The organism is Pontibaca salina, assembly GCF_016307205.1.
GTDB classification, from domain to species: Bacteria; Pseudomonadota; Alphaproteobacteria; order Rhodobacterales; family Rhodobacteraceae; genus Pontibaca; species Pontibaca salina.
The window spans coordinates 346,030-460,081 of record NZ_JAEIJD010000002.1 but is presented as its reverse complement, the minus strand read 5'-3'; the positions used below and the strand labels follow the sequence as shown (position 1 = coordinate 460,081).

Below are 114,052 nucleotides of genomic sequence, written 5' to 3'. Positions count from 1 at the left end.
CCCACACAGCGGCCTGAAATGGAAATCGCCTCGCGAGTTCATAAGGGCCGAAACTGAAACCGCTTAGGTGTCCGGTGAAACGGGGGCTGGACCACAAGTGAACCAAGACCCAGTATCCGCGGGGTTGGTTGTTTTGCTGTCTAGGAATTTCGATCCCACTCTGTCATAGGCCGACCGATCTATATCTGTGGATAGATTGTGCGCCCCGCCCCGACAGAAGTGCCTGATGTGCGGAAGCGCCATTTGAATGTGGCCGCAAAACTGTTTTATATCATGATGTGAGCGCGGCACGTGTAAGCGCAAAACCGCTTGGAGAGACTATGAGTTCCACCCCCGTCATCGCAGCGCCGGGGCGAACATTCGGTGTTGCCGCCTGCCTGCTCGCGGCAACCCTATGGGGTACGACCGGCACGGCGGCGACCTTTGCTCCAGACGTCCCGGCGCTGGCCATCGGTGCTGCGGCGATGGGGGTCGGCGGCCTACTCCAAGCCATAATCGCCGTCGGGCGTATACGGGAAAGCTTTCCCACCTTGGCGCGATCTTGGCCGCTGCTGATGATGGGGGCGGTCTGCGTCGCGATCTATCCACTTGCCTTTTACGCCTCGATGCGTCTGGCCGGGGTGACCATCGGAACCGTCATCTCGATCGGGTCGGCCCCGGCAATTTCGGCGCTGATCGAGAACCGCATTGACGGCAGCCGCCTAACGCAGCGATGGGTGATCGGGGCCGCCATCGGTATTGCGGGAATGGTGTTGCTTGGGGTCGCGGAAGACGAACATGTGGGCGTAGCGCCAGATCTGCCGCTCGGGATTGGCCTTGGCCTTTTGGCCGGTGCCACTTATGCGCTCTATTCGTGGTCGGCGCGAAGGATAATGCAGCGCGGCGTGCAATCCGTTGCGGCGATGGGGGCGACCTTCGGGCTTGGCGGCATCTTTTTGATGCCGGTGCTGCTGCTCACAGGCGGGCCGTTCCTAGACAGCTCTGCCAACCTTGCGGTGGGGGCTTACATGGCGATCGTCCCAATGTTTTTGGGCTATGTGGCATTCGGCATAGCGCTGGCGCGCATCCCGAGCAGTCAAGCCACGACAATTTCGTTGTTCGAACCCGTCGTCGCCACGATTTTGGCCGTGATTATCGTTGGTGAACGTCTGCCCCCGCTCGGTTGGCTTGGCGTTGGCCTTGTCATTGCCTGTCTGCTTTGCACAGAATTTCCGGTGCCGCGTCGGTGGCGTCGGGCCGGCTGATACCGGCAATATCAAGCAGTCCGAGATCAGACCCTGCTGGTCCCAAAATGGAAAGCCCCACTGGACACCCGTCTTGCTCGATCGCAGGAAACGCGATCTGCGGAAAGCCGGACAGCCCGGAGATGCTCAGGATTTGCAGTGCATGATTGCGAAAGACTTCCAAATCATCCACCAAGGCGTCGCGGCGCGGTGCCGGGCCGGGCACAGTCGGCAGTAGAAGAACCGTATCATCTCCGCAAATATCTGCCATTCGGCGCTGGCATTCGGCTTTTGCCTGCCTTGCAGAGTCTGCCGCCTCGTCCGAGATGGTTGCCGTCCAAGCAAATCTTTCGGCAATGCCGGGGCCGAATTTTGGCTGATGTTGTTTTATCCACTCGCCGTGGTTTTGCCAGATTTCATAGCCCTGCAGAATGCGGAAGGTTTCGGCCCAAGCTTCCAAGCCGCCCTCAACCAATGAAACAGAGTCGACAGGCAGATGCTCGCAAATTGTTGCTGACATCAGCGCCTCGGACAAGGCGCTCGGCAGCAGATCGAACGCATCGGTCACCACGAGAACACGGCGCGGCGTGAAACTATCTTTCGGAAGCAGACACTCCCCCACCGCTCGAAGCGTGGCGGCATCACGGGCGAACCAGCCCAAGGTATCGAAACTGGGCGCGAACGGCATCACCCCATCCATTGGGATCACGCCATGCGTCGGACGAATGCCCCAAATACCACAATAGCTGGCGGGTACGCGGACAGACCCGCCGGTGTCGCTGCCGATCGAGAAATCGGCCAGATGCCCCGCAACCGAAACGGCAGAGCCGCTGGACGATCCGCCGGGTATACGGTCGGGCGCGGCGGGGTTGATCGGGGTGCCGTAATGATGGTTCGCGCCATTCAGGCTATAGGCCAGTTCATCCGTATGCACCTTGCCGGTAAAGACCGCGCCCGCATCAAGGACCGCCTGAACGCAACTTGCGTTTCGCGCGGCAATCTCGGATTGTTGGCGTTTCAACGGATGCCCACACCCGGTTGGATAACCGACCACTTCAATCAGGTCCTTGACGCTGAACGTCTGCCCCATAAGCGCGCCTGAGCGGTTGCCATTCACGGGCACCGGTTCGTAATCAACAAAGGCATTGAACGGGTCGTCACGCATATACTCGGTCCTCAAACTTGCTTATTTATCGGAATTCCAACTATTTCAGGCGTCCATCCAAGACACATGGGCGCTGACAATGCGCCACCCTTCCGCGAGCCGCACCCAGCACTGGGATTGCCGCCCGATACGGGGCTCGTCATCGCGCCGGAATTCGAGATTGGTCGTCGCGAAGGACTTGCCGAATGTGGTGATCTCGCGCCGCGTCACCCGGCGCATCAGGTTGCTCGCGTCGCGCCCTTTGCGAAACGCGAGGATCTCCGCATGCCCATAAAGATTTTCACGCGCACCATATCGAATGGTATGCGGATTGGTCCAGAACATCTCATCAAGGGCCTGCACGTCGTTTCCGACAAGCGCCGCCTCATAGCGGTCCGCCATCGCAACCATTTCGGCAAGCACGTCGGGAATGTTGATCTGCATCGCGTCACTCATTGTTGCTGTTGCGCTATTATCTTGCATCATCCGATTCCGTCATAAACTTGGCTTGGCAGCCAGAGGCTGACGCTAGGGACGTAAGTGATCAGCAAAAGCGCCAGCAAAGCGATGATGATGAATGGCAGCGCGCCGACCACCGCATCGCGGTAACTGACACCGATCGCCCCGGCCACAAACAGGTTAAGGCCGAAAGGCGGGGTGAACATTCCGACCGCAGCGTTGACGCAGAGCACCACACCCAAATGGACCGGATCGATCCCGGCGGCCATTGCCACGGTAAACAGAAATGGCACGAGAATGATGATGATCGAGTTTGGATCCAAAAACATCCCGGCGATCAGGATGACCACATTGATCACCATCAGCACCTTGATGGGATCATCGCCGATCCCTGCCATCATCTGAAAGACCGCAGTCGAGAAGCCAGAAGTGGTCAAATACCATGCGAAAGCAGATGCAGCCGCGACGATGATCATCACCTGAGCCGTCGTCACCGCAGAGCTGACCAAAACATCGATCAGATCGCGGACCGACAATTCCCTGTAGATGACCATCGTGACGAAAGCCGCATAGCCAACGGTTACCGCAGCGGCTTCGGTTGGCGTAAAGATACCACCATAGATACCACCCAGAACGATGAACGGAATGGCGATCCCCCAGGCGGAGCCGCAGGTGGATTCCCAGATCTCACGCCCCGACCAGCGGCCGCTGGTGGGCAGACCCGCCCAGCGGGAATAGACCCAGCAGGTAATCAACAGCGTGACGCCGTAAACCAGCCCTGCCCCGATTCCGGCCAGAAACAATGCCCCGATCGAAACACCGGTGACCGCACCATAAACGATCATGAAAATCGAGGGCGGGATGACGATACCAAGCGAACCGGCACTCATCAGCAGCCCCACCGAAAATGACCGCTTATAGCCCGCTTCATCCATTGCCGGCATGATCAGCTTGCCGATTGACACCACTGTCGCGGGGCTGGAGCCAGAGATCGCGCTAAAGAACATTGACCCGGTCGTGGCCGTCATCGCCAGACCGCCATGCAGCGGCCCCACCAGAGAGATCGCCAAGCGGATCATGCGCTTTGACAACCCGCCCGTAGACATCAGGTTGCCGGCCAGAATGAAGAACGGGATCGCCATCAGTGGAAACTGGTCGATGCCCGAAAACATCCGCTGGATAACCAGCACCGAGGGCGCCGGGGTCGTGAATGCGATGAAGATAAGAACCGGTATGGACAGCGCCAGAAAGATTGGAATCCGCGCGATCAGCAGGCCGATAATGGAAGTGGCGAAAGTGGCGTACATTTGTTCTCGCTCTCAGGCAGCGGTGTCGTGGATAACGACTAAGGATTCGTCTCGCGTGGCGACGTCGGCCGCAGCTTGCACGAAGCGGATCGACATCAGGCCGAAGCCGACAGGAAGCGCCAGATAGACCCACCACATCGGAACTTCGAGCGCGGGAGATGTCTGGCCGAAGGTCATCATCGTTCTTACAAGTTGAACCGATACAACCATGAGGACCGCGCAGCCGGCCCCGGAAACTGCCATCGCGGCTGCCCCAAGCGCTTTTGCTGAACCCGGCGGCAGCATTTCCCCCAGCATATCAATGCTTATGTGGCTGCCCTCGCGGGCCGCAACACTGCCGCCGATGAAGACCATCCAGACAATCGCGTAGCGGGTCAGCTCTGCCGACCAGGACAGTGCGATTCCGACCGTGCTTCTAAGTACGATGTCAGCAATCAGGACTCCAGTCGACACCAGCAGGGCGAGGATCAGAATTGCCTTCTCGACAATGCTGATCGACCGGTCAAAGGTCCGATAAAATTGCGCCATGTCCCCCACTCCCTGCTTGGCTATGGCAACGCCATCCTTGGACCGGATGGCGTCAAACTTACTTGTGGCTCTCGATTTCCTCGTAAACGCTCTGAATCAGTTCAGGACCGATACGATCAGCAAACTTGTCGTGAACCGGTTTCATCTCGGCTGCAAAAACAGCCAGTTGATCAGGCGTCAGTTCGACCGTTTCGCTGGTACCTGACGCAACGATATCGGCCAGATAGTCACCCTCCATTTCGCGGGAACGCTCTCGCTGAAAGGCGCCTGCCTCTCGCGCAGAGGTCATCAATATGTCCTGTGTTTCCGCATCAAGAGCATCGAACCACATCTTTGAGAAGATAAAAGCGGTCGCCAAATACCCATGGTTTGAAATGATCAGGTGATCCTGAACCTCATAAAACTTCATCTTATGGATTGAAACGAGCGGGTTCTCCTGGCATTCGACCACACCCTGTTGCAGCGCGGTATACACCTCGCTGAATGCCACCGGGATGGCGATCGCTCCCAGCGCCTCATATTGCGCGATTAGCAAAGGGCTTTCCATGACCCGCACTTTGCGCCCGGCAAGGTCGCCCGGCTCTGTCACCGCGTGATTGCAGGTCAGTTGCTTGAAACCGGACTCCCAGAACATGGCACCGACAAAACCAGCTTGCTCCAATCCGCTCAAGATCGACATGCCGACCTCGGAATCTAGCACATCATAGGCCACTTCCGGGCTGGGAAACAGAAAAGGCAGATCCACCACTTGCAAGGCGGGATTGAAATTAGAAAGCTTGGCGGTCGGGATCGGGGCGGCATGTACCGCGCCGAACTGCATCTGCTGCGCCACCTCGACATCATTGCCAAGCGCGTTATTGGCAAAGATCTGTACGTCAAACCTGCCGTTGGTGCGCTCTTCAACCAAGCGCTCGAATTCCAGAGCGCCAAGATGCTGCGCCGAATCCTCTGGCAAATCATGGTGGAACTTCAACACGTCTTGAGCATCGGCTGCCGTCGCCATGAACAGCGCCGATACAATCGGGAACACGCCTTTATAATAAGACATCTTTTTGAGCCTCTCTGTTGATCACCACACCGCCCCTCATGCTGGAAAGTTATGGCTTTATGTAAGTAACCACATACTTTATAAGTCGGTCAAGAATATTATTTCACCTGAGTGAATCTTTACGCAACTTCGTGCAAGTTCCGCCCCTTGGAGGAGCGCTATGGCCAAATCTTCGACAGACACCCAGACGACGCCCCAGCGCCAGAGATCCCTGGCGACCCATCAGCGGCTGCTCATGGCTGCGATGCGCGAATTCGCCCAATATGGCTATGACGGCGCCCGAGTTGATCGGATTTGCAAATCTGCCAAGACCAATATCCGCATGCTCTACCATTACTTTGGCGGCAAGGAGCCGCTCTATCTGGAGGTGCTTGAAGAAACCTATCGCGGCATCCGCAATCTCGAACAGCGATTGGAAGTGGCGAAACTGCCTCCTGAAGATGGAATCCGAGAACTGATCAGCATGACCTTCGATCATCTGACCAAAGACCCTTATTTCGTCCGGCTCATGATGAACGAAAATCTGATGATGGCGCGAATCGCGCGGAAATCTAAGATCATTCAGGAACTGACGGGCCCGCTCATGACAGCGCTGGCACAGATGTTGAAAGAGGGCCAGCGCACAGGAATATTCCGCCGCGAAATATCGCCGCCGGACCTATATATCACCATCCTTGGACAATGTTTTGTGCATGTATCGAATCGATATACGCTGTCACACATGCTGGGAATTGACCTGACCGAAGCGGAGTGGCTTAGGCAAAGAAAGATCACGGTCACCGACCTTATCATGACCTATTTGATGTCGGACAAGCCGTCACAATTACCGATCAGCACGGTCTGAAAATTTTATGTTGGCATGTCTTTTTCTGATCGTCTTACCGCGCACGACCATGGGATCTGCCCGCCCGTAAATGATGTTGTATGAGGGTCTGCCTGCAGACCCCGTTAAACGCGCCGGTTTTTCCATCTTGGCGCAAGCTAGTGGATTGGTTCGCCGCGATCTCACCCGGGATCGAAATTCCGGGTTGTTTTCCAATGAGCAAACATATGAGGTTGTATGACCCAATAGGAGCTCAGGCGATGATCCGAAGTCGTTTAAAGTTCACCGTCCAGCGTCTGCGTGAAAAGCTCTGGATCAAACCTCTTGGCAATGCGGTGCTCGCGGTATTGGCGGTGTTGGTCGCGCATTTCGCTGACGGTCTACCGCTCCAAGAGATTGTCCCCGATATCAGCGCCGAGACAGTCGAAAAGCTGCTGACTGTTATATCTGCCAGCATGCTTGGCGTGGCGACTTTTGCCGTCGCTTCAATGGTTTCGGCCTATGCCTCTGCCGGCAGCAGTGCAACGCCAAGGGCTTTCGCCCTGATCATTTCTGACGGCCTGTCCCAGACGGCGCTGTCCAGCTTCATCGGCGCTTTCATCTTCAGTATCGTTGGCATTATTGCGATCAAGGTCGGTTACTTTGCGGTCGCCGGGCGTTTCGCGCTCTTTCTATTGACCATCGCGATCTTCGCCTGGGTGGTGGTCACCTTTGTCCGTTGGGTCGATCATATCGCCCGGCTTGGCCGGTTGGAAAACACCATCGAAAAGGTTGATGCGGCCACGCGGGAAGCCTTTGCGCACTGGCACTCCTCTGCCCCTCTGGGTGCGCGTCCCGCCAACATTATCTCGGATGACGGTGTCGATCTCTGCTCGGATAAGCTCGGTTTCATCCAGCATATCGATACCGGCGCGCTGGACAGCTGGGCGAAGGAAAATGAAACAGTCGTCCATGTAAGAAGCCTACCGGGTGCCTTTGTTCACCCGCAGCGGGCTTTGGCAACGGTCAAACCGCTGGTCGGCGCCCCGGTGCTCGATCTGAGCATGCTGCTGGACGCATTTGTGATTGCAGAGCGCCGCACCTATGCAAGCGATCCCCGCTTTGGGCTGATCGTCATGTCCGAAATTGGCTCACGCGCCCTGTCACCCGGAATCAATGACCCCGGAACAGCCATTGAAATCGCCACCAGATTGGCCCGGATCATCCGTGACTGGAGCAAGGCGCAGGATGGCGAGGAAAGGGCCCAACCCCAGCTTGAGAGAGTTTTCGTGCCCCCATTGGACCCGCAAGACTTGATCGAGGATGCCTATGCTGCGATCAGCAAGGATGGGGTCGGAACGGTCGAGGTCGGGATCTGGATCCAGAAGTCACTGGCTTTGCTCTCACAACTGCCCGCAACCGACATCGTCGATGCCGCACGACATCAGGCCCGCCTTGCTTTTGCACGCGCCGAAACCGGCCTGACATTTCCCCATGATCTTCAGCGAATTCGGCAGGCCCACGCGTCGGTTCTGGATCGGCAGGACGACCCCGTGGAACCGATAGCAAATGAGCGCCAATAAAACTGCGAGGATTGCAAAGGGTTCTGGACTGCGATCTGGCGTCGGCTTGGGCATGGCGCGGCGGTGAAGCGCCGAGAAACAGGCGCAGCGCTCATGACCTTGATATGGTGCGGCCGAGAAGAATCGAACTTCCACGGGTGTTACCCCACAGCGACCTCAACGCTGCGCGTCTACCAGTTCCGCCACGGCCGCACTGCCGAAGGCTTGGTGAAGCAGGGCTATAAACGAGGGGGTCGAACTTGTGAAGAGGCAAAACCGTCGATTTACTCAAAGCTTCGCATAATCGTCCACGCGCCGTGGGCTATGTAGCCGGACCAAGTGGTACTCTCCTCTTCCCGCCGTATGTGGATGGCGGTATGACCGCCACATGGTTGAATGGATCATCACCGACGGCTTGACCGAATACGATAAGGCGTTGGCCTTCATGGAGGCCCGCGTGGCGGCAATTGCCGCCGGCAAAGCGCCCGAATGTATCTGGCTGCTGGAACATCCCCCCCTTTACACCGCCGGCACCAGCGCCGCCCCCGAAGATCTCACCGACCCGGATCGATTTCCGGTTTTTCAGGCGCGGCGGGGCGGACAGTATACCTATCACGGGCCGGGCCAGCGGGTGATCTATGTGATGCTCGATCTGAACCGGCGCGGGCGCGATGTGCGGGCCTTCGTGCAGGCGCTCGAGGCTTGGGTCATCGCCGCGCTGGCAGAGTTCAACGTCACCGGCCATATTCGCGAAGGACGTGTCGGGGTCTGGGTCGAGCGCCCAGACCGGCCGCTGACCGCCAACGGAGAACTGGCCGAAGACAAGATCGCCGCCGTCGGGATCCGCCTGCGCAAATGGATCAGCTTTCACGGCATTTCGATCAATGTCGAACCGGATCTTGAGCATTTCAGCGGCATTGTGCCCTGCGGCATCAGCGATCACGGGGTGACATCTCTGGTCGATCTGGGCCTGCCGGTCACCATGGCTGATCTGGACCTTGCCCTGCAACGCAGCTTCGGATCTGTCTTTACCGATTGACGGCGGCGGCTCAGGCCGCCTCTTGATCCATCTGCTGGCGGTTCCACAGCATCGCATAACGCCCATCATGCGATAGCAGCGTCTCGTGATTGCCACGTTCGACGATACGCCCCTGATCCAGCACCACGATTTCGTCCGAATCGGCGATGGTAGAGAGGCGATGGGCGATGGTAATCACCGTGCGCCCCTGCCCGGCCCGCGCCAATGCAGTTTGAATCTCGGATTCGGTATCACTGTCCAGCGCGCTTGTCGCCTCGTCCAGAAGCAGGATCGGCGGGTTCTTGAGCAATGTGCGCGCAATCCCGACCCGCTGCTTTTCCCCGCCGGAAAGTTTCAGCCCCCGTTCTCCCACTGCCGTGTCATAACCGCTGGGCAGAGTGGTGATGAAATCGTGGATCTGCGCGGCGCGGGCAGCCTCTTCGATCTCGGCCTGGGTGGCCCCGTCGCGACCATAGGCGATGTTATAGCGGATCGTGTCGTTAAACAGCACCGTGTCTTGGGGGACCACGCCGATGGCGTCGTGCAGGCTGTTTTGCGTCACGTCGCGTAGGTCTTGCCCGTCGATCGTCAATGCGCCGCCGGTCACATCGTAAAAGCGAAACAGCAACCGTCCCACTGTCGACTTGCCCGAACCGGTCGCGCCGACAATGGCAACGGTTTGCCCGGCGGGAACGGTCAGGGAGATACCCTTGAGGATTTCGCGCTCGGGGTCATAGCCGAAATGCACATCCTTGAGTTCGATCCGTCCGCCGCTCACTTGCAGGGGGCGCGCGTCGGCCTTGTCGGTGACCTCGGCGGGCTGTTCCAGCAGATCGAACATCTCGCCCATGTCGACCAGGCTCTGACGGATTTCACGATAGACCGTGCCCAGAAAGTTCAGCGGCACGGTGATCTGGATCATATAGGCGTTGACCATCACGAAGTCACCGACCGTCAGCGCGCCCGACTGCACCCCAAGGGCCGCCAAAACCATCACCCCGACCAGCCCGCAGGTGATCAGAAAGGACTGCCCGGTGTTCAGGAAGGCCAGCGAATAGGCGGTCCTTGTTGCGGCTCTTTCATAAGCCTGCATAGCGCGGTCATAGCGCGCAGCCTCGCGCGCTTCGGCACCGAAATATTTGACGGTTTCATAGTTCAGCAAACTGTCGATCGCCTTCTGGTTGGCGTCCGTGTCCTGATCGTTCATCTCGCGGCGCAGTTTCACCCGCCATTCGGTAACGCGGAATGTAAACCAGACATAAAGCGCGATGGTGACGGCGACGATGATCAGGTACCAGAAATCAAACAGCACCGTCAGGATGATCGCCACCAGCACCAGTTCCAGAACCAGCGGGCCAATGCTGAACAGCAGGAACCGCAACAGGAAATCGACGCCCTTGACCCCGCGTTCGATAATCCGGCTGAGGCCGCCGGTCTTGCGGGTGATGTGATAACGCATCGACAGGCGGTGGATATGAGCAAAGGTTTGCAGCGCCAGACGCCGCAGCGCCCGCTGACCCACCGGCGCGAACAGCGCGTCGCGCAATTGCTGGAAAGCGACATTGAGCAGCCGCGCCATGCCATAGGCGACGGTCAGCCCGACCGCCCCCAGCGCCAGCATCGGCACACCCTCCTCGGCCAGCGTATCGACCGCGCCCTTGTAAAGCACCGGCGTTCCCACCGCGACCAATTTGGCAACCACCAGCATGGTCAGCGCCAATACCACCCGGCGCTTGATCCAGGTCTCGCCTTCGGGCCAAAGATAGGGGGCCACCTTGCGGATGGTGCGCAGGCCCGAGCGGCGCTCGGCCCGGTCGGTTTGGGCGTCGGACATTCACGGCTCCTTAGAAGTCAGTATTCCCATCTAGGCACTGCACCGCGCAAAGGCCAGATGTGACCGCGTCAATGGGGGATGGCAAAGACCTGACCGGGGTAGATCAGATCGGGGTCGCGGATCGCGTCGCGATTGGCCTCGAACACGCGCAGATACAGCACGCCTTCGCCAAGACGGTCGCGCGAGATCGCCCAAAGCGTGTCGCCCCGCTGCACCGTCACCGCCCGTACCGGGTCGGCAAGTGTCTCGGGATCTGCTGGCATTAGCGCCTCTGGCGATTCCCGCTGGAACGGCGTCTCTATTCGACTGATGACCTCTCCGGTTCTTGAAATCTCATCCAAGCGCAACGTGTAAAGGCCGGGATCAATGCCCTCGATCGCGGTCTGCCAGCGCCCTTCAGCATCGGTCGACAGATCCATAGAAAAGGCATTGTCCAGATAGACGCGGACGCGCGAGCCCGCCTTCGCGCGGCCACCAAGCCTGACGCGGCCATCGTCGTCATAGGTGATCGCGTCCAGCGCGATAGTGTCCGGGATGCCTGCAATCTCTGGCGTCGATGGCTGAATCACCTCAATGCCGTCGGCATCCGCGCGCAACACCGTGACGTTCCCGGCATCTGCCTTGCCGGTACCCAATTGCACATCCTCATCGGTGACTACCTTGGCCGCCGGTGATGGCGCCAAGATGATTTGCTCCTGTGACAGGACAGATTGCCCGTCCTGAATCGTGTCCAGCGTTAGCACCCGCGCCGCGTCGCTATGTGGGAGGCTCAGCAAAGCGGCAAACTGACCAGCAGAGTCGGCCTTGACCGATTGCTTTTCAGTCTCATCCACCATGATCGTGACCTGCGCGCCCGGCGGTGCGGTTCCGGCAATGACGGTCGTGCCATCGGGATCAACGCGCACCACATCGAATTGTGCCGCGTCTTGACCGGTATTGTCGGGTGCGCGGGCTGCTTCCATAGGGGGATTGCTGGCGTCGCGCTGCCGCTCAACCGCAAGTGGTTGCGGCACGCGCTCAGCCTGGTCCGAAAATATCGTAAGATAGACAATAACGGCCACGCCAAACGCCGCAAGCGCGCCTATGACGATAGCGACTCTTCGCCCGCCAGCGGTTTTTTGTCCCATGAATTCGGTCCCTTTGCCGCGTTACCGCGCGTCAAGCTGCCGTCAGTGTGACAAGCGCATCCCCGGCGGTCAAGGTAACGGTGCGACACGTGCCGCATTACGTGCCCCCCTCTCCCGCTGCACCGCGGCTGTAGAATAAAGCGCCACAGCAAGCCAAATCAAGGGAAAGGCAATGGCATGAACCAGTTTGAACGGCTCTCCCAACACCACCATCGCCGCCAAAAATTGGAGCGTGGGATTGATGTAAAACAGCACCCCCGTGGTAGACATCGCAATGCGGCGCGCTGCGTAACTGAACAACACCAGCGGCAAGGCGGTAAATGGCCCTGACCCGATCAGCAACAAAACATCAATGGTCGAGGTGCCCCAAACCGGAGCATCCACCAACATCAGAATCGCCAGCGCGATTGGTAGAAAAACCAGCATTTCAGCCGTGACCGATACGACCGGACCTAAGGGAAGATTTTTCTTGATGACACCATAGAGCGCAAAGGTTCCGGCAATGACTACGGCAACCCAGGGCATCGCGCCAAGCCCCACGGCAAGAGTTAAAACCGCCGACACGGCCAAGATTACTGCCAGCATCTGCAGACCGTCCAACTTTTCCCCGAAAGCAAAGCGTCCGATCAACACAGCAATAAGCGGATATATATAATATCCAAGGCTCGCCTCGGTCGCGTGACCGATCTGTATAGAGAGGATGAACATGAACCAGTTCGCGGTGATCATCAGTGCGGCCAGCACGATAAGGCCCGCATTGGGGCCAAGACTCCGGATCGCGCGCACATCACGGATCCGCCCCTGCACTGCCAGAAATCCCAGAAAGAACGGCAGCGACCAAAGGCTGCGATGTGCAAGCACCTGCAACGGCGGCAGGTGCGACAACAGGTCAAGATAGATGCTGGACAGCCCCCACAGCGTACAGGCCGCGACCATGGCCGCGCCCCCTTTCAAGGTTTCTGTCATGGTCACTCCCGCGCTGGCAGTGCTGCACCCAAGTCAGTGCATACGTCTGGTGTCGAGTATCGATGCCAGATTGGTTACATCGCGGCAAGGTCGTTGCGCACCATGGTTTCGATCTCATCCAACGGGTGCGACGTCAGCAGTTTGGGAATCTCCGCGATCACCTTGTCAGTGACCACCTGGTGCAGTGCTTTGCGCAGCTCGCCCAGCGTTGCAGGCGGGGCGATCAAGACAATCTCATGGAATTCGTTTTTATAGGCTTTTTCGTAGAGAATATCTGCCAGTTCGTTGGCAAATAACTCTTTGTTCAACCGGTGCCAATCCGTATCCTGCACGGCCGAGCGATGCACGCTGGGCCCATCGTTGAACCGGCCCCGCCGATGCCGTGCCTGTTCACGATTGGGCGGATTATCCTGTTCTTCCATCCGGATCACATCAAGCGTCGGGTTCAGTTCATCATCCACATTGTGCGTGAACAACGCCTTTTCGCTATCAGCGATCAGCACCCAGGTTCCATGTTTGAGTTGCGTCATCATTACCCCTTTCATCTCGCCTGCTAGCTCTCGATTAAGGCAACATAGTTGCTCCCCGAAGCGAGATCTTCCGGGGAAATTGTCGTTAAACCTGTCATTAATCCTGTCATTGCCGCAGCCCTACACCATGGCTTTGCGATCATGGTTATGGGAATAAACGCTAACGGGCAGAAACTTGTTCCCCAAATGAAAAACGCTCCGCCCTTGGGGCGGAGCGTTACGAGAAACAGACCGGGTACGATCAGGCTTTTGAAAGCCGCTCGGCCACGTTTTCCCAGTTGACAAGATTATCAAGGAAGTTGGTCAGGTAATCCGGACGCGCATTGCGGAAATCAATGTAGTAAGAGTGCTCCCACACATCACAGCCCAGCAGCGCAGTCTGGCCAAAACAGAGCGGGTTTACACCATTTTCGGTTTTGGTCACCTTCAGCGAACCATCGGTGTCCACCACCAACCAGGCCCAGCCCGAGCCGAACTGTCCGCCGCCTGCTGCCTTGAACTGCTCCTTGAATTCGTCAACCGAACCAAAGGCATCCTTGATGCGGCTTTCCAGCTCGCCGGGCATTTTGCTGTCGTCGGGCGACATCATTTCCCAGAACTGGTTATGGTTCCACAACTGGCTGATATTGTTGAAGATACCATTCTGTGCTACGGCGTTCTTGTCGTAGGTCCCTTTGATGATCTCTTCCATCGACTTGTTTTCCCACTCGGTCCCGGCAATCGCCTTGTTGCCGTTCACCACATAGGCGTTGTGGTGCTTGTCGTGGTGGTACTCGAGCGTCTCTTTCGACATGCCTTTGGATGCCAGCGCATCGTGCGCATAAGGAAGATCAGGTAGTTCAAAAGCCATTTCGGGCCCCCCGTTTAAGTTGATTGATATCTCCCTAGGTAGATGTCCCCCTGATAGCGGATGGTCAAGGGCAGCGGCGGGAAATCCTTGGCTGCAAGTGCACTGCACTCAGGTCGGCCTGATCGGCGCCGCAGAAAAATACCCCACATCCGACCCGGCCCCTGCGGCTGTGCACAGCAGATCGAACGCATATTGGGCGACCGAGCGGAAGCAGATGATGCGAAAGCTCTGATCATCTTCAAGCCAAAACGCCGCCGGAATCTGTGCCAGCCGCGAGCGCCGAATCTGACCCGGCCCGAACGTAGCAGGAGAAAGATCAGCCGGGGTCAGCTTTGCCATCACATCCCGCGCCGAACTACCCGTGACGCAAAACATCGTCCGCGCATCCGACATATCGACCGCCAGCGCATGAGCCGCCCCCAGAGATTTATGCATTTTATCAAGTACCTGCCGAACGTCCTTATAGTCGCATATGACCAGCAGCTCATCCGGCGACATCCAGCAAAGGGCATTGTCCCCCTTGCTCTGCACTTCATTTGGCCCAGGCATCTTGACCCCGCTTGCCCCCGTCGCGGCCGCCTTAACCGCACGCGCAGCGAGATCGCCGCGCAAAGTGATCATGCCATGTAAGCCACATTCCGTAACCTTGGCCAGGCCGTCAAATCCGGCATGGTTCAGGGCGCTGACAGGTTCAGACATTCTGCTTCGTCCCTTCCTTATCATAGAAAACCGGATCAACGATCTTGGCGTGGTAAACCTGCCCGTCCGTTCCGGGAAATTCCAGCACTTCGCCCATGCGCTCAGGGCCGTGCAGCACCAAGCCCATAGCAATACCACGCTCCAGCGTCGGCGAGTAATAGGTCGAGGTGACCCGCCCTTGGGTCACCCGTTGGCCGTTCGCATTCAGCCCCTCGCCAACCGCATAAGCTCCTTCCGGCAAGACTGTGCCGTCTGTGGTTTCCAGCCCAACAAGCTTCCAGCGATCCGGGCTGGCCATATGCGTGCGCTGCTGCGCCCGTTTGCCTAGATAATCCTCTTTCTTCTTCGAAATCGCCCAGTCCAGTCCCAGATCCTGCGGGATCACCGTGCCATCGGTTTCATCCCCGATCATGATAAAGCCTTTTTCGGCGCGCATCACGTGCAGCGCCTCGGTACCATAAGGCATGACCCCGAATTCACGCCCGGCCTCGATCAAAGCCGTCCAAAGCGCCAGTCCCTGCGACGCAGGCACCGCAATCTCGAAACTGAGTTCGCCGGAAAACGAAATGCGAAAGACCCGTGCACGGATGCCGGCAATCTCGCCCTCGGCCCAGGCCATCAATGGCAGGGTCTCAGCGGACAGATCCATACCGCCAAGCTTTTCCAGCAGTTTTCGCGCCTTGGGGCCGACAACTGCGATCTGGGCGAACTGCTCGGTCGCGTTGGCGACATAGACCTGCCAATCCCACCACTCGGTTTGCAGCCATTCTTCCATATGGGCATGAATCTGATCTGCCCCGCCGCTGGTGGTGTGGCACAGGAAACTCTGCTCATCGAGCCGCGCCACCACACCATCATCGATGAGAAACCCGTTTTCGTTGCACATCAGCCCGTACCGACAACGGCCCGGCTGAAGCGTCGACATCATGTTGGTATAAAGCATGTCGAGGAACTTTCCGGCATCTGGCCCCTTGACGATCAGCTTTCCTAAAGTGGATGCATCAAGCAAACCGACAGCTTGCCGGACGTTCTTAATCTCGCGCGCAACTGCATCCGCGTGGGCCTCATCCGCCCGTGGATAGGTATAGGGGCGGCGCCAGTGGCCGACAGGCTCCCACGCGGCGTCATGGGCTTCATGCCAGTGATGTATCGGCGTGCAGCGCAACGGCTGAAAAATTGCGTCCCGTGCCTCGCCGGCAATCGCACCCATCGAGATCGGCGTATAAGGCGGGCGAAACGTTGTCGTCCCTACCGATGGAATCGGCGTTCCAAGTGAGTTAGCAAGCGTTGCAAGACCATTGATATTGCTCAACTTACCTTGATCCGTCGCCATTCCCAGCGTGGTATAGCGTTTGGTGTGTTCGACGCTTTCATAGCCCTCGCGGGCGGCCAGCTCGACATCTGACACCTTCACGTCATTCTGATAGTCTAGCCACGCCTTTGAGCGCAGGCCTATATTCGCGCCGGCGGGCATCAGCCAGACCGGCAAAAGGCGCGCCTCGCGGGTTTCGGCCGCTATCGGTGCGTCATGTTTTTTGGGCTTCATGCCAATAGCTTGCGCCGCCTTCCTGCCGGCCTCATGGGCTTGGGCGACGATGTCGCCCAGAGCAAAGTCACCATGCGCTGCGCCGGCGGTGCTGACAAAGCCATTGCCATCAGCGCCGGTGGGCGGGCGGGCTGGGTCCGGCCGGAAATGTGCGGCGCCGTCGTCCCAAAGCAGCTTACCGCCGCAATGCGACCAAAGATGCACAACCGGCGACCAACCGCCGGACATAGCGACCGCATCGCAAGAAACCTCTTCCAGCGCGCCGCCGCTGCTGTTTTGTGCGCAGATCTTGACCTTTTTTACCCGTTTGCCGCCCCTGACCTTGCCAATCGCCCGACCGCAATCGATGCGAATGCCCAGTTCTCGCGCCTTTTGCATCAAGGGACCGCCACCACTGTCGCGGGCATCAAGGATGCGCAACACATCGGCCCCGGCTTCTTTCAGTGCGATAGCGGTACGATAGGCATCATCGTTATTGGTGGCCACAATCACCCGCTGCCCAACCATCACCCCGTAATTTATCAGGTAATCGCGCATCGCCGAGGCCAACATGACGCCGGGCAGATCATTGCCGGCAAAAGCAAGCGGGCGTTCGATGGCACCTGTTGCCGTGATCACCTGTTTCGCGCGGATCCGCCATAACCGGTGACGCGGTCCGGCCGCATCAGGATCGTGGTCGGTCAGGCGCTCATAGCCCAGCACGAACCCATGATCGTAAATGCCAGCACCCATGCACCGCGAACGCATGGTGACATTTGCCATGGCGCGCAACTCCTCCAGCAGCGCATCGATAAAGGCGCTGGCGGGCTGTCCATCGACCGTGCCGCCGTCAACCGGCGTGCGCCCGCCCAAATGGGCGGTCTGTTCTAGAACCAGAACCTGCGCCCCCGATTGCGCCGCACTGCGGGCAGTAAGCAACCCGGCAATGCCACCGCCAACCACCACAATATCCGTCGTGGCGTAGAAATATTCGTAAGTGTCGCAATCGCGGTCCTTGGGGGCCTGCCCCAACCCGGCGGACTGCCGGATAATGGGTTCGTATACATGTTTCCAAAAGGCGCGCGGACGCAGGAAGGTTTTGTAATAAAAGCCAGCCGGCAACAAGCGCGACAGCCTTGCGTTGATCGCGCCGATGTCGAATTCAAGACTGGGCCAGTGGTTTTGCGATCTGGCCTTCAGGCGGTCGAACAGTTCGGTGGTGGTGGCGCGCTGATTTGGCTCAAAGCTGGGGCCGGTGCCCAGATTGACCAACGCGTTGGGCTCTTCGGCGCCCGAGGCGACGATGCCGCGCGGGCGGTGATATTTGAACGAACGCCCAACCAGCATCTGATCATTGGCCAAGAGCGCTGAAGCCAGCGTATCCCCAGGATGGCCGCGCATGTCGCGCCCGTTGAAGGTGAAGGTCAGGGCCCGCGAGCGATCAATCAGGCGGCCCTGGGTCGCGATACGTTTGCTCATGTCATCGGGTCTCGGCATTGGCGGTGAGGTCGGAGCCTCCGGCGGGGATATTTTTGGCGAAAAGAAGCGTCATGCGGTTCCCTGCCATGTCCAGCCGGGGCGGCGCTTGCGGATTGCATCGCACACCGTTTTCGGTGGCTCTGCGGTCTGAGCGGGATAGGTTGCGAACACTTCGAGGGTGCCCGTGTCGCGCGCGGCATGAAACCACTTTCCGCAGCCATGGGCATGGCGCCAGCGCTCGAAATGGACGCCAAGCGGGTTCTGGCGCGTGAACAAATAGTTGCTGAAATCGTCTTCGCTAGTGCCGGGGCCGTGCCGGGTCAGATGGGCCTCGCCACCCGAAGCAAGTTCGGTCTCATCAGCTTCTATACCGCAATAGGGGCAGGTCAGGATCAACATCTGCGCAGTCTATCCTTTAGAGATGCACGCGCAAAGAGCGAGCACCGCAAAGTGCCCGCCCTATCGCGGTCATCGTTTGCCGGACCATCCGCGCGTGACTGGAGCCATATCCGGCACGAGACCGCCGATGGTCGCGTACGGGAATGGTCAGTTGGCCGACTCGGCCTCGCCCTCGATCGAGCCGACGCCGGGGACCTCGATCTTGACGTCGGGTTCATCGGCACCGGGCAGGCTGCCACCGAAGATGAACCAGGCCAGGACGAGCAAGGCAACGACAACGCCACCAAGGATGAACGCGAGGGCAGTGTTGCCCGAGGAAGAAGGTCTATTGGGGTCGGCCATGGTTTGGTCTCCGGATTGATTGCATTCCGGGTCGTAACGCCTTGTTCCGACTGTCGGTTCCAAGCAGTCAGCCGAATTCGTCTAGCATTGATCAATGTGCCACCCCTGCTGCCACGCTTTCATCAACAAAACGCCCCTCGCGGAAACGATCGAGCGAGAAGCTTTCGGTCAGTGGCGAATGGCCTTTGGCCATCAGTTCGGCCATGCCCCAGCCCGAGCCGGGGATCGCCTTGAAGCCGCCGGTGCCCCACCCACAATTGATAAAACAGCCCTCGAGCGGGGTTTTTGACAGGATCGCCGAGCGGTCGCCGGTCATGTCCACGATGCCGCCCCACTGGCGCAACATCTTGAGGCGCGAGATGATCGGAAAGGTTTCGACCAGCGCGCGGACGGTTTCCTCGATATGGTGAAACGATCCGCGCTGGGTGTAGTTGTTAAAGCCGTCGGCCCCGCCGCCGATTACCATCTCGCCCTTGTCGGATTGCGACATGTAGCCATGCACGGTGTTGGCCATCACCACCACGTCCATGCAGGGTTTGATCGGTTCGGAGACCAGCGCCTGCAAGGCGACACTTTCCAGCGGCAGACGGAACCCGGCCATTTCGGCCAGCACCCCGGAATGGCCGGCAACGACCAGCCCCAGCTTATCGCAATCGATCGGACCCTTGGTGGTGTCCACCCCGGCCACCTTGCCATCCTTCTGGCGGATCCCGGTGACCTCGCATTGCTGGATGATTTCCATCCCCATTGCGGAACAGGCGCGGGCATAGCCCCAAGCCACCGCATCGTGGCGCGCGGTTCCGGCCCGGGCCTGCCACAATCCGCCCAAGACCGGATAGCGCGGCCCCGAGATGTTGATGATCGGCACCAGTTCCTTGACCTGTTCGGGCGAGATGAATTCGGTCTCTACGCCTTGCAGGGCATTGGCATGGGCTGTGCGCTTATAGCCGCGCACCTCGCTTTCCGTTTGCGCCAGCATGATGACGCCACGGGGGCTGAACATCACGTTGTAATTCAGCTCTTGGCTGAGCGTTTCATACAGGCTGCGCGCCTTTTCATAGATCGCCGCCGAAGCGTCCTGAAGATAGTTAGAGCGGATGATTGTGGTGTTGCGCCCGGTATTGCCGCCTCCCAGCCATCCCTTCTCCAGAATGGCGACATTTGTGATGCCGAAGTTTTTGCCTAGATAATAGGCCGTCGCCAGACCGTGCCCCCCGGCCCCCACGATCACCACGTCATAACGCCGCCGCGGCTCGGGTGCAGCCCAGGCCCTCGTCCAGCCCGCGTGGTTGCGCAGGGCCTCGCGGGCGATAGAGAAGGCAGAATAGCGTTTCATCAACTGGCCTCGCAGAGAAAGCGGATGAGATTACGGACCTCCCCTTTGCTTCTGCGCCAGGGTGTGAAAAAAAGGATACTCAGCACGACCCTCGATAGTCAAATTGCGACATCCGGCAAAAATACGACAGGGTGTTCGGCCTGCGCGCTGCTTTGTCCCCTTTTGTCCTGCCCCGGCAACGGATACATGACGATCAAAGAGCAGGAGAGACCATGACATTCTGGATCATCATAGCCGCCACCGCACTGGCCGTTGCCGCGACCCTGGCACTGGCGCTGTTGCGCAGACGCGAAAGCGCGACTCCTGCCGCTGCTTACGATATTCAGGTTTACCGCGATCAGCTGAAAGAGGTGGACCGCGAGTTGGCGCGCGGCGTGATCGAGCCCGAAAATGCCGACCAAGCCCGCGCTGAAATTTCACGCCGCCTGCTTGCCGCCGACACCAAGCTGCATGCGGTACGAACCGGGCGCCTGCAATCGCACGGGGTGTCCGTGGCGATGGCTGTGGTCGTGGTCGTGGCGATCCTTGCCGGCAGTCTTGCGCTTTACAACAATCTGGGCTCGCCGGGTTATGGCGATCTGTCGCAAAAGCGCCGCATCACGCTGGCCGAGAACGCCCGTATGACGCGCCCCAGCCAACAGGAAGTCGAAGCCGAATTGCCCGCGCGCCCAAGGCTCGACAATCTTAGCCCGGAATACCGAAACCTTGTTGTTCGTTTGCGCGAAACTGTCGCGACACGTCCCAATGATCTTCAGGGTCATATGCTGCTGGCCCGCAACGAGGCCGCTTTGGGCAACATGACCGCAGCCTATGGCGCGCAAAAACAGGTGCTGCGCCTTAAGGGTGACAAGGCCGTGGCGCAGGATTGGGCCGATTACGCCGACATGATGATACAGGCCGCCGGGGGCTATGTCTCGCCCAAGGCGGAAGAGGCCCTGACCGCCGCAATGAAACGGGACCAAAAGAACCCCACGGCACGCTATTACTGGGGCTTGATGCTGGCGCAGACTGGCCGTCCGGATCTTGCCTTTCAGGTTTGGAACGAACTGCTCCGCGATGGTGCTCCCGATGCGCCCTGGACCTTAGCGGTACGCGCACAGATCGAAGACATGGCGCGGCACGCGGGCGTGAACTTCACCTTGCCCCCTGAAGCAACCGCGCCCGGTCCATCGGCTGAAGACATCGAAGCCGCCGCCGAGATGAGCGACGCGGATCGCAACGCCATGATCCGTTCGATGGTGGACACCCTGTCGCAACGTCTGGCCAGCCAAGGTGGAACGCCACAGGAATGGGCCCGGCTGATCGGTGCGCTTTCGGTTTTGGGCGACCATGATCAAGCCCGCAGGATTTTCGCCAATGCCGGTGATGTGTTTGCCGAGCGACCCGATGCGATGCAAATCATCGACGATGCCGCGCGCCAGTCCGGGTTGATCGAATGATTCATGACTCGTTTGACGATTACGCCGCCGCAGTGCCCCGCCTGCGCGCTCTGATCGGGCTTGATCTGGGAACCAAAACCATCGGCGTGGCGGTTTCGGATCGTCTGGGGTCCAGCGCCACCCCTCTGGAAACCATCCGACGGGTCAAATTCACGCGAGACGCTGAACGTCTATTGCACATCGCCGCCTCGCGCGAGGCGGGGGGGATCGTTCTGGGTTTGCCGCGCAACATGGACGGGTCCGAGGGGCCGCGCTGCCAATCGACCCGCGCCTTTGCCCGCAACCTTTCGCAACTGAGCGACCTGCCCATCGGGTTCTGGGATGAACGCCTGAGTACGGTGGCTGCCGAGCGCGCCCTGCTTGAGGCGGATACGTCACGAAAGCGTCGCGCCGAGGTGATCGACCACGTGGCCGCCAGCTATATTCTGCAAGGGGCGCTGGATCGGCTGCGCCATATCGAGAGCGAACAAAGCACATGACACCTCCACTGTGGAAACGAAATGAGATCGAATCGCCCTGCGTGCAGATCTGCGTGATCCACCCCGAGGAACGCATCTGCATTGGCTGTTATCGCACCGGCGACGAGATCGCCCGCTGGTCAGGGATGACCGCCGAAGAACGCCGCACGATCATGGCCGCCCTGCCCGAGCGCGCCCCCCGTCTGCGCAAACGGCGCGGCGGCCGTGCCTGCCGGGTGAAAGACTAACTTACGCAACCGGCGCGGCCTGATGCAGCACGTGCTCGAGCGCCTCTTCGATGAGATCGCTCCCGGCACCGTCGCGATGCGCATGCTCGGAGAGCACTCGCCGCCATGCCCGCGCCCCGGGACGCCCGGCAAACAACCCAAGCATGTGGCGGGTCACCTGATGCAACTTCCCCCCCTGTTCCAGGTGATGCCTGATATATGGGATCATAGCCCGCGCGACCCCGACCGGATCACTCGCTGTACCCTGCCCGAATATCGTAAGGTCCGCCCGGGCCAGGATCTCTGTCGGATCGTGATAAGCAGCCCGTCCAACCATCACCCCATCCAGCCCCCGCTCCAGCAGATCCTTGGCCTGCTCCAGCATCGTCACCCCGCCATTGAGCGAGATATGAAGATGCGGAAACAATCCCTTCATACGCAGGACCAGATCGTGATCCAGCGGCGGGATATGTCGGTTCTCTTTCGGGCTCAGCCCTTGCAGCCAGGCCTTGCGGGCATGGATAATGACACGATCACAGCCGGCTGCCGAAATCCGCGACAGGAATTCGGGCAAGACGGTTTCGGGATCCTGCGCATCAACGCCGATTCGACATTTGACGGTGACCTCGACATCGACCGCCGCGCGCATCGCCGCAACACAATCCGCCACCAGCCCGGCATCGCGCATCATCACCGCGCCGAAGGTGCCTGATTGGACGCGGTCCGACGGGCAGCCGCAGTTCAGGTTGATCTCACCATACCCGGCAGCGGCCCCGAGCCGCGCCGCCTCGGCAAGTTCATCCGGATCGGCACCCCCCAACTGTAAGGCCACGGGATGTTCCTGCGGGGAATGATCAAGCAGATGCAGCGCATTGCCGCGAACCAAAGCTGGCGCTGTCACCATCTCGGTATATAGTAACACCTGCCGCGACAGCAGCCGATGAAAATAGCGACAATGCCGGTCGGTCCAATCCATCATCGGGGCGACGCTTAGGCGGGATGACCTTTTTGCATTAATTGTCATCAGGTTACTCTCGTTGGCAAATAGCTCGCGTGTAGCGAATTTTCCCGGTGTTTTTTGGGGATTTACCCCAGTTTTCGGGAGTTTTCGATTCTGATTTGCAACCGTGTAGCACACCAGAGCCGATAGAACATCGCTCCTTCAGGATGCTGAGCCATTCCCGTGATCCGCCTGCTCTAAAGAGCCGATGGAAAACGGCAATCAAACCCAGATTTTTTATCCAGGGCGACCCGCTCCTCCGGTCCTCCAGCGTCAAGATGGACGCGGCAGGTCAGCCGGTTGAATTTGACCGGACTTGATTTGCAGGCGATCGGGTGGCCCCGACACTGGCGGGCTGACGGCGGCTGATGGCGACAATCGGGACAAGCTTACCGATCATGTTTTGTCAGCTTACATAATCCAACCTCGATGATTGTCAGGACCAGTTTTACAAAAGCTTCACTTTGCACCACAATCTAATTCCGTTATTCGTGAATTATGGAAACGCTGATTCCCAATCGCCTATCGACGCTCGGTCATCCGCAACGGCTGGCTCTGTTTCGGCTTTTGATGCGCCGCTATCCAGATCGTGTTCCGGCGACCGAACTGGCGCGGGCGCTTGGACTTAAGCCAAATACCCTGTCCACCTATGTGAATGCGCTCAGGCAAGACGGTCTGGTCAGTCAAGAACGGGTCGGAACCTCGTTGCGCTATGCCATCGACATGGATGCCGCCCGTGAGACCATTGATTACCTCCTGCACGACTGTTGCAGGGGACGGCCCGAGATCTGCGCCCCAAAAGCCACTCCCGCCCCTGCCGAAGATATCCCAATGTCCGACCGTAAATACAACGTCCTGTTCATCTGTACCGGTAATTCCGCACGTTCGATCATGGCGGAGTCGATCCTGCGCGACATCGCTGGCGACCGCTTCTTGGTCTATTCTGCCGGCACCGCGCCTCGCTCGGCATTGAATTCGCTTGCGCTTGAGGTGCTGGAATTAAAGGGGCATGATGTATCCGTCCTTCGCTCCAAGAACATCGCTGAGTTCCAAGGCGCGAATGTCCCAGATTTCGATTTCGTCTTCACCGTCTGCAATCAGGCGGCCAATGAAGAATGCCCCTCGTGGCCCGGTCAGCCTCTCAGCGCACATTGGGGGTTGCCTGATCCGGTGAAGGTTGAGGGGTCTGACGCAGAAAAAAGGCGCGCCTTCCATCAGACCTATGCCGTGCTCCGCTATCGTATGATCGGGTTTACCACTCTGCCAATTGGCTCACTGGACCGTATCACCTTGCAAAAGGCCATCGATGAGATCGGCCAATCAAATGAAGAAAGACCATCTCAATGACCGTATACGCAATCAACGGCCTTGGCCGCATCGGCAAGCTCGTTCTCAAACCTCTGCTGGAGAGAGGGGCCGAAATCGCCTGGATCAACGATGCTGTTGGCGACCCGGAGATGCACGCGCATCTGTTGGAGTTTGACACGGTCCATGGTCGCTGGAAAGCCGACTTCTCTCACGATGCCGACAGCGTCACAATTGGCGGAACCCGTCTACCCTTCATTGGCACAAGCGACATCGCAGACCTGCCGCTTGAGGGGGTCGATGTGGTGATCGACTGCACCGGCGTTTTCAAGACCGAGGCGAAAATCGCGCCTTACTTTGATGCGGGCGTGAAGAAGGTGGTTGTGTCTGCGCCAGTCAAGGACGGCGATGCGGCCAATATCGTTTACGGCGTCAATCACGACATCTATGAACCAGAGCGCCATCGGATCGTGACCGCAGCCAGTTGCACGACCAACTGCCTCGCTCCGGTGGTCAAGGTCATCCATGAGGGTCTGAAAATCAAACATGGTTCGATCACGACGATCCATGACGTCACCAATACTCAGACCATCGTGGACCGTCCCGCAAAAGACTTGCGCCGCGCCCGCTCGGCGCTGAACTCTCTGATTCCGACCACGACGGGCAGCGCCACAGCGATCACGCTGATTTATCCCGAACTGACAGGCCGCCTGAATGGCCATGCGGTCCGCGTGCCCTTGCTCAACGCCTCGCTCACGGACTGCGTGTTCGAGGTCGAGCGCGCGACGACAGCAGAGGAGGTCAACGCCTTGTTCAAATCCGCGGCGGAGGGTCCGTTGAAGGGTATTCTCGGGTATGAAGAACGCCCGCTGGTCTCGGCCGATTACACCAATGATGAACGTTCCAGCATTGTGGATGCGCCGTCAACAATGGTCATCAACGGCACGCAGGTGAAGATCTACACTTGGTATGATAATGAAATGGGCTATGCCCACAGGCTGGTCGATGTGGCCTGCATGGTCGGGGACAGTTTGTGACCGACAGCTCCGCCCGGCCCGACGGTCTGTCGGCCTATATCGCGGTGACTGCGGCCTATTGGGCCTTTATGTTGACCGATGGCGCGTTGCGCATGCTGGTGTTGCTGCACTTTCACACGCTAGGGTTCTCGCCGGTGCAATTGGCCTATCTATTCGTATTCTACGAGATCGCGGGCGTCGTCACCAACCTCTGCGCCGGCTGGATTGCCGCCCGGTTTGGCCTGACGTCAACGCTTTATGCGGGCCTTGGCCTGCAGGTTCTGGCGCTGCTCGCGTTGGCACAACTTGATCCCGGCTGGGCGGTGGGCGCGTCGGTTATCTATGTCATGCTGGTGCAGGGGGCGAGCGGCGTGGCAAAGGACCTCGCCAAGATGTCATCCAAATCGGCGGTTAAGTTGCTCGCGCCTTCGGATCACGGGGGGCTGTTTCGCTGGGTGGCGCTCCTGACCGGCTCCAAAAATATTGTAAAAGGCTTGGGCTTTCTGCTTGGGGCCGCATTGCTTGCAACCTTGGGCTTCGTCTGGGCCGTTCTGGGAATGGCCGCCATTCTTGCGGTGATATTGCTCGCTGTACTGATCGCCATGCCACCGGGTCTGCCCAAGGGTCGCAAGGGCACGAAGTTCTCAGAAGTGTTTTCGAAATCTTCCAACGTGAACCGGCTCAGCGCCGCACGGGTGTTCCTGTTCGGCGCGCGCGATGTCTGGTTTGTCGTCGGCATCCCTATCTATTTCTACGCCGTATTGTCGGACGGCACGAGCGAAGGCAACCGGACCGCGTTCTTCCTGATCGGCACATTCATGGCTTTCTGGATCATCCTCTACGGCCTCGTGCAAGCCAATGCGCCGCGCATCTTGCGGGCAAAGGCGCGGCCAGAGCCGGAACTGGTCGCCTCGGCCCGCGGGTGGGCCTGGGGGCTCGCTGTGGTGCCAGCCCTTTTAGCAGTGGCGGCGGCTATGGCAGGTGGACCGCATTTATGGCTAACCCTCAGCCTCGTGGCAGGGCTTCTGGTGTTCGGGGCGGTGTTTGCCGTGAACTCGTCGCTGCACTCCTATCTCATCCTGTCCTTCACGCAAGCCGAGCGGGTCACGATGGACGTCGGGTTCTACTACATGGCCAACGCCACAGGCCGCCTGGCAGGAACGCTGGCGTCTGGTCTGACCTACCAATTCGGTGGGCTGCCCTTCATGCTGGGCGTTGCCGCGGCGATGGTTGCGCTTTCGGCGATTGCGGTTGGGTTTCTAAAGCCCGACCCGAAAGCAGAAACCTAGTCGAACCGCTTCAGAGTAAGCGGCTTCCTGAGGCCTCAAAACCTTATGTGCCAGTCCCGGCATGCCAGCGCGATATGGCAGTCGGCGATGGCGCGGGGTTGGCGCAGGCGGAACGGTGGGGCCGGGTTCTCGCCTGCAATAGTGACATCAGTCCCTGCCTTTAGGCAACTTGCGACGCAGCCAACCAGAAACCAATCGATGCTCATCACCATGACCACGGCCCGCCGAAATGATGGAGGATGCGAGCGTGAAGAAGATCCGGCGCATTTTAAAGAGCCCGGAGGCGATCACGCAGGTGAGCACCGCCTTAAATCAACCAGACAGCGCAACGTCCGAGGCCGAAGTCGTCGGTTTGGCTGAACCGAACCTCAGCCGCCGGTTGCGGCGAGATCATATCGCGCCAGAGGTGCTCGAGCGGCTGACCCGCAGCAGCAAGAAACTGGAGATGCCGCGCGACCCCACACAAGCGCGCCGTGATTGTCCGCAAACATACTCTGATTTCAACACATGGTTCCGGGCGAAAACCTGTGGCATGGTGCACGGATGGAAGAACTGCATCGAACGATCAGGTTGCTCTATACCGGTCAAAGCCTGCGTGCCCGACGGTTTCGCTATGGGCTGATCGTTTTCGATGCGCTGACTATCGCCTATTTCATTGTTACCGCGGCGCTGCCCGCGACGCCGGTTACGACAGCGCTGAACATTGGGCTCGGCCTGCTCATCGTTTTGGACCTCGCGGCCCGGTTCTGGATCTCCCATAATCTGCGCCGGGAGTTGACGCGCATCTACACAATTGCGGATCTGGTCGTCGTGGCCTCCCTGCTGCTGGCACCGCTTATCACCGAGAACTTCGCCTTCCTCCGGGTGCTGCGGGGGCTGCGGCTGATCCACGCCTATCATCTGCTGCGTGACCTTCGGCGCGAGAGCCTGTTTTTCCGCCGCCACGAAGACGCGATCCTTGCCGCGGTCAACCTGTTTGTCTTCGTCTTCGTGACCACCTCGTTTGTATTTGTGCTGGCTTTCGATGGAGAGGCTGGCATCGCCGGCTATGTTGACGCGCTTTATTTCACAGTGGCGACGCTTACAACGACGGGTTTTGGGGACATCACCATGACGACACCCGGCGGAAAGCTGTTATCCGTGTTCATTATGGTCGTGGGCGTGGCGCTTTTCGTGCAATTGGCGCGCGCCATTTTCCAGCCCTCGAAGATCAAGTACAAATGCCCGGAATGCGGCCTGAACCGGCACGAACCGGATGCGATTCACTGCAAGCATTGCGGCGAGCCGTTGAAGATCGAGACGGAGGGCAATTCTGGGACATAAACGCGCCAGCGTTTTTAGATTATTGCCTGTCCTTGCAGACGACGGCTCAACATGGGCGCGCAGAAAACGCTGTGCCCCAGGCCCGTATTTGTTTATCGAATGGCGGCTGTCCCGCCGAAGCTGTCGTTTGATAATTGATGCTGGTAGTCCCGTAACTGCAAGTTATATTTGTCCCGACTTCTTTAAGGAAACGATATGACCCTTGAGCTTTGGCTAATCTATCTGGTTGCGGCTTCTGGTCTGTCGCTTACGCCCGGTCCTAATGGGCTTCTTTCAATCACCCACGGAGCCTGCTTCGGATTTCGACCTACAGTTTATACAATATTCGGTGGCGCATTTGGCTTCTTGGTACTGATTGCAATTTCCCTTGCGGGTTTTGGGACATTGCTGGCCGCATCGGAGCAAGCTTTTACACTGATTAAGTGGGTTGGCGCAGGCTATCTGATTTATCTGGGACTCCGTGTCTGGCGGGCTCCGCCGCCTGATTTCAGAGGGGCAGCGCTGGCTATAGACACTCAGGATGCCTGCCCTATCCGTATGTTTCAGCAGGGATTCTTGGTCGCTGTAACGAACCCGAAAGGAGTTCTGTTTTTTGCTGCCTTCCTGCCCCAATTTATGGTGGCTGATGCTTCGTTTGCCACGCAACTGTTCGTTTTTGGTGGCACATTTGTTATGGTTGAAATTACCTATGAGCTCGTACTTGCCAGCTTCGCTCAACGTATTTCGCCATGGCTTTCACAATATGGGCGGTGGTTTAATCGGGCAACTGGCGGCATCTTCGTAGGGATGGGAACCGCGCTCGCGACCGCTTCGCGGTAGTCCACGTGCAATTGCATCGGCTTTGCCATTCGATCTCGAAGCCGGGCTGCGGCAGGGCGGCATGCCGGTTGTGCGCCCTCTGGCGCGCAGCAATTGCCGAAGCGCTTGTCGACGGTCTCCAGCAGGTGAACCCCAGTCCATCTGAGCACCCGTTGACCGGTAGGCGCTTAGCTTAAAAAGGCCTGCGAACATTCGCCGCATCAACACTTAACAAGACGCTTTTCACCTCCTAAACAATAGCAGCATCAATTGACACAGGGATACAAACATGCCGGTGAAACATTATTCTCTTAGCCTGTCGACACTCGGACTTGTTATCGGGCTGGCCCAGCCGGCGATCTCTCAGTCGACGGGGACGCCCATCGGCAAAATCGACGCCAGCATTGATGGTACCTCCTACGCTGGTGCAACGCTCAAGTCGGCCAAGGGCACGGGAACAGCCAGTTTCCGGTCCTTCGGCCCGATGTCGGCAGTCTCAATTCAGGGCCATGATCTCACCGCGGATAATTTCATGCACAATGTATTGACGGTCGAGTTCTCGGTCATGGGCAACGATGCCACTGGCGCGGTGATGGATGCATCAGTTTCGTGGTGGCCCGAGGGCATGAATAATGCCTTCTACCATAGCGAAAACAGCGGTACCGAAACAAAAGTAACGCTTGATGCGCTGGCGCTGGACGCCGGAGAATCCGTGACCGATGGCAGCTTTTCGGCTCTGCTGTGCCGGAAGGAAAGTTTTTTCGCCGAGGCTGACACCGATAATTGCCTGCCTGTGGAAGGCACCTTTGGCACAGCGCTTGTAAACCCGGAATAACGTCATCGGTGAGGTCATGCTGATAAGCACTCGTATTGCTTGGGCGCAAGATCTTCTGCCTCACGCATAGGATCGCTAACCGTGAAGCACGATAGTCTGGCGAAAACACAACGGAGGGAGGGATTGAATTTGGCCATCATGGTTGGAACTACCGTCGCGTCACGGGAAGAGGCGCGCAAGATCGCATCGGCTTGTGTCGAGCAGGGGCTCGCCGCATGCGCCCATATCGACGAAATCGAAAGCGTGTTTTTCTGGAATGACGCGGTGCAGAACGCGGCCGAATATCGCGTCTTCTTGAAAACCGCCGGGGCCTCCTATGATCAGGTCGAAAAACTGATTGCCAGCCTGCATAGCTATGATGAGCCGGCCATTTTCTCGCTGCCGATCACGCAAGGCAGCGAGAGCTATTTACGGTGGATCGCGGAGAATTCATCCGGCCCCAAATAATGCGCTTCAATCGCGACCCTGAATCCACTTAAACGCAGCACGCTCTGGGCAGAGCGCAAGCAGGGTTTCGACATGGTGGTAAGTCCTGCAGCCCGGCGCTTGCGGTGGTTCCGCCGTAACGTGTTTCTAGAACGCGGTATGGGTCATCGTGACGACCTCGTCATGGGTCAACTTCACCGATATCGGACTGACCGTGGCACCGTTATCGGCTTGCTGATTGTAGATGAGCTTTGAGTCGGGCTTCAGCGTCACAGCAAGGTTGATATCCGCGTTGCTGCCGGTCTGGTTAAACTCCAGCGTTGCATTCGAATGGAGTGTCCCCGAAATATTTGCAGTGCTATTTTCGCCACTTTGGGTGATGACAGTTGACGCCCCCGGACCCTTCGCCTTCAGATCAACCACCAGACCAGCCGCAGCCCCCTGCCAAGCGGTCAGCGTCATCGCCTTTCCTCTCAGGGTGATATCATGCGTCACTGCCTTTCCGGTGGCGGCGACAGTCAAGTCGACAGATTTTTCGCCTTTGCCCTCCAGCGTGATCAAGGATTCGAGCCTCGCCGCCTTGGCGTCTAGTGAAACGCTGTGCCCGCCTCTCCCGGAGAGATCGATGTCAATGTCACTGGGTTTCCACCCATCGACCTCAACGCGCAGGGCGATTGCGCTGCTTTCGGCAGTATCTTGGCGCAGTGTGACGGTGCCGAAATTGCCCGTGAGGCTGGCCCCGGACGCGCGGTCAGCCTTGCCGCTGTTCGGGTCAAACCCATGCACCGAATGGTCGTTTCCGATTTGGGTGATGTTGAGGTGCAGGATCGTCGGGTTGCTTTGATCAAAGCGAATCTCGTTGGCCTGGCCGGCGCTGGCGAAGCAAAGGGCGAGACAAAGCAGCGGCAGAGCCCGATGGAAAGGTAGAAACATGGCGGCCCCGTCAAAAACTACCCGCCCGGACAAAGCCCGGACGGGCGCTTTGGGGGCAGCGCCGCGCGCCGCCCCCTTGATTTGTTCACGAACTTTAGATGGCAGGGGCTTCACCCTGCGTGACGGTCACGGTGCCGCCTGCAGTTACGGTGTGCGATGCTTCATAGGTGGCGTTGCCATATTGGGTGATGCTGACACCACCGTCACCAGTGCCTCCCTCCAGCGTCAGGCCGCCCTCAAAAGCGTCCTGCGCTCCAGTCCGGTCACCCAATTTAATAGTATTGGTTTCTCCCAGTTGCTTCAGCGTTACTGTAGCAACATCGGTACCGGTCTTGCTAATATTAGCAAGGATGGTGTGTTTGTTATTTTGGCCACCTTCAAGACCGGTTTGCTCAAGGTCAAGTGTGAGGTTGCTGGCAGAGCTTTCGATATCAATCTGCGAGGCCGTATTTGCGACTTTCGCGGTGAGTATGTTGTCGCTGCCCTGCATATCAATCGAGACTTTGTCGCCAACTCCGGTTCCCGTGATGTCGAGGCTCGCGGTGTTGCTACTTCCGCCCTGAACAATGTTCAGCGTATCGAGCGAACCGGTGACTGTTGCTGGAGCCGCTGCGCTCACCCCAGCCTCACTAATCAAGTTCCCCGTACCCGACTGGGTGAATGTCAGGTTCGTAATTGAACCGGCACTTTGTTTAAAATTGATGTCATTCGCAAAGGCCACGCTGCCGGTCAGAGCGACCGTTGCGCCGATTGCCAAGGTTTTCAGAAATTTCATATTCTCTTCCTGTTTTAAAAGTTACGCGCCCTGACCTTAGTCAGAAAAACGCTTGGGTATCGCGCCAAGTTTCGGCTCGGTCCAAGACCTGTCACCGGCAGTATGGGCGATGTCTGTTATGCTGATTTTTTCGTCCACCAGCCTTTTTTAAACCCTTCTTCGGTTAGCTCCAGCACCGCCGCGGCAATCGCCAGCCGCACCGCCAGCGACACCGGCTCGTTCACCGCCCCGCCGGCCTCGAATGCCAGAATATCGTTGCCCAGAATATGCAGCCCCGAGATCCCGCTGCGGGCGCTGGTCACGGCTTTGCGGGCATGCACCGAAACCAGAACCTCGCCGGTTTTCACCGACACCGCACGCAGGATCACCCCAACCTGATCGGTCACCACCTCTTTCACGCCGTTGATGGATTTGAGCCCAAGCCCGCGCAGATTTTGAGACACGCTGCGATCATAAGACACCGCACCGCCGGTCAGAATGATCCCCGGCAGCAGCAGCGGCGAAAGCTGGCTGGCCTGCTCCTCGGGCAGCGAGGCAATGACAATGCGCCGCTCGGCCAGCACCGCATCGACATGCTCGCGTTCAACCACGCGGTACAGCTTGCCCTCGGCGGCGCGCTGCAGTTCCTGAACCAGAATCGACGATAAACCCTGCGGCAGCGCCGTCGACATTTCTGACACCGGGCGACTGCTGACCAGCCGCTGGCCGGATTGGTCATGAAAATTATAGACCCCAACCACGACCGGGTCGCTTTTGGGTGGCGGCGAGGAGGCAAGCGTTTCAAACACCGATTGCTGATCGACCATTGGCGGCACGGTCTGCAACTCAGGCACCGGAGAACAGCCCGCAAGGAGCAGCGCCGCCAGCAGCGCCGCCAGCAGCGCCGCGAACTTGTTTTTTTGAATCATTGGACGACCGGCAGCTCAATTGTGGTTGACCCATTTTCGTCATTGATGACCAGATTCACGATGCCGTCCAAACGGACATATTCGATCGTCACGTCACCAACAGTGATACTGCCGCTTGGTGCGCTGCCACTCAGCACTTCGGTCGAGAACCGCCGCGCGATTTCCACATTCAAATAGTTCGTGATCGAGGCCACCAATCGGTCGGTATTGGTCACAACCTTCCGGTTCGCCTCACGTTCGGCGGCCGCCCGTGCCGCTGCGATCTTGGCTTTCTCGGCATCCTCACGCTGCTTTTCATAGGTCAGGATGTTAAATGCCTGCGCATTATGCCCGCCAAACTGCGGCAGCTTCGGCGCATAGGTCAACTCAGCAGTCACTGGGGGGGCCAAAAAGCCGCTGATCACCATGTTTAAAGCCGCATATCTCAATAACCTGCGCTTAAAAATCGTAGTACCTCCCGCCTCCACAAGGGCTTGGATTCATCCAGCGTAAAGCAAAAAATACCATTGAAAAAACATTCGGCGGATCGTGGCGCCTGAGCGATTGATCAGGCAACTCTTAATTGATCACACCGTGACGGTCAGGCAGTAGGAAAGATCCGACCAATCCCACTGAAAACAGAGCTCTGGCGCAAGGTCAAGCCATTATGAGCCAGATTGACTTTCGGGCGCGGGCAAGGGTCCGGGATCACGCATCCACAGATCACGCTGGGGCCGCGCTGTCTCGATCCCGGCTTGGGCAAACCGCTCCGCAATCTCGTGATTCATGTCGGACTTGGCGCTCATGATCCAATTCACATCCCGCAGGATCGCTCGAATTTCAAAATGCAGTGCCCCATTCTCAAAACTCACCAACAGCACTGTGGGGCCGGGATTGGCCAATACCATCGGATGCGTGTTGGCGATCTCCAGCAAGATCTTTTCCACCTGCCTTGTGTCGCTGCCAAATACAACGTTGACGGGGATGATCACCCGCCCCACCGTGTTGCCACGGGTGTAATTGGTCACCGTGCCGCTGATCAGATCCGAATTCGGCACGATCACGTCCGAGCGGTCAAAAGTCTCGATCGTCGTTGAGCGCACCGAGATATCCCGGACATAGCCCATCAGCCCGCCAACCTCGATCCAGTCGCCCTTGGAGATCGGGCGTTCGATAAGTAGGATGATACCACTGACAAAATTCGACACGATGGTTTGCAGACCGAAGCCAATGCCGACCGACAGTGCGCCAGCGACAATGGCAAGCGAGGACAGATCGAAACCGGCAAGGGTGATGGCAACCAGCGCGGCAAGGAACACCCCGATATAGCCGGTCCCGGCAACGATGGCGTTCTGCGCACCCGGATCCAGCGCCGTCTTGGGCAGAATGTTGCCGCGTAAACCGCCTTTGATCAATTGGGTCAGCACATATCCAATGATGAAAACGACGACGAAGATCAGGAAATTGGTGGGCGAGATATAGGCTTCGCCGATCTGGAATCCGGTGATAAACTTGGTCCAGATCTCGGTCAGATCCGAGATGCGTGCCCCCCAAATCAGCGCCAGTATTGGCACCGCTGCCAGTGTCAGCAAAAACCCGATCAAAACGGCGGCGAGACTGTCGCGCGCGCCTTCACCACGACGGCTCAGCCACGCATAAACATCGACCAGAAAGCGATGAACGACCAGCGCCGAGGTGATCAGTGCAAAGGTCAGGACGACCGGAAACACCAGCGCCGAGGCTGCCTTGATATATCCCAGCGCCGCCAATACCGGCGCGATGACGGCCAGCAGAAAAACCATGCGCCGCGCGAAACGCACGACCTTGCCCAGTTCCGGCACCGCCGCGTCGATGTCGTCATCGGTCGCCGCGGTCGAGAAAAACGCCACCATCTGGAAACGCAACATAATCAGCGCTGTGATCACGATCACCGGAAAGTTCAGAACGGCAAGCGATGCGGCGGTGATGTTCTCGACCTCATTGAGCAGCTGAATCATACCGGCAAGCACCAACATCAGCGCCAGAAGATCGATCAATAGCCGCGTTTGCGAGCGATTTTCAGGATCGACCGGCAGCAATTGGTCGTCGTCATTGCCAATATAGATCTGGTCGCTGAGCCAGCGGAACACCAGCAGGACGGCACCCCAAGCGGGGATACGCTCCAGCAAAAGCGTGCCGCGAAAGCCGAACAATCCCGAAAGCAATGCCGCCTGCGTAAGCGCGACTATCCCGAGGAGCGGCAACAGAACCCGCGCCAGCGAAACCACAAAACGCCAAACGCCGGTTCCCTTGCCACCGAACTGGCGCATGTAGTTGCCAAAACGCTTCGACCACGCCCGCCCGCGCGCTAAAAGGATCAGGCCGACCACACCCAAAAGCCCGATCAGCGGCAGGCGATTGCTGAGGTTTTGCCGTACCGGCCGCGCATTCCATGCACTGCGCACTTCGGTCGCGATTGCCCCGGCGAACTGACGCACATCGTTCAAGGCCACTGGCCAATAGGTCGGGTTCAGCGGAATCGGCCCCCGCGCCACCATTTGCGCGGTCTGGCGTTCGCGCAAGGTGCGGTCGATCTCGGCAATCAGCCCGTCGGCGCGGTTATAGGATTCCTCCGCAACAATGCGCGGCACCCGCAGTTGGTCCAGTTGCGTGGTCAACCGCTGGCGCAGTTCGGCAATGTCCCGGGCCTCTTCCCGGTCTTCGGGTTTCGGACCAAGCGCCTCCAGTTGCGATTGCAGCGTGTCAATCCGTGACGAATTCTGGTCGCGCGTCGAGACGAAGGTTTCGCGGTATTCCGTCAGGTCGCTGCGCATCGCTTCCAGCGTCGCATCCGATGCGTCAACATCGTCGATCAGCGTTTCCGCACGCTCGGCCAAAGCCAACCATTGCCGTTGCGCGTCACTGTCTATTCCGTTGCCCTGCGCGGCCGCGACGCTCGCGAACGAGAGACAGACCAGCGCAGCGAACAGACGCAGCAGCCGGACCGCCTGTTTCATACGTCCTCGAATACGCCCGGGATGCTTGCAGGGGCCTTGTCCATCCAATCGGGCACCGGAAGCCCCTTGCTGGCCAAGAAATCGCGGTTGAACAGTTTCGACTGATAGCGTGTGCCGTAATCGCACAGGATGGTCACGATGGTGTGGCCCGGTCCCAGGTCACGCGCCAGACGCACCGCACCGGCGACATTGACGCCAGACGAGCCGCCAAGCACCAGCCCCTCTTCGTGCAGCAGATCAAAGACATAGGGCAGCGCCTCTTCGTCCGGGATCTGATAGGCGAAATCGGGCGTGAAACCCTTGAGATTCTCGGTGATGCGCCCCTGCCCGATACCTTCGGTGATCGAGTCGCCTTGGCTTTCCAGTTTGCCACTCGTGTAAAAGGAATACAGCGCCGCGCCCATCGGATCGGACAGCGCGATCTTGACGCCCTTGGATTGCAGCGCGTCAGCGACGCCCGCCAAAGTACCACCCGAGCCAACGGCAGCGGTAAAGCCGTGGACCTCTCCGCCGGTCTGCTCCCAGATCTCGGGGCCGGTGGTCTCGGCATGGGCCCGCCGGTTGGCGGTGTTGTCGAACTGATTGGCCCAGATGGCACCATTGGGTTCGGTTTTCGCCAGTTCTTTTGCCAGCCGTTCCGAATAACGCACGTAGTTGTTGGGGTTCCGGTAAGGGGCTGCGGGCACCTGGACCAATTCGGCCCCGGCAAGGCGCAGCATGTCCTTCTTTTCCTGGCTCTGGGTCTCGGGAATCACGATCACCGTCTTGAAACCCATCGACGCCCCGACCAGCGCCAATCCGATACCGGTATTACCGGCCGTGCCCTCGACAATGGTGCCACCGGGCCGCAATTCGCCGCGCGCCACCGCGTCGCGGATGATGTAAAGCGCCGCACGGTCCTTCACCGATTGGCCGGGATTCATAAATTCGGCCTTGCCCAGAATTTCACATCCGGTTTCCTCGCTGACACGGCGCAGCCGGATCAACGGTGTATTCCCTACGGCCTCGGCCAAATCGCGCGCGATGTGCATGATACCCTCTATCTGCTATTCGATTCCGATGTAGCTGCCTGTACGCGCAATCTCAAGCGATCTGACGCAATCGATCACGATGGCGCGCCAGCCAGAGCGCGGTGGTAACCAATGGCAAGTCACAGAAGTGTTGTGCGTCGACCCCTGCGATCAATTCTTCAAAGGACAGGATGCGGGTCAGGATATCCTCACCTTCACAGTCAAGACCGCCGCCTTCGGGGCGCACGGACAAATCAGCCAGACCAATGAACAGATACACGAACTCGGTGGAACTGCCGGTGCTGGAATAGACCTGCCCCGCCGGTTCGAGCGCACGCAGGGTCACCCCGGCCTCCTCCATCGCCTCTCGATGGGCGGTGGTTTGCGGGCTTTCGCCGGGGTCGATCTGGCCCGCCACCGGCTCCCAGACCCAGGGCGCCGGATCGCCGTTGATGTATAGCGGCGCGCGGAACTGCTGAATCAGCAACACCGCGTCGCGGACGGGATCGTAAGGCAGCACCACCACCGCCCGCGATGTCATAAGCGCCTCGCGGGTGTGAACCTCGCTCATCGTGCCATCATGGCGACGGAACCTGAGATCTTTTTTCTGAATTGCCAGAAACCCTGTATAGGGCTGACTTTCAGAAATCACCTCGACATTGCGCGCAACAGCCTGATCGGATGCGAATTCACGGTATTGCGCCGCCAAATAGGAATCGGCACGGCGGCGCATGGGAGGAACCAGAGCCGCCACCTCGCCCGCGTCAAGCCTGCCAAATTGGCCCATGATCTCCTCCGCCACCCGAAGGGTCAGGTCGCCCCAGTCGCGCAGCCAATCATCCAGAGACCAGGGCTCATCCATCTGGCAGTTATCTGGTGCGGCGCGGAAAATATCGGCCCCCACGCGCTGGCCGCTATCCGTTTCCACCGCGAGAGTGCTCGGTTCATGCTGGTACACGCTGTAATAAAACCGCAGCCGTGCTAGATCGTCAGCGCTGAGGTTGCGCAAAAGCAAGCCCCGTGCCCGCTGTCCGGCTTCTTCGCTGAGAACGGGCGACGCGAGTTCACCCCCCCTATATATTGCATGGTTGGGCAGCTCGGCGTCGATTAAGTCAATGCTAGCGCGGGGGCGATCCAGAACCAATTCCAACAGGGCCAAGTGGCGCATGGTGCCGTATAGAAAAATGTCACCCACAGATAGTTCCCTTTTCGTCCGTCAGCGCCATCGGGGCTTGAGGTATTGTCTTGCCAGTTCCGCCAGAACGTGCCGATCTCCAGCGCCGCAACATGAACCATTTGAACAATAAATTGCCGCAGTCAAACCGTAACGACATCACCCATGCAAGTCATCATTCGGAAGACACTCAGAAATCCCGGTCTTCGTAGGCGCGTAAAGCCGCCCCGCGCCCGTCTTTGGCCCCCACGATCGGTTCGGGATAAGTATCCTGCGGGTGCATTGGCCAATGGCGCGGGATGGCACGGTAGTAATCCAGCGCGGTTTGTGGCGGGTCTGCCTGCTCTTCGGCAATCCACGTCTTCACATAGACGCGCTCGGGATCGAATTTGACGCGTTGCGTTTCAGGATTGAACACGCGGAAATAAGGGGTCGCATCCGGCCCGGTCCCGGCGGACCATTGCCAGCCCAAGGCGTTGTTCGCCGGGTCCCAGTCGATCAGGCAGTCAGCAAACCAGTCCAATCCGATTTTCCAATGGCACAGCAGATGTTTGGTCAGATAGCTTGCGGCAATCATCCGACCCCGATTGTGCATGCGGCCAGTGACATACATCTCGCGCATGGCGGCGTCGACAAAAGCCATGCCGGTGCGTCCCTGTTGCCACGCCTTGACCGGGGCCAGCCGTTTATCGGTATTCCAAGGGAACGTATCCCAATCGGCTTTCCAGTTCTCACTCAGCAGGCGCGGCGTATGGTGCATCAAGTGATAGGCGAATTCGCGCCAGACCAGTTCTTTTTGCCAGATTTGCGCTCCCTGCGCCCCCTCATGCCGGGCCCGCGCGGCGGCGTGCCAGCAACGGTGCGGGCTGATTTCACCCAGCGCGAGGTTCTCAGAAAGCTGCGACGTCCCGTCCTGAGCGGGATAATTGCGGCTCTCGCCATAGCCCGCGACGATATCGCTAAGGAAGTAATCCAACCGCGCCAGCGCCGCAGCTTCACCCAGTTGCACATGCGGGCGCATGATGGCCGCTCCACGATCCATGCCAGCCCCCATCTGCCAATCGGCCAAATCATCGCTGTCAGGCCATTTATCAGGCGCAGGCACGGCTTCGGGCGCGGCCAACGGTTGCTCGACATCGCAGGTTTTGACCGCATTCCAGAACGGTGTGTACACCTTGTAATGCGTGCCGGATTGGGTCTGAACGCTCCCCGGTTCGAACAGCAGGTGGCCGCCGAAACTGCGTGCCGCGATCCCTTGCTGCTTTAACGCCGCCTTGACTGCGCTGTCGCGCGCAACACTACCGGGATCATAGAGCCGCGACCAATAGATCGCATCGGCACCGGTCTCATCAATCAGGCTCCGCAGCACGTCCAACGCCGCGCCGCGCCGCAGGATCAGGCGACTGCCCTTTTTGGCCAGTACCTGCGCGAAATGCTCAAGCCCAAGCCCCAGCCGCCATTTCGGGGCGGCCCCTAGGGTCTTGAATGTGTCATCGAGAACAAAAACCGGGATGATCGGTCCACCAAGCGCACAGGCGGCCCGCAGTGCCGGATGGTCGGACAGGCGCAAATCGCGCCTGAACCACAGGATCACCGGTGTTTTTCGACCGTTCATCGCCGAGTTTTGTCCATGTTTCCGACCGGTTGCGAACCGATGGCGCAAGCGGGCCAAAAACCCGCATGCGCCTTGTTGCTCGGCTAGATCTCAGTGGCCTTTAACTGTCGGCGCTCGTTCATCAAGCCGCGCAAGATTGCCCAGCACATCAGCAACAGCACCAGCGCGAATGGCAGCCCCGTCGAGAGCACCATTGCCTGCAACGCCCCAAGGCCGCCGCCCAGCAACAGTACGATCGCAACCGCCCCTTCCAGCACACACCAGAACACCCGTTGTGACACCGGAGCATCGACTTTCCCGCCTGCGGTAATTGTATCGATCACAAGGCTGCCGGAATCGGATGAGGTGATGAAAAACACCATCACCAGAACGATCCCTACCAGTGATGTCATTGACGCCAAGGGCATGATATCCAGCATCTTGAACAGTTGCAGTTCCAGCGCCGCGTCCTGCGCGACCGTATAGCCGTCATTGATCACCTGGCTGATCGCGGTGCCGCCAAAGATGCTCATCCACAAAACACAGACCAGCGACGGGATCAGCAAGACACAGATCAGAAACTCGCGCACTGTGCGGCCGCGGCTGACACGGGCAATAAACATGCCGACAAATGGCGACCAACTGATCCACCAGGCCCAATAGAATGAGGTCCAACCCTGCATGAAGTTGGTGTCAGCGCGCCCCACCGGGTTGGACAGGGCCGGAAGATACTGGAAATACGCCCCCATGCTCTCGACGAACCCTTTGAGCAAGGCCAGCGTCGGTCCCACGAGCAGCACGAAGAATAGCAGCAAAAAGGCCAACGCCATGTTGATTTCCGACAGCACCTTGACCCCGCCGTCAAGGCCCCGCAGCACCGAAACCAGAGCAATGGCGGTGATCCCGGTGATCAGCACGACTTCGGTCGCCGCCCCGACAGGGAAACCGAACAATTCGTTTAGGCCCGCACTTGCCTGTGTTGCGCCGAACCCCAACGACGTTGCCAACCCAAATAGCGTAGCGAACACCGCCAGCGTGTCGATGACATGGCCCCACCAACCCCAGACGCGCTCTCCCAGAAGCGGATAAAAAGCACTCCGAATAGTCAGCGGCAAGCCCTTGTTATAGCTGAACAATGCCAACGCTAAAGCCACCACAGCATAAATCGCCCAAGGGTGCAGACCCCAGTGAAAGATCGTCGCCGCCATGCCAAGGCGCATGGCCTCGTACTGATTTCCTGCCGCTCCGCCCAGTGGTGACCAATCACTGCGCAGGCCGTCCTCGCCCATTTCCACCCCGCCGAATGCGGACGAGAAATGCGTCATGGGTTCGGAGACGCCAAAAAACATCAGCCCGATCCCCATCCCGGCGGCAAACAGCATCGAGAACCAGCCCATATATGTATAATCGGGTGTTGCGTCGGACCCGCCCAGACGCACCTTCCCCCATGGCGAGACGATGAGGAACAGGCAGAACAGCACAAATATATTGGCCACCCCAATAAAGAACCAGTCAAACCCCTTGGTTACTACGTCGAACAACCATGAGAATATCACCTCGGACTGGGAATGGAACGCCAGTGTATAGAACACGAAGCCGGCGACGGTGAGGCCGGAAATCATAAAAACGGGGTTGTGAATATCAAAGCCAAAGGGCCCGACCGAACCTTCGACATTATCCTGACCGACATCGTAATCGGTTTCTATGACGGCGGCTTCGCCCTCGGGTTCGGGTATGCCCTGGCTTGCGGTTTCTTCGGTCATTAATTCACCCCTTTTTATATTGTCGTCCCAGGCTTGCCGGCTCATCAGGTCAAGTCAGCCCTCGCGCACGACCATTACGGACACCCCAGCCTTTCGGGCGATTTTGCCCCCATGCGAGGGAAACAGCGTATCGGCAACATTCGGCACGTGACTGGCCATCACCACAAGATCAGCGCCGGTTTCCTTACAGGCTTTCAGCAGCGTGTCGTCCATGTCGATACTGGGATCCGTGCTGACCATCGCGCGAGAACTGCTGCGGTGCCCATGAGTTGCCCCCTGAGAACTGGCGAAACTCTCAAGACTTTTGGCAAACTCTTCAGGGTTGCGCCCCTTCGGCCCAGGTGTGGACGCAGTGACCGCGACATAACAGACTTCAGCCTGATAAAGCCCGGCGAGATCTGCGGCCACTTGCAACGCACGTTCAAGTCGCGCGGCATGCGGGAGATCGACGGGCACCATAATTTTGGTAAACACGCTTTGTCTCCTTGTCCTGTTTGTCCTGCGGGTTGTCCTGCGGGCTTATTGCCCATTGGGCATTGGCTCTGCCTCAAACCCTAGCGCGAAAAGACGCATGAACAAAACCCTTTAGCCATTATTTCGATGTTGACTCGACAAATGGCAGATAAATATCGGTGTCACCGCCTGGCTCCAATGGGGCCAGAGCGCCGTTCAAGCGTTAACATCAACGACAATCCGGCCCTTGACCTGCCCTTTCAGAATATCCGCCCCCAAAGCAGGCAAATCCTCAAGCTTGACCGTCCTCACCATTGTCTCCAACCGGTCCAGAGGGAGGTCCGAGGCAATGCGATCCCAAGCGCGCCGGCGATTTTCATAGGGCTGCATGACGGAATCGATTCCCAAAAGATTAACCCCGCGCAGGATAAAAGGCGTGATCAATGCACCTTCGAGGGCTGCGCCTCCGGCAAGACCGATAGCTGCAACCGAACTACCGTATTTCATTTGCTTCAGCACCCGCCCCAGCATGGAGCCGGCCACCGCATCGATGCATCCTGCCCATGTTTCGGCTTCCAGCGGCTTGCGCGTCACCTCGATCAAGTCCTGACGCGGCACAAGGCGGCTCGCCCCAAGCGAGCGCAAATAGTCGCCGGTATCCGGACGTCCGGTCACCGCCGCTACCTCATGGCCCAAATGCGCCAGAATCGCGGTCGCGACAGATCCGACGCCGCCTGCCGCCCCAGTCACCAGAACCGGCCCTTGGCCGGGTTTCAGCCCCTGATCCTCCAAGGCCATGACTGCCAGCATTGCCGTCAGCCCGGCCGTGCCCACCGCCATCGCCTGCCGTGTGTTCAGCCCGTCGGGCAACGGTACCAGCCAGTCGGCGCGCACCCGCGCCTTTTGGGCATAGCCGCCCCAATGCGCCTCACCCACCCGCCAGCCGGTCAGCACCACCTTGTCACCGGGCTTGTAACGCGCGTCTTCCGACGCCTCGACGGTTCCGGCAAAATCGATACCCGGAACGTGCGGATAGCTGCGTACAAGACCGCCGCCGGACCCGATGCACAGCCCGTCCTTGTAGTTGATCGTGGAATACTCAACCGCCACGGTCACGTCCGCCTTGGGCAGATCGGCAAGAGTGATTTTCTTAACAGCGGCACTGGTTCTACCATCATCGTCTTTGTCGACGACCAAAGCGTTGAACTTTGTCATGCAACCTCCTGGTTTAAAATGGACTATATCCGTTGCAGCAGAGTAGCCTTCGACGGCGTGCCAATCCGATTCGGCGCCGCATTTTTCATGGTAAGCTTAGCAAATGCCCCGCAAATAGAAATCGGCTTGACGCAGACATGCAGCGATTTCTGCGTTATCCGGCATAGCCGAAGAATTTCCGCGCTTCTGGGAAGATACCCCTTCAAATGCGAAGATACCTGTCCTATATTCGAATTGTCCTTCGGGACTATGGACATAAACGCGCTCGTAATAAGCGGATCGGACCCGGGGGCGGTACCCGGCGGCTCCACCAAATACCGTTCATTTGGCGGACATGGGGCCGAAACAGGATCGACGAACGTCTAAAGGGGTTTGCTTTGTCTCGGCGGTCTGCCACCGTTATCGGCGAAAAAAGTACAATTGCAAATGACAATCGTGCTCCGGTTGCCGTTGCTGCGTAAGCAGTAACCAGACCGAAACTTAAGCCCTTGCGCCTAGCCGCGTAAGGCGGGGTTCGCAGGCACCTGGCAACAGAAGCCTGCACTTTCTAGTCCTTACGCCATATCCGATCGTCTGCAGTCAAATTGGCTGTCGCGACCCTTGCGCCAGAGGTGGCTAAGGGTTTTTTTATATCTACCTGTCTAAGCTGCTGCCAATCCCTTGATGAATTGGGAGGATGAGGCATAGCGATGCAGGACGAGACCGCCATGAAACAGGTGCCGCTAACTGAGATGCGGCCCGAAAGCACGCCAGAAAGACAGGTGCCGCGCGCGTTGGATGCCACTGAAAAAGCGGCTATCGTCGTGCGTTTGCTTCTGAACGAAGGGGCCGATCTGCCACTGGAGGAACTGCCCGAAGATCTCCAGATGCGCCTGACCCAGCAGATGGGGCAAATGGGGCTTGTGGATCGGGTCACGCTGGCCTCCGTAATCCTTGAATTTGCCGACGCGCTGGACAGTGTCGGCTTGGCCTTCCCTCACGGTCTGGCAGAGGCCCTGACAGCGCTGGATGGCCAGATCAGCGCCCAGACTGCCGATCGTCTGCGCAGAGAGGCTGGCGTGCGGCAGGCGGGCGACCCATGGACACGGTTACGAACCCGACCAGTGAAAGATCTTAAAGCAATGGCCGAGAGCGAAAGCATCGAGGTCGCTGCCGTCCTGCTTTCCAAGCTGGAAACCGGCAAGGCGGCCGAATTGCTTGGCACCCTGCCCGGCCCGCTGGCGCGGCGGATTACTTATGCAATCTCGCAAACCGGCGCGGTAACCCCCGCAGCGGTCGACCGCATCGGCCTGTCGCTGGCCAGCCAACTGGACTTAAAGCCGCCCCTTGCTTTTGAGCATGACGCTGGCGAACGGGTTGGCGAGATCCTTAATCAATCCCCGGCGGCGACCCGTGACGACATGTTGATCGGGCTCGACGAAACCGATGCCGATTTTGCACAGGTTGTGCGCCGCGCGATCTTTACGTTCGTCCATATTCCGTCGCGCATCCCTGCGCGCGACGTACCAAAGGTGGTTCGCGCCGTAGAGCAGGCGCAGTTGGTGACCGCGCTCGCTGGTGCTGCACAAGACCATCAGACCGAAGCAGCAGCAACGTATTTGCTCGATAATATGCCAAATCGTCTTGCAAACTCTCTCCGCGACGAAATCCGCGACAAGGGTCGCATAGATCCGCGGGACGCTGAAATCGCAATGACCGCCGTCACCGCGACGATACGTCAATTGCAGAAGGTTGGCGAAATCGAGCTATCGGTGTCCGAGGATGAAGGCCTAACCCCCGAATAAATTGCCCGTCGGTGCGGTCATTTTGGCATAGATGTCGCCGTTTACCTGCCTTGTTCCCGCGGTGACCCGCAGGACGTCTGTAAAGGCCTGCCCGACGGAGCTTTCCCTAATTGGCATTTACAATGTCTCTTTTGGTTTTTATGTTGAAGCGGCTGCAGTTCCCCTCGCGTCACGCCAAACGCGTCTGGCAGAAAGCTCAAGCAAGGACGAAGGAACATTCTGTGGACAAGACCCTAAGTAGTTCGCCTGTTTTCGAAGCTGATTTGGCCGGCGCATTATTGCACCGTTTGCCCGATGCACTGGTCGTTTCGGATGCTGATGGGCTGATATGCTTCTGGAATTCAGGGGCGGAACGAATTTTCGGCTTTACCGAAAGCGAAGCACTAGGGCGGTCGCTTGACATCATAGTTCCGGAAAATCTTCGGGCGCGGCATTGGCAGGGCTACGAACATACGATGAAGTCCGGCCAAACAAAATACGGCGCCGGCGACCTTCTGTCGGTGCCAGCGATCCGCAAGGATGGGCGGCGTATCTCGGTCCAGTTCTCGATCCTACCGTTGATGGATTCTGACGGTGAACTCACGGCAATCGCCGCTATCATGCGCGATGTCACCGCGGATTTCGAAGCCCGGAAGAAGCTGAGATCAGAAGTTGCGAAACTGCGGCAAGCTGCTGAAAGCGCGCCGTAAAGTCTGTGGCTCACAGGATCGAGCGATCCGCAGAAAGAGAGCCAGCGCCCATTTGACGCTGGCTCCAGATTTTTTCGGTTTCACCGGCCGTTATTCGCTAATCGACAGCGCTACAAACCGCGGATCAACACCACGGCGCACCAACAGAAGCAGCGATTTGCGCCCGGCCTCTTTCGCGTCCTCAATTCGCGTTTTCAGATCGCTCAGCGACTTAATCTTCTGCTGGCCGGCCTCGGTAATTACATCACCAGCGCGCAACCCCTTCTCGAAGGCTTCACTGGATTCGTCGACCGACAGCACAACCAGACCGTCGACAGTCTCGCCCACGCCCAGTTCGGCCCGCATATCGTCGGTAAGCCCGGTCAGGGACAGCCCAAGAACTTCGCCTTTTTCCGAGCTGCTTTCTCCTTGCATTGCTGCCGGAACCGCTGCTTCACCCTCTTCGCGCCGGCCCAATGTCACTTTGAACGTTTTGGTTTCTCCGTCACGCCAGACCGTCACACGCACAGATTTTCCGATCGCGCTATTACCCACCTGACGCACCAACGCACGTGTATCGGTGACATCTGCACCATCAAAATTGACGATGACATCACCGGCTTTCAGACCCGCTTCGGCTGCCGGACCTTCCGGAACATCGGTAATCAACGCGCCCGCAGCGGTCTTCAGACCCATGGCTTCGGCCACATCATCGGTTACATCCTGAATCCGCACACCCAGCCATCCGCGCCGGGTTTCGCCGAATTCCTTGAGCTGGTCGACAACGCGCGACACCACATTCGACGCCATGGAAAACCCGATCCCGATCGAGCCTCCGCTGGGCGACAGAATCGCTGTGTTCACACCGACGACGCCACCATCCATGTTGAACAACGGTCCGCCGGAATTGCCGCGATTGATCGCCGCATCGGTCTGGATGTAATCGTCATAGGTGCCCGAGAGCGCCCGATTTCGGGCCGAAACAATCCCCACCGAAGCAGAGAATCCCTGCCCCAGCGGGTTGCCCATGGCCAACACCCAATCGCCCACACGCGCCGTATCACTATCGCTAAAGCTCACGAAAGGCAGCGGCTCATCGGTTTCGACTTTCAAAAGCGCGATATCCGTATTCGGATCGGTTCCGATCACCTTTGCGCGCAGCTCGTTGCCCGAAAAGAACTCGACCGTGATTTCATCGGCCTGATCGATCACGTGGTTGTTGGTGACAACGAACCCATCCTCGGAGATCACGAATCCAGACCCCAACGCAGTGGACCGGCGGGGGCGGCTGTCCGGAGCGTGGCGGTCCTGAAATTCGCGAAAGAAATCTTCGAAAGGCGATCCTTCTGGAACGATACCTCTGGGCGCAGTGCCACGCTCTACCATGGTCGACGTGGTAATGTTGACCACGGCGGGGCTGACCTTCTCGGCCAAGGGCGCCAAACTTTCCGGTTTAGCCTGCGCGAGAACGGTTTGGGCCAGAACAAATAGCAGCGTCAGCGCGGCGAGCCAGATCATCCGCGGCTGCATCCGCGCGCTGCGCGTCTCTTGGTTCTTTAAGGTCATTGCCTGTGAATACACTTTGGCATCTCCTCCTATAGCTAAACGGTGATCACGATCCGGCTGGCAGATCATCAATCGGATTGTGCTATTATGTAGGCGTCAATCTGGCATGGGGAAGAGATATTGCAAAGCATCAAGCCGATGTGAAATCCATGCGGGTCTCTTACGCCCATCAAGGGGACGGCCCTGTCATGCACCAAGGGCGTGGGCAATCCAAAGCAGGATCAGCCCGAGTACAAAGGCCAGCGCCCCGATCTGGCGGCGCGCGGTGTCAGGCAGCGTTCGCAGCGCCATCAGCATCTGTTCGATAAGCGAAGGGGCCAGCACCCAGGCCAGCCCCTCTACGATCAGTACCAGCCCGAGGGCCAGAAATACGGTCGCGATCAATTGATCACCCCATCCTCATCCTGAGCGTCAGTTGCAGGTTCAGAGCTGCCCTCTTCGGCCGCGTCCTCAAGCCCCTGCGCATCAGCATCCTCTTCCAGTCGTTTGCGCTCTGCCTCTGGAAGATCCGGTGATATTTCGCTTTCTGGAGCAAGCTCGCGCAAACGCTCGAGATCGACATTGTCCATCTTCACCTCGCTTAACCCCTCGGCGCGGATGGCTTCGAATAGCGGTCCGACAAACTCGCTATCGGGCGAGATCACCAAGGTCGTATTCTTGGCCAGCAAGCTGCGCTCGAAAGCGCTGAGCGAGCGATAGAAGGCGAAGAACTCGGGGTTGTCGCCAAAGGCCTGTGCATAGACACGGTTGCGCTCGGCATCGGCTTCACCGCGGGTAATCTGGGCCTCGCGCTCGGCGTTCGAGACGGTTTCGACCACGGTGCGGTCGGCGGCAGCGCGAACACGCTGCGCCGCCTCGTTCCCGCGGGCGATCTCGTCCGCGGCTTCGCGTTCACGTTCGGCCCGCATCCGGGCGAAGGTCGCGTCAAGGTTCTGCTGCGGCAAGTTGGTCTGTTTCAACCGCACGTCCACGATCTCAAGACCCAGCCCTTCGGCGCTGGCGCGGGCCTGAGCACGAATACGCAAGGCCAGTTCGCGTCGTTCGGGTGACAGGATCGTATCCGATGTCACCTGATCGGCACCGAGCACCTCGCGGATCTGGGCGTTCAGGATTGACGACAGCCGGTCCTCGGCTGTGCGGATGCCTCCGATACCGACGGCCTGGCGAAACCGGACCACATCGGCAATCCGGTAGCGTGTGAAGGCGTCGACCACCAACCGCCGATCATCTGATGGCGTGATCTCAATCGTATCGGTGTCAAGCGACAGGATCCGGCGATCATATTTCACCACTTCCTGAATGATCGGAATCTTGAAGCCCAGTCCCGGCTCATCGATCACCTGACGGATCTGACCGAATTGCAGGACCAGCGCCTTTTCCCGCTCATCCACGATAAACACGGAAGCGAGCAAGCCAATCAGCGCGGCGATAGCAATCACCACAAAGAGCAAGGATTTGCGCATTAGTTGGTCCCTCCGGTCGTAATATTGGTGCCGGTACCGCCGGTTTGACCGGAGTTTCCTGTTGATCCGGAACGACGCAGCTCGTTCAGCGGCAGATAGGGTACAACGCCCTGCCCTTGTCCGCCGACCTCGGTCGACTGATCGAGCACGATCTTATCAACGTCGCCAAGCGTGCGTTCGATCGTCTCGAGATAGAGTCGACGCTGTGTCACTTCCGGAGCCTGATTGAATTCGCGCGCAACCGAGAGGAACCGGCTTGCTTCACCGATTGCCTCGTTGACGACGCGGGCGCGATAGCCTTCGGCCTGTTCGAGGACCTGAGCCGCCTCACCCCGTGCCTGAGCCAACACGCGGTTGGCATAGGCATCCGCCTGGCGTTGCAGTCGATCGCGTTCCTGTTCAGCGGCCTGCACTTCGCGGAACGAGTCGATAACTTCTGCCGGTGGGTCGGCGGTGTCGAGGTTGACCCGCACGATGCTGATCCCACTTTCATATTCGTCCAGCGTTTCCTGAATATTTTGCATCGCCGTGTCGGCGATGATGCCGCGATCACGGTTCAGGATCGGTGAAAGATTCGACGCAGCGATAATTTCGCGCATCACCGATTCGGAGACCGCCTGCACAGTCAGCTGCGGATCGCGGATGTTAAACAACAGCTTCGCGGGGTCGTTGATGTTCCACACCACCTGAAAGTCGATATCGACAATATTGGCGTCGGTTGTCAGCATCAATCCGCCGCCGTCGGCGCCGCGACCTTGCCCGATAGTCTCGGTACGCTCGGAGGTCACATTGACAACATCATATGTAACGAAAGGCCACGGCGCAAAGTTCAGACCCGGATGTCCAATGCCCGAAAACTTGCCGAGGAAAAGTTCGACAGATTCCTCTTCGGGTTTGACAGTGTATAGACTGGCCATCGCCCAGACAGCCGCACCGACCAGCACGCCAAGCCCAATGGTGCCACGGGTCAAGCGTGGCCCGCCGCCACCAGAGGCGCCACCGCCACCGCCGCCCTTGCCGCCGCGCCCCCCAATCAGGACACGCAACTGGTCTTGGCCGCGCTTCATTAGCTCCTCGATTTCGGGGATCTGCGGACGCTCACCCTCGGGACGGCGGCCTCCGCCGCGATTGTCATCTCCGTTGCCCCGGTTTCCCGGGCCACCGCCGGACGATCCGCCGCCGCCCCAGGGGCCACCATTGTTGCCCGCCATATAGTCATTTCCCCTTTATCAAAGCCGCATTATTTTGCGGCGTTGTCTCCTAATTGCGCATTGGCGCTGATTATTCAAGAACTGCGCGCCGCTGCGCGCATGGTCACGATTTCTTCGGCCATGGTGGGGTGCACCGCCACGGTGCGGTCGAAATCTTCCTTGGTCGCGCCCATCTTTACGGCAATGCCCGCAAGCTGAATCATTTCAGCGGCGTTCGGCGCAACGATGTGACAGCCCAAAATCTTGCGGGTTTCCTTGCTGACCACCAGCTTCATCAGCACCCGGTCCGCCTGTCCGGCAAAGGCGCTCTGCATCGGCTTGAAGCTGGTGCAATAAATCTCGACCGGCTCCTGCTCGCGCGCAGCTTCTTCGCTCAGGCCGATGGTGCCCATTTCGGGCTGCGTAAAGATCGCCGACGGCACCAGATCGTGATCCACCGGCGTGGGTTTCCCACCGAATACGGTGTGCACGAAGGCCATAGCCTCGCGGATCGCCACCGGCGTGAGATTGATCCGATCGGTTACATCCCCGATTGCATAGATCGATGGTACGCCCGTTTGACTGTATTCGTCAACGCAGATTTCGCCGCGCTGGCCAAGGGTTACGCCCACCCCTTCAAGTCCTAGATCAGCCGTATTGGGATCCCGTCCGGTGGCAAACATGACCATATCGAACACATTTTCATCGCCATTCGTCGCCTTGACCCAGATCGGGCCGCCATTGGCCTTGCGGGATGCTTGGGGGACAGGTTGCGATAGCGCCGAAGCCTCCTCCACTGGTGCGTGAAGGTGCTCTTCGCTCGCCGGGGCCATATCGACAATATTGGTGCCGGTGTGCAACGCAATGCCGCGTTCGCGCATCTGTTCGGCAATCAACCCGCGCGCTTCGCCGTCAAAACCGCGCAAGATCTGGGCACCACGGTAATATTGCGTCACTTCCACACCCAGCCCGTGCAGGATACAGGCGAATTCGCTGGCGATATAGCCCCCGCCGACGATCAGGATGGATTTCGGAAGTTCCGGAAGGTGAAAAATATCATCCGACACGATCCCCAGTTCCGCGTTGGGCAGATCGGGCCGTACCGGTTGGCCGCCAGTTGCCACCAAGATATGTTTGGCCGAGATCGTCTCGCCCGTTGAAAGCTCGACCGTGTGGGCATTCTTGATCCGCGCCCGCGCGTCATAGGAGGTGACGCCCGAATTCTTCAGCAAACTGCGATAGATACCTTCCAGCCGGTCCAATTCGCCTTCCAGATTCGTGCGAAAGGCCTGCCAATCAAAAGGACCTTGCTCCAAAGCCCAGCCATAGGCACGGGCCTGATCCACTGTTTCAGCAAATTCCGAAGCAAACACCATCAGCTTTTTCGGCACACAACCACGGATCACGCAGGTGCCGCCATAGCGATCCATTTCCGCCAGAGCGACCTTGGCCCCATATTCGCCCGCTGCCACGCGTGCTGCCCTTACACCGCCCGATCCGCCACCAATGACGAAAAGATCATAATCGAAACTCATGTGATGAAATCCTCAGTCTGTCTGATCGGTAAACAGGTTGTCACTCTCCGGAGCCTCCGGCAGATCACCATCGACCTTGCCTTTCTTGACGTCGCGCAGCTCGACCCGGCCATCGCCAAAACCGACAACGACGGTGTCACAGATATCGATGAACAGCCCGTTTTCAACCACTCCAGCAATCTGATTCAGGACCATCGCCAACTGGCGAGCGTCCCCGATGCGGTTCAGATGCAGATCCAGAATATAGTTACCCTCGTCGGTCACGAAAGGCGCATCACCATCCATTCTCAGGGCAGCCTCTCGGCCGAGAACATCCAACGAAATCAGCGCTTCCTCAATCAATCTTTGCGTCACCTGCCAACCGAAGGGAACCACTTCAACCGGCAAAGGAAAGGCACCCAGCGTCTCGACCTGCTTTCCGATATCGGCAATCACAATCATCCGGTCAGACGCCGTCGCGACGATCTTTTCCTGCAACAGCGCCCCGCCGCCGCCCTTGATCAGGTTCAGATCACTGTCGAATTCATCGGCCCCGTCAATGGTCAGATCCAGCCATTTGGCTTCATCAAGCGTGATCACCTCAATGCCGACTTCACGGGCCAACTCGGCGGTTCGGGTCGAGGTCGGCACGCCCTTGATCTGCAGACCATCGTCGCGCACCATTTCGCCCAGACGCCGCACCAGCCAGGCGGCGGTGCTGCCAGTGCCCAGCCCCACCTTCATTCCATCCTCGACGAAATCGGCGGCGCGTTTGGCGGCTACGAATTTGGCCTTGTCGTTCGGCGACAATTCTGCGGTCATAAGTGGCTCCGTTGTGAATTGGTCCGCTTATAGGAAAGATGCGCGCAGGGTGCGAGGGGCAATTGCCACACTGAACCTGCCACGCTATTTTAGGGCAGCATGACGGCGCAGTATCACAATGTCCTGATCGGGTCACCAGCCAAATCAGGGCAGCAGATTGCGTTTGCGGTCTTGTCGGCCCGTCCCGGCGTGTTAGTGTCGGCCAAGTGCGCGATGAGGATCCCCGGTGCGTAGCATCGATGGTGATCTTCTACGACTTCAGCCACAACAGGGTTTTGGCCCAGGGAAATTGCCAGACAGCAAAGCTGGCGCGAAATTTGCCGACTGCGATCTGCCTTTTGCGCGACGACAGTAGCGGCGGAGCAAAACGAGAGGCATATTATGTTTTTGTCGGTTTTCGAAATGTTTAAGATCGGCTTAGGACCATCCTCATCTCATACAATGGGACCAATGGTCGCCGCTGCACGATTTCTTGACCTGATGCGGGCGTCACCCTTTGGCTTTGAGGGGGTTCGTGCGTCGCTGCACGGATCGCTGGCTTTTACCGGTGTCGGCCATGCCACGGATCGCGCCACCATTCTCGGATTGGCCGGCTTTCGCCCCGATACCTACGATGCCGACGCGGCGCAGGCGGCGCTCGACGAGATTCATGCCAGCGCGCATGTTGCCCCCGACGGTCTGGGGCGGCTGCGCTTTGATCCGGCACGCGATCTGGTCTTTGACTACGACCGCACCCTGCCCGGTCACGCCAACGGCATGATTCTCATGGCGACCGACGCGCAGGGCGATGTCACCTTGCAAGAAACCTATTACTCGGTCGGCGGTGGTTTCGTTCTCACCGAATCCGAACTGGCGGCCGGGAAGGATACCGATGACGGCGCGCCGGTTCCCTACCCGTTCAAATCCGCCGCGCAAATGATGGAGATGGCGAATGCTTCGGGCAAAACCATCGCCGAGATGAAACGCACAAACGAACTGAGCCGGCTTAGCCACGCCGAACTGAAGACCGGCACGAAACAGATCTGGCAAGTGATGAATGATTGTATCGATCGCGGGCTTGAAGGCCAAGGTATCCTGCCCGGCGGCCTGTCAATCAAACGCCGCGCCCGTGGGATACATGAAGCTCTGCGTGCCGAGCACGGCCAGAACCTGACCGCGCCGCATGTGATCAATGACTGGATCGCAACCTATGCGATGGCCGTGAATGAGGAAAACGCCGCCGGCGGCAAGGTTGTCACCGCCCCGACCAATGGTGCCGCCGGTGTGGTGCCGGCAGTGATCCGCTATTATCTCGACCATGTTCCCGGATCCAGCAGCGCCAAAGTAGAGGATTTCCTGTTGACCGCTGCTGCTATTGGCGGGCTGGTGAAGTATAACGCCTCGATCAGCGGCGCCGAAGCTGGCTGTCAGGCCGAGGTCGGCAGCGCATCGGCGATGGCAGCGGCCGGATTATGTGCAGTTATGGGCGGTACGACCGAGCAGATTGAAAATGCCGCTGAAATCGCTCTCGAGCACCACCTCGGCATGACCTGTGATCCGGTCAAGGGACTGGTTCAGGTGCCCTGTATCGAACGCAACGGTCTGGGTGCGATCAAGGCTGTATCCGCGGCCTCGCTCAGTCTGCGTGGCGATGGGACCCATTTCGTGCCGCTGGATGCCTGTATCGAAACTATGCGCCAAACAGGCGAGGATATGCATCACAAATACAAGGAAACTGCGCTTGGCGGATTGGCCGTGAATGTGCCGAACTGTTAACCATCGGTAGCTACGAGGTTTATCCGCGCGACAGCGACATGCGAGAGGCACTGTCTGATCAGACGGGTGCCTCACCGTCGTGCAAAATCGCGTTACTGGACACCAGTTGTCCTTGGCGCTGTCGTCGCAAGCCTCGTCTTGTGTTTCGCGCTCACCGCGCTAGCGTGAATGGTTATAAATCAACAAAGGAGCTTGCCATGTTCCGTTTGCGCACCGCCCTGACTTTGTGTTTCGCCCTTGCTCTGCCGCAGATCGCACTTGCGGCACAATGCGGCAACGACAGCGCCGGCTTTAGGGCGTGGAAGGGCGAGTTTGCGCAAGAGGCCAAGCGCGCCGGTGTCGGGAAGCGTGGCCTTGAGGCGTTGGCGCAAGCGCAATACTCTACGCGCACGATCGCGGCAGATCGCAATCAGAGATCGTTCAAATATTCGCTGGACAAGTTCATGCAAGTGCGCGGCGCGGATACGATCGTGGCACAAGGGCGCCGACACAAGGCACGCAATCCCGAGTTCTACGCGGCGCTGGAACGCCAATACGGCGTGCCCGCTGGCGTTTTGATTGCGATTCACGGGATGGAAACCGGCTTTGGCAACTTCATGGGCGATACGCCAGTCGTCTCGGCGATCACAACGCTGGCCTATGACTGCCGACGCTCGGATTTCTTTGTGCCGCACGCTATCGGCGCCTTGAAACTGGTCGATCACGGCGCGATCACCGGCGCCACATTGGGGGCCAGACATGGCGAGTTGGGCCACACCCAGTTCTTGCCCGGCAATGCGTTGACCTATGGCGTGGATGCCACGGGCAGTGGATCGGTTAATTTCTACAACATCACGGACGCGCTGGCCTCGACCGCCAATTACCTGCGCCAGAAGGGGTGGCGCACCGGTCATGGCTACCAGCCAGGAGAGCCGAATTTCGCGATGATTCGGGAATGGAATGCCGCGAGCGTCTACCAGCAGGCCATCGCAATCATGGCCGCACGTATTGACAGATGACTGACCGCCACGGCGCGATCTGGCGATGCGGCTTCTAAGATTGCTGGTTCCGCTTCTAGCGAGACAAGGCCAGCCCATTAGCCGAGCGGTCACATTTTTAAAGGTTGTGGCCGCCAAACCAATTCTAATAGCTAAATTGCGAAACATGCTGACGTAGCCGATTATTGTTCCGCCGAAGATCAGCAGGAGGGTGAAAAAGACCGCCCCCTGCTCAACAAGTTGTTCGGAGGAGACAATGCCATGCAACACAATCTTAAAATCCATCCGCAGGTCGATAATGGCGTCGAGCCCGCGTCCGAAGGGTTTACTGGCGGAACATTGACCTGTCACTGTGCCACCAACCCGGTTCGAGTGAAGCTTTCTGCGCAGACGGCACATAACCATGTCTGTGGCTGTACAAAATGCTGGAAGCCAAATGGCGCAGTGTTTTCACAGGTTGCCGTCATTGCCCGGGATCATGTCGACATCAGCGAGAACGCCGACAAGCTGGAAGTCGTCGATCCATCTGCCGTGATCCAACGACATGCCTGTAAAGAGTGCGGGGTTCACATGTATGGCCGCATCGAAGATGCCGACCATCCATTTCACGGGCTCGACTTCGTTCATACCGAACTATCACAGGAAAAGGGCTGGGCCCCTGCCGAATTCGCCGCCTTCGTATCGTCGATAATCGAGAGCGGTGTCGATCCCGAATTGATGCCCGCCTATCGCGCCCGCCTCAGCGAACTTGGGTTGCCGCCCTATGATTGCCTGTCGCCGGCATTGATGGATGCCATTGCCAGTCACGTTTACAAATCCCGGCACGCTTGAACCCTTGTACACTGGCTTGCCTGTTAGCCATCCCGCCAAACCTCTGGCCGGACGCGTAAAATTTGCGCGACTGATGCGATTGAATTTGTTAAGCTCCCGGCGGGGAGGAACACATAATTGAAGCCCCTAGACGATAAACATAGTCTTGCGATGATTCGCGCGGCTCTCGTGATCGATGATCATCCGCTCTATTGCGATGCATTGGCGTCGACTCTCAAGCGAATTTACCAGCTCCAGACGGTCAAGACGGCGACAACCCTCAGCGACGCGATGAAATTGCTCAGTCCGCGCTTCATGCCGGATCTGGTGGTCTTGGATCTCAGGCTGCCGGATGTAACCGGCCTGAGCGGCCTTCTGAAAATCCGGGACAGGATGCCAGACGTACCGATTCTGGTCATCTCGGCAGTCTCTTCGAACGAAACAATCCAAGCCTTGATGGAGGCAGGCGCGGCCGGGTTCGTGCCCAAGGACGCGTCGCCCAAGGTGTTGCAGAATGCGTTGATGGTCGTGCGCGAAGGGCAAAAATACCTTCCGCCGGGTTACACCGCCCCGTCCGGGCCCTCCGGCGACGCGCTGTCCACATGTGAAATCGCGCGCAAGATCGCGGACCTGACCCCACAGCAGGCACGGATCATGAAACTGATCTGTGCCGGCAAGCCCAACAAGCAGATCGCCTATGAGATGTCTTTGGCCGAGGCCACAGTGAAGGCGCATATTACTGCGCTTTTGCGCCGGCTTGGCGTTCACAACCGCACCCAAGCGGCGATGTTGGTCCGCAGTGCGGGCCTCGATCCGAACGCCCAGATTTCGGATGCCGATCTGCGCGCGCTGCTGAGCTGATTTCGCAATGGAGGACAGCGCCGCAAATATCCTCCCGAGCGACAAAATCGTCGGTGTCGGCGTATCGCGCGCCCGCAACCCCAATGACGCCGTGCGCGAAGCGGTCGCAGAGTTGCCGGACAACGGTATTTGCTTTGCCTTGGTGTTTGTACCCGAGCGGCTGGAGCCACATTGCGTTGCCACCGCTTTGTCCCGCTACCTGCCCCAAACGCTGGCGTTTGGATGCACCACTGCAGGCCAGATTACACCTCAAGGCTATGAAAGTGATGCACTACTAATCGTGAGCTTTCCGCGCAATCATTTCCGTTGCTCCTCAACCTTAATCCATCCTCTGGCCCCTGTATCCATCGCCGATACAGCGGCGGCGGCGCGCCGACTGTCCACCCGTTTCAGTAGATCCGCCGGCTGGAACCGTTTCGCCCTCGTCTTGAGTGACGGGTTATCAAAACAAGAGGAAGTGCTGGTTGCCGCGCTCGAGGCCGGTTTAGAGGATATCCCAGTGTTCGGGGGATCCGCCGCCGGTGGTATGGCATTCAACTCAACTTTCGTGCTGCATAACCGCCGTTTTTACAGTGACGCAGCCGTGCTGATCCTAGTGGAAACCGATCTGACGTTCCGAGGCATCGGCTTTAACCACTTTTTACCCACAGAGGAACGCATGGTCGTGACCCGGGCGCGACCGGACGAACGTATAGTACTGGAACTCAACGGTTCGGCTGCAGCGCAGGAATATGCACGTTTGGTGGGCTGCGGCGTAGCGGATCTTTCGCCCCGCGTGTTTGCCGCAAATCCCGTGCTGGTGCGCAGTCATAACGCATGGCATGTTCGCGCCATTCAGCAAGTCACAGAGAACGGCGGGCTATCGTTCCTTTGCGCGATTGACGACGGCCTATTGCTGACGCTGGGCCGCAGCAACGGGATTCTGGAAACGCTCGAAAGCGGTCTTCGCGTGCCCGGCCCCGACAACGAAGCACCAAATCTGATCCTCGGGTTCGATTGCTTCCTGCGCAAGCTCGAAATCGAGCAGAACGCCATTGCTCATCAGGCGTCAGAGGTGCTGCGCGGCCATCGCGTGCTCGGGTTTAACACATTCGGCGAGCAGCATTGCGGTGTTCATGTCAACCAGACCTTCGTCGGCGTCGCCTTTTTCACACCTCAACGGGAGACAGCATGCTGATCGACAAAAACCTGCCTCCGGAAATTCAAGTCAAGAAACAGTTGCGCATCATTGATGCGCTGATCCGGCGCGCCGACCGTGAGCAAGATTTCGGCGGCTCGCCCTATTCGCTGTTTCAATCTGCAGTATCTCTCCAAGGCGAAGTCTGGGAAAAGACCAGAGATTTGGAACTTGCGCTCGACACATTGGGAAAGGCCAGTGTCGTGCTGGAAAGTACCGAACACGCCCGCGACCAGATGCAGCGCAACTTGGCCGATACGCTGGATATCATGGATGGTGGCTTTGCCCTTTTCTCTGCTGGCAAGCTTGAGATTTGCAATGACGTATTCCGGTCCCTGATCCCCGATATTACCGCACGGATTACCTCTAACCTGACGCTGGATGCCTATTTTGACCTGCTTGAAGACAGCAAATCGGCAACGCTGAGCGTAGATCCGGATGTCGGCACCCCGGGCCAGACCCGGCGTGCTGGGCAACGTGCCTCCTTTGTTCTGGCCCTGCCGCATGACCGGTGGTTTCAAGTCATTTCCCGGCGCACCAGCTCCAACAGCACAGCGCTTTTGCAGACGGAAATTACTGGAATTGTGCGCAAGAATCGTCTGGAAAAAGATCGGTTGATCGACAAGCAGGCCCATTTCCTGCAAGCCGCCTTTGACAATATGACCCAAGGTGTTTGCACGTTTTCCGCCGAAGGAACGCTGCTGATCCAGAATGCCGCGTTCGGGGGTTTACTCGACCTCCCCTATCCCCTGCGCCGAAAGGGAACGGCCTTTGCCCAAATTCTAGAACATGTGACCCGCAACCGACAATTTCAGGCCCTCGGACCCTATCGCCGCATCGAGGACAGGATCCTTCAACTGCGCCGCGAGGGTATGTTGAGGGATCGGATCCGACAGGTCGATGGCCGCGTTCTGGATCTTCAGGTCAACATGCTGCCCGACGGCGGCTTTATCGTGAACATCATGGATATCACCGTCGAGACCCAGACAACCCAGTCATTGGAACGGCGCGTTCAGGCAAGAACTTCCGAGCTTACGCAGGCCAATCTGCGATTGCGCCAGCAATACGACGAACAAGCGCGGGTCGAAGATGAGCTGCGCATCGCCAAGGAAGAGGCCGAAGCGGCGGTGTCCTCCAAAACCCGTTTCCTGGCTGCGGCGAGCCATGATCTACTGCAGCCAATCAACGCGGCAAAGCTGCTCATTTCATCTCTGGTTGACAGGTCGCGCCAAAGCGACATGGTCGAAACCATAGACCGGCTGGACCGCGCCTTCTCATCAATGGAAACTTTGCTGCATGCGCTGCTCGACATTTCGCGACTTGAGTCAACGGGAAGCGAAATCACCTTGAGCGAATTCGCGATCGATCAGATCCTAAGCCATATCAGCGAGGATTGTGCGCCCTTAGCGGCCGAAAAATCCCTTCGCCTGTCCATCGTACCAAGCGGTCTGCGTGTAAAAAGCGACCAGCACTACCTTCTGCGCTGCGTGCAAAACCTCGTGGTGAACGCGATCCAGTATACGCCGTCCGGGCGCATCTTGGTCGGGTGCAGGCGCCGCGGCAACAAGGCCGTTCTCGAAGTCTGGGATACCGGTATCGGGATTTCGCGCAAGGACCAAAAGCGGATCTTCAGCGAATTCACCCGCATCAATGCCGCCGGCTCGCGGGCGAGCATGGGTTTGGGGCTATCGATCGTCGAACAGGCTTGCCGCCATCTTGGTCACAAGGTCAGCGTTCGCTCAAAACCGGGGAAAGGGTCGGTATTCTCGCTGGAGTTGCCAATCGCACAAGGGGGCGACGCGGCACGTGGCGTCCAGCCGCAGATTTCTTCGGTTCCGCGTTCCGACATGAGCCTGATCGTCGCTGTGGTCGAAAATGACCCCGACGTGTTGTTCGCCACCACACAAAAACTGGAAAGCTGGGGCGCGAGCGTGCTTGCTGCGCAAGGCACACGCGAAGCGATTCGATTGGTCCGCGAAATCGGCATGGCACCGGATATCATCCTCGCGGATTATCATCTGGAAAATAATGATGATGGCATCCGCTGTATCGCAGCACTGCGCCGATTGGTGAAATCTGAAATCCCTGCGATCATGATCACAGCCGATCGCAGTGAAAAGCTTTTACAGGCAGGACAAAAGCATAACTTTTCGGTTTTGACAAAACCCGTTCACCTATCGCGCTTGCGGCCGCTGATCGACTGGAAGACGCGCCCGACCAGCCCATCTTAACAGTCGACGCCGACATAAGTCTTTGGTGACAGATGGGTTGCACCGCATAAACTGATCCCAAATCACGGAGCCGTCGAGGATGTCGATAATAATGAGATTTCCGATCTTGCTACTGGTTCTCGCGCTGTTACCATTCAGACCTCTATATGCGGCGGACCCATTTGATCTCATTTTTCGAACCGGCACATTGTCCGACGTTCCGGCCGCCCATCAATTGACCTACGCTCGCACTGTGTCCGTTCCCGCCAATCCGCAGATGGAACAAGCCGGCACAGGTCGCATCGTTCTCAGCCTCGTCCCAGACGACATGGCGCAACTCGACTTCCAGCAAGGCGACCAACACCGGATTATTGGCCGGTTTCCAGCAACGGTGGGCAACCCGATGATCATGTATTTTTTTGAGACCGTCATTAACGACGTGGCGCAGAATACCGGCGGCAGCCCGTACTACATCCGCAACCGCATCAAGGACGCACTGCGCGAGCCGACCGAGATAAAAGAATTTTCTGCAGAAACCAACGGGCAGAATATCACCGCCCAACAAATTACCCTGCGCCCCCTTAAGGGGGATCGCAACAATGCCAACATGCAGGGCTATGACGATCTGACCTTGACCGTCACGGTATCGGACGACGCGCCAGGTTGGTATACGGCTCTTGTCGCCGAGGTGCCGGGCGACCCAACCACGCCACCGCTTTACCACAGTGCACTCGCCTTAACGGATGCGGGAGCAGCTCAATGATGCGGTTCGGGCTTCTCCTCTGCGCGGGGTTGCTGGCCATGTCGGCAGATGCGCAATCGGTTCCTGAAACCATCAATGATTACCCAACCGAAGCGCGGGCGGATTACATTTTTGGCTGTATGGCGGCAAATGGTCAGGGGCAGGACGTCTTGCGCAAATGCGCGTGTTCGATTGATCGGATCGCATCAATTCTGCCTTATGCGCAATATATCGAAGCCGAGACCGTCCTCTCGATGCAGCAGACTGGCGGCGAGCGGATGTCGATCTTTCGCACCACACGCATGGCACAAGATCTGGTCGCTGAACTGCGCCGCGCGCAGGCCGAGGCCGATATCATCTGTTTCTGAAACGCGGACTTACGAGGATGTGCCCTTGTCGAGCATCTCTTCGAACACATTGCCTTCTGTGTCCTCGGCCCGGATCCGCAAAGCCGGGGCACCGTTATCCGTATATTCAAAGCGGAATACAGGGTTTTCGCTGATCGAAATCCCGCCGTCCAGCGTAAACAGAAGGTCGTCGCCTTGATAGACGTCAAGACGGTCAATGAAATGCGCGTTCATAAACAAATGGGTGATCTGGTCACGCTGAAACCCCGAATAGTTCGGATGACGGATCATAATCTGCGCCTCGCGGCGTTGACCCGACGCGGGCAATGCATTGGCGATCGGCTTGAGCCGCATTTGTCCGATGCCCTTAAGCGCGGCCTTGGGATCCTTCGTTGCAGGCGCCGAACATCCACCGGACGCCTTGACATAACGTCCCTGCATAAAGCTGCCCTGATCGGTTTGCGCGATCACTCGGATATTGGAATAGGTGTTTACCCGGACGCGCAATTCCAGCTTCAGCGGTGACATCCCGGTGCCAAAGCTCATTCTAGCGGCCAGCGGCGCGGGATTTTCATCAATCACGATATCCGCTTGGGTGATCACCGCGTCAGTGTCGGTCTGAATGATCGAGATTGGCACTGTGGCTGCATCGAAGGCGCGATACGGAGCGTCGACCGTAAAAAGCCCTGTGCCGTCCTGTAATGTCACATCTCCGACAATATCATCGCGCAACTCTATCCATGTGGGGGATTCGATCAGCGGATTCTCGACGGATTTATCCGCTGCGAACACGCCACTGGCGGATAGCGCGAGCACTGCGACAAGGACGGAGGTTCTGATGACGACTCTCCTAGATGATATGTGAGCTGGAAATATAGCATATTTTATGCGGAAAATACACCGCTCCCTAAGGGGGGGGGGATTGTGCGATCAGTTTCCGGGCAGATCATTCAGGGTGACCAAATGTGGACGTTGCGCCAGCACTTGGGCAAGCGCCTCTTTGCCGCCAAGTATAACGATGTGGGCTGAAGTTGCGGCGCTGCTCAATACATTGCCGGCATCTTCCAGATCATCTGGTTCGGTGGCCAGCACTGCGGCGCGAAACCCGTTGCGGTGCTCGGTGGTCCATCCGGCCAACCAATCCGTCAGCGTTTGCAATCCGCAATCGGGCGGCGATCGCGGACGCTCCAAAGCCCCGATAGTGGCTATGATCGCGCGAGTCAGATCCTCTTTGCTGATCCCATGTGCCAATTGCTGCCCTGCTGCGGAAAACACGTCAAGCGTCGGCAGGATATGCGGATCTCGATAGGAGAGAAACGTGCTGATACCGCTCATAGCATCGCCTCGGCACAAAACGCCATAGGCCCCGTTTTCGTCTCGTATCCTCTGCCGTAGCCAACCGGTCTCAAGCCATCGCAGCGCGACGGCAAACGACGCAGTGCATGCGGGTTGATTGCGCGTATCAAATGCCATTCCGACGAAATTGGCCTCGCCGGGGACAATGAACGCTTCGGATCGCTTTGACACTGGCAGAGTATCGGCGGATTTGGCCCTATCTCCCTCGGATAGTGAAACAATCAGCCGCTCGGCTCGCCTCAGAAGGTCTGTACTGCCCGACTGGTCATGAATGATACTGATCACAAGCCGTTTGCGACACCAAATAGCCCTCTGCAGGTCCTCAAGGCGCTGGCGGGCCTGATCTGGGTCGCGCCGAAGCACCCTTTGAAAATCATGGAGAAATTGCAAGTAGTTCAGACCGTCCGTCTGTTCGGCCCCGTTGATCTGAGCCCGCAGCCGTCGATCCAGAAATTCATGCGCTTTGGGAAGGATCTGCGCCCGAAGACGGATGATTTCTGATGCCACGAGTTTGGCCAATTGTGGCGGCTCGGGGATCTCAACCTCGCTCAACAACTCGCCGAGAATGTCGAATAGGCACGGGGCCTGCTGCGTCAATGCACGGGCGCGCAGGAGGAGATGCGCAGCTGCGCCCTGCCCCTTTCCCATTGTCGGGCACACAACCTGACAGGACAGGCCGCCGGTTTCCGTGCCGATCCTAAGCGCCATGTCCTGCGCGCTGCGGCAGGTGGTTCCCGATTGCAGCCATATCCGGCCGAACAGCGCCACGCATGAGAGCTGCGCAATTCCCTGAAGGTCAAAAGCAAGGTCGACATAGGTCAGCCCGTTGGTCGGCCGGTGGTGAAACAGGACAGGCACGCCGCTGACCTGTTCGCGCGCCAAGGGTAGCGCGACAGGCTCGGGCGACAGATCTTGCAGCGTAAGATGTGGTATTCCGGTCGATGCCTGCGGTTTGCGGCGCGCTGCATTGCTCGGGCGGGGCGGCGATGGCACCTTGCGTGCGCGTTTGCTCGGCATGCCGTCGGGGGTCAAAACCACAAGCGCAAAGTGCGGGTTATCAAGCAGATGGGTCTTCATCATCGCCTCGAAACACTCGGCTGGTTGGCGGCGAATCTCGGCCAGTTCACGCGCAAATCCAAGCCCAAGACGTGGATCACGCCCCAGCCGCCAAGCCTTGGTGAGGTCCTGCAAAAGACCCACCGCATGAGGTCGTTTCCACGTACCGCGATCACGACATCGAAACTCCACCGCATTCACGGCGCCCGCCAGAGCCTGAGCGCCATACCCTTTTCGCATCACCTGCTCGATTGTTTCGCGCGTGACACGCTCCACGTCGCTGATCCGCTCAGGGTCTACCCCAGTCAGGCGAACTGAAAGACGTGGCGGCGCAGTATCGTCCAGAAACCGCCCTTCAGCGATGTCTGTGCAATATCCGCCATCAATCAGCGCACGTCGCAACGGGGCGAAAGGTTGCCCGACCACCACCTCACACAGCACATCATAGGCCAGTTCTGCCAGCCGCCCCTTTGCCCTAGGAAAGGCCCAGTTCAGCGCAAGGCAAGAGGGGCCGCCGCCGGAATGACCAAATGTCACTATTTTGCGTGAGGAGATCACGGACCCGGTCAGGAGCGGTGGCGGCGGTCGTCTTTCGAATTGGCTGAACACCCGATCCAGACGACGCAGTTCTCCCGCAATGTCCGCCACCCCCGAAAATGCAGCCAGCGTATTCGAGGGCTGATAATAGCGCCGATGAAAGTGTTTCATCGCGGCATGTGTCAGATCCGTTATTTGCGCAGGATCGCCGCCATGAGCATGACTATATGGACCCGCGCGGAACAGCGAACGGCGGGCTTGCTCGGCCGATATATATTCGGACGCAGCATAGACCCCTCTCAGCTCGCTTAGGACCACGCCCTGATAAGAGCCATCGGCGGTCTGGTGCCAGCCCTCACGCCGGAAACTTTCCTCTGTCAACAGCGGAAAAAACACTGCATCAAGATAGACATCCACGAGGTTACTAAAATCCTGTGGATGCGGGCTGGCGACCGGAAAGATGGTAAAATCGGGATTGGTCGAGGCGTTGAGATAGCTTTGCAACGATCCTTTCAGAAGTTCCTCAAATGGTCGGCCTATAGGGTAGGCGCGCGAGCCGGACAGGACACAATGTTCAAGCACATGGGCGATGCCGGTGGAATCCGTCGGATAGGTGCGAAAGGCGATAGAAAATGTTTGAACGGCATCCGCGTTGAGCAAAAACACCGCCTCAGCGCCCGTCCGGTCATGTCGGAAATGACGGAAACGGGTGTGAATTTCGGCGATTTCACCGGTTGCGACCTCAGTAAATCCCGAGACCGCGCTGCGGGTCATGGCGCGATGTGACCGATCATGTCGATGATCGCGCGCTGCATCGCTGGCATAGTCTGGCCATCGTTTATCGAATGACCCGCCTGCCCTACATAGCGGATTTCAACGCCCGACCAGCGCGCTGCTAACCTGTGGGACGTCGATGGCGGGCATAACAGGTCATAGCGAGCCTGCACGATAATACCCGGAATCTCTGCCAGCGCCGGCGCATTCTGCAACAACGGCCTGTTCTTCAGGAAACAATCATAGCTGAAATAATGCGCCTCCATGAAGGGCGAGGCCGGCAAAATCATATTCCGATTATTCAGCCGAAGCGGATCAAGGCGCGTCTGTGTCGGCGCGATCTGGGACAAGATGCGCTCGGTATCGTGCCACGCCAAGGCAAAACGGCGGCTGTGATGCGTGTCGTTGTCCAAAATATGCGCCCAATAGGCGTCAAGTGGGCGGGCGCGTTCGCTCTCGGGCAAAAGCGCCAGAAAGTCCGCGTGCAGCGCGGGATGGAACATCGCCAAATTATCACAGAATGCGGTTTCCAGCTCGGTACGGGTCCCCAGAAATATCGACCGCAAGACCAGTCCCAAAGTCTGCTGGGGGTGCCGTTGGGCATAAGCCAGCGCCAGCGTCGCGCCCCACGAGCCGCCGACCACGATCCATTTGTCGATTCCGAATTGCGCCCGCAGCTTTTCCATATCGGCGATCAAATGATCCGTGGTGTTGGCGGCACGACTGCCTTTTGGTCTGCTCAATCCCGCACCGCGCTGATCGAACATCACCAGATAGGCACTTTCAGGGAACAGCTTGCGATGCGCTGCTTGGGCACCGCTGCCCGGCCCTCCGTGCAGAAAGACAATCGGGGTGCCATGAATATCCCCCGAGGTCTCGACATAGAGTTCGTGCCCATCACCGACCGCGACATGCCCGGTGCTCAATACACCGGCTGGGTGCCTTTCATCTGAGCCTGCCCTATCTATCGTTATTCTCCACTTCGGGTTCGGCCGTGCCGCCGATAAAATTGCGGTAGATGAAGCGCGAAGACCCGTCGGCGGCCTCGCGCCTTGCGGTCTGAAAAATCTCGTCATGCTGTGGCGACAAGGCGCAGGCCGGATCGGTATTGGCGGCATTGCCGGTCAGCGCGAAGGCTTGACAGCGGCACCCGCCGTAATCCTCTTCTCTCAGCGCGCAACTGCGGCAAGGTTCCGGCATCCAATCGGTACCCCTATAGAGATTGAAGGCGGGCGAATGCTCCCAAATCCACGCCAGCGAGTGATCGCGCACCGAGTCAAACACCAGCCCGGTTATGCTCTCCGCCGCGTGGCAGGGCAGCACCTTGCCTGCGGGCGAGATGTTGAAAAACTGCCGCCCCCAGCCGCCCATACATTTCTTGGGGCGCAGCGCGTAATAATCGGGCACGACATAATCAATCTCAAGGATACCGAGCAACCGTTTGCGCGCCGTATCGACCACGGCTGTAGCCTCCTCGATCTGGGCCTCGCTGGGCATCAAGGCAGCGCGGTTTTTCAGTGCCCAGCCGTAATATTGGACATTGGCCACCTCCAGCCGGTCGGCATCAAGCGCCACCGCCATGTCGATCAGATCAGGCAGTTCATGCAAATTCTGGCGATGTACAACCGCGTTCACGGTTAATGGCAGCCCGACTTCGCGCGTCCATTTCGCAGCCTCCAGTTTCTTGGCATGACCGCGCCGATGGGCCCCGATGCGGTTGGCAAGCGTCTCATCACTGGCTTGGAAACTGATCTGCACATGGGACAGGCCTGCCTGATAAAGCGCCGCAAGCCGGTCCTTCGTTAACAAAACCCCTGAAGTAATCAAATTGGAATAAAGCCCGACATCCGTGGCACATTGCACCAGTTCCAGAAGGTCCGTGCGCGCCGTCGGCTCTCCGCCCGAAAAGTGGATCTGAAGCACGCCGAGATCCGCAAGCTCGTGCAGGACACGCTGCCATTCTTCGGTCGAAAGTTCGCTCGCGGCGCGATCCATTTCGATCGGGTTCGAGCAATAAGGGCATTGCAACGGGCACCGATGGGTGATCTCGGCCAGAACCGACAGCGGCAGGCCAAAGGGGGTTGATTTGGCCGGTGCGAGAGGGTCTGACTTTGCGTCTGTCATGGGATCGCCTCCGTGTTCTCAGCCAGAAACCCCTTATCCGCCAAATCCTGAAGCATCGCACGCACATCGCGCATAATCTCGGCCTCGGGCGCGTCATATTTCGCGGCCAGCTCTGCCACCAACGCTGCGATGGAAGCCTTGCCGTCACACAGGTGCAACACCTCGACCGCGATCTCATCGGGCACAAGAATGCGTTCGGGGGCCAGCAACAGCCACCGCTCACGCTGCTTGTCGAATTTGAGCTTCACGTGGCGCGGCAGTATGGGCCGCGTGTCGAGCGCAAGCTGGATATGTCTTCGGGCCCCGTTCACAGCCGCTCGGGCCGGAACGCGCCGGGGGGCGGGAAGCCAGAGACATAGGCATGATAAAGCGCGTCAAGCTGCACCCAAAGCACATTGGTCTTGAAGATCAGCGCCTGACACACGGCCTCGCGGGCCGCGGGCGTGGTGGCGTGAGTGCGGACATAATCCAGCGCGAAATTGGCATCGCGCGGCGCCTGTTCCAGACGGCGCTGAAAATAGGTCATGACGCCGGGGTTGATGAAGTCGTAATGTTCAAGCATTCCGGCGATCCGCTGCTCGTGAATGCTCGGCGCGAATAATTCAGTTAGCGAAGAAGCAATCGCTTCCAGCGGTGATCGCCGGCCAACGAAGTCAACATAAGCATCGACCGCAAACCGCGTTGCCGGCAGAATACCTTGGGTCGACTCTACATAGGCCGGGTCCAGCCCCAACCCCGTGGTCAATTGCAGCCAGCGTTCGATGCCGCCCTCGCTATCCGTGTTGCCGTCATGGTCCTCGATCCGATGACGCCACGCGATACGGGTCTGTCGATCGCGGAACCGCGACAGAACCACCGCGTCCTTGATCGGTATTGAACTTTGGTAATAATAACGGTTTAGCGCCCAGGCCTGCACCTGCCCCTTGTTCATTTGGCCGTTATGCAACATCTCGTGAAAGGGGTGCAGGTTATGATAGCGCTTGGCCCCGATGTCCCGCAGCCGCTGTTCCAACGCGTCGGCATCCAGCAAGGGCGGGTCCTGCGTCGGGATGGCGTCAAACGCACTCACAAGACGATCTCCTCACCTGCTTCTGGAATCCGCCACCCCGCCGCCTCGATCTCGCGGCGCTCATCGCTTTCGGGGCGTAGGATCGGGTTGGAGTTGTTGATGTGGATGAACAGCTTCTGCTTAATGTCGAGCCCGGCCAGACTGGCCAGTGCGCCGTCCTCGCCCGAGACGGACACATGGCCCATCCGTTGACCGGTTTTCTGGCTCAGCCCGGCGGCGATCATTTCGTCGTCCCGCCAAAGGGTGCCGTCGAAAAATACCAGCTTGGCCCCTTGGATCTGCTGTTTCAGATCGCCGGTTATCTGGCCACAGGCAGCAATGAAGAAAAAACCGTTTTCGCTGTCCGTTTCACGAATATGCAGACCCATGGTATCACCTGCTCCGCCCTTGTCCTGCGCTGCACCCTCCAGATACCAAGCGGGTTTGCCGGACACTGCAAAAGGCTCAACCGTGAGCCCCGAGGCTGCGCCGTTCTGAAGTTTCAACTCAAACGCCTTGTCGTGCTGCACCGGCACACGCGGCACCTGATCACGGTTCAGCACGTTAAAGATGCTATTCTCAGCCAAAACCGACAGCACGCGATCATGACCATAAATCGTGAATGGCGACCCCTCGCGCAGGTTCAGCAGACCGGCGACAGCATCAATCTCGCCATTGGTCAGGATCACCCCCGCAATCGGGCTATGACGTTTTCTGCCAAAGACAGGACGCAGTTGCGGCGTGGCATTGATCTGCTGGCGGATATCGGGCGAGGCGTTGATTAAAAACCAGTTCTCGCCATCGCCGCTAACCGCGATCGAGGCTTGGGTACCGACCAGTTCGGGACGTTCCCGCGCCGCCTGACACCCGGCGCAATTGCAGTTCCATTGCGGTATTCCTCCGCCCGCCGCGGTGCCAAGGACAATGATCTTCAGCATGGCCAGAGATCTTTGGTGATCAACGAACGAAGAACCAAGTTCTATTTCTGCTTAGCGCAGGCATACATGTTGATTTCCATGCCGACAGACACTTCTTCAATTTTAGGAGCTTTCCATGCCATGACTCTTCTCCTTTGGTTTTTTTGCACAGCTCGGTGCTGCTTATTCAATAGTAGACCGCCAGTGGAGAACGTCCATCTATGCTGGTGATAGGGCCAACCTATAAGGCGGCCATCATGAAGCGCGGCAGGTCGTGGATCGGCGGCATGTCGTACGCGTTTCCGGCGGCCTGAAGCGCTTTGATTAACGCGGTATAGGCCGGATTGTGTAGATATTGCGGCGCCACCAAAGCCACAATGTGGCGCGGCTCTAGATCGACGCGATACAGTCGTACATGTTCGGAAGGCTTGCCCCCAACCAGTGTCGACAGGGCCGGTGCCAGACAAACGCCGAGATTTTGCTGCACCATCGCTATGGCGCTTTCATAACTGCGTACACGGGCAAACAGCGCGTTTTGCGGCAACCTACGATCATACCAAGCCTGCACCCGTGCGCTATATTGCGTGCCAAATGAAAACTGGATCGTGCGGTTCAGCAGCGCCAGATCGGCTTTGGCCAGATCCGTTTCGGGATCGCGCACGTCGTCGAGCCGCAGCCGCGCGGGCACCACCAAAACCAGCGGGTCCGCCAAAATGGGCATCTGATGAAACCCGGCGCTAGCTGATGCGATCGAATTCGACGCGATCAGCCCCATATTGATGTGCCGCCCATAAAGCAGATCCAGAACCTCAGCCGGCGCGCAGTCGTGAATATCAAAATCGGCATCCGGGGTTACTGCATGAACCGCTGCGATCGCCTGTGGCAGCAGTACCCGCAGAATTGAACTTAGCCCGGCCAACCGGATGGTTTGGCGCGCGCCCTTGCCGATGGCCTCGACGCCCTCTTCCAACGCCTGCATGCTGTTGAGAACCCGCTCGGCCAGCCGCAAGATGCTGCGCCCCTCTTCGGTCAGGATCATGCGGTTTGAGCGACGCTCAAACAATTGCGCGCCCACCGCACTTTCCAGCCCGGAAAGCTGTTGGGATAACGACGGTTGCGCCACCCCTAATTGCTTGGCCGCCTTGGTCAAGGTGTCGCTATGCGCCACAACCCAGAAGATCTGCAGCCGTCGCAATGTAATCCCGCCCCCGATATTTGCTGCATGACTGTTGGGCGGTTCGGGGTTATCAGATAAGATGCGTTCCAAGGGTAAGCGCCTCCTCTATCGAGTCAGTTTAGCCTGTCGCGCCCGTAGGGGGAGAAAACTGTGCCGCACCGAGACACCAACTTTAGTCGGGGATGGGGCTATTTTCGGATCAATCCCCGCGCCGGATCATAGCCAATCAACGCTCCGACCAGAAAAACCGCGAAGGCGGCAACAACCCAGATCAGCGCCCAAAGATTGACGCTTTCGTAAAGCGCGAAGCGGATCAGCTCGACCGCATGGGTAAACGGGTTGGCCGCGCAAATATCGCGCAGAAGCGGCGAGCTTTCGGCCATTTTCCACAGCGGATACAGTGCGCTCGACATGAAAAACATCGGGAAGATGACGAAATTCATCACACCCGCGAAGTTTTCCAACTGGCGGATGGTGGACGAAATCAGCAGTCCGAGCGCGCCAAGCATTAATCCACTCAGCACGAGCGCCGGCAAAACATAGAGATACCCGAGGGGAGGCATGGCGATCCCAAAAGCGGCAGCAAGCGCCAGAAAGACATAGACTTGCAGGATCGATACCGCCGTTCCTGCCAGAAGTTTGCAGAACAACAGCCAGGTGCGCGGCAACCGGCTGGTCAGCAACAGCCGCATCGACCCCATTTCCTGATCATAGACCAGCGACAGCGACGATTGCATGCCATTGAATAGCTGGATCATGCCGCACAATCCCGGCACAATATAAACCTCATAAGTGATATAGGTCTGATAGGGTGGAATGATTGACACGCCAAGAGCGGCGCGAAAACCTGCCGCGAAGATGACCAGCCAGACCAGCGGGCGCACCAGCGCCGACAAGAAACGGCTGCGTTGGTGTACAAAGCGCAGCATCTCACGCAGCACGATGGCGCGCAAGGCTACCAAATAGGCTGTCATTGCCTGCCCCCTTCGCCGGTCATGGCGATGAAAGCATCGCCCAAATCGCCGCTACAAGCTATCTCGGCTGCTGGTTGATGCGTAAGAACGCGGCCTTTGTGCAAAACGACGACATCATCCGTGGGGCGGATTTCATCGACAAGATGGGTGGCCCAGAGCACGGTCAGGCCGTCTTCGGCCAAGTCATGCACATGCGCGGTGATCGCGCGCCGACTTGCAGTGTCCAGACCGACGGTGGGTTCGTCCAGCAGCAGCACTTCGGGGCCGTGAACCAGTGCGCGGGCGATTTCCATCCGGCGGCGGTGGCCACCGTTCAGAGCGCGCACGGTTTCACCGGCGCGTTCGCGCATGTCGAGCCGGTCAAGGGCGGCATCGATACTGGCCTGCGCGGCCGCTCCCGACAGCCCCTGAAGTGCCGCGAAATAGCTCAGATTCCGCGCTACCGTCATGTCCAGATCAAGGGTCGATTGCTGAAACACCACGCCAATGCGCGCCAGCGCCGCGCGCGGGGCAGCACGCACGTCAAAACCCGCTACGAAAATCTGCCCCTGTCGCGTCACCAGCAACCGCGTCAACAGCGCAAACAGCGTCGATTTCCCTGCGCCGTTTGGTCCGAGCAAGGCCGCAAAGCGCCCTACTTCAAGATCAAACGACACATCGTCAAGCGCCACCTTGGCGCCAAAGCGGTAACTGACGTTGCGGACGCTGAGCGCCTTCATCCCGCGTTACTGGATAGTGATCTCGACACGCTGCCCCTCGCCGGTAGAGCCGGGCTGGCGCATGAAGTAGCGGCCCGGCTTGATCGCGATGAATTCGATCTCCATGGTCCCAGCCTTGTCAAATTCGACGCTGTCCAGACCGATGGGCCGGATTTCCAGATCGTCTATGACGATCTCGTTGATCCAGATCGCGCGAAAAAACCCCGGCCCCTCCAGCGCTAATTCGCCAGTGCCGTCAGCGGTGATCTCGATCTCATAGGCGGTGCCCGATTTCAGCACCAGCGGCGCCTCGGCGATCGGTTTGCCGACCGAGAGCGTGATTGGTGGCAATTCTTCCTTGTTGCTTTTCGACAGCAGTCCGGCAAAGCCGAGGTCATGGGCAAAGGCCGGTATGGTCATCGTAAAGGTGGCGATCGTCAGGGCAGTGACAAGTTTCATGGCATGTCCTTTCTGGGTTGCGAAGTAACAATCGTGGCGGGGGATCCACCAAGTTCGAAAATTTGATCGGCCAACCGTTCGGCCTCGCTGCGCGCATGGGTCACAAAGATCGTGGCGGGGCCGGTTTCGGCAATCAGGGCCTCAGTTAACGCGAGCATGTCCTCGGCGGTGGCAGGATCGAGCGAGGCAAAAGGTTCGTCCATAATCAACAATTGCGGTCGCCCCGCAAAGGCCCGTGCCAGCGCCACGCGCCGTTGTTGTCCCAAAGACAGCTGGCCGGGAAACAATGCGGCCTTTTCCGCAACCCCGACACGGGCCAGCGCGGCCAGCGCCGCGTCCCGCGCGAGATCCTCATGGACCAACAAGATGTTCTGCAACACACTGCGCCAAGGCAAAAGTGTCGGCTCCTGAAACACGATGGCCATGCGCTTGGCCCGCGTGATCTGACCGGTAAATGCCGGATCGATGCCCGAGATCAGGCTTAGAAGCGTCGATTTCCCGATTCCTGATGGGCCAAGCACTGCGACGGTTTCCCCCGACGCAATGGTAAAGGAAATGTCCCGCAGGATCTCTGTCGTGCCGAATGCCTTGCGGTGGACAATGACGCGGATCATGATGTTCTCCAGCGGCGGACATGGCGCTCGACAGGTTGCAACAGCAGCCACTCGACCAACAGCATGACGGCGATGAAGGACAGTGAATAGACCAATACCAGCGCCACGTTGAACAGCTGAAAATACAGGTGGATCTGAAAGCCGACGCCGTTGGAGCGGCCCAGAAACTCGACCACCAGCACGATTTTCCAGATCACCGCGATACCCGAGCGCGCGGCGGCGCCGATAAAGGGCGCAAGCTGCGGAATCAGCACATGGCGCAGATAGGTCAGGCGGCGCATGCCAAAGACCTGCGCCATTGCCCGAAGGTTCGGATCGCGCGCCCGGACCCCCTCGCGCAGGATCGTGGTGACATTCGGGATCTTGTTGAGCGTTACCGCGACGATGGCGGCGGTTTCGTTCAGCCCGATCCACAGATAGCACAGCACGATCAAGACGAGCGCGGGCAGGTTGAGGAACACCACCAGCCACGGGTCGAGCCAACGATCGACCGCCGGATAGCTGCCCATGATAAGGCCCAGCGCGGTTCCAATGGTCATCGCAAGGGCAAAGGCCCACAGCACCCGCAGCCCGGTATGCGCCAGATGATAAGGCAGCGCGCCCGAGCTGAGCTCGCGCCAGAAGGGGCGTGCCAATGCATGTGGCATCGGCAAGATCTCCGGGTCGGCGGTCAGTTCGGCGGCGGCGACCCACAACAGCAACAGAGACAAGAGCGACAGCAGCGGGATCGTGACAGGAGATACGGGCAGCCATTTCACGTCTTATTTCACGTTCGCGAACAGGCCGTCCGGCAGGGTCGTCGCCGCGCCAACCAGATCTTCGCCGCCTAGCTTGGCCATGAGGCGCAGAAACCGGTCGGCTCCGTCGATATTTATCGGCGCGTCGGATGGGATACCGGCGCGAAAACCATGCCGCAGCAGTTCAAACTCTGCTTCATTGCTTGCGTTCATCTGGATCCGCAAAGGTTCCCATGCGGCGTCATCTTTGGCGAGCAAATCCTTGGCGGCGCGGGACGCGTCGTAAAGTTTCTGATCAATGCCGGGATGCTCTGCGATAAAACTCTCCTTCATTACATAACCCAGAAGCGGCGTGTCCGGGTCAAGGCCAAGCGCGCGCGCCGCGTCATCAACCGCAATCAGTTCGCGCATACCGCCCGCCCTCATCTTGGCTAAAAAATGCCAGAAATTGATTGCTCCGTCAGTCTCGCCCTGAAGCGCGGTCTTGTAGATAAGCGGCGGCGCACCAAAGACCTGTTCGGTGTCGCCGACCAAGTCCATGTCATATTCTTGCGTGGCGAAGGCGCGCAGGATCAGCCAACTCTTGTCCAGCGGCCCGCCGGCGATCCCGATTTTCTTGCCGGCCATGTCCTTCAGGCTCTGTGCCTTGCTGTCCTTTGGAACGACCATGCCGCCCACGGCTTTGGAGTAAGGAATAAAGACATAATCCTTCCCCGCCGCCCGCTGCCGCGCGGTCCAGATCCAGTCGATCACGGCAATATCCGCTACCCCGCCCTCAAGCGCGACGCGGGTTGCCCCATTGTCGGCAAAGGGCTGGAGGACCAATTCGAACCCGTTGGCGGTATCGCAACCGTTGCGCTTGATCGTGTTAAGTTCCCAGTTCACGGTGCCGATCTCAAGCACCGCTGCACGGATACGAGGTAGATCTTTGGCATTTAGCGGACCCAGCGCGATCACCGCCGCCAGAGACAAAGCAAGCCCTCCAAGAATTCGTGCCATTCCCCCTCCTTCCCGTTCAGTTGGGCGCGACCACCACGCCCCAGGGCTGCTGCCCGACTTGCACCGATTTCAAGGCTTTCTGCGCCGCCACGTCGATGATCGTCACGTCATTGGAATTGCCGTTGGTGGTGATCAGGTATTTCTGGTCCGGCGTGAACGCCAGTTGCCAGACCCGCTGCCCGACGAGGATATAATCGACGACCTCATCGGTGCTGAGATCGATCACCGCCACGCGGTTCGCTGGACCAAGGGCCACGAACAGCCAGCGTTTGTCAGCGGTGATTTTCATGCCAACCGGTTGCAGCCATTCCGGCTCGACTCCGGGCACAGCAAATTCGAACTTGTTGATCAGGGTTGGCCCCCCCTCGGCATTCGGGTCGATCTCGCTAACTGTGCCGCCGATTTCGGCACTGACGAATAACCGCGCACCGTCATCTGTATAGACCGCGTAACGCGGACGCTGATCGACCAGCACGTTGTGCTTGATCTCGTAATCCGTGGTGTCGATGAAATGCGCCATATTGGTGGTTTCGGAGGTGTTGACGACAAAGCGGGCATCGGGGCTGATCGCCATGCCCTCGGGCTCGACCCCGACGGGGACCTCGGCCAGAACCGTGCGCTTTTCGGTGTCGATCACGGTGACAAGATTGTCGTCCTCATTGGCAACATAGAGCGGATTGCCTGACGGGTGCAGCGTGAACAGTTCGGGGTCGGGTCCGGATGGCAAGGTCCAGAGTTCCTCATAGCTGTCGGCATCGAACACGCGGATGGTGTCATCGTCTGAGGCGCAGACATAGAGGTGTTTGCCGTCGGGGCTGATACCGATGCCGCGCGGGCGATTGCCGGCATTGAACTCGGTCAACACCTCCCAATTGTCGCTGTCGAGAACCGTGACTGTGTTGCCTTTCTCATTGCTGACAAACACTTTGTTGGCGAGCGCCGGTGTCGCAAAAGCGCCCAGACAGCCAAGCAGCAGAAAGAGCGTTCTCATCATGCACCTCATTTCGTGAAGGCCGTGCAGGCCGATTCAGGTTGATCCAGACCCAGCGTATCCAAAGCGGTGCGCTGGTGCAGATAGCCCTCTTGCGGGGAGACGCTGACGGTAACCTTGCTGTCGGTCAGCAAGATCGGCTGGCGCAATTGGCCATTCCAGTCGCGGAAGGTCACCGCCTGCCCCTTGAAGGCTGCCAACTCGAAACTGTCGCCCAGCGCAAAGTCTTTCAGCGTCGCGGGATCGGCGCTATTGGTGCGGATTACCGCCTCGCCGATCACGCGCAGCGCCAGCCAGGCTTGGTAATCCTCTTCCCGGACATAGCGGTTGGCCAGTTTTTCAAACCGGGTCTGAAACTGCATCGCACCCCAAGATTCATGCGTTGCGTGGAAGGTAACCGGGCGCAGCCCCGCCGAGCCCATCACCGGGCGCGGTGCCCAAGTATGAAACGGCAGGTAAAGCGCGAAGACATCGGATGCATCTGCGGCAATCACCAGATCATGATCGCGCGCGCCTTGGGTGAAAACCGGGATCTGGCGCTGCACAAGAACATGACCGGTATCGGCCCGGCGCGACCCGCCGGTGTCTTCGAAAATCCGTTGCTCGACGAGCTTGGCCCCGAATTTCTGTGCCGCGCGGCGATATTCCGCGCCCAGCGCAAGGTCAGCCGCGTTCGAACCCTCGATCAGAAACCAGCGCGGCCATTTTTTCCACATAGCGAATTGGGTTACCGCATCGGCCAACATCGCTTGGCTTGGGGCGATATGCAGAATATTGGCGCGGCATTGCACATCGCGCAATGTGGTTCCACGAGCCATGGCGTTGAGTATCAGCGCGCCCTCCCCAGCCGCATCCGCAAGTGCCAGCAGGTCGTCATCCGAGGCGAGTACCACGATCAGCGCAATTCCGTCAGCCTGCAGCGCGGCCAGCGCCTCGCCTGCCTTATCGGGCGAGGTCGCGACAAATTCCGTGCTAAACTCGATCCCAAGGAAGGACCCTGTCGTCTGGTTGTCCTCGTTACCAAGGGTGGCACCGGCAAACCCCATGTCGTCGGGCATCAGATCAAAACGCGAGATCGGCACGCGGGTCGGGTAATCGACACGCAACACCGCCGTGCGAATCTCAAGTGCGAACAACGGCATGGCAACCAGAAAGCTGAGCAAAAGACTTGCGCAAATGATGGCAATCGGTTTCAAGCAGTCCCTCCCAAGCCGCCGTGAAGCCGAGTTTGCGACAGGTCCGCGCGCAAACGAAACCTATACCTTTGGCTGATTGCCAGAGTGGCAGCAGCCGGTAACATGCGCACGGTGAAACCCGCGCTCATCTCCTTGTTACTGATCGCTTTTGCCACGGCTGCGACGGCAGGCGAGTTTCGCAAGGGTGCCACCGTCGCTTTTCTGGGCCTTACCTTTCTCGATACCTCAACCGAGGGGGCTTATAACTCCGCGCGCCAAGACGAGACTGCTCGGCTTGCTTTGCTGGAGGATGAAGTGCGCCGACAATTCACCGATCAGGGGCTTACGCTGGTCGATCTCGCGCCGATTGCCGCAGAACTGGAAAGCACCAGCAACCCGGCCAATTGCTATGGCTGCGAACTCCGCATGGCGCGCAAATTGGGTGCGGATTACGTGCTGGTCGGTGTCGTGCAGAAAGTCTCTAATCTCATTCTGGCGATGAATTTGGTCATGCGCGATGTCAGTACCAAACAGGTCGTTGCCGCGCGGGTGGTGGAGATCCGCTCGAACACTGACGAATCCTGGCTGCGCGGCATGCGCTACATCCTGAAAACCGCCTTTTTCACACCGTGACGTTTACGGCTCCGGTTCGGCTTCAACCGGCTCTAAACGATAGCCCAGCGCTGCCCAATCATCGGTGCCGCCGCGAAACCAGAAAACGTGGCTGTAGCCCCATTCCTGCACCCGCTTGGCCGCGTTCCAGGACATCCAGCAATCGTCACGGCAGAACAGCACGATCGGCGCGTCGGGGTCGCCATCTGTTACCTTTTCCAACCCGCGCTTGAAATAATTTGCTGTTTCATCAGCGATTTCCCCATAGCCAACATTGGGCAGCCAGATCGCGCCCGGCACTGACATGCGCGTCTCATCGCGCCAAATAGTGCCTTCAGGAAGATTCTTGGGTTTGGGCTGGCGGGGCATCACATCGACAAAGGGAACGCGGTCGGTTTTCCACAACGCGAATGCCGCCTTGCCATCGATGGCCGTGGCCCCTTTCAGGGTCAACGGGATCGGGGCGCGATATTCCTCTATGCGATAATCAGTCGGTTCGGGAACCTCCTGCGCCAGCGCGCCAAACGGGATCAGCAGCGCGATGATAAGGGCACGGATCATGGTGGGTCTGCCAGTGCGGCAGTACCCATGGCGTTGACCAGCGGCACGCCCGCATCTTCAAGGATGGTGTTGATTTCGCTCTGATTGCGCCGGATCAGCCCATTCAGTTCATGCTCCCAGTCCTTATCCCCGAGCCGCACACCCATCGTAATCCGGAAAAACAGCCTTGGCGGCAGGCTCTCTTTCAGCAACGGTGTCACCTTGAGCTCGGCAAAGCCTTGTTTAACCAGCGGCCCCGCGATCGGCCCCCAGAGAACTGCGGCGTCAAGCCGTCCCGCTTCAAGATCAGCCAACATGTCACCGGCGGGGGATTCATAACGGCGATCAACAACAAGATCATAACCATGCGCGTCCCCGATCAGCCCGTTTCGCGCCAGATGGCTGGCCGGGGGTGATCCGGCAATGACGCCGATGGCCTTCCCTTGCAGCCGTGGATCGGCGAGATCGTCAACTTCGGCCAATGGTCCATCCGCCTTGACGATCAATGTATAGGCCGAGGTTAAGTAATGGTTGGTATTTTGCACCAGTTCATGCCCCTGCGCATAGCCGATCACCACGTCACAGTGGTTGGCACGCAGCGTATTGCGGATGAAACCGGTCGCCATCGGATACCATGTATATTCAACCGGGAGCCCCAGCTTTTCTGCAAACAAGTCGGCGAGGCGGTTTTCAAATCCCTGTTCGTTCACGTCGGACATCGGCAGGTTGGCCGGATCAGCGCAGACCCGGAACGCGGTTTTTGATACCAGATCCGAGACCTGCGCTGCTGCGCCGCCTGCTCCCGACATTAAGACCGCAGCGCAGGTGCAGATCAGCCTAACCCATACAGGCATTCTCTTCCTCGCGAATGGCATCGCTCTTGCCTTCTTTCTTGGCCGGGCGTCCGCGTGGTACGGCATCGGTCCCGCGCGCTTTGAGATAGACGTAGATGTCATTGAGATAGCACATAACGTTGCGGTTCGTGCCAAAGGCCGGCATGACCGAAGTTTCCGAAGCGGACACATGTTCGCGCCCATTAACCACCACGTCTACAAAATCGTAGTAATCCATGTTGACGGCAGAGTTCTTCAGGGCCGGTGCATAGCTTGACCCTTCGCCATCGGGCCCGTGGCACACGTGGCATTCCGAATGATAGCGGCGAAAGCCGGAATAGGTCTGCCAATCCACCGTGCCGTCTTCGGCGACGTTGTAGGTTGGAATATCATCCTCGGTGAAATATCGTCCGTCCTCGCTATAAGCGACGGTGATGTTATGGGCTTTCGCTTCTGCGGCCATGTCGCCCTGAGCAAGGGCCGACTGGGCAAGGCCAAGAACTATGCCAGATAGCAGGACGGTCCGAATTTGTCGCATTTCCATGTCCTCGATTGTGTCATCATGGGGCCGACACAAGTGGGAACCTGTGTCGGACGAAGCTAAAGGCAAAGTGAGTGGATCAATCGGGCACTGAGAAGACCGTCAGCTGACCCCCAAGGGCAGTGTAATCGGCAAGCGAGGCATAGCCGCCCACCGCCCCCAGACCATCGGTTGGATTGGTCAGACCGGCTGCAAGGCCGATCCCAGCCCAACCGCCCACGCCAGACAGGACAGCGATATACTGCTTGTCGTCCAATACGTAGGTCATGACGTTGCCGATGATACCCGACGGGGTCTTGAACTTGTAAAGTTCGTCGCCGGTCTGGGCATCGATCGCTTTCAGATACCCCTCCAGCGTGCCGTAAAAGACCACGTCGCCTGCCGTTGCCAGCGCACCGGACCAGACCGAGAACTTCTCGGGCAGCGACCACTTGATCTCGCCTGTGGTGGCGTCCCAGGCGATGAAGTTACCCATTCCGCCATGGCTGTCGTCGGGGGGATACATCGACAGCGTTGCCCCGACAAAGGGTTGCCCGGCAGTATAGCTGACCCGGAACGGTTCGTAATCCATGCAGACATGGTTGGTTGGCACATAGAACAATCCGGTTTCGGGCGAGAATGCTGCCGGTTGCTGGTCTTTCGAGCCCAGCGCCGCAGGACAGATCCCGGTCGAGTTCACGTCCTCACCGTTCTGTTCAGTCGAGTACTCGGCCACGACCTGAGGGCGACCGTGCTGGTCCGACTCTGGGTCAATGATGACTTCAGATGCCCAATTGACCACCGGATCGAATTTTTCGGCCACCAGCAACTCGCCGGTTTCCCGATCCAGCGTATAGCCAAAGCCGTTGCGGTCGAAGTTGACCAGCAACTTGCGCATCTCGCCATCGATTTCCTGATCGACAAGGATATTCTCGTTTATGCCATCATAATCCCACTCGTCATGCGGGGTCTTCTGGTAGAACCACTTGGCCATCCCGTCATCGGGATTGCGCGCCATGATGGTCATCGTCCATTTGTTGTCGCCCGGACGCTGCGCCGGGTTCCAGGTCGACGGGTTGGCGGTGCCGTAATAGATCAGATCCAGTTCGGGATCATAGCTGTACCAGCCCCAGGTGGTGCCGCCGCCGATCTTCCATTGATCGCCTTCCCAACTGTCGAGCGAGGAATTCGCGCCGATCGGCTCACCCAGATGGGTGGTGTTTTCTGGGTCGACCAGCATATCCTCATCCGGACCCAGCGAATAGGCGCGCCATGCCATGGTGCCATCGGCCATGTTATAGGCGGTCAGATGGCCGCGCACGCCGAATTCGCCCCCCGAAATACCCACCAGCACCTTGTCCTTGACCGGCATGACGGTCGCAGTGTTGGTTTCGCCGATGGTCGGGTCACCGTTGACCACACTCCACTCAACCTCGCCGGTTTCGGCGTTCAGCGCGACCAAAGTGGTATCGGCCTGATGCAGGAAGATCTTGTCGTCAGCATAGGCGACGCCGCGGTTGACCGTGTCACAGCACATTACCGGAATGACGTTGGGATCCTGTTTCGGTTCATATTTCCAGATGATCCGCCCATCATCCTTAAGATCGAGCGCGTAGACAATGTTTGGGAACGGGGTGTGCACATACATCACGTCGCCAATCACCAGCGGCGACCCTTCGTGCCCGCGCAATACCCCGGTCGAGAACGTCCAGTCGACTTGCAGGTTGCCCACATTCTCCTTGTTGATCTGATCCAGTACCGAATAGCGCTGGTTCATGTAATCGCCTGTTTGGATTGCCCATTGGTTGGGGTCATCGATCAGTTTCTGCAACTCCTCATTGGCGCTGGCCACCCCGGCCGAGCACAATGCGATTGCAGATGTCAGAGTCAGAAACTTATACATATTAGCCTCCCTTTCGGTAACTTATGGAATGAACCGCTCTCGGTATTTTGGTTTGCCGCATTGACCGGCAGGTCATTTGTCATTGCCCCTTCCGCGCTTATGCGCCCATGTTTTCATGCTCCCCGTTCGCCGCCCCATTCAGACGCGCCGCATGCCAAGCAACGTGATCAGCAGCGAAACTGGACACGAAAAAATAGCTGTGATCGTAGCGCGCCTGCAGACGCATCACGGCGGGCTGGCGGCGGCGAGCGATTACGGCTGACAGAGCCTGCGGACGCAGCAGTTCGATGAACTGGTCGCTCGTCCCTTGATCGATCAAGATGTCGCTGTGCCAACCGCGTTCGTCCAGCAGGATCGACGCGTCATAATCCGCCCAATCGGATTCATCCTCGCCCAGATAAGCGCTCAACTGTTTCCGGCCCCAGTCGGATTGGGTCGGGTTCGCAATTGGCGCGAAAACCGAGACCGATTGGAACAGATCCGGGTTGCGCAGCGCGATCACAAGCGCCCCGTGCCCGCCCATCGAGTGCCCGGTAATCCCGTGTCGGTCGGTGACCGGTAGTTCGGCCTGAACCGCCGCGCGCAAATCCTTTACAATGTAGTCATACATCTGGAAGTGCCGCTTCCACGGTTCTTGCGTTGCATTGACGTAAAAGCTTGCCCCAACCCCCAGATCGTAGGCTTCGTCATCGGCCACATCTTCGCCGCGCGGCGACGTATCAGGAAAAATCAACGCAATGCCATCGCGCGCCGCGTGCTGTTGAAAACCGCCCTTTGTCATGGCGTTTTCATGATTGCAGGTCAGACCCGAAAGAAACCACAGTAACGGCACGGGTCCCGATTGCGCCTGTGGCGGCAGGTAGACTGAAAAGCTCATTTCCGCTTCACAGCTGTCGGATTGATGCCGAAACACGGTCATCTCCCCTCCGAAACACTTGCTCTGCGAAGCGATCTTCATCATGCTCCCCGATAACTCGCGGCCGCGCGGTTAGGCGCTTTGTCCGCTCGGCGGATTGTAAAAAAACTATAAATAATGGCGGTTTTTAGACAATTGAGACCTTGGTGTATGTTTCCCCCAAGGGCGGTTCTGCAAAGAATACTCTGACCTGCCAGAGGAGTTTCCAGTAATGAGCCGATCGCAAGTTTTTCGCCTGCTACTGGTTGCCCTCATCGCCCCTGTCCCTGCCACTGCCGCAAGTGGCAGCGATCCAATGTGGCCCTGCGTCCAGCGCAAGGTTGTGTCCCTATCAGCGGGCCTAATGTGGCCGCATCCAATCGAAGCGACGCCACTGCATGAGGAAATCGCAGCGGACGCTGCCGATCTGGCCGCAAAACTAGAGTTGCGGCGCGTCGGTCTGGATGAGGCCAAGGCCCTAATCACACAATTTGTAAAAAACCACCCAGAGGTGACACCAACCGATATGGGACAGGTGTTCTGGCACATCTTCGACAAAATCAACCACGATCGCCGCAGATTGATCACAGGTATCGATAAGTATGCGCAAAAACAGGTCGCACTGGCCAAAAGGATCGACGAGGCCCGCACCAAGATGGACAGCTTGACGGCGGCAACTGCGCCCGACCAAGACGCTATCAAAAGCCTGAAACAGCAAATCGCTTGGGACGAGCGCGTTTATCGGGACCGGGCCCATTCTCTGACCTATGTCTGCGAAACGCCGGTTCTGCTGGAACAGCGGCTTTACGCGATAGCGCAACTTTTACTAGAGCCAGTATCCGAGTAGAGTAGCACTACTCCCATTCCAGTTCGGTATAGACTATGATGGCGTTGCGTGGATTGAACAGGTCGAACAACTGCCAATTCTCCGCCTCGCTCTGCCCAATAGTTTCCGCCGCTGTGCCAAGGCTGACGCCCTCCGCAATTGCCGCACGGGTATCCGCGCCCAGCACGCCAAGATAGCGCAGCATCGGCGCCGAGGCCTCGGGCCAATCAAGCAGCGGTCCGCCATGGCCGGGCACGACCTGCGAAACATCGAGAGCCGCCATCTCGGCCAAAACCGCCTGCCACCCGATCAAGGATCCGTCAAGCGATGGTGTTTGCTCGTCAACGACCAGATCGCCGGTGAATAAAATGCCGCTGGCGGTGTCGCGCACTGTGAGATCCGTGGTCGAATGAGCCGTGGGCCAGGCCCGCACCTCCAGCGCACGCCCGCCAAGGTCGATGGTCTGGCTTTCGGAGATCTCGATTGTCGGCAAGATAACCGAGGTGCCAATGAAGGCAGCGGCGCCAATTCGCCCCCCGAAGGTATCGAGATAGGTTTCCGCGCGGTCGTTCAGCGCATCTGTCAGCCGCGCATGGCCGAGAATTTCAGCACCTGTCTCGGCAAAGACCGACGTGCCAAGCACATGATCAGGATGCATATGTGTCAATATTACATGACTGATCGGCAAATCAGATCGCTGTCTGATCGCGCGATAAACGCGTTCTCCCACGCCGCGCGCACCGCCAGTATCGATAACGGCGATCGAACGAGACCCGATCACAAAGCCGATATTTGCCACATCACCCTGATTTTCTGAAGCAGCATCGCTGATCACGCCGCGATGCACAAACACGCCGGGCGCGATCTGTGTGAAAGCGGCGACGGGACCCAGTGGTCGGCACTTCGCTTGACCGGCATGAAAACCTGAAACAGGCGGCAGCTCGGCGGTAGACAGCGCCTCCACACAGGCGTCGGAGCTGCTGGCCTCGTATCCGGGTAAGAGGACGTCGCGGCACATCTGCGGCGCTCCAATCAAGCACAGCGCGATCACGGCCTCGAACATTGCACCGCCCTCCATCCGCTGAAAGAATGGCACCATCCAGATCCGTGGTCAAATCTTGCAGACCTTGAAAACTACCTGCACCAATGCGCCGCCTATTGCAGCGATATCGCTATGCAAATACCGGATCCTTCATGAAAACGTAGATTTTCAAGCTTCGCGGCTATATAGTTTTCAACAAAGAGGCAGGACAACGGAGCATCCCCCCACTGTTGCTGCATCCGTTTATAACCCCGCTCTTAACAGGATCGTGTGAGATGGCATGAGCTGGTCCTTTTCAATCGGACGGCTGTTCGGATCGGAACTGCGGGTTCACGCCACATTTTTCCTATTGTTGTTGTGGATAGGTGCAGCCGGATATGCACAGGCAGGCGCAAAAGCCGCGATAATGTCGGTATTCTTCGTGCTGGCGCTGTTCGCCTGTGTCGTTGCCCATGAATTCGGGCACGTGTTGATGGCCCGGCGTTATGGCATCCGCACCGCTGATATCACGCTTTTACCGATTGGCGGCATGGCAAGGCTGGACCGCATGCCAGAGCAGCCGGGGCGCGAGATCGCTGTAGCCCTGGCCGGTCCGGCGGTGAACGTCGTGATTTGGGCATTTCTGGCGCTGATCGTCGGACCGGTCACGCAATTGGAGGATATCACCAGCATTGCCGGTGGGCGCGAGTTTCTGGCGCAACTGGCTGCGCTGAACCTGTTTTTGGCGCTGTTCAATATGCTCCCGGCCTTTCCGATGGATGGCGGGCGGGTGCTGCGCGCCGCGCTTTCAATCTGGATGGACCGGGTGCGCGCCACCCGTGCGGCGGCCATGGCCGGTCAAATCCTGGCCTTTGGGTTGGCTGGACTGGGATTGCTCTCGGGAAACCTTATTCTGTTGCTGATTGCAGTTTTCGTCTTCATGGCCGCCCATGCCGAAAGCAGTGATGTGACGATGCGCGCCGTGAGCCGACAGCTCAAGGCGCGCGATGCAATGATTACAGAATTTGAACATCTGCGCCCCGACGACAGCCTGCAACTGGCCGCCAACACCCTGATCCGCACAACGCAACACGAATTCCCGGTCCTGAATGACGACGGGCACATCATCGGTTTCCTGGATCGCCAGGCGCTTTTTTCGGCATTAGCGCATGGTCACGAGATGCGCCCGGTGGGGAAGGTCATGACCACCGAAGTGGCTGTGGCGCGGCTGGGCGACAGTTTGGATAAGGTTTTTGACCAGATCCACAAATCTCCCTGCGGGCTTGTCGCGGTGGTGCAGCGCGACGGGCGGTTCGCTGGGTATATCTCGCGCGAGAATATCGGCGAGTTGATGGTACTGCGGACGCGCGACGGGGCCTGACTGCTAGCCTGAAGCGCGCTCCGCCAGACTTTCGGCCAGCAAATTGCGCACCATTTCAGACGGAACATCCGACGTGACAAAAGCCGTGCCAATCCCGCGTGCAAGCACGAACCGCAACTGGCCATCCACCACCTTTTTGTCCTGCGCCATCAGCGCCAGCAGTCCATTCGCGTCGGGCAACTCGCCAGAAATATCGGTAAGATCGGTCTTCATTCCCATCTCGCGAAGATGCGCGCGCACGCGGATTGGATCCTCCTGCGAGCACAGACCTAAGCGCGCGGACAAGTCAAATGCCAGCGCGCAGCCCACCGCGACGCCCTCGCCGTGCAGCAACCGGTTGGAATATCCGGTGGCCGCCTCAAGCGCGTGGCAAAAGGTATGGCCTAGGTTCAGCAACGCCCGGTCGCCCTGTTCGGTCTCATCGCGCACGACGATATCCGCCTTCATCTGCACCGATCGTGTTACCGCCTCGACCCGTGCGGCCATCTCGCCCGCCGCCAACGCCGGACCGTGCCGTTCCAGCCACGCAAAGAATTCGGCATCGCCCAACAACCCGTATTTCACCACCTCGCCATAACCAGCGAGCAGGTCACGGTGCGGCAGCGTGTTCAGAACATCGGTGTCCGCCAGCACCAGTGAAGGCTGATGGAACGCGCCGATCAGGTTCTTGCCATGGTCCGAATTGATCCCCGTCTTGCCGCCCACGGAACTGTCCACTTGCGCCAGAAGCGAGGTCGGAATCTGCACGAAGCGCACGCCGCGGCGCAGTACCGCCGCCGCGAATCCCGCCAGATCGCCGATCACCCCGCCGCCCAGCGCTATCACGATGTCGCTCCGCTCGACCTTTTGCTCCAGCAGCCACTCCACGGCGCGGGTGAACTGCGGCCAGGACTTGGTCCCCTCGCCTGGCGGCAGCGCCAGCGCCTGCATGTCGATATCCGCGCGCGCCAACCCGGCGCGCAAAGACTCCAGATGCAGCGCGGCCACGGTTTCATCAGTCAGGACCGTCACGCGCCGACGAGTCAGCAGCGGCGCGATGAAAGCGCCCGCTTTCCCGATCAGGCCGGGGCCGATTTCTACGTCATAGGCGCGTGCGCCCAACGGCACATGTACGGTTTGTCTCATCCCTGCGGCTCCAGCACATCGGGGCGCGCGGCCAGCGCCGCCAGCACCCGGTCAACCATGTCTTCGATCGCGGCCTGTCCATCCGAGTTCACCGCCAGATCAGCCTTGGCATAAAGCGGCACGCGAGAATCGTAAAGCGCGGCCAGCGTCGCGCGCGGATCAGCGGTGCGCAGCAACGGGCGGGTATCGCGATGGCGCACCCGATTCCATAGCACCTCAAGATCCGCCTGCAGCCAGACCGACACCCCATAAAGCGAGATCATCTGCCGGTTGGTCGCGCTCAGGAACGCGCCGCCGCCGGTGGATAAAACCCCATGCTGGGGGCGCTGCAAAAGCCGCGCGATCACCCGGCTTTCCTTGTCGCGAAAGAACGCCTCGCCTTCATTGGCGAAAATTTCGGGAATCGTCCGGTTAGCAGCAACCTCGATCTCGGCATCGCTGTCCAGAAACGGCACATCCAAACGGGCGGCCAAGGCCCGGCCTACCGCAGTTTTGCCCGCCCCCATCATGCCGACCATGACAACCGTTTTTTTCAACCTGCCCGGCGGTGATGCTGCCGCGCTCCGGTCGCTGTTTTGTTCTGTCTCGCACATGTTGTCTTGCATGACGTGATAATGCACAAAAGGCCATATACAAGTTGCGCAAAAACGCGGCAGCGGGCAGTGAGGGCCACATGAGCAAAATCTTCAAATTCCTGATCTATTTGATCATTCTTATAGGTATCGGTGTCGTAGCTTATGTCTATCTCGGGCCGTGGTTCGGCGTTGATTTCGACGCACCGCAATCCGAGATACGCCAACCGGTGACGCTGGATGCGCAATAAGGCGGCACTTTTGGCCGTGCTGATGCCGCTGACTGTGGCGGCAGAGCAACCGCTGTCAGCCATTGATTGGCTGAAAGATCCTGAAATGGCGGAATATTCCGGTCCGGTCCTTCTGGAACCGCCGGTCAGCACCTCAGGCCGTGAGCCCGAAGTCCGAGTCAGCCCGCTGGGTTCGTCGATTCAGCCGGTCGGCCTTGTTCCCCCCTCGTCCACCGGTCTGCCACCCGACTTGTGGACGGGCAGCGATGTCATGAAATTGACCCGGTGGATCGCTACGGCACCGGTTCGCGATTTTACCGCGATGCAGAGGCTGCTGTTCACGTTGCTGCTGACCGAGTCAAATCCGCCCGCCGCCGCCAAGGATGCGGAACGGCTCTTGCTGGCCCGGCTTGACCGGCTGATTGATCTAGGTGCGGTCGATGCGGCACGCGAACTGGTGCAATCCGTCGGCGCCGATAAATCAGCCGCCCGGTTCGCCCGCTGGTTTGACACCAGTTTGCTTACGGGGGACGAGGATAAAAGCTGCGCCGTTCTGACCGAAAAGCCTGCTCTGGCTCCCGGATTGCCGGCGCGCATCTTCTGCGCCGCACGCGGCAATGACTGGCAAACTGCAGCGCTAATCCTGGAAACCGCCCGTGCGCTAGAGCTGCTGCCTAATGCACAGCTGGATTTGCTAGACTGGTTTCTTCATCCAGACCTGTTCGAAGATGCGGCGCCCATGCCGGTGCCTCGCGATCCCGACCCGCTGACCTTTCGCCTGTTTGAGACGATTGGTGAACGCCTGCCCACATCCGACCTGCCCCGCGCTTTTGCCACCGCCGATCTACGCGATGTGGCCGGTTGGAAAGCGCAGATCGAAGCGGCCGAAAGACTGGCGCGAATCGGCGCGCTGTCGCCCAACCAGTTGCTGGGTCTTTATACGGAGCGACAGCCAGCTGCGTCGGGCGGTGTCTGGACACGGGTGGCGGCGGTACAGAGTTTCGAAGCCGCACTTAACGAAGGCGACGACAAAGCAATTGCGAATTCGCTTCCCTTGGTCTGGGATGCGATGCGCGACATCCGGCTAGAAGTGCCCTTTGCCACGCTTTTTGCCGAACGTCTGGCCCAGCAGGACTTGACGGACCCGAAGGCCCAGATGCTTGCATGGCGCATTCAGTTGCTCGGCCCAGCCTATGAAGAGGCTTCGCACAAGCCCCCCTATAAAACGCCTGAAACCGCGTTTCTGGCAGCGGTCGCACAAGGTACAGCAGGCGGCATTGCGGCGCCGGGCACCATGGCGCAGGCCATTGCCGATGGGTTTGCTCGGGGCGAAGCGCCCCCCGACGACCTGCGGCGGGCACTTGACCGGGGCCAGTTGGGCGAAGTGATTCTGCGCACCATCGTGCTGTTCAACACCGGCGCGCATGGCAATCCTGATGCGATCACCGGCGCGCTGGCGACGTTGCGCACCGTCAACCTTGAAGACACCGCACGCCGCGCGGCATTGCAACTGATGCTGCTGGAGCGCGTTCCATGAGCACTGCACCGGTACAGGACGATAGCTGGATCGCGACATTCCTCGAAGCGCAAGCTGCGGAACTGGGCGCGGCAACCAACACATTGCTGGCCTATGGCCGTGATCTGAAAGATTTTTCGGGATGGCTCGCCCGTAGGGAGAGCAGTTTTGCGCAAGTAAATCAGAGCACGGTCGAATCCTATCTCATCGACTGCGATGCTCAGGGATTGGCAAAATCGACCCGCGCGCGCCGGCTGTCGGCGATCAAACAGATTTACCGTTTTGCATTCGAAGAAGGCTGGCGCGTAGATAATCCGGCGATCCAGATTTCCGGACCGGGGCGCGATAAACGCCTGCCCAGAACGCTTGATCTGACCGAGGTCGAGCGCTTGCTGGAGGCCGCTCGGGTCACCGGACGCAGTGCCAATGATCGGCTGCGCAACACCTGCCTGATCGAGCTGCTTTATGCCACCGGCATGCGGGTGTCGGAACTGGTTGGCCTGCCAGTCGGCGCTGCACGGGGCGACCCGCGCATGTTGCTGATCAGCGGTAAGGGCGGCAAAGAGCGCATGGTGCCCCTGTCGCCACCGGCGCGTGCGGCGCTGGCCGACTGGCTGGTTGCACGTGACGGCGCCGAAGCGCTGCGCGAGCAGAAAGGCGCGGCCCTGTCACGGTTCCTGTTCCCCTCACGCGGCAAAAGCGGGCACCTGACGCGCCATCACTTTTATCTTTTGATCAAGGCCATGGCGGTAACCGGCGGGGTAGCGCCGGCCAAGGTCACCCCGCACACGCTGCGCCATGCTTTTGCCACGCATCTCTTGGCCAATGGTGCCGATCTGCGTGCAATTCAGACGCTGCTGGGCCATGCCGATCTGGCGACGACCGAAATCTACACTCATGTGCTGGACGCGCGACTGAATGAACTGGTGCTGAAACATCACCCATTGGCCCATCCCAAAGGTGGCCGGGTTGATTGACGGCTTTGGTGGTCTCATAACCTGACGGTACGAAAAAACATGACAGAACATCATGGACACAGGTAACTTAGCGCTGGATGGCGCATTCTGGATTACTTGCGTGGCAATTGCGCTGCTGCTGGTCCTGTCGGCATTTTTTTCGGGCTCGGAAACGGCGCTGACAGCGGCGTCGCGGGGCAAGCTGCGCTCGCAGGCCGACAAGGGCTCGGGCGGCGCGAAGAAAGCCTTGCAAATCACCGAAGACAATGAGCGCCTCATCGGATCGGTCCTGCTTGGGAACAATCTTGTGAATATCTTGGCCACAGCGCTGGCCACAGCGCTGTTTACGCGGTTATTTGGTGAAAGTGGCGTGGCCCTAGCGACATTGCTGATGACGCTTCTGGTGCTGATTTTTGCCGAAGTGCTGCCTAAAACCTATGCGATCATAAACTCAGAAAAGGCGGCCTCTGCCGTTGCACCGGTCATCGGCGTGGTAATCATGATCTTTGCCCCGGTCGTTGGCGCAGTCGGCAGCTTGGTGCGTGCGCTGTTGCGGCTGTTCGGGGTGCCGGTGGATCCTGACAGCCAGATCCTTGCCGTGCGCGAGGAAATCGCCGGCGCGTTGCATCTGGGCCATTCCGAAGGCGTCGTGGAAAAGGAAGACCGCGACCGCATCTTGGGCGCGCTGGATCTTGACGAGCGTACGGTCGAAGAGGTCATGCTGCATCGCTCGGGTATCCAGATGATCGACGCCGACGATGCCCCCGACGCGATCCTGCAACAATGTATGGAAAGTCCGCACACCCGCCTGCCGGTCTATCGAAACGAGCCCGAGAACATCATCGGAGTGGTTCATGCCAAGGATCTGCTGCGCGCGATGTTTCGCCAGATCAGCTCGGGTGGCGACGGGCTTGAGGCGCTGAAACGGTTTCGGATCACGGACGTTGCAGTGCCACCATATTTCGTTCCTGAAACCACCACACTGGACGACCAGATGCGGCAATTTCTGCGCACTCGGACGCATTTCGCGCTGGTCGTCGATGAATATGGCAGTCTGCAAGGCCTGATCACGCTGGAAGACATTCTGGAGGAGATCGTCGGAGAGATTACTGACGAATTCGATCCGGATTCCGATTTGCCGATCTCCCGCAGCGACGACGGCGAGTTCGTGGTCGACGGCGCAACAACGATTCGGGATCTGAACCGCGCCACCGACTGGGCCCTGCCCGATGATGAGGCAAACACCGTCGCCGGACTGGTGATCCACGAGGCACAGATGATTCCGACCGTGGGCCAAGTGTTTTCTTTTCACGGCTTCCGCTTCGAGGTGATCGCGCGCGAGGGCAACCGGGTGACCGGGCTCAAGATCCGTCCGCTGTGATGGCAACCTTGGCGGGGGCGCAGCCCCCACACCCCCGGGGTATTGCAAACCAGAAAGACGCAGGGGCGCGGATCAAAGGGAGGCACGGGCGCGGGAGATCTCAACCCGGTGCGCCGTCTTGGCCGGCGACAGCGGGACACACATCTTGACGGGCCGTTTTCCGTAAGCGCACGCGATCGGGCGCGAAATCGCGTGCTGCAAGAGCGCGCGGCAACTGGAGCGCGGTGCCGAGGTCATCCCCCCGAAGACACTGCCCTAGAGCCGATCGCGCCCGAGGCGACCAGACCAATGCGCGGATCCTGTTCGCAGCTGCACAGATCGCCGAGTGCCACCGGACGGCGCCATCATTAAGCTTCTGGAACATATCCCTGTCGGCCGTCGGCCCACGAGGGAACTGTATTGGCCAGTCGGCGCGGGATCAGGCCAGCAAGGGTTATGTGAACGGGCGCTCCTTGACTAATATTGACGACGCTGATGTAGCAACGGAAAAGCCCGATACGGTCAATAAATATAGCGAATTTGATCGGTCCAGTATCGCTCGACCCGTTTGAGCGTTCTGGTGAGGTCTGCGAACCCGTCACGTTCGATGACACTGCGATGTTCCAAGCCTTCAGCATGGCGGGCAAAAAGAGCGTTCACCGTGTCACGTATCTCGCGCCCGCGCGCAGTCAGGCGCACCCGGACCGAGCGGCGGTCAATCTCGCAGCGCTGATGGTGCATATACCCCAATTCAACCAGTTTCTTGAGATTGTAGCTGACATTGCTGCCTTGATAGTAGCCGCGGCTTTTCAGCTCGCCTGCTGTCACTTCGTTGTCGCCGATATTGAACAGCAACAGCGCCTGAACCGCATTGATTTCGAGAATGCCAACACGTTCGAATTCGTCCTTCACCACGTCGAGTAGCAGGCGGTGCAAACGCTCTACCATCCCCAACGCATCCAGATACCCGGACATGAAACCGCGTCCCGCTCCTGGCCCGATTTGCATTTCCAAACTCATCTGTCCCTCCGTCTCTAACTGCTCCGTTCGGAGGGTCGCGACTATTTACCAAGAACAGGTTAAAAATCTCACAAAGAGATGGTCTTAACGTCAATGAATTGTGAATTCCCCCACCACGTTGCGCCACTGCCCGGAAGACAGCATCCGGCGATGACTGAAGCGGACCGAATGCAACTGGCCCTCGATCGACTCTTGCCAAAATTCAATGAACCCGAACAGATTGGGATGATCCGGCGCCAAATCGTAGTCCTGCCAGACAAAACTGTTCAACACGTTCTTGTAATCGGGCATGCGGTAAAAGAACTCCGCCGTGGTCAGGCCATAGCCTTTCAGCATCATTTCGGTTTCGCTGCGATCCATCGGTATCTCCTCTCCGTTGCATCCCCTTATCCATTGATCACCAAAAAAAGTTAATTTTCAACAAAAACAGAGTGTTGTCACTTCGGCGAGTTGGCTGCCAAATCGAACCACGGCTGCCCATTGCACCTTATGTACTGGGTCTGGTAAGGTGCCCACACAAGATATAGACCCGCAGCAAGATTGGGCAGAACACGTGAGCGATACGCCGGAACCTCCTGAAAACACCGATGAAACTCCGCCCGAGCGGCCGATGTATGATGGCCCGAGCATTTCCATCGAGTCCGAGATGCGTACATCCTATTTGGATTACGCCATGTCGGTTATTGTCAGTCGCGCGATTCCGGATCTGCGCGACGGGCTGAAGCCTGTGCATCGGCGCATCCTTTATGCGATGCACGAGGTTGGTAACACCCACGACAAGCCCTATCGCAAATCCGCCCGCCCGGTCGGTGACGTCATGGGAAAGTTCCACCCGCATGGCGACAGCGCGATCTATGATGCGCTGGTGCGGATGGCGCAGGATTTCTCGATGTCGCTGCCGCTATTGGACGGGCAAGGCAACTTTGGTTCGATGGATGGCGATAACGCCGCCGCCATGCGCTATACCGAGGTGCGCATGGATAAGCCGGCCGCTTATCTGCTGGCTGATATCGATAAAGACACCGTTGATTTTCAGGACAACTACGATGGCAAGGACAGCGAACCGACGGTCCTGCCGGCGCGCTTTCCCAACATGCTGGTCAATGGCGCCGGCGGTATCGCCGTGGGCATGGCCACCAACATCCCGCCGCATAATCTGGGCGAAGTGGTGGATGCCTGTCTGGCGCTGATCGACGAACCAGACCTGACCAGCGAACAGCTTATCAAATATATTCCCGGCCCCGATTTCCCCACCGGCGGCACGATGCTGGGCCGTTCGGGGGCGCGCAAGGCGTATCTTGAGGGCCGTGGCAGCGTGATCATCCGCGCCAAGACCCGGATCGAAGAAATCCGCAAGGACCGCTATGCCATCGTCGTGGATGAAATCCCCTATCAGGTGAACAAAGCCACGATGATCGAACGCATTGCCGAGGCGGCGCGTGATAAGCGCATCGAGGGCATTGCCCATGTGCAAGACGAATCCGACCGCAACGGCGTGCGCGTGGTGGTCGAACTGAAACGCGATGCCACCGCCGAGGTCGTGCTGAACCAGTTGTTCCGCTTTACCCCGATGCAGACTTCTTTTGGCTGCAACATGCTGGCTTTGGACGGCGGCCGCCCCGAACAATTGACTTTGCGCCGCTTTCTCACATCGTTCATCGAGTTTCGTGAGGAAGTTGTGGCACGGCGCACCGCTTATCTGTTGCGCAAAGCCCGCGAGCGCAGCCATATTCTGTGTGGTCTGGCGGTTGCTGTCAGCAATGTCGACGAAGTGGTCGCCACCATCCGGGCCAGCGCCGATGCGGCCGAGGCCCGTCAGAAACTGATGGAGCGCCGCTGGCCAGCCGCAGAGATCGCCGACTATATCCGGCTAATCGACGATCCGACTCATACGATGAATGATGATGGCACCTATAATCTCTCCGAGACTCAGGCCCGCGCCATTCTTGAGTTGCGCCTGCAACGCCTGACCCAGATCGGCGTCAAGGAAGTGACCGACGAACTTGAAGAGCTGGCGGGCAAGATCAAGGAATACCTGGAGATTCTCGGCAGCCGCGAGCGGATCATGGGGATCATCTCTGACGAATTGAGCGAAGTGCGCGAATTGTTCGCGGTGCCCCGTCGCACCGAGATCGTCGATTGGTCCGGCGACATGGAAGACGAAGACCTGATCGAACGCGAAGACATGGTCGTAACGGTCACCGCCGGCGGCTATATCAAGCGCACTCCGCTGGCCGATTTCCGCAGCCAACGCCGCGGCGGCAAAGGGCTGTCGGGCATGCAGACCAAGGAAGAGGATGTCGTCACCAATCTTTTCGTGGCAAACACCCACACCAAACTTCTGTTTTTTACGACCGACGGCATGGTCTACAAGCTGACGACATGGCGTCTGCCGCAAGGTGGGCGCACGTCCAAGGGCAAGGCGATTGTCAATATTCTACCGATCCCGTCTGGTGTATCGGTGGCGGCGATCATGCCCGTAGACCGCGCCGAAAGCGAATGGGATGACCTACAGGTGGTGTTCGCCACTTCGGCAGGCACGGTGCGGCGCAACAAGCTGTCAGAGTTCACGAATGTGATGCGAAACGGCAAGATTGCCATGAAATTCGAGGATGAACACGCCGAGACCACATTGATCAACGCGCGCATCGCTTCCAATGATGACGATGTGATGCTGGTGACCAGCTCTGGACGCGCTATCCGCTTCCCCGCCACAGATGTGCGCGTGTTCCACAGCCGCGCGTCGGTTGGCGTGCGTGGCATCAGGCTGCAGGAAAACGACAGCGTCGTTTCGATGTCGATTATCCGACACTTCAGTGCCACTCCGGATGAACGCGCGGCCTACCTGAAAATGCGCCGTGCGGTTGCCGGTCTGGCGGATGACGCCGAGATGCCGGACGAAGAGGAAACCGATGCAATGGCCACGATCAGTCAGGAGCGCTATGCCGAAATGTCGGCGGCTGAAAACCTGATCCTGACCATTACGGCGCGCGGCATGGGCAAACTATCCTCAAGCCATGATTATCCGGTGCGCGGACGTGGCGGCATGGGCGTGGCCGCGATGGATCGGGCGATGCGAGGCGGCGATCTTGTGGCCTCGTTCCCGGTTGAAACCGATGACCAGATCATGCTGGCAACGTCGCGAGGGCAATCCATACGGGTGCCGGTCGAGGGGATCTCGTTCCGGTCGCGCAGTGCTGGCGGCGTCAAGGTGTTTGACACCGGTGCGGATGAAGAAGTTGTCAGCGTTGCCTGGATCGCCGATCAGGGTGATGAGGACGACGCGGACGGCGACGCGTAACCGGATCGCAAGGATTCACTGGCAGGCTCGGCGCTATCGATGATGCGCGGGCCTGCCAGAATTCAGGTTCGCTTTTCAGGTCGCTCAAAAACCGGCGCTTGAGGAAACACGCGGCACGCTGATCGCACAGCCACGCCTTTTCTCCCGATCAAGACTGATTACAGCCGGTAAAGCGCGCCGAACTTGGCCTCCAGATAGGTCAATAACGGCTCTTCGGTTACTGGCATACCGCTGGCCCGTCCGATCACCTCAGCGGGCAAGTACAGGCCGCCGTGGCGTTGGACCTTGTCGCGCAGCCAGCCGGTCGCACCGCCCAGGTCACCCTTGCCAAGCTGGTCGTCTAGATCCGGCAGATCGCGGCGCAGCGCCTCATTCAGGCAACCGGCATAGAGATTGCCCAAGGTATAGGTCGGAAAATAGCCAAACAAGCCCACCGACCAATGGACATCCTGCAAACATCCGTTCGAAGGGCAGTCCACCGCATAGCCGAAATCCTGCTTGAACCGATCGTTCCATGCGGCTTCCAGATCACCGACCGCCAAATCGCCCGAGATCAGCGCACGCTCCAGATCAAAGCGCAGCATGATGTGCAGATTATATTGCACTTCATCCGCCTCGGTGCGGATGTAGCCGTTATGCACACGATTGACCGCCGCATAAAACGCATCTGCATCCGCGACGGACAGATCGCCGAAACTGGTGCGCATCCGATCGAAGAGCCAGCCGCAAAACGCACGGCTGCGGCCGAGCTGATTCTCGTAAATCCGGCTTTGGCTTTCATGCACGCCCATCGACGCCCCGCGCCCCAGTGGCGTCAACGCATAATCGGGATTGATCGCCTGTTCATAGGTCGCGTGACCAACCTCGTGAATCGTCGAATAAAGGCAGTTGAACGGATCGGCGGAATCAATGCGGGTGGTGATCCGCACATCATCGCCGCTGCCGGAACAGAACGGATGCACCGCCATATCCAGCCTGCCGCGGGTCCAGTCATAGCCAAAGGCGCCCGCCAATTCGCGCGACAGCTCCATCTGACCCGCCTCATCGAACTGCCTGGTCAGCCCCTGAGGCATCGGGCGCTCCAGAATCGCGGCGCGCAAGGCAACAAGTCGCGGGCGCATCGCATCGAACATCGCCGCGATCTGTGCGGCATTGGTGGCCGGCTCGTAACCGTCCAAAAGGGCGTCATAGGGATCGCCCTCCTGGGCCAGCGCAGCCCCCTCTTGCCGCTTGAGACTGACAACCTCCTCCAAAATCGGACGGAAAGCGCTGAAATCCTCGTTGGCGCGCGCCTCGGCCCATTTGCCCTGGGCCTGCGACGTCACCTGTGCCAGCCTGCGGGCCAGATCCGCGGGTACCTTCAAACTGCGTTCATGCTCCCGCGCGATCTCACGCAATTGGGCCTGGCCCGCCGCGTCAGGCGCTTCGGCACGTTCCAGCCACTCACCCACGCGCGGATCACATCGCCGCGCATGTAAGACGGCTTCGATCACCCCCATCTCGGTGCCGCGCTGTTGCGCCGCTCCGCGCGGCATGACGGTCTCCTGATCCCATCCCAGCCGCCCGCCCACCTGTGCCAATGCCTCGGTGTCGCGCTGATAGGCCATCAATTCTTGAAACGCGCTCATGCCCGACCCTCGCGCAGCGATATGGCGCGGGGATAACCCGACAAGAATCGCGCCCGCAGAATCAGCACGAACACGACGACCGCCAACATCTGATGCAGGATCGCCACCTGCCACGGCACCCCGTAAACGACTGTCATGATGCCCAGAGCAACCTGGAGGAGTAACGCCGCAAATGCAGCGTTGAAAGCCACTCGGGTTCGATCATGGGCACTGCGTCGCCCGCGCAACCAGACCACAAAGCTGAACGCCAGCAACAGATAGCCGGTCACCCGGTGGATGAACTGCACCAGTCCCGGATTTTCGAACAGGTTGCGCCAGCCTGCCTCGATGTACCAGGCGTTCGGCGGGAACACCTGCCCCCCCATCAGCGGCCAGTCCGTATAGCTGCGCCCGGCATCGATCCCTGCAACCATCGCGCCGATGAGAATCTGCAGGAACGTGAAATGCAGCCACCCCGTAGACAGCCCGAACAACCGCCCCTCCCGCGCGCGCCGTGCCTGCATCAGATCGCGCTCCGAGCGGCCCAGCAAAAACACATACCAGGCCAACAGCCCAAGAATGGCAAAGGCCAGCCCCAGATGCACCGCAAGGCGATAGCTGGCCACTGCGGTCACCCCCTGCCCCTGCGTGACACCCGACGTCACCATCCACCAGCCGATCGCCCCTTGCACACCACCCAGAACACCGGGGATCAGCAGCCGCTTGGTCCATCCTGGCGGGATCTGGCGCAGCACCAGGAAGCCCAGAAATCCGACCGCCCAGACCAAGCCGATCACCCGACCCAACTGGCGATGGCCCCATTCCCACCAATAGATTTCCTTGAAATCCGCGAGTTCCATCCAGCGGTTTTCGATCATGAACTGATCGATCGCTTGATACTTTTCGAACTCGGCTTGCCACTCGACCTCGCTCATCGGGGGCAGCGCGCCGGTGATTGGCCGCCATTCGGTGATACTGAGCCCGCTGCCGGTCAACCGCGTCAACCCGCCCACCGCGATCATCGCCAGCACCAGAACGAACAGCCCGATCAGCCAGATGCGAATCCCGCGCCGGGCGCCGCCACGACCACGGTCAATCACGCCGGGGGCAACGGGGCCACTGCGGGGCGTATTATCGGAAACTTCTTCAAAGATGCTGCGTTTGCCGCTCATGTCATCCTCATGTCCTGTGTTGGATCGCACCCTATGGCGCGGACGCGGTGCCGTAAAGCGGGCTCAACTGCGGTCCCGCGATCGAACGATCTGGCGCATAATGCCATGGAAAATCTGTACATCCGTCCGGGTAAGCGGCATCCGCGACCAGAGGTTTCGCAGCTTGAGCTTCATGCTATCGGCCTTGCCGGGCGGAAAAAAGAACTCGGCCTCGTCCAGACGCGCCTCATAGTGCTGGGCCAGTTTCTCGACTTCCAGCGCGCTGGCCCAGTCTGACGCAGCCGCGCTCCCCGCAGTTGCAACCACATCACCCGCCTGCCGCCGCCACTCATAGGCTGCCAGCAACACACATTGCGCAAGATTAAGCGACGCGAAAACCGGGTTCACCGGCACCGACATGATCGCATTGGCACGCGCGATATCGTCATTCTCCAGCCCCGTGCGCTCCGGCCCAAACAGCACCGCCACTTTCTGCCCCGCACCGATCCGGCGTGCCGCCTCCTGCATGGCCGCCTCGGGGCTCAAAACCGGTTTGGTCAAGCCGCGTTCGCGGGCGGTGGTTGCCACAACCCAGGCGCAGTCGCCTATTGCTGCGCCGATATCGTCGCAGAGCACGGCCTCGTCCAGCAGCCGCCCGGCCCCGCTGGCCATGGCAACAGCAGAGCCACTGGGCCAGTCATCGCGCGGTGAGACAACGCTCATCCGGTCAAGGCCGAAGTTCCACATCGCCCGCGCCGCCGCGCCGATATTCTGCCCCATTTGCGGGCGCACCAGAACGAACCGCGGCTGTGGGATGTTGCTGAGCATTGCGTTTCCTTTCGAAAATACGGTCCCGCGATAGAGCGACATCCGCCAACAGGCAAGAACCCGAGCCTTCTTCTTGCACCAAATATCCCCGCCGGAGGCATAAAATCTTTTGTTCTTCTTGACGCCGATCAGCTAGACCATCGGCAGATGTCCAAGGATCTTTTACAATGACCGAACAAGAGCAGCCGCAAATCTATTTGATCACCCCGACACAGATCGACCTGTCGACCTTCCCTGACCAATTGGCCAAGATTTTAGATGCCCGCCCAATCGCCTGCCTGCGCCTTGATCTTGCCAGTCAAAACGAAGATCACATCGCGCGCTGCGCGGACCAGTTGCGCGAAATCGCCCACGCCCGCGATGTGCCGCTGGTGGTCGGCGGGCACATGTTTCTTGCCGAGCGTCTGGGGCTGGACGGCGTCCATCTGAAAGATGGCGCGCGCTCGGTTCGGGCCGCGCGTACGGCTCTGGGCGCTGACGCTATCGTCGGCAGTTTCTGCGCCGCCTCGCGCCATGACGGGATCACCGCGGGCGAGGCCGGGGCCGATTACATCAGCTTTGGCCCAGTGCGCGACACCTCGCTACATGATGGCTCACGCGCCGAACCTGATCTGTTTGAATGGTGGTCGGAGATGATCGAACTGCCGGTTGTCGCCGAAGGCGGGTTGACCCCAGACCTCATCGCTGCGCTGGCGGCCCATAGCGACTTTTTTGGTATCGGCGCTGAAATCTGGGATCAGGATGATCCGCTTGCGGCGCTGCGCGCACTGACTGCACCGCTTGCACAAGGTTAAACCCATTGTGACACTGCGCAAAAGAACATACGCTGACCTTTCGTGTTTTACGGGAGCGCCATGACCACACCTTTCAATGAGGACCAGAAACGCCGCACCGGTGGTCTTGCCAGACTGCGGGGTTCTTTTCTCACCGGACTGGTTGTCATTGCCCCCGTCGCGCTGACCATCTGGCTGATCTGGTCGGCGATCGGCTGGATCGACGGTGTCGTTCTGCCCCTTGTGCCGCAGCAATTCCGCCCCGAAACCTATATTGGCGTCAACTTGCGCGGCGTCGGAGTGCTGATCTTTCTGGTCTTCACCGTACTGGTCGGCTGGGTCGCGAAAGGGCTGATCGGCCGGTCGCTGATCCGGTTTGCGGAAAGTCTCGTCGATCGGATGCCGGTGGTGCGATCCATCTATTCCGGGATCAAGCAGATTTCCGAGACCGTGTTCGCACAAACCGAACGGAGTTTTGAAAAGGCTTGCCTGATTCAATATCCACGCAAGGGCATCTGGGCGATCGGCTTTATCTCGACACCTGCCCGCGGCGAAATCGCTGCCAAGGCAGAACCCGGTGGGCGGTTGATCGGGGTGTTCGTGCCCACGACCCCCAACCCGACTTCGGGTTTTCTCCTGCTGCTTCCTGAAGCGGACGTGATTGAACTGGATATGTCTCTTGAAGACGCGGCCAAGCTCATCATCTCGGCGGGGCTGGTCTACCCAAATAGCAAAGATCCGAAAAAACTCGGCTGACCAAAGCGTTCATTTATACGGTGCGGCGCTGAGTCAGATCGCCGCCGATCATCCCGGCCCAGCGTGCCGGGCGGTTTAACATAGTAGCTGACGCTCTCGAAACCGCAGCAACTTCGATGTCTTCATCATCAAGGAAACAATCCACCCCTTCGCTGTAAAGGTTTCTTGAGTACCGCCGCCCTGCTAGGGTCAGATTGATCCGCTTTGGCTTGCCCAAATTCTGCCCTTCCACCGACTTCGCGGCCCCGGAAACCCAGCGGCTGCCCCCGAAACGCTGTGTGTTTACAGAGCCGTCCATCCGCCATCGACACTGATTGTGGTCCCGGTGATCTGCGCGGCGGCGTCGGAACAGAGGAACACCGCGGTGCCGCCCAGTTGCTCGACAGTGACAAACTCTTTCGAGGGCTGCCGCTCAAGCATCACCTGATCGATCACCTCGTCTCGGGCCATGTCGTATTTCTCCATCGTATCGGGAATCTGCGCCTCGACCAGCGGTGTTAAAACGTAGCCCGGGCAAATTGCATTGGCCGTGATCGGTTCGCGGGCGCATTCCAGTGCGATGGTTTTGGTCAGGCCCACGATACCGTGTTTGGCTGCGACATAAGCCGCCTTGAACGGGCTTGCAGTTAGGCCGTGGGCGCTGGCGATATTGATGATACGCCCCCAACCCGCCGCGCGCATCATCGGCAATGCGGCAGCGGTGGTGTGAAATGCCGAATTGAGGTTGATGGCGATAATCGCGTCCCATTTTTCGGCCGGAAATTCCTCAATCGGTGCAACATGTTGAATGCCGGCATTGTTGATCAGAATATCGCACCGCCCGGCGGCTCCGATCAAGGCCCGACAGTCGGCACCTTTGGACATGTCGGCCTTAACATAACGTGCGCTCACGCCGGTCGCATCGGCGATCTGTTCGGCCAGTGCGTGATCTTCGTCGCGATCGGTGAACGAATTCAGCACCACGTCGGCCCCTGCACGGGCCAGTTCCCAAGTGATTCCCAGCCCGATTCCCGAGTTCGATCCGGTGACGACAGCGGTCTTTCCCGTCAGCGACATAGTCTGCTCTCCTGAAGTGGATTCCGCCTATTTTCTACCATGCAGAGCCATATCTGACCACGCCCCGAGCACCTTTTGGGCGCGGTGAGCCAAACAAAAAAACGCCCGCGCGAGGCGGGCGTTAAGTTATTGAGGCAGGTTTCATACAGGCAAGAAACCTATCGAGCAGTGCCTCTGTTATAAGCAATCTTAACGCATGATCCAAGCTAAAAGTTTGAAAAGACGTGAATCCCCGGTTAACGTCGCGGGCATAATATAAAATCCGAGCGGGATTATTACCAAATTGGAACTGCTGGACTTCCTCCGAGCTGGCGTGTTGAGCGCTGCTGTCTTTGTCACTGGCGCCACGTCATCGGCCATCGCGCAACCGCATCATGCCATAGCTATGTATGGCGATCCCGTGCTCCCACCGGATTTTGTGTCTTTGCCCTATGCGAACCCGGACGCGCCAAAGGGCGGGCGGATCGTTTTCGGCAATACTGGGGGGTTCGATTCGCTCAATCCTTTCGTCCAGAAAGGCACGCCGCCATGGCAGCAAAGTTTCTGGTCATATGAATCACTTATGGGGCGTTCTTGGGACGAGCCATTCACGCTGTACGGCCTGTTGGCCGAATCGGTTGTAACCGCGCCGGATCGCTCATGGGTGGAATTCACTTTGCGCCCAGAAGCACGGTTTTCGGACGGCACTCCCGTGACTGTCGAAGATGTGATCTGGTCTTATGAAACATTGGGAGCGAAGGGCCATCTGCGCTATCGCGGACTGGCCCGCCAGATCGACTCGATTCAGCAGACCGGGCCGCGCAAAGTCCGGCTGAAATTCAACACCAAAGACCGTGAACTTGCCTTGATCGCCGGGATGCGCCCGATCCTGCAGAAAGCCCAATGGGAGGACCGTGATTTTGCGCACTCGGGGCTGGATACGATCCCCATCGGCACCGGCCCATATGTCATTTCCGGTTTCGAGCCGGGGCGTTACGTGACCTTCCGTCGCAATCCCGACTATTGGGGCAAGAATCTGCCGTTTCGCCGGGGCACCCATAATTTCGACGAAATGCGTGTCGAGTTCTTTGGCGATTCAACTGTGCAGTTCGAAGCGTTCAAGGCCGGCGCGCTGAGCGTCATGCGGGAATTTAATGCCGAGAAATGGGCCCGTCACTACGATTTCCCCGCAGTTCAGCACGGCAATGTGGTGAAAGCCGAGATTCCCCATGGCCGCCCTTCCGGTATGACCGGTTTCGCGATGAACACCCGGCGAACCCCGTTCGATGACTGGCGCGTCCGAGAGGCCCTGCTGCTTGCTTTCAACTTCGAATATATCAACGATACTATGACCGGCGGGGCGCAGCCGCGCATCGAATCCTATTTCGACAACTCGGTTCTGGCGATGCGCTCCGGCCCAGCCGCGGGTGCGGTACGGGAATTGCTGGAGCCCTTTGCCGACAGCCTGCCCCCCGGCGTGCTGGAGGGCTATGCCTTGCCGATAGGCGATGGCACCGCGCGCAACCGCGCCAATCTTCGCCGCGCAGCCGACCTGCTGGCACAGGCGGGCTGGCTGGTCCAGGGCGGAGCCCTGGTGGACGCTAATGACCAACCTTTCGCGTTCACCGTGCTGTTGCGCCAGGGTGATACGGGCAACCAGACCGTAATCGACCTTTATAGCCGTGCGCTGGCGCGGCTGGGCATCGACGTGACAACGCAAGCCGTGGATGATGCCCAATACGAAAGCCGTATCGCCGCGTATGATTTCGACATGACCACCTTCCGCCGCGATCTGTCGTTAAGTCCCGGCAATGAACAGCGGCTTTATTGGGGCCGTGCTGGCGTCGACACACCGGGAACGCGCAACCTGCCGGGCATCGATTCTCTGGCGGCTGAGGCAATGATCGACACGATGTTGCAGGCCCGCACGGCGAAAGAGTTCACCGCCGCGGTGCGCGCGCTTGACCGGGTGCTGACCGCTGGCCGGTATGTGATCCCGATCTGGCAATTTGACGTTGGGCGGATCGCGCATGTGAAAGAACTGCATTATCCCGACAGGCTGCCCATCTATGGCGATGGCATCGGTTTTTTGCCCGAAGTGTGGTGGTATCAATCAGAATGATTGGCCCGTAATAACGTTGGGTCACGTGCGCAGAGCACCGTTTAATCGCCTTTTCTCTGCGCTGGCGCATGCTAGTCTATACAAGAATAGATAACTCTTCACATGGGGGACACAACGTAATCTCATGACTTGGAATGATATAACTGCAAATTGGGGGCTGTGGTCTGGCCGAATGAAAGCGCGGTTTCCGCATCTTGATGACAGCACCGTGGAAATCGGAAAACACGATCGCGCCCGATTCGAGGCGCATCTGGCAAAGCTTCACAACCTATCCGTGAACGAAGCGCGCGAGGAGATCGATGACCTTCTTTACATTGAGACACTGAATCGCGAAATATCCGATCCGGGAATTTGAACTGCACCATGTCAGCCCGGCTTTGCGGGCAGCGACAAATCCAGTCGAACCCATCTGCCAATGATGCAACTTGCAACACGGCTCATAGCAGATTAGCCCCTTTTTCCATGTTGTCCGTTTTCGATCAGGGACCACCGTCGCCCTGCCCTTGCGCTTTCAATCTGGCCGCCCATGTTCTCGGACGGGCCGGGACGCAGCCGGATAAAGTCGCCCTTTCGGTGCTGGAGCACGACGGCGCACATGACTGGAGTTATCGTGCGCTTGAACATGCCGTGCGTGCGACCGGGACCGGGCTGCTAGATTCGGGGTTAGCGCCCGGTGACATCGTTCTGATGCGACTGGGCAACACTGTGGATTTTCCCATTGCCTATCTGGGTGCCATCGCAGCCGGGCTGGTGCCGGTGCCGACCTCTTCACAACTGACCGAACCCGAAGTGGCAGCGATCATCGCCTCGCTAAGCCCCGCCGCAATGCTGCGCGACCCAGCCGTGGCCAGTGCGGCCGGCGCAGTTGAAATCCCACTGGACGCCCTACGCGCCATGCGCGACCTGAGCCCGTGCGACTGGGCCATGGGCGACCCCGATCGACTGGCCTATATCGTCTACACGTCGGGAACCTCGGGGCAGCCGCGCGCCGTTGCACATGCCCATCGCGCGATCTGGGCGCGGCAGATGATGGTTACGGGTTGGAATGATCTTCGACTTGATGATCGCCTGCTGCACGGCGGCGCCTTCAATTGGACCTATACGCTGGGCACCGGATTAATGGACCCTTGGATCAGGGGCGCAACCGCCTTGATCCCAGCAGAGGGCACGCCGATCAGCGCATTGCCCGGCTTGTTGCACACCCACGGCGCGACGATCTTTGCCGCTGCCCCCGGCGTCTTTCGCAAACTTCTACAGGATCACCCCGCGTTAGACCTGCCCGACCTGCGCCACGGATTGAGCGCGGGCGAAAAGCTGTCGCCGGCGCTGCACGCTGCATGGCACACCGCCACAGGCACCGGCCTTTACGAGGCTTACGGCCTTTCGGAATGTTCGACCTTCATTTCTTCCAGCCCCAAATATCCGGCCCGCAACGCCGCGCTGGGGCAGCCACAAAAGGGTCGACGCGTGGCCATTACCGACGATAACGGAACCCCGGTCCCGCAGGGCCACGAGGGCACGATTGCCGTGCATCGTTCCGATCCCGGCCTGATGCTGGGATATCTGAATGCCCCGGACGAGACCGCCGCGCGCTTTCGCGGAGACTGGTTTCTGACGGGGGATCAGGGGTCAATGGCCGAGGATGGGCAGATCACCTATCTGGGGCGCGCCGACGACATGATGAACGCCGGCGGCTATCGCGTCTCGCCTCTCGAGATCGAAATCGTGCTAACCGCCCATCCCTTGATCACCCAAGCCGGCGTCACCGAGGTTGAAGTCAAAGATGACGCACGCATCATTGCCGCGTTTTACACTGGCCCCACAGCGCTGGACGAACGCGATCTGCACACCTATGTCAAAGACCACCTAGCGCGCTACAAGCAACCACGCGCCTTCATCCATCTGCCTAACTTGCCGGTGGGGGCCAATGGAAAATTGCTGCGCCGTGCGTTACGCGAACATTTCAAAGCCGGGGAAACATGAGCGAAACCGTCGTCAGCCTGGACATCCTGTCCGATCCGATCTGTCCGTGGTGCTATATCGGCAAGGCCCAACTGGATCGCGCGTTGGCCGCCGAACCGGGCCACCCCTTTGCGATCCAATGGCATCCGTTCATGTTGAACCCCGAGATGCCCCGCGAAGGTATGGACCGACGGACCTATCTGGAAGCCAAGTTTGGCGGACAGGAAGCGGCCATCAAAGCCTATCTGCCAGTCGCCGAACATGCGCAGAAAGCCGGGCTAACCATCAATTTCGATGTAATGCTGCGCACCCCCAACACGGTGGATGCGCATCGGCTGATCCATTGGGCCGGGATCGAACAGCGCCAGAACGCAGTAGTCGACGCGCTTTTCGATGCGTATTTCGTGCAAGGCCGTGACATCGGGTCCAACGAGGTGCTGGCCGATATTGCCGATACAATCGGCATGGACGCCTCGGTTGTGCGGCGGCTTTTGCAATCGGATTCAGACGTGCAAAATATTCGCGACCGCGACACGCAAGCGCGCGAAATGGGGGTAAGTTCGGTGCCCACCTTCATCGTCGCCGGTAAACATGCCGTGCCCGGCGCTCAACCGCCCGAGCTTTGGCAAAAGGTAATTCGCGAATTGCAGGGGAAAGCCGACCACTGACGAACCGCATTGATGCGGATGTTCTGCTGAGCTGCACCGGCTCAGCAAATCTATCAGCGTTTTCGGTTTCACCCCGCGTTTCTTGGCACATGCCGCCAAGCCAACAGGGGCATGACTGTGCCTCAGTCCGATTTGATCATCATCGGTCCCGCGAGGATAAGCGCGATGAGATCGGCCCGGCGATTGGTACCCGTTTTCTGAAAAAGATTGCGCATGTGAAAGGCTATGGTGGTGTTTGAAACCCCCAACTCCGCGGCCAAATCGGCCGAGCGGGAACTGTTGGCCAAGGCGCCTGCAACCCGTGCTTCGGTCGGAGTTAGCTCGAACAGCTCCATCAAAAGCGATTCGGAAACCCGCTTGTGACCGTCCGGTGTCGACAGGAACAATACAATTTCCGGTTGGCCCTCTTTATAGACGTCCTCGCGCGGTAACGCACATGTCAGCACCGAAACAGCTCCCGCGTCCTGTCCACTTTGCAACAAAACTCCGGCAGTCTTTTCCCGACCACTCATCGCCGCCGCCCGAGCCTCGCGAATGGCCCGCTGCAATGCCCGGTCAGCCAATGAATCGGAAGCGCGTATCTCATTCCCGGAAAATTGGATGAAATCGGATACGGCTGCTAAATCATGCGCCGCACTGTTTGAATGGATTATTTTCCCCTGTTCATCCAAAAGCACGACGCCCAGTGCAATAAAATCCAGCACGCGCGCGGCACCGGCGCCGTTAAACCCCGCGAGCGCGCCCCGCAGCGCGGTCAATTCGGCATCATGGCGGCTGCGGATGAGCCCGACCTGACGCAAGCGGGCTGCGATCGTTGCCAGCATCAAGTCATAATCGACAGGTTTGACCAGATAATCATCGGCCCCTAGCGATTTGCCCTCGACCACCTCGCGCGGCTCGGAAAGCGCGCTGAGAAAAACAAACGGGATCGCGGCAAGCTCCGGGCGCTCCTTGCGTAAAGCCCGCAACATCCCGTACCCATTCAAACCGGGCATTGTAATATCGCAAAGTATCAAGTCCGGGGTGACTTCGGCCAACAGGTCAAGCGCCTCCTGCCCATCGCTGGCAGACACTGTGCGATAGCCGGTCTCTTGCAGCTCTTCGACAATATCGCATTGCAAGGCCTGTTCGTCTTCGACCACGAGAATCAGGGGAGACGGGCGTATATCGGTCATCTTTGGGCCACCTCTATGCGGGGCAGCGCCATGCGGAAGGTCATGCCATCGCTGCCCGGTTGCAATGTTACATCGCCGCCCTGCATCCGCGCCAAGGTGCGCGCCATGAACAGGCCGATCCCTGTACCGGCGATACCGGCGCTGTTTGCGCCGCGATAGTTGCGCTGGAACAGCCGCGCGCGATCCGCCTCGGCAACCGGGCTTCCGGCGTTATGGACATCGCAGAACAGGCGGTCCGCATCGCCATGTAAGATCACCGAAATATCGACCCCTGCAGCGGCATATTTGTCGGCATTGGACAACAGGTTTTCCAGCACCTGTTCGGCATGGGCCGGGTCGCAGAACGCAAAGCTTTCGCCGGGCTCTGCTTGCGTGACGTTGATCCGTCGGCCCGGTGCAGCGGCCCGCTGGCGGTGACAGACTGTTCGGAGGATCTCGGCAAGATCGCATTTTACCCGCCGTGCACCGATCTGGCCTGCATCCAGCCGCGCCGCATCCAGCGTGCTTTCAACCAGCCGTGTCAGCCCCGCGATGGCATCGCGGGCGCGGCTTGCACGTTCGGCCACTTCTTGCGGCTGGGCGTTGGGGCCGCGCCGAATCAGACGTTGCAGCGCCGAATCCGCAACGGCCAACGGTGTGCGAAACTGGTGTGACACCATCGCGGCGAAGTTGCGATATAGATCGGCGGCAGATCGTTCCCGCTTCAGCGCATCGTCCAACTCGCGGGTACGCTCGGCTACAAGCTCTTCCAGCCGGTCCCGATCCTGAGCATCCTTCTGCTGAGCGGCATGACTGTCTGAAGCGTCATGCATGAATAGGATCGCCCCAACAATCTGACCGTCATTGCGCATCGGGAAAAAACGCAGATCAACATATAGGGGGATATCACAATCTTGGCGAAACAAGGGTTGCAAGCCTAACTGCGTCGTTTCCCCGGTAAACGCGCGGGCCACCGCCTGCCGAACAAGCGCCGTATCAAAGAACCCCCCAACCTCGGCCAAGAACCGGCCAACCGCATGTTCGCCGGATTTGCCCACCATCTCCGCTGCCGCATCATTCCATAATGTGCAGCGGCCCGCGCGATCAACCGCTAGAATGCCCTCGCCACTGGAAGAGATCAGCAGTTCTGAAAAATCCCGCGCACGGCGCAACATCCGGTTGCGTTGTCGCGAAAGCCGGAGCGCCTGAACCAAGGTGATCGTCAGAACCGCGCCCGCAACCATGATGCCGGCCAGCGATGCGATGATCTGGCGCAATTGGCTGCGATGGGTTTCGAGCCGCCCGCCCACCTCGTCCCAATCAGCGATCATCGCTGCGTTGGCCGCACGCCCGAGAAGCTGCGGGAACGGCTCCAAAGCAGCGCGCAGACGTGCGCCATCACCCGGCGCAAAACCGGCTACCATCGGCGCAATCCTCTGTATCTCACCGTTCAGCCGGTCCAGACCATCGCCATAGCCCAGCTTGTCCATAAAACGGCGTTGCGGCCCGTCATTGAGCAGCGCGATCCGGCTGACCAAAATGTCAAAGCGCAGTGCAATATCGTCTGGCTCTGCCTCGTCCAAATCGGCGCGCGCAGTGATTTCCGCCAGACGCAAGGCAGCCACTTCGCTTTGATGCAGCACCCAAAGCATATTCTGCTCTGCCTCGACGCGCATCGCGTTCTCGATTTCGGACATCCGGCTCAGCGAAAAGGTCAGCAGCACCGCAAAAACGACCACGGCCACCGACGGCAGGAGCAGCCCAATGACCGAAGTGCGCAGCCGCGTCATTGCACTTCAAGTCGGGAGAGTTGCCACACCCAGCGATAATCATATCGAATGTCCTGCAATTCCTGATGATCGTCGCGGGGATAGACAATCCACAATGGCCCCTTGTCGTCGCGGCCCAGCGGTATGTCATCCATGCTGTAGGCCACGATTACATCGTAATCATAGAAATCAGCCATTGGAATATCCACCGCGTAATCGTTAAGCGCCACCGCAGTGACACGGTCGCCATCAGCCCGCAGATTTTCCATGAGGTCGCGCATCAAGAACCCGGTAAATTTATGTGTGCCGTCGGTCACCACCGTCGAGGTCTCAAGCTCGATCTGCGGCAATTCCTGCAATTCGGCGTGCTCCAGCGCTACGGTCTCGCCGGCGATGCGCCCCGTCACTTGCAAGATCGTCCCCGCATCCGCGGCAACGGCGGCGGTGCCCACCAGCAGCGACATTCCAACCACAGCTACCATTTCACCCAACATGTCTCTCTCCTTTTGCGGTCTTGCCTGCCGCGCGAAGGGCAATTCCCTTTTTACGTTATAAATGGAGACCTTACCCCTGCAGCGCCGAATATCTCAAGCAGCATCCTCTACGCGAAGTTGCAAGTGCATCCTGCGGGGCTGACGGGTTCAGCCCGACATCCATTCGCAAATTTACGCCTTCCGGTTGTCGCCGCTGGGGAGCCCGCGTGGAACGGATAGGTGCGCTTGTGATCGACCGAAGCGAGCTGTAAGGCTGGATCCTATCATAATTTACCGCCCGCTGCCGCCCGAGCCATCATGTCGAAAGACCCAGCCTCCCTGCCCTTCCTTGTTCGCGCACGTTATTTTACGGGCAACCTGTTCGTGCGCGGGTTGATCGGCTTGGCGCAATTGGTGCCTTATCAATGGCGCGTGCCGATGATGGGCTGGTTAACAGCGCGCCTCGCGCCGTTGGCCGGGTTTGACGTCCGTGTGCGCGATAATCTTGCGCTGACCTGTCCTTACATGCCCGAAACAGAGGTGCGACGTCTGGTCCGGGCAGTTCCTGACAATGTCGGTCGCACAATGATCGAATTGTATTCGGGCACTGCCTTTCTCGATCGCGCCGCAGCATCCCCGATCAGCGGTCCGGGCCTTGCCGGACTGCAGGAGGCCCGCACCAATGGCCGACCGGCGATTTTGATCTCGGGGCATTTTGGCAATTACATCGCCGCCCGTGCCAGCCTGATGGCCCGCGGGTTCGAGATGGGCGGCCTCTATCGCCGCATGAAGAACCCTTATTTCAACCGCCACTATGTGCGCGCTTTAGAAGAAACCGGCCGGCCCATGTTCGAGCAGGGTCGGCGCGGAATGATGGAAATGGTCCGCCACCTGAAACACGGCGGAACCATCGCTATCATCGGCGATCAGCACGTTTATGGAGGGCACGAATTGCAATTCTTCGGCCAGCCTGCCATGACTTCGGTGGTGCCGGCGGAACTGGCGTTGAAATATGATGCCGCGCTGATCCCGATCTATGCGATCCGCCAGCCCGACGGCCTGAGCTTCCGGATCGAGGCGCAGGCGGCCATTCCCCACAGCGACCCGGTGACCATGACCCAAACCATCAATGATGGTCTAGAGGCGCTGGTCCGCGACCATATGGATCAATGGTTTTGGATTCACCGCCGCTGGAAGGCGGTCGGCGGTCAGGCGCTGCAGCCGGAAACGAACGATCGCTAACGGACCCGTGCTGCAGCCACAATTGCGCCCGGCCCTTCCTGTTGGATCAAGACTGCCGCTGCAGCATCGCCGGGCAGATCGGCGGTCAGATCCAGCGGTGCAACCCCGTCCCATTTTGCAAGAACGTCCCACGCCTTGACCACATTGGCGTAATCCAGATTGCGGCCGGCATTTTCGCCATCGGTGATCCGCGCATGCTGTAACGGCGAATAGCGCACCAGCTGGATTATCAGCATACCGTCGGGCAACGTACCGACCGCACGCGCCTTGACCTGCATTTTTTGCCCGTCGCGCGCCGCCGTCATCTTGATCACGGCAGGGCGCTGATGCTGGGCCATGATACGGTCAGCCAATTTCATCGGGCGTGCGCCCTCGATTTCGTCCAGTCCGTTCACGATGATCTGGGGGGTGTAGATCATATTGCGCCCCGCAATGCGGGCATAGGCTTTTTGACGCCGCGTATGGGCAGGATTTGCATATTCATCGACCCAGCCGATATAATCCCAGTAATCCACATGCAGCGCCAACGCGATCACATCTTCGCGCGCCGCCAGTTCCGCAATCATAGCATCCGCAGGCGGGCAGCTGGCGCAGCCTTGGGAGGTGAAAAGTTCGACCACGACCGGATTGGGCGGAGCAACGTCCTGAGCGCGCAATGGCCCAACCAGCAAGATGCAAAACGCGGCAAGAAGTGAGACAAGGGATTTCATACGGGCCGGCCTGAGGTTGCTGATCAGACTGGGTTTAACCGTGGACTCGTGAAATGACCAATCAAGCTTTGTTGAGCATTGCACCCCGCCTCGGCGGTGTGCGATAGTATACAAAAGGACGCACCCCGCCGAAACTCTATTGAATACGGCACGTTCCTGATGCAGATAGCAGCCAGCAACATCCCCTCAACCTTCAAGGGAGGCCAGACATGCCCATAACTGTCGGACAGGACAGCTCGAAAACCCGCAAGACCCTTACGGTCAACGGCAAGAGCGTTGCCTACTACTCGATCCCGGCCGCCAGTGCGGCTGGTCTGGGCGATTTCACCCGCCTGCCCGCCGCGCTCAAGGTCGTGCTGGAGAATATGCTGCGGTTCGAGGATGGCAAGACCGTCACCACCGATGACATCAAGGCGTTCGGCAAATGGGCCGAACAGGGCGGCAAGAACCCGCGCGAAATCGCCTATCGTCCGGCGCGGGTTCTGATGCAGGATTTCACCGGCGTTCCCGCAGTGGTCGATCTGGCAGCGATGCGCGACGGCATCATTGCCCTTGGCGGCAAGGCCGAACAGATCAACCCGCTAAACCCTGTCGATTTGGTGATCGACCATTCGGTAATGATCGACGAATTCGGCAACCCGCGCGCCTTCCAGATGAATGTGGACCGCGAATACCAGCGCAATATCGAACGCTATACCTTCCTGAAATGGGGTCAGAAGGCATTCGACAATTTCCGCGTGGTGCCGCCGGGGACTGGCATCTGCCATCAGGTCAATCTTGAATATCTCTCGCAAACCGTTTGGAGCGACACCGATCAGAACGGTGAAATGGTCGCCTATCCCGACACGTTGGTCGGCACTGACAGCCACACCACCATGGTCAACGGCGCTGCTGTTCTGGGCTGGGGCGTCGGCGGGATCGAGGCCGAGGCCGCGATGCTGGGCCAGCCGATCTCGATGCTGATCCCCGAGGTCGTCGGCTTTGAGCTGACCGGCAAGATGGTCGAAGGCACCACCGGCACCGACCTGGTGCTTAAAGTGGTCGAAATGCTGCGCGCAAAGGGCGTGGTCGGCAAATTCGTTGAGTTCTACGGTGCGGGTCTTGACCATCTGCCGCTGGCCGATCGGGCAACCATCGCCAACATGGCGCCGGAATATGGCGCGACCTGCGGGTTTTTCCCGATCGACAATGAAACCCTGCGCTATCTGCGCCAGACCGGTCGCGACGAAGACCGCGTCGCGCTGGTCGAGGCCTATGCCCGCGAAAACGGCATGTGGCGCGACGCTGACTACGCGCCGATCTATACCGACACGCTGGGCTTGGATATGGGGACGATCGTGCCGGCCATTGCCGGACCCAAACGCCCGCAGGATTTCATTGCCCTGGATCGAGCGGCAACCGCATTCGGGGAATATGTCAAAGGCGAGCGCGAAGGTACGCAAGCCGAAGATAGGCAAAAAGACCGCTGGGAAGGCGAAGGCGGCCAGCGCGAACCGCGCGAGATTCCCGGCGATGTCGGCCACCACAAGCGCGGCTTTGTGGAGTGCACGAACGGCAACGGCGCCTATCAGTTGCATGATGGTAGCATCGTGATTGCGTCGATTACCTCATGCACCAATACGTCAAACCCCTATGTGATGATCGGTGCGGGTCTTGTCGCGCGCAAGGCACGTGAAATGGGGCTGAAGCCCAAACCATGGGTCAAGACCTCGCTGGCGCCGGGGTCACAGGTGGTGTCGGAATATTTGGAAGCCGCAGGTTTGCAGGAAGATCTGGATGCTATCGGTTTCAACCTTGTCGGCTATGGCTGCACCACCTGTATTGGTAACTCGGGGCCGCTTGAGCCGTCGATCTCAAAGGCAATCAACGATTGCGATCTGATCGGTGTGTCGGTGCTGTCAGGCAACCGCAACTTCGAGGGTCGTATCAGCCCGGATTGCCGCGCCAACTATCTGGCAAGCCCACCGCTGGTCGTGGCCTATTCGCTGATCGGTGACATGAATGTGGATATCGTCAAAGACCCGCTGGGTCAGGACAAGGACGGCAACGATGTCTATCTGAAAGATATCTGGCCCAGCAGCGACGAGATCAACGCGCTGGTGGAAAAGACCGTCACCCGCGAGGCGTTTCAGGAAAAATACGCTGACGTCTTCAAGGGCGATGAAAAATGGCAGAGCGTCGAAACCCCCGACAGCCAGACCTATAACTGGCCGACGCAATCAACCTATGTGCAGAGTCCGCCCTATTTTGAGGATATGGACAAGGAACCGGGCACCATCGAAAACATCGAAGGTGCGCGCATTCTGGCGCTATTGGGCGATATGATCACCACCGATCACATCAGCCCCGCCGGGTCTTTCAAGGAAAGTACACCTGCCGGGCAGTATCTGGTCGAACGCCAGGTGCCCGTGCGCGAGTTCAACTCTTATGGGTCGCGCCGTGGCAACCACGAGGTGATGATGCGCGGCACATTCGCCAATATCCGCATCAAGAACGAGATGCTGGATAATGTCGAAGGCGGCTACACGCTGGGGCCAGACGGTCAGAAAACCTCGATCTATGAGGCAGCGATGGC

At 58.9% G+C, this 114,052-nt stretch carries 110 protein-coding genes, 1 tRNA gene and 1 other RNA gene (1 of these 112 cut by a window edge); 42 read left to right on the top strand and 70 right to left on the bottom strand.

Annotation, left to right across the window (positions count from 1 at the left end):
- Nucleotides 1-320 precede the first annotated feature (320 nt).
- Nucleotides 321-1,244, top strand: coding sequence for a DMT family transporter (locus tag JAO82_RS04890; protein ID WP_198685210.1), 924 nt, complete (start codon nt 321-323; stop codon nt 1,242-1,244).
- Here JAO82_RS04890 and JAO82_RS04885 read toward each other — a convergent pair.
- The 5 genes from JAO82_RS04885 to JAO82_RS04865 are packed head-to-tail and all read right to left on the bottom strand — an operon-like array spanning nt 1,183 to nt 5,709.
- A complete protein-coding gene (locus JAO82_RS04885; protein WP_198685209.1) occupies nt 1,183-2,388 on the bottom strand; it encodes an amidase in 1,206 nt (401 codons plus the stop codon). The two genes, JAO82_RS04890 and JAO82_RS04885, sit on opposite strands and share 62 nt — an antisense overlap.
- A 45-nt stretch (nt 2,389-2,433) precedes the next feature.
- Entirely contained in the window at nt 2,434-2,823 is a 390-nt protein-coding gene (hpxZ, locus tag JAO82_RS04880) for an oxalurate catabolism protein HpxZ (RefSeq protein WP_198685208.1), read from the bottom strand.
- 26 nt (nt 2,824-2,849) lie between these two features.
- Complete coding sequence (locus JAO82_RS04875) at nt 2,850-4,133, bottom strand: TRAP transporter large permease (RefSeq protein ID WP_198685207.1); 1,284 nt, start codon at nt 4,131-4,133, stop codon at nt 2,850-2,852.
- Nucleotides 4,134-4,145: 12 nt separating this feature from the next.
- Nucleotides 4,146-4,661, bottom strand: a complete 516-nt coding sequence (locus JAO82_RS04870; protein ID WP_198685206.1) for a TRAP transporter small permease — start codon at nt 4,659-4,661, stop codon at nt 4,146-4,148.
- 58 nt (nt 4,662-4,719) lie between these two features.
- Complete coding sequence (locus JAO82_RS04865) at nt 4,720-5,709, bottom strand: TRAP transporter substrate-binding protein (protein WP_232897222.1); 990 nt, start codon at nt 5,707-5,709, stop codon at nt 4,720-4,722.
- A gap of 160 nt (nt 5,710-5,869) precedes the next feature.
- Between JAO82_RS04865 and JAO82_RS04860 the strand changes: the two genes are divergently transcribed.
- Both JAO82_RS04860 and JAO82_RS04855 read left to right on the top strand, forming a co-directional pair.
- Nucleotides 5,870-6,553 (top strand): TetR/AcrR family transcriptional regulator, encoded by a 684-nt coding sequence (locus JAO82_RS04860; protein ID WP_198685205.1) that lies wholly within the window; start codon nt 5,870-5,872, stop codon nt 6,551-6,553.
- Between the two features lie 239 nt (nt 6,554-6,792).
- Nucleotides 6,793-8,094, top strand: coding sequence for a DUF2254 domain-containing protein (locus JAO82_RS04855; protein WP_198685204.1), 1,302 nt, complete (start codon nt 6,793-6,795; stop codon nt 8,092-8,094).
- A gap of 105 nt (nt 8,095-8,199) precedes the next feature.
- On the opposite strand, the gene JAO82_RS04850 is transcribed toward JAO82_RS04855, so the two are convergent.
- Nucleotides 8,200-8,286 (bottom strand) — tRNA-Leu (locus JAO82_RS04850).
- Between the two features lie 175 nt (nt 8,287-8,461).
- On the opposite strand from JAO82_RS04850, the gene lipB reads away from it, so the two are divergent.
- A complete protein-coding gene (gene lipB, locus JAO82_RS04845; protein WP_198685203.1) occupies nt 8,462-9,112 on the top strand; it encodes a lipoyl(octanoyl) transferase LipB in 651 nt (216 codons plus the stop codon).
- Between the two features lie 10 nt (nt 9,113-9,122).
- Here the strand turns inward: lipB and JAO82_RS04840 are convergent, their stop codons facing one another.
- The 10 genes from JAO82_RS04840 to JAO82_RS04795 all read right to left on the bottom strand — a co-directional run bounded on the left by JAO82_RS04840 (nt 9,123) and on the right by JAO82_RS04795 (nt 20,178).
- The gene (locus tag JAO82_RS04840) at nt 9,123-10,925 is read right to left on the bottom strand and encodes an ABCB family ABC transporter ATP-binding protein/permease (protein ID WP_198685202.1); all 1,803 of its coding nucleotides are present in this window, start codon (nt 10,923-10,925) and stop codon (nt 9,123-9,125) included.
- Between the two features lie 68 nt (nt 10,926-10,993).
- Nucleotides 10,994-12,052 carry a LysM peptidoglycan-binding domain-containing protein gene (locus JAO82_RS04835; protein ID WP_198685201.1) on the bottom strand — a complete coding sequence of 353 codons (1,059 nt, stop codon included), beginning with the start codon at nt 12,050-12,052 and terminating at the stop codon, nt 10,994-10,996.
- 69 nt (nt 12,053-12,121) lie between these two features.
- A complete protein-coding gene (gene rarD / locus JAO82_RS04830; protein WP_198685200.1) occupies nt 12,122-13,018 on the bottom strand; it encodes an EamA family transporter RarD in 897 nt (298 codons plus the stop codon).
- A gap of 74 nt (nt 13,019-13,092) precedes the next feature.
- Entirely contained in the window at nt 13,093-13,548 is a 456-nt protein-coding gene (locus JAO82_RS04825; protein ID WP_198685199.1) for a baeRF12 domain-containing protein, read from the bottom strand.
- Between the two features lie 241 nt (nt 13,549-13,789).
- Entirely contained in the window at nt 13,790-14,398 is a 609-nt protein-coding gene (locus tag JAO82_RS04820) for a superoxide dismutase (RefSeq protein WP_198685198.1), read from the bottom strand.
- 108 nt (nt 14,399-14,506) lie between these two features.
- A complete protein-coding gene (locus JAO82_RS04815) occupies nt 14,507-15,097 on the bottom strand; it encodes a sarcosine oxidase subunit gamma (RefSeq protein WP_198685197.1) in 591 nt (196 codons plus the stop codon).
- Nucleotides 15,090-18,101, bottom strand: a complete 3,012-nt coding sequence (locus JAO82_RS04810; protein WP_198685196.1) for a sarcosine oxidase subunit alpha family protein — start codon at nt 18,099-18,101, stop codon at nt 15,090-15,092. The genes JAO82_RS04815 and JAO82_RS04810 overlap by 8 nt, the downstream gene beginning before the upstream one ends.
- A 69-nt stretch (nt 18,102-18,170) precedes the next feature.
- Nucleotides 18,171-18,500 (bottom strand): sarcosine oxidase subunit delta, encoded by a 330-nt coding sequence (locus tag JAO82_RS04805; protein WP_198685195.1) that lies wholly within the window; start codon nt 18,498-18,500, stop codon nt 18,171-18,173.
- A 147-nt stretch (nt 18,501-18,647) separates the two neighbouring features.
- Nucleotides 18,648-18,842 carry a hypothetical protein gene (locus tag JAO82_RS04800; protein WP_198685194.1) on the bottom strand — a complete coding sequence of 65 codons (195 nt, stop codon included), beginning with the start codon at nt 18,840-18,842 and terminating at the stop codon, nt 18,648-18,650.
- A gap of 91 nt (nt 18,843-18,933) precedes the next feature.
- The gene (locus tag JAO82_RS04795; protein ID WP_198685193.1) at nt 18,934-20,178 is read right to left on the bottom strand and encodes a sarcosine oxidase subunit beta family protein; all 1,245 of its coding nucleotides are present in this window, start codon (nt 20,176-20,178) and stop codon (nt 18,934-18,936) included.
- Between the two features lie 212 nt (nt 20,179-20,390).
- Here JAO82_RS04795 and ccmI point away from each other — a divergent pair, with 212 nt between their 5' ends.
- From ccmI to JAO82_RS04780, 3 genes are read left to right on the top strand one after another with little or no spacing between them, the layout of a single operon-like run.
- On the top strand, nt 20,391-21,617 hold the full coding sequence (gene ccmI, locus JAO82_RS04790; protein WP_198685192.1) for a c-type cytochrome biogenesis protein CcmI: 1,227 nt from the start codon (nt 20,391-20,393) through the stop codon (nt 21,615-21,617).
- Nucleotides 21,614-22,096, top strand: a complete 483-nt coding sequence (ruvX, locus tag JAO82_RS04785) for a Holliday junction resolvase RuvX (protein ID WP_198685191.1) — start codon at nt 21,614-21,616, stop codon at nt 22,094-22,096. Before ccmI ends, ruvX begins: the two co-directional genes overlap by 4 nt.
- Complete coding sequence (locus tag JAO82_RS04780) at nt 22,093-22,323, top strand: DUF1289 domain-containing protein (protein ID WP_198685190.1); 231 nt, start codon at nt 22,093-22,095, stop codon at nt 22,321-22,323. Before ruvX ends, JAO82_RS04780 begins: the two co-directional genes overlap by 4 nt.
- A gap of 1 nt (nt 22,324) precedes the next feature.
- Here the strand turns inward: JAO82_RS04780 and dusA are convergent, their stop codons facing one another.
- Entirely contained in the window at nt 22,325-23,326 is a 1,002-nt protein-coding gene (gene dusA / locus JAO82_RS04775; RefSeq protein WP_198685189.1) for a tRNA dihydrouridine(20/20a) synthase DusA, read from the bottom strand.
- A gap of 474 nt (nt 23,327-23,800) precedes the next feature.
- Between dusA and JAO82_RS04770 the strand changes: the two genes are divergently transcribed.
- The 8 genes from JAO82_RS04770 (at nt 23,801) to cutA (ending at nt 30,315) form a co-directional block, all read left to right on the top strand.
- Entirely contained in the window at nt 23,801-24,649 is an 849-nt protein-coding gene (locus JAO82_RS04770; protein WP_198685188.1) for an arsenate reductase/protein-tyrosine-phosphatase family protein, read from the top strand.
- Nucleotides 24,646-25,644 (top strand): ArsJ-associated glyceraldehyde-3-phosphate dehydrogenase, encoded by a 999-nt coding sequence (locus JAO82_RS04765; protein ID WP_198685187.1) that lies wholly within the window; start codon nt 24,646-24,648, stop codon nt 25,642-25,644. Before JAO82_RS04770 ends, JAO82_RS04765 begins: the two co-directional genes overlap by 4 nt.
- A complete protein-coding gene (arsJ, locus tag JAO82_RS04760) occupies nt 25,641-26,912 on the top strand; it encodes an organoarsenical effux MFS transporter ArsJ (protein WP_198685186.1) in 1,272 nt (423 codons plus the stop codon). Before JAO82_RS04765 ends, arsJ begins: the two co-directional genes overlap by 4 nt.
- Nucleotides 26,913-27,141: 229 nt before the next feature.
- Entirely contained in the window at nt 27,142-27,534 is a 393-nt protein-coding gene (locus JAO82_RS04755) for a hypothetical protein (protein WP_198685185.1), read from the top strand.
- A complete protein-coding gene (locus JAO82_RS04750) occupies nt 27,456-28,235 on the top strand; it encodes an ion channel (protein ID WP_232897221.1) in 780 nt (259 codons plus the stop codon). Before JAO82_RS04755 ends, JAO82_RS04750 begins: the two co-directional genes overlap by 79 nt.
- 195 nt (nt 28,236-28,430) lie before the next feature.
- Nucleotides 28,431-29,054 carry a LysE family translocator gene (locus JAO82_RS04745; RefSeq protein ID WP_198685183.1) on the top strand — a complete coding sequence of 208 codons (624 nt, stop codon included), beginning with the start codon at nt 28,431-28,433 and terminating at the stop codon, nt 29,052-29,054.
- A 268-nt stretch (nt 29,055-29,322) separates the two neighbouring features.
- Entirely contained in the window at nt 29,323-29,868 is a 546-nt protein-coding gene (locus JAO82_RS04740; RefSeq protein ID WP_198685182.1) for a hypothetical protein, read from the top strand.
- Nucleotides 29,869-30,006: 138 nt separating this feature from the next.
- Entirely contained in the window at nt 30,007-30,315 is a 309-nt protein-coding gene (gene cutA, locus JAO82_RS04735; RefSeq protein WP_232897220.1) for a divalent-cation tolerance protein CutA, read from the top strand.
- A gap of 126 nt (nt 30,316-30,441) precedes the next feature.
- Here the strand turns inward: cutA and JAO82_RS04730 are convergent, their stop codons facing one another.
- The 11 genes from JAO82_RS04730 to JAO82_RS04680 form a co-directional block, all read right to left on the bottom strand.
- Entirely contained in the window at nt 30,442-31,227 is a 786-nt protein-coding gene (locus tag JAO82_RS04730; RefSeq protein WP_198685181.1) for a hypothetical protein, read from the bottom strand.
- 94 nt (nt 31,228-31,321) lie between these two features.
- Nucleotides 31,322-32,002 (bottom strand): hypothetical protein, encoded by a 681-nt coding sequence (locus JAO82_RS04725; RefSeq protein WP_198685180.1) that lies wholly within the window; start codon nt 32,000-32,002, stop codon nt 31,322-31,324.
- A 116-nt stretch (nt 32,003-32,118) separates the two neighbouring features.
- Nucleotides 32,119-32,910, bottom strand: coding sequence for a CsgG/HfaB family protein (locus JAO82_RS04720; RefSeq protein ID WP_198685179.1), 792 nt, complete (start codon nt 32,908-32,910; stop codon nt 32,119-32,121).
- Nucleotides 32,907-33,317 (bottom strand): curli assembly protein CsgF, encoded by a 411-nt coding sequence (locus JAO82_RS04715; protein WP_232897219.1) that lies wholly within the window; start codon nt 33,315-33,317, stop codon nt 32,907-32,909. The genes JAO82_RS04720 and JAO82_RS04715 overlap by 4 nt, the downstream gene beginning before the upstream one ends.
- A gap of 237 nt (nt 33,318-33,554) precedes the next feature.
- On the bottom strand, nt 33,555-35,885 hold the full coding sequence (locus JAO82_RS04710) for a DUF3772 domain-containing protein (protein ID WP_198685177.1): 2,331 nt from the start codon (nt 35,883-35,885) through the stop codon (nt 33,555-33,557).
- Nucleotides 35,882-36,916: a cysteine synthase A gene (locus JAO82_RS04705; RefSeq protein WP_198685176.1), complete on the bottom strand. Its 1,035-nt coding sequence runs from the start codon at nt 36,914-36,916 to the stop codon at nt 35,882-35,884. The genes JAO82_RS04710 and JAO82_RS04705 overlap by 4 nt, the downstream gene beginning before the upstream one ends.
- A 52-nt stretch (nt 36,917-36,968) precedes the next feature.
- Nucleotides 36,969-38,090, bottom strand: a complete 1,122-nt coding sequence (locus JAO82_RS14420) for an NUDIX domain-containing protein (RefSeq protein ID WP_198685175.1) — start codon at nt 38,088-38,090, stop codon at nt 36,969-36,971.
- A 169-nt stretch (nt 38,091-38,259) separates the two neighbouring features.
- Nucleotides 38,260-39,684 carry a cryptochrome/photolyase family protein gene (locus tag JAO82_RS04695; RefSeq protein ID WP_198685174.1) on the bottom strand — a complete coding sequence of 475 codons (1,425 nt, stop codon included), beginning with the start codon at nt 39,682-39,684 and terminating at the stop codon, nt 38,260-38,262.
- A gap of 83 nt (nt 39,685-39,767) precedes the next feature.
- Nucleotides 39,768-41,426, bottom strand: coding sequence for a BCCT family transporter (locus tag JAO82_RS04690; RefSeq protein ID WP_198685173.1), 1,659 nt, complete (start codon nt 41,424-41,426; stop codon nt 39,768-39,770).
- Between the two features lie 54 nt (nt 41,427-41,480).
- Complete coding sequence (locus tag JAO82_RS04685; protein ID WP_198685172.1) at nt 41,481-41,900, bottom strand: universal stress protein; 420 nt, start codon at nt 41,898-41,900, stop codon at nt 41,481-41,483.
- Nucleotides 41,901-42,095: 195 nt separating this feature from the next.
- Nucleotides 42,096-43,094: an MDR family oxidoreductase gene (locus JAO82_RS04680; RefSeq protein WP_198685171.1), complete on the bottom strand. Its 999-nt coding sequence runs from the start codon at nt 43,092-43,094 to the stop codon at nt 42,096-42,098.
- Between the two features lie 197 nt (nt 43,095-43,291).
- Between JAO82_RS04680 and ssrA the strand changes: the two genes are divergently transcribed.
- The 3 genes from ssrA (at nt 43,292) to JAO82_RS04665 (ending at nt 45,567) form a co-directional block, all read left to right on the top strand.
- Nucleotides 43,292-43,639: a transfer-messenger RNA gene (gene ssrA, locus JAO82_RS04675) on the top strand.
- Nucleotides 43,640-43,783: 144 nt separating this feature from the next.
- Nucleotides 43,784-44,878, top strand: a complete 1,095-nt coding sequence (locus JAO82_RS04670; RefSeq protein WP_332872483.1) for a flagellar motor switch protein FliG — start codon at nt 43,784-43,786, stop codon at nt 44,876-44,878.
- 221 nt (nt 44,879-45,099) lie between these two features.
- Nucleotides 45,100-45,567, top strand: coding sequence for a PAS domain-containing protein (locus JAO82_RS04665; protein WP_198685170.1), 468 nt, complete (start codon nt 45,100-45,102; stop codon nt 45,565-45,567).
- Nucleotides 45,568-45,657: 90 nt separating this feature from the next.
- Here JAO82_RS04665 and JAO82_RS04660 read toward each other — a convergent pair whose 3' ends face one another.
- The 6 genes from JAO82_RS04660 to rpiA form a co-directional block, all read right to left on the bottom strand.
- Nucleotides 45,658-47,112, bottom strand: coding sequence for a Do family serine endopeptidase (locus JAO82_RS04660; protein WP_198685169.1), 1,455 nt, complete (start codon nt 47,110-47,112; stop codon nt 45,658-45,660).
- A 186-nt stretch (nt 47,113-47,298) separates the two neighbouring features.
- Nucleotides 47,299-47,496 (bottom strand): DUF2065 domain-containing protein, encoded by a 198-nt coding sequence (locus tag JAO82_RS04655; protein WP_232897218.1) that lies wholly within the window; start codon nt 47,494-47,496, stop codon nt 47,299-47,301.
- Nucleotides 47,493-48,575, bottom strand: a complete 1,083-nt coding sequence (hflC, locus tag JAO82_RS04650; protein ID WP_198685168.1) for a protease modulator HflC — start codon at nt 48,573-48,575, stop codon at nt 47,493-47,495. The genes JAO82_RS04655 and hflC overlap by 4 nt, the downstream gene beginning before the upstream one ends.
- Entirely contained in the window at nt 48,575-49,786 is a 1,212-nt protein-coding gene (gene hflK / locus JAO82_RS04645; protein WP_198685167.1) for an FtsH protease activity modulator HflK, read from the bottom strand. The genes hflC and hflK overlap by 1 nt, the downstream gene beginning before the upstream one ends.
- 74 nt (nt 49,787-49,860) lie before the next feature.
- Entirely contained in the window at nt 49,861-51,300 is a 1,440-nt protein-coding gene (locus JAO82_RS04640) for an FAD-dependent oxidoreductase (protein ID WP_198685166.1), read from the bottom strand.
- A gap of 12 nt (nt 51,301-51,312) precedes the next feature.
- Nucleotides 51,313-52,101, bottom strand: a complete 789-nt coding sequence (gene rpiA / locus JAO82_RS04635) for a ribose-5-phosphate isomerase RpiA (protein ID WP_198685165.1) — start codon at nt 52,099-52,101, stop codon at nt 51,313-51,315.
- A gap of 381 nt (nt 52,102-52,482) precedes the next feature.
- On the opposite strand from rpiA, the gene JAO82_RS04630 reads away from it, so the two are divergent.
- The 8 genes from JAO82_RS04630 to JAO82_RS04595 all read left to right on the top strand — a co-directional run bounded on the left by JAO82_RS04630 (nt 52,483) and on the right by JAO82_RS04595 (nt 61,001).
- Nucleotides 52,483-53,856 (top strand): L-serine ammonia-lyase, encoded by a 1,374-nt coding sequence (locus JAO82_RS04630; RefSeq protein ID WP_198685164.1) that lies wholly within the window; start codon nt 52,483-52,485, stop codon nt 53,854-53,856.
- Between the two features lie 197 nt (nt 53,857-54,053).
- Nucleotides 54,054-54,854: a lytic murein transglycosylase gene (locus JAO82_RS04625; protein WP_198685163.1), complete on the top strand. Its 801-nt coding sequence runs from the start codon at nt 54,054-54,056 to the stop codon at nt 54,852-54,854.
- Nucleotides 54,855-55,094: 240 nt separating this feature from the next.
- The gene (gene gfa, locus JAO82_RS04620) at nt 55,095-55,664 is read left to right on the top strand and encodes an S-(hydroxymethyl)glutathione synthase (protein ID WP_198685162.1); all 570 of its coding nucleotides are present in this window, start codon (nt 55,095-55,097) and stop codon (nt 55,662-55,664) included.
- Between the two features lie 117 nt (nt 55,665-55,781).
- Nucleotides 55,782-56,504 carry a response regulator gene (locus tag JAO82_RS04615; RefSeq protein WP_232897217.1) on the top strand — a complete coding sequence of 241 codons (723 nt, stop codon included), beginning with the start codon at nt 55,782-55,784 and terminating at the stop codon, nt 56,502-56,504.
- A gap of 7 nt (nt 56,505-56,511) precedes the next feature.
- A complete protein-coding gene (locus JAO82_RS04610) occupies nt 56,512-57,681 on the top strand; it encodes an FIST N-terminal domain-containing protein (protein ID WP_198685161.1) in 1,170 nt (389 codons plus the stop codon).
- A complete protein-coding gene (locus tag JAO82_RS04605) occupies nt 57,675-59,912 on the top strand; it encodes a hybrid sensor histidine kinase/response regulator (RefSeq protein WP_232897216.1) in 2,238 nt (745 codons plus the stop codon). The genes JAO82_RS04610 and JAO82_RS04605 overlap by 7 nt, the downstream gene beginning before the upstream one ends.
- Nucleotides 59,913-60,003: 91 nt before the next feature.
- Nucleotides 60,004-60,654, top strand: coding sequence for a hypothetical protein (locus JAO82_RS04600; RefSeq protein ID WP_198685160.1), 651 nt, complete (start codon nt 60,004-60,006; stop codon nt 60,652-60,654).
- Nucleotides 60,651-61,001: a hypothetical protein gene (locus JAO82_RS04595; RefSeq protein WP_198685159.1), complete on the top strand. Its 351-nt coding sequence runs from the start codon at nt 60,651-60,653 to the stop codon at nt 60,999-61,001. The genes JAO82_RS04600 and JAO82_RS04595 overlap by 4 nt, the downstream gene beginning before the upstream one ends.
- A gap of 9 nt (nt 61,002-61,010) precedes the next feature.
- Here the strand turns inward: JAO82_RS04595 and JAO82_RS04590 are convergent, their stop codons facing one another.
- The 17 genes from JAO82_RS04590 to JAO82_RS04510 form a co-directional block, all read right to left on the bottom strand.
- Nucleotides 61,011-61,796 carry a quinoprotein dehydrogenase-associated SoxYZ-like carrier gene (locus JAO82_RS04590; protein WP_332872482.1) on the bottom strand — a complete coding sequence of 262 codons (786 nt, stop codon included), beginning with the start codon at nt 61,794-61,796 and terminating at the stop codon, nt 61,011-61,013.
- A 114-nt stretch (nt 61,797-61,910) separates the two neighbouring features.
- Complete coding sequence (locus tag JAO82_RS04585; RefSeq protein WP_198685158.1) at nt 61,911-64,703, bottom strand: insulinase family protein; 2,793 nt, start codon at nt 64,701-64,703, stop codon at nt 61,911-61,913.
- Nucleotides 64,700-65,629 carry a prolyl aminopeptidase gene (gene pip, locus JAO82_RS04580; RefSeq protein ID WP_198685157.1) on the bottom strand — a complete coding sequence of 310 codons (930 nt, stop codon included), beginning with the start codon at nt 65,627-65,629 and terminating at the stop codon, nt 64,700-64,702. Before pip ends, JAO82_RS04585 begins: the two co-directional genes overlap by 4 nt.
- A 34-nt stretch (nt 65,630-65,663) precedes the next feature.
- Nucleotides 65,664-66,827, bottom strand: coding sequence for a pyrroloquinoline quinone biosynthesis protein PqqE (gene pqqE, locus JAO82_RS04575; protein ID WP_198685156.1), 1,164 nt, complete (start codon nt 66,825-66,827; stop codon nt 65,664-65,666).
- Nucleotides 66,824-67,138 (bottom strand): pyrroloquinoline quinone biosynthesis peptide chaperone PqqD, encoded by a 315-nt coding sequence (gene pqqD / locus JAO82_RS04570; RefSeq protein ID WP_198685155.1) that lies wholly within the window; start codon nt 67,136-67,138, stop codon nt 66,824-66,826. Before pqqD ends, pqqE begins: the two co-directional genes overlap by 4 nt.
- Nucleotides 67,135-67,896: a pyrroloquinoline-quinone synthase PqqC gene (gene pqqC / locus JAO82_RS04565; RefSeq protein ID WP_198685154.1), complete on the bottom strand. Its 762-nt coding sequence runs from the start codon at nt 67,894-67,896 to the stop codon at nt 67,135-67,137. Before pqqC ends, pqqD begins: the two co-directional genes overlap by 4 nt.
- Entirely contained in the window at nt 67,893-68,813 is a 921-nt protein-coding gene (gene pqqB, locus JAO82_RS04560) for a pyrroloquinoline quinone biosynthesis protein PqqB (protein WP_198685153.1), read from the bottom strand. Before pqqB ends, pqqC begins: the two co-directional genes overlap by 4 nt.
- 41 nt (nt 68,814-68,854) lie before the next feature.
- Nucleotides 68,855-68,935, bottom strand: coding sequence for a pyrroloquinoline quinone precursor peptide PqqA (gene pqqA, locus JAO82_RS04555; protein ID WP_198685240.1), 81 nt, complete (start codon nt 68,933-68,935; stop codon nt 68,855-68,857).
- Between the two features lie 98 nt (nt 68,936-69,033).
- Entirely contained in the window at nt 69,034-70,059 is a 1,026-nt protein-coding gene (locus JAO82_RS04550) for a LysR family transcriptional regulator (RefSeq protein ID WP_232897215.1), read from the bottom strand.
- 98 nt (nt 70,060-70,157) lie between these two features.
- Nucleotides 70,158-70,943, bottom strand: a complete 786-nt coding sequence (locus JAO82_RS04545; protein WP_198685152.1) for an ABC transporter permease — start codon at nt 70,941-70,943, stop codon at nt 70,158-70,160.
- Nucleotides 70,940-71,662 carry an ABC transporter ATP-binding protein gene (locus JAO82_RS04540; protein ID WP_198685151.1) on the bottom strand — a complete coding sequence of 241 codons (723 nt, stop codon included), beginning with the start codon at nt 71,660-71,662 and terminating at the stop codon, nt 70,940-70,942. Before JAO82_RS04540 ends, JAO82_RS04545 begins: the two co-directional genes overlap by 4 nt.
- 6 nt (nt 71,663-71,668) lie before the next feature.
- The gene (locus tag JAO82_RS04535) at nt 71,669-72,100 is read right to left on the bottom strand and encodes a hypothetical protein (RefSeq protein WP_198685150.1); all 432 of its coding nucleotides are present in this window, start codon (nt 72,098-72,100) and stop codon (nt 71,669-71,671) included.
- Entirely contained in the window at nt 72,097-72,714 is a 618-nt protein-coding gene (locus tag JAO82_RS04530; protein ID WP_198685149.1) for an ABC transporter ATP-binding protein, read from the bottom strand. Before JAO82_RS04530 ends, JAO82_RS04535 begins: the two co-directional genes overlap by 4 nt.
- Complete coding sequence (locus JAO82_RS04525) at nt 72,711-73,472, bottom strand: ABC transporter permease (RefSeq protein WP_332872481.1); 762 nt, start codon at nt 73,470-73,472, stop codon at nt 72,711-72,713. Before JAO82_RS04525 ends, JAO82_RS04530 begins: the two co-directional genes overlap by 4 nt.
- A 3-nt stretch (nt 73,473-73,475) precedes the next feature.
- Nucleotides 73,476-74,450 carry an ABC transporter substrate-binding protein gene (locus JAO82_RS04520; RefSeq protein ID WP_198685148.1) on the bottom strand — a complete coding sequence of 325 codons (975 nt, stop codon included), beginning with the start codon at nt 74,448-74,450 and terminating at the stop codon, nt 73,476-73,478.
- A gap of 16 nt (nt 74,451-74,466) precedes the next feature.
- Nucleotides 74,467-75,441 carry a YVTN family beta-propeller repeat protein gene (locus JAO82_RS04515; protein WP_408635496.1) on the bottom strand — a complete coding sequence of 325 codons (975 nt, stop codon included), beginning with the start codon at nt 75,439-75,441 and terminating at the stop codon, nt 74,467-74,469.
- Between the two features lie 8 nt (nt 75,442-75,449).
- Entirely contained in the window at nt 75,450-76,583 is a 1,134-nt protein-coding gene (locus JAO82_RS04510) for an ABC transporter substrate-binding protein (protein WP_198685146.1), read from the bottom strand.
- 156 nt (nt 76,584-76,739) lie between these two features.
- On the opposite strand from JAO82_RS04510, the gene JAO82_RS04505 reads away from it, so the two are divergent.
- Entirely contained in the window at nt 76,740-77,249 is a 510-nt protein-coding gene (locus tag JAO82_RS04505) for a DUF3280 domain-containing protein (RefSeq protein WP_198685145.1), read from the top strand.
- A 3-nt stretch (nt 77,250-77,252) separates the two neighbouring features.
- Here the strand turns inward: JAO82_RS04505 and JAO82_RS04500 are convergent, their stop codons facing one another.
- From JAO82_RS04500 to fghA, 5 genes are all read right to left on the bottom strand, one after another.
- Nucleotides 77,253-77,789: a PQQ-dependent catabolism-associated CXXCW motif protein gene (locus JAO82_RS04500; RefSeq protein WP_198685144.1), complete on the bottom strand. Its 537-nt coding sequence runs from the start codon at nt 77,787-77,789 to the stop codon at nt 77,253-77,255.
- Nucleotides 77,786-78,622, bottom strand: a complete 837-nt coding sequence (locus JAO82_RS04495; protein ID WP_198685143.1) for a substrate-binding domain-containing protein — start codon at nt 78,620-78,622, stop codon at nt 77,786-77,788. The genes JAO82_RS04500 and JAO82_RS04495 overlap by 4 nt, the downstream gene beginning before the upstream one ends.
- Nucleotides 78,606-79,139 carry a c-type cytochrome, methanol metabolism-related gene (locus JAO82_RS04490; protein ID WP_198685142.1) on the bottom strand — a complete coding sequence of 178 codons (534 nt, stop codon included), beginning with the start codon at nt 79,137-79,139 and terminating at the stop codon, nt 78,606-78,608. Before JAO82_RS04490 ends, JAO82_RS04495 begins: the two co-directional genes overlap by 17 nt.
- A gap of 82 nt (nt 79,140-79,221) precedes the next feature.
- Entirely contained in the window at nt 79,222-81,024 is a 1,803-nt protein-coding gene (locus JAO82_RS04485; protein ID WP_198685141.1) for a methanol/ethanol family PQQ-dependent dehydrogenase, read from the bottom strand.
- Nucleotides 81,025-81,121: 97 nt separating this feature from the next.
- Nucleotides 81,122-81,982 (bottom strand): S-formylglutathione hydrolase, encoded by an 861-nt coding sequence (gene fghA, locus JAO82_RS04480; protein ID WP_198685140.1) that lies wholly within the window; start codon nt 81,980-81,982, stop codon nt 81,122-81,124.
- A 169-nt stretch (nt 81,983-82,151) separates the two neighbouring features.
- Here fghA and JAO82_RS04475 point away from each other — a divergent pair, with 169 nt between their 5' ends.
- On the top strand, nt 82,152-82,766 hold the full coding sequence (locus JAO82_RS04475; protein ID WP_232897214.1) for a hypothetical protein: 615 nt from the start codon (nt 82,152-82,154) through the stop codon (nt 82,764-82,766).
- A 7-nt stretch (nt 82,767-82,773) separates the two neighbouring features.
- On the opposite strand, the gene JAO82_RS04470 is transcribed toward JAO82_RS04475, so the two are convergent.
- Nucleotides 82,774-83,844, bottom strand: a complete 1,071-nt coding sequence (locus tag JAO82_RS04470; protein WP_332872479.1) for a quinoprotein relay system zinc metallohydrolase 2 — start codon at nt 83,842-83,844, stop codon at nt 82,774-82,776.
- A gap of 223 nt (nt 83,845-84,067) precedes the next feature.
- Here JAO82_RS04470 and JAO82_RS04465 point away from each other — a divergent pair, with 223 nt between their 5' ends.
- Nucleotides 84,068-85,147 carry a site-2 protease family protein gene (locus JAO82_RS04465; protein WP_198685139.1) on the top strand — a complete coding sequence of 360 codons (1,080 nt, stop codon included), beginning with the start codon at nt 84,068-84,070 and terminating at the stop codon, nt 85,145-85,147.
- Nucleotides 85,148-85,150: 3 nt separating this feature from the next.
- Here the strand turns inward: JAO82_RS04465 and aroB are convergent, their stop codons facing one another.
- A complete protein-coding gene (aroB, locus tag JAO82_RS04460; RefSeq protein WP_198685138.1) occupies nt 85,151-86,272 on the bottom strand; it encodes a 3-dehydroquinate synthase in 1,122 nt (373 codons plus the stop codon).
- Nucleotides 86,269-86,865: a shikimate kinase gene (locus JAO82_RS04455; protein ID WP_198685235.1), complete on the bottom strand. Its 597-nt coding sequence runs from the start codon at nt 86,863-86,865 to the stop codon at nt 86,269-86,271. The genes aroB and JAO82_RS04455 overlap by 4 nt, the downstream gene beginning before the upstream one ends.
- Before the next feature lie 80 nt (nt 86,866-86,945).
- Here JAO82_RS04455 and JAO82_RS04450 point away from each other — a divergent pair, with 80 nt between their 5' ends.
- The 4 genes from JAO82_RS04450 to JAO82_RS04435 are packed head-to-tail and all read left to right on the top strand — an operon-like array spanning nt 86,946 to nt 90,927.
- Complete coding sequence (locus tag JAO82_RS04450; protein ID WP_198685137.1) at nt 86,946-87,095, top strand: hypothetical protein; 150 nt, start codon at nt 86,946-86,948, stop codon at nt 87,093-87,095.
- Nucleotides 87,085-88,611 carry a hypothetical protein gene (locus JAO82_RS04445; protein ID WP_198685136.1) on the top strand — a complete coding sequence of 509 codons (1,527 nt, stop codon included), beginning with the start codon at nt 87,085-87,087 and terminating at the stop codon, nt 88,609-88,611. Before JAO82_RS04450 ends, JAO82_RS04445 begins: the two co-directional genes overlap by 11 nt.
- Nucleotides 88,608-89,567 carry a tyrosine recombinase gene (locus tag JAO82_RS04440; protein WP_198685135.1) on the top strand — a complete coding sequence of 320 codons (960 nt, stop codon included), beginning with the start codon at nt 88,608-88,610 and terminating at the stop codon, nt 89,565-89,567. Before JAO82_RS04445 ends, JAO82_RS04440 begins: the two co-directional genes overlap by 4 nt.
- Nucleotides 89,568-89,619: 52 nt before the next feature.
- Nucleotides 89,620-90,927 (top strand): HlyC/CorC family transporter, encoded by a 1,308-nt coding sequence (locus tag JAO82_RS04435; protein ID WP_198685134.1) that lies wholly within the window; start codon nt 89,620-89,622, stop codon nt 90,925-90,927.
- A 501-nt stretch (nt 90,928-91,428) separates the two neighbouring features.
- Here the strand turns inward: JAO82_RS04435 and JAO82_RS04430 are convergent.
- Both JAO82_RS04430 and JAO82_RS04425 read right to left on the bottom strand, forming a co-directional pair.
- Entirely contained in the window at nt 91,429-91,926 is a 498-nt protein-coding gene (locus JAO82_RS04430; protein ID WP_198685133.1) for a MarR family winged helix-turn-helix transcriptional regulator, read from the bottom strand.
- Between the two features lie 90 nt (nt 91,927-92,016).
- Complete coding sequence (locus JAO82_RS04425) at nt 92,017-92,286, bottom strand: usg protein (protein WP_198685132.1); 270 nt, start codon at nt 92,284-92,286, stop codon at nt 92,017-92,019.
- Nucleotides 92,287-92,479: 193 nt separating this feature from the next.
- On the opposite strand from JAO82_RS04425, the gene gyrA reads away from it, so the two are divergent.
- Entirely contained in the window at nt 92,480-95,227 is a 2,748-nt protein-coding gene (gene gyrA, locus JAO82_RS04420) for a DNA gyrase subunit A (RefSeq protein WP_198685234.1), read from the top strand.
- Between the two features lie 158 nt (nt 95,228-95,385).
- On the opposite strand, the gene JAO82_RS04415 is transcribed toward gyrA, so the two are convergent.
- The 3 genes from JAO82_RS04415 to JAO82_RS04405 all read right to left on the bottom strand — a co-directional run bounded on the left by JAO82_RS04415 (nt 95,386) and on the right by JAO82_RS04405 (nt 98,813).
- On the bottom strand, nt 95,386-96,855 hold the full coding sequence (locus JAO82_RS04415) for a carboxypeptidase M32 (protein WP_198685131.1): 1,470 nt from the start codon (nt 96,853-96,855) through the stop codon (nt 95,386-95,388).
- Nucleotides 96,852-98,006, bottom strand: a complete 1,155-nt coding sequence (ctaA, locus tag JAO82_RS04410) for a heme A synthase (RefSeq protein WP_198685130.1) — start codon at nt 98,004-98,006, stop codon at nt 96,852-96,854. Before ctaA ends, JAO82_RS04415 begins: the two co-directional genes overlap by 4 nt.
- A 63-nt stretch (nt 98,007-98,069) precedes the next feature.
- Nucleotides 98,070-98,813: an RNA methyltransferase gene (locus tag JAO82_RS04405; protein WP_198685129.1), complete on the bottom strand. Its 744-nt coding sequence runs from the start codon at nt 98,811-98,813 to the stop codon at nt 98,070-98,072.
- Between the two features lie 167 nt (nt 98,814-98,980).
- Here JAO82_RS04405 and JAO82_RS04400 point away from each other — a divergent pair, with 167 nt between their 5' ends.
- The gene (locus tag JAO82_RS04400) at nt 98,981-99,607 is read left to right on the top strand and encodes a thiamine phosphate synthase (protein WP_198685128.1); all 627 of its coding nucleotides are present in this window, start codon (nt 98,981-98,983) and stop codon (nt 99,605-99,607) included.
- Nucleotides 99,608-99,667: 60 nt separating this feature from the next.
- Complete coding sequence (locus JAO82_RS04395; RefSeq protein ID WP_198685127.1) at nt 99,668-100,342, top strand: DUF502 domain-containing protein; 675 nt, start codon at nt 99,668-99,670, stop codon at nt 100,340-100,342.
- A gap of 13 nt (nt 100,343-100,355) precedes the next feature.
- Here JAO82_RS04395 and JAO82_RS04390 read toward each other — a convergent pair whose 3' ends face one another.
- Together JAO82_RS04390 and JAO82_RS04385 are read right to left on the bottom strand one after the other, a co-directional pair.
- Nucleotides 100,356-100,640 carry a hypothetical protein gene (locus JAO82_RS04390; RefSeq protein ID WP_198685126.1) on the bottom strand — a complete coding sequence of 95 codons (285 nt, stop codon included), beginning with the start codon at nt 100,638-100,640 and terminating at the stop codon, nt 100,356-100,358.
- Entirely contained in the window at nt 100,625-101,398 is a 774-nt protein-coding gene (locus JAO82_RS04385; RefSeq protein WP_198685125.1) for a 3-hydroxybutyrate dehydrogenase, read from the bottom strand. The genes JAO82_RS04390 and JAO82_RS04385 overlap by 16 nt, the downstream gene beginning before the upstream one ends.
- 385 nt (nt 101,399-101,783) lie before the next feature.
- Here JAO82_RS04385 and JAO82_RS04380 point away from each other — a divergent pair, with 385 nt between their 5' ends.
- From JAO82_RS04380 to JAO82_RS04365, 4 genes are all read left to right on the top strand, one after another.
- Nucleotides 101,784-103,499, top strand: a complete 1,716-nt coding sequence (locus JAO82_RS04380) for an extracellular solute-binding protein (protein WP_198685233.1) — start codon at nt 101,784-101,786, stop codon at nt 103,497-103,499.
- Between the two features lie 172 nt (nt 103,500-103,671).
- A complete protein-coding gene (locus tag JAO82_RS04375) occupies nt 103,672-103,854 on the top strand; it encodes a hypothetical protein (RefSeq protein WP_232897213.1) in 183 nt (60 codons plus the stop codon).
- Between the two features lie 107 nt (nt 103,855-103,961).
- Nucleotides 103,962-105,482, top strand: coding sequence for a class I adenylate-forming enzyme family protein (locus JAO82_RS04370; protein ID WP_198685123.1), 1,521 nt, complete (start codon nt 103,962-103,964; stop codon nt 105,480-105,482).
- Nucleotides 105,479-106,129: a DsbA family oxidoreductase gene (locus JAO82_RS04365; protein ID WP_198685122.1), complete on the top strand. Its 651-nt coding sequence runs from the start codon at nt 105,479-105,481 to the stop codon at nt 106,127-106,129. The genes JAO82_RS04370 and JAO82_RS04365 overlap by 4 nt, the downstream gene beginning before the upstream one ends.
- Before the next feature lie 122 nt (nt 106,130-106,251).
- On the opposite strand, the gene JAO82_RS04360 is transcribed toward JAO82_RS04365, so the two are convergent.
- Genes JAO82_RS04360 through JAO82_RS04350 form a run of 3 tightly spaced genes read right to left on the bottom strand, consistent with a single transcriptional unit; the run spans nt 106,252 to nt 109,546 of the window.
- Entirely contained in the window at nt 106,252-107,304 is a 1,053-nt protein-coding gene (locus tag JAO82_RS04360; protein ID WP_198685121.1) for a response regulator, read from the bottom strand.
- Nucleotides 107,301-109,073: a sensor histidine kinase gene (locus tag JAO82_RS04355; protein WP_198685120.1), complete on the bottom strand. Its 1,773-nt coding sequence runs from the start codon at nt 109,071-109,073 to the stop codon at nt 107,301-107,303. Before JAO82_RS04355 ends, JAO82_RS04360 begins: the two co-directional genes overlap by 4 nt.
- Complete coding sequence (locus JAO82_RS04350; protein WP_198685119.1) at nt 109,070-109,546, bottom strand: molybdopterin-dependent oxidoreductase; 477 nt, start codon at nt 109,544-109,546, stop codon at nt 109,070-109,072. Before JAO82_RS04350 ends, JAO82_RS04355 begins: the two co-directional genes overlap by 4 nt.
- Before the next feature lie 297 nt (nt 109,547-109,843).
- Here JAO82_RS04350 and JAO82_RS04345 point away from each other — a divergent pair, with 297 nt between their 5' ends.
- Complete coding sequence (locus JAO82_RS04345) at nt 109,844-110,767, top strand: lysophospholipid acyltransferase family protein (protein WP_198685118.1); 924 nt, start codon at nt 109,844-109,846, stop codon at nt 110,765-110,767.
- Here JAO82_RS04345 and JAO82_RS04340 read toward each other — a convergent pair.
- Nucleotides 110,764-111,477: a DUF1223 domain-containing protein gene (locus tag JAO82_RS04340; RefSeq protein WP_198685117.1), complete on the bottom strand. Its 714-nt coding sequence runs from the start codon at nt 111,475-111,477 to the stop codon at nt 110,764-110,766. The two genes, JAO82_RS04345 and JAO82_RS04340, sit on opposite strands and share 4 nt — an antisense overlap.
- A 209-nt stretch (nt 111,478-111,686) precedes the next feature.
- Between JAO82_RS04340 and acnA the strand changes: the two genes are divergently transcribed.
- On the top strand, nt 111,687-114,052 hold the 5' portion of the coding sequence (acnA, locus tag JAO82_RS04335) for an aconitate hydratase AcnA (RefSeq protein WP_198685116.1). The gene runs 415 nt beyond the window's last position; the window shows 2,366 of its 2,781 coding nt (coding positions 1-2,366); the start codon lies at nt 111,687-111,689; the stop codon falls past the right edge of the window.

Excerpts from the sequence above, each read along its gene's own strand:
- JAO82_RS04400 (WP_198685128.1), top strand. The coding sequence starts at position 98,981 with ATGACCGAACAAGAGCAGCCGCAAATCTATTTGATCACCCCGACACAG.
- JAO82_RS04755 (WP_198685185.1), top strand. The coding sequence starts at position 27,142 with ATGATGGAGGATGCGAGCGTGAAGAAGATCCGGCGCATTTTAAAGAGC.
- JAO82_RS04370 (WP_198685123.1), top strand. The coding sequence starts at position 103,962 with ATGTTGTCCGTTTTCGATCAGGGACCACCGTCGCCCTGCCCTTGCGCT.
- JAO82_RS04875 (WP_198685207.1), bottom strand. The coding sequence starts at position 4,133 with ATGTACGCCACTTTCGCCACTTCCATTATCGGCCTGCTGATCGCGCGG.
- JAO82_RS04780 (WP_198685190.1), top strand. The coding sequence starts at position 22,093 with ATGACACCTCCACTGTGGAAACGAAATGAGATCGAATCGCCCTGCGTG.
- JAO82_RS04770 (WP_198685188.1), top strand. The coding sequence starts at position 23,801 with ATGGAAACGCTGATTCCCAATCGCCTATCGACGCTCGGTCATCCGCAA.
- JAO82_RS04450 (WP_198685137.1), top strand. The coding sequence starts at position 86,946 with ATGAGCAAAATCTTCAAATTCCTGATCTATTTGATCATTCTTATAGGT.
- JAO82_RS04695 (WP_198685174.1), bottom strand. The coding sequence starts at position 39,684 with ATGAACGGTCGAAAAACACCGGTGATCCTGTGGTTCAGGCGCGATTTG.
- hflK (WP_198685167.1), bottom strand. The coding sequence starts at position 49,786 with ATGGCGGGCAACAATGGTGGCCCCTGGGGCGGCGGCGGATCGTCCGGC.
- JAO82_RS04395 (WP_198685127.1), top strand. The coding sequence starts at position 99,668 with ATGACCACACCTTTCAATGAGGACCAGAAACGCCGCACCGGTGGTCTT.
- JAO82_RS04825 (WP_198685199.1), bottom strand. The coding sequence starts at position 13,548 with ATGACGCAACTCAAACATGGAACCTGGGTGCTGATCGCTGATAGCGAA.
- JAO82_RS04835 (WP_198685201.1), bottom strand. The coding sequence starts at position 12,052 with ATGGGACAAAAAACCGCTGGCGGGCGAAGAGTCGCTATCGTCATAGGC.
- JAO82_RS04680 (WP_198685171.1), bottom strand. The coding sequence starts at position 43,094 with ATGACAAAGTTCAACGCTTTGGTCGTCGACAAAGACGATGATGGTAGA.
- JAO82_RS04355 (WP_198685120.1), bottom strand. The coding sequence starts at position 109,073 with ATGACGCGGCTGCGCACTTCGGTCATTGGGCTGCTCCTGCCGTCGGTG.
- JAO82_RS04515 (WP_408635496.1), bottom strand. The coding sequence starts at position 75,441 with ATGAGAACGCTCTTTCTGCTGCTTGGCTGTCTGGGCGCTTTTGCGACA.
- hpxZ (WP_198685208.1), bottom strand. The coding sequence starts at position 2,823 with ATGAGTGACGCGATGCAGATCAACATTCCCGACGTGCTTGCCGAAATG.
- JAO82_RS04870 (WP_198685206.1), bottom strand. The coding sequence starts at position 4,661 with ATGGCGCAATTTTATCGGACCTTTGACCGGTCGATCAGCATTGTCGAG.
- JAO82_RS04490 (WP_198685142.1), bottom strand. The coding sequence starts at position 79,139 with ATGCGACAAATTCGGACCGTCCTGCTATCTGGCATAGTTCTTGGCCTT.
- JAO82_RS04485 (WP_198685141.1), bottom strand. The coding sequence starts at position 81,024 with ATGTATAAGTTTCTGACTCTGACATCTGCAATCGCATTGTGCTCGGCC.
- pqqE (WP_198685156.1), bottom strand. The coding sequence starts at position 66,827 with ATGACAGACGCAAAGTCAGACCCTCTCGCACCGGCCAAATCAACCCCC.
- JAO82_RS04520 (WP_198685148.1), bottom strand. The coding sequence starts at position 74,450 with ATGGCACGAATTCTTGGAGGGCTTGCTTTGTCTCTGGCGGCGGTGATC.
- JAO82_RS04745 (WP_198685183.1), top strand. The coding sequence starts at position 28,431 with ATGACCCTTGAGCTTTGGCTAATCTATCTGGTTGCGGCTTCTGGTCTG.
- JAO82_RS04705 (WP_198685176.1), bottom strand. The coding sequence starts at position 36,916 with ATGCACATCGCGCGCGATTTGGCCGAGGCCGTAGGGAATACACCGTTG.
- JAO82_RS04535 (WP_198685150.1), bottom strand. The coding sequence starts at position 72,100 with ATGAAACTTGTCACTGCCCTGACGATCGCCACCTTTACGATGACCATA.
- rpiA (WP_198685165.1), bottom strand. The coding sequence starts at position 52,101 with ATGACCGCAGAATTGTCGCCGAACGACAAGGCCAAATTCGTAGCCGCC.
- JAO82_RS04765 (WP_198685187.1), top strand. The coding sequence starts at position 24,646 with ATGACCGTATACGCAATCAACGGCCTTGGCCGCATCGGCAAGCTCGTT.
- JAO82_RS04690 (WP_198685173.1), bottom strand. The coding sequence starts at position 41,426 with ATGACCGAAGAAACCGCAAGCCAGGGCATACCCGAACCCGAGGGCGAA.
- JAO82_RS04455 (WP_198685235.1), bottom strand. The coding sequence starts at position 86,865 with ATGTGCGAGACAGAACAAAACAGCGACCGGAGCGCGGCAGCATCACCG.
- JAO82_RS04885 (WP_198685209.1), bottom strand. The coding sequence starts at position 2,388 with ATGCGTGACGACCCGTTCAATGCCTTTGTTGATTACGAACCGGTGCCC.
- JAO82_RS04640 (WP_198685166.1), bottom strand. The coding sequence starts at position 51,300 with ATGAGTTTCGATTATGATCTTTTCGTCATTGGTGGCGGATCGGGCGGT.
- JAO82_RS04510 (WP_198685146.1), bottom strand. The coding sequence starts at position 76,583 with ATGCCGTTGTTCGCACTTGAGATTCGCACGGCGGTGTTGCGTGTCGAT.
- JAO82_RS04435 (WP_198685134.1), top strand. The coding sequence starts at position 89,620 with ATGGACACAGGTAACTTAGCGCTGGATGGCGCATTCTGGATTACTTGC.
- JAO82_RS04385 (WP_198685125.1), bottom strand. The coding sequence starts at position 101,398 with ATGTCGCTGACGGGAAAGACCGCTGTCGTCACCGGATCGAACTCGGGA.
- JAO82_RS04505 (WP_198685145.1), top strand. The coding sequence starts at position 76,740 with ATGCGCACGGTGAAACCCGCGCTCATCTCCTTGTTACTGATCGCTTTT.
- JAO82_RS04860 (WP_198685205.1), top strand. The coding sequence starts at position 5,870 with ATGGCCAAATCTTCGACAGACACCCAGACGACGCCCCAGCGCCAGAGA.
- JAO82_RS04670 (WP_332872483.1), top strand. The coding sequence starts at position 43,784 with ATGCAGGACGAGACCGCCATGAAACAGGTGCCGCTAACTGAGATGCGG.
- JAO82_RS04725 (WP_198685180.1), bottom strand. The coding sequence starts at position 32,002 with ATGAAATTTCTGAAAACCTTGGCAATCGGCGCAACGGTCGCTCTGACC.
- JAO82_RS04800 (WP_198685194.1), bottom strand. The coding sequence starts at position 18,842 with ATGGCCGACCCCAATAGACCTTCTTCCTCGGGCAACACTGCCCTCGCG.
- JAO82_RS04840 (WP_198685202.1), bottom strand. The coding sequence starts at position 10,925 with ATGTCCGACGCCCAAACCGACCGGGCCGAGCGCCGCTCGGGCCTGCGC.
- JAO82_RS04440 (WP_198685135.1), top strand. The coding sequence starts at position 88,608 with ATGAGCACTGCACCGGTACAGGACGATAGCTGGATCGCGACATTCCTC.
- JAO82_RS04865 (WP_232897222.1), bottom strand. The coding sequence starts at position 5,709 with ATGTCTTATTATAAAGGCGTGTTCCCGATTGTATCGGCGCTGTTCATG.
- JAO82_RS04720 (WP_198685179.1), bottom strand. The coding sequence starts at position 32,910 with ATGATTCAAAAAAACAAGTTCGCGGCGCTGCTGGCGGCGCTGCTGGCG.
- JAO82_RS04660 (WP_198685169.1), bottom strand. The coding sequence starts at position 47,112 with ATGACCTTAAAGAACCAAGAGACGCGCAGCGCGCGGATGCAGCCGCGG.
- JAO82_RS04815 (WP_198685197.1), bottom strand. The coding sequence starts at position 15,097 with ATGTCTGAACCTGTCAGCGCCCTGAACCATGCCGGATTTGACGGCCTG.
- JAO82_RS04340 (WP_198685117.1), bottom strand. The coding sequence starts at position 111,477 with ATGAAATCCCTTGTCTCACTTCTTGCCGCGTTTTGCATCTTGCTGGTT.
- JAO82_RS04365 (WP_198685122.1), top strand. The coding sequence starts at position 105,479 with ATGAGCGAAACCGTCGTCAGCCTGGACATCCTGTCCGATCCGATCTGT.
- JAO82_RS04630 (WP_198685164.1), top strand. The coding sequence starts at position 52,483 with ATGTTTTTGTCGGTTTTCGAAATGTTTAAGATCGGCTTAGGACCATCC.
- rarD (WP_198685200.1), bottom strand. The coding sequence starts at position 13,018 with ATGACAGAAACCTTGAAAGGGGGCGCGGCCATGGTCGCGGCCTGTACG.
- JAO82_RS04430 (WP_198685133.1), bottom strand. The coding sequence starts at position 91,926 with ATGAGTTTGGAAATGCAAATCGGGCCAGGAGCGGGACGCGGTTTCATG.
- JAO82_RS04405 (WP_198685129.1), bottom strand. The coding sequence starts at position 98,813 with ATGCTCAGCAACATCCCACAGCCGCGGTTCGTTCTGGTGCGCCCGCAA.
- JAO82_RS04345 (WP_198685118.1), top strand. The coding sequence starts at position 109,844 with ATGTCGAAAGACCCAGCCTCCCTGCCCTTCCTTGTTCGCGCACGTTAT.
- JAO82_RS04740 (WP_198685182.1), top strand. The coding sequence starts at position 29,323 with ATGCCGGTGAAACATTATTCTCTTAGCCTGTCGACACTCGGACTTGTT.
- JAO82_RS04715 (WP_232897219.1), bottom strand. The coding sequence starts at position 33,317 with ATGGTGATCAGCGGCTTTTTGGCCCCCCCAGTGACTGCTGAGTTGACC.
- JAO82_RS04540 (WP_198685151.1), bottom strand. The coding sequence starts at position 71,662 with ATGAAGGCGCTCAGCGTCCGCAACGTCAGTTACCGCTTTGGCGCCAAG.
- pqqB (WP_198685153.1), bottom strand. The coding sequence starts at position 68,813 with ATGCTGAAGATCATTGTCCTTGGCACCGCGGCGGGCGGAGGAATACCG.
- JAO82_RS04610 (WP_198685161.1), top strand. The coding sequence starts at position 56,512 with ATGGAGGACAGCGCCGCAAATATCCTCCCGAGCGACAAAATCGTCGGT.
- JAO82_RS04730 (WP_198685181.1), bottom strand. The coding sequence starts at position 31,227 with ATGTTTCTACCTTTCCATCGGGCTCTGCCGCTGCTTTGTCTCGCCCTT.
- ruvX (WP_198685191.1), top strand. The coding sequence starts at position 21,614 with ATGATTCATGACTCGTTTGACGATTACGCCGCCGCAGTGCCCCGCCTG.
- JAO82_RS04475 (WP_232897214.1), top strand. The coding sequence starts at position 82,152 with ATGAGCCGATCGCAAGTTTTTCGCCTGCTACTGGTTGCCCTCATCGCC.
- JAO82_RS04750 (WP_232897221.1), top strand. The coding sequence starts at position 27,456 with ATGGAAGAACTGCATCGAACGATCAGGTTGCTCTATACCGGTCAAAGC.
- JAO82_RS04795 (WP_198685193.1), bottom strand. The coding sequence starts at position 20,178 with ATGAAACGCTATTCTGCCTTCTCTATCGCCCGCGAGGCCCTGCGCAAC.
- JAO82_RS04595 (WP_198685159.1), top strand. The coding sequence starts at position 60,651 with ATGATGCGGTTCGGGCTTCTCCTCTGCGCGGGGTTGCTGGCCATGTCG.
- hflC (WP_198685168.1), bottom strand. The coding sequence starts at position 48,575 with ATGCGCAAATCCTTGCTCTTTGTGGTGATTGCTATCGCCGCGCTGATT.
- JAO82_RS04545 (WP_198685152.1), bottom strand. The coding sequence starts at position 70,943 with ATGACAGCCTATTTGGTAGCCTTGCGCGCCATCGTGCTGCGTGAGATG.
- JAO82_RS04390 (WP_198685126.1), bottom strand. The coding sequence starts at position 100,640 with ATGGACGGCTCTGTAAACACACAGCGTTTCGGGGGCAGCCGCTGGGTT.
- JAO82_RS04810 (WP_198685196.1), bottom strand. The coding sequence starts at position 18,101 with ATGAGCAAACGTATCGCGACCCAGGGCCGCCTGATTGATCGCTCGCGG.
- JAO82_RS04415 (WP_198685131.1), bottom strand. The coding sequence starts at position 96,855 with ATGAGCGCGTTTCAAGAATTGATGGCCTATCAGCGCGACACCGAGGCA.
- JAO82_RS04605 (WP_232897216.1), top strand. The coding sequence starts at position 57,675 with ATGCTGATCGACAAAAACCTGCCTCCGGAAATTCAAGTCAAGAAACAG.
- JAO82_RS04625 (WP_198685163.1), top strand. The coding sequence starts at position 54,054 with ATGTTCCGTTTGCGCACCGCCCTGACTTTGTGTTTCGCCCTTGCTCTG.
- JAO82_RS04600 (WP_198685160.1), top strand. The coding sequence starts at position 60,004 with ATGAGATTTCCGATCTTGCTACTGGTTCTCGCGCTGTTACCATTCAGA.
- JAO82_RS04890 (WP_198685210.1), top strand. The coding sequence starts at position 321 with ATGAGTTCCACCCCCGTCATCGCAGCGCCGGGGCGAACATTCGGTGTT.
- JAO82_RS04465 (WP_198685139.1), top strand. The coding sequence starts at position 84,068 with ATGAGCTGGTCCTTTTCAATCGGACGGCTGTTCGGATCGGAACTGCGG.
- JAO82_RS04805 (WP_198685195.1), bottom strand. The coding sequence starts at position 18,500 with ATGTTGATCCTGACCTGCCCCTATTGCGGTATAGAAGCTGATGAGACC.
- ctaA (WP_198685130.1), bottom strand. The coding sequence starts at position 98,006 with ATGAGCGGCAAACGCAGCATCTTTGAAGAAGTTTCCGATAATACGCCC.
- JAO82_RS04585 (WP_198685158.1), bottom strand. The coding sequence starts at position 64,703 with ATGACCCGCAGCGCGGTCTCGGGATTTACTGAGGTCGCAACCGGTGAA.
- JAO82_RS04470 (WP_332872479.1), bottom strand. The coding sequence starts at position 83,844 with ATGGTGCCATTCTTTCAGCGGATGGAGGGCGGTGCAATGTTCGAGGCC.
- gfa (WP_198685162.1), top strand. The coding sequence starts at position 55,095 with ATGCAACACAATCTTAAAATCCATCCGCAGGTCGATAATGGCGTCGAG.
- pqqA (WP_198685240.1), bottom strand. The coding sequence starts at position 68,935 with ATGGCATGGAAAGCTCCTAAAATTGAAGAAGTGTCTGTCGGCATGGAA.
- JAO82_RS04380 (WP_198685233.1), top strand. The coding sequence starts at position 101,784 with ATGTATGGCGATCCCGTGCTCCCACCGGATTTTGTGTCTTTGCCCTAT.
- JAO82_RS04530 (WP_198685149.1), bottom strand. The coding sequence starts at position 72,714 with ATGATCCGCGTCATTGTCCACCGCAAGGCATTCGGCACGACAGAGATC.
- ccmI (WP_198685192.1), top strand. The coding sequence starts at position 20,391 with ATGACATTCTGGATCATCATAGCCGCCACCGCACTGGCCGTTGCCGCG.
- aroB (WP_198685138.1), bottom strand. The coding sequence starts at position 86,272 with ATGAGACAAACCGTACATGTGCCGTTGGGCGCACGCGCCTATGACGTA.
- JAO82_RS04710 (WP_198685177.1), bottom strand. The coding sequence starts at position 35,885 with ATGAAACAGGCGGTCCGGCTGCTGCGTCTGTTCGCTGCGCTGGTCTGT.
- JAO82_RS04820 (WP_198685198.1), bottom strand. The coding sequence starts at position 14,398 with ATGGCTTTTGAACTACCTGATCTTCCTTATGCGCACGATGCGCTGGCA.
- fghA (WP_198685140.1), bottom strand. The coding sequence starts at position 81,982 with ATGAAGATCGCTTCGCAGAGCAAGTGTTTCGGAGGGGAGATGACCGTG.
- JAO82_RS04500 (WP_198685144.1), bottom strand. The coding sequence starts at position 77,789 with ATGATCCGTGCCCTTATCATCGCGCTGCTGATCCCGTTTGGCGCGCTG.
- lipB (WP_198685203.1), top strand. The coding sequence starts at position 8,462 with ATGGTTGAATGGATCATCACCGACGGCTTGACCGAATACGATAAGGCG.
- JAO82_RS04375 (WP_232897213.1), top strand. The coding sequence starts at position 103,672 with ATGAAAGCGCGGTTTCCGCATCTTGATGACAGCACCGTGGAAATCGGA.
- JAO82_RS04425 (WP_198685132.1), bottom strand. The coding sequence starts at position 92,286 with ATGGATCGCAGCGAAACCGAAATGATGCTGAAAGGCTATGGCCTGACC.
- JAO82_RS04360 (WP_198685121.1), bottom strand. The coding sequence starts at position 107,304 with ATGACCGATATACGCCCGTCTCCCCTGATTCTCGTGGTCGAAGACGAA.
- dusA (WP_198685189.1), bottom strand. The coding sequence starts at position 23,326 with ATGACAATTAATGCAAAAAGGTCATCCCGCCTAAGCGTCGCCCCGATG.
- JAO82_RS04855 (WP_198685204.1), top strand. The coding sequence starts at position 6,793 with ATGATCCGAAGTCGTTTAAAGTTCACCGTCCAGCGTCTGCGTGAAAAG.
- JAO82_RS04445 (WP_198685136.1), top strand. The coding sequence starts at position 87,085 with ATGCGCAATAAGGCGGCACTTTTGGCCGTGCTGATGCCGCTGACTGTG.
- JAO82_RS04350 (WP_198685119.1), bottom strand. The coding sequence starts at position 109,546 with ATGTTGGGTGAAATGGTAGCTGTGGTTGGAATGTCGCTGCTGGTGGGC.
- cutA (WP_232897220.1), top strand. The coding sequence starts at position 30,007 with ATGGTTGGAACTACCGTCGCGTCACGGGAAGAGGCGCGCAAGATCGCA.
- JAO82_RS04495 (WP_198685143.1), bottom strand. The coding sequence starts at position 78,622 with ATGCCTGTATGGGTTAGGCTGATCTGCACCTGCGCTGCGGTCTTAATG.